Origin of the sequence: Nocardioides sp. LHD-245, assembly GCF_030929495.1 — a bacterium.
Taxonomy (GTDB): Bacteria; Actinomycetota; Actinomycetes; order Propionibacteriales; family Nocardioidaceae; genus Nocardioides.
Map to the genome: position 1 here is coordinate 1 of NZ_JAVFWN010000022.1, position 92,812 is coordinate 92,812.

At 71.6% G+C, this 92,812-nt stretch carries 83 protein-coding genes and 1 pseudogene; 52 read left to right on the forward strand and 32 right to left on the reverse strand.

Annotation, left to right across the window (positions count from 1 at the left end):
* Window positions 1–99: 99 nt before the first annotated feature.
* Entirely contained in the window at window positions 100–591 is a 492-nt protein-coding gene (locus RB608_RS25910; RefSeq protein ID WP_308090980.1) for a DNA-processing protein DprA, read from the reverse strand.
* Window positions 592–804: 213 nt separating this feature from the next.
* Between RB608_RS25910 and RB608_RS25915 the strand changes: the two genes are divergently transcribed.
* Entirely contained in the window at window positions 805–1,152 is a 348-nt protein-coding gene (locus RB608_RS25915) for a sulfate permease (protein ID WP_308090981.1), read from the forward strand.
* Window positions 1,153–1,370: 218 nt separating this feature from the next.
* Here the strand turns inward: RB608_RS25915 and RB608_RS25920 are convergent, their stop codons facing one another.
* Together RB608_RS25920 and glnA are read right to left on the reverse strand one after the other, a co-directional pair.
* Entirely contained in the window at window positions 1,371–2,279 is a 909-nt protein-coding gene (locus RB608_RS25920) for a DUF4192 domain-containing protein (RefSeq protein WP_392391061.1), read from the reverse strand.
* A 247-nt stretch (window positions 2,280–2,526) separates the two neighbouring features.
* Window positions 2,527–3,948, reverse strand: coding sequence for a type I glutamate--ammonia ligase (gene glnA / locus RB608_RS25925; protein ID WP_308090982.1), 1,422 nt, complete (start codon window positions 3,946–3,948; stop codon window positions 2,527–2,529).
* Window positions 3,949–4,171: 223 nt separating this feature from the next.
* Here glnA and RB608_RS25930 point away from each other — a divergent pair, with 223 nt between their 5' ends.
* Window positions 4,172–4,597, forward strand: coding sequence for an RDD family protein (locus RB608_RS25930; RefSeq protein ID WP_308090983.1), 426 nt, complete (start codon window positions 4,172–4,174; stop codon window positions 4,595–4,597).
* Window positions 4,598–4,615: 18 nt separating this feature from the next.
* Here the strand turns inward: RB608_RS25930 and RB608_RS25935 are convergent, their stop codons facing one another.
* From RB608_RS25935 to lipB, 3 genes are read right to left on the reverse strand one after another with little or no spacing between them, the layout of a single operon-like run.
* Window positions 4,616–5,332 carry a DUF4191 domain-containing protein gene (locus RB608_RS25935; RefSeq protein WP_308090984.1) on the reverse strand — a complete coding sequence of 239 codons (717 nt, stop codon included), beginning with the start codon at window positions 5,330–5,332 and terminating at the stop codon, window positions 4,616–4,618.
* Between the two features lie 36 nt (window positions 5,333–5,368).
* Window positions 5,369–6,328, reverse strand: coding sequence for a lipoyl synthase (gene lipA / locus RB608_RS25940; RefSeq protein WP_308090985.1), 960 nt, complete (start codon window positions 6,326–6,328; stop codon window positions 5,369–5,371).
* A 4-nt stretch (window positions 6,329–6,332) separates the two neighbouring features.
* On the reverse strand, window positions 6,333–7,070 hold the full coding sequence (gene lipB / locus RB608_RS25945; protein WP_308090986.1) for a lipoyl(octanoyl) transferase LipB: 738 nt from the start codon (window positions 7,068–7,070) through the stop codon (window positions 6,333–6,335).
* 71 nt (window positions 7,071–7,141) lie between these two features.
* Between lipB and RB608_RS25950 the strand changes: the two genes are divergently transcribed.
* The gene (locus RB608_RS25950; RefSeq protein WP_308090987.1) at window positions 7,142–7,750 is read left to right on the forward strand and encodes a hypothetical protein; all 609 of its coding nucleotides are present in this window, start codon (window positions 7,142–7,144) and stop codon (window positions 7,748–7,750) included.
* On the opposite strand, the gene RB608_RS25955 is transcribed toward RB608_RS25950, so the two are convergent.
* Both RB608_RS25955 and sucB read right to left on the reverse strand, forming a co-directional pair.
* Complete coding sequence (locus RB608_RS25955; RefSeq protein ID WP_308090988.1) at window positions 7,684–8,583, reverse strand: TIGR01777 family oxidoreductase; 900 nt, start codon at window positions 8,581–8,583, stop codon at window positions 7,684–7,686. The two genes, RB608_RS25950 and RB608_RS25955, sit on opposite strands and share 67 nt — an antisense overlap.
* 8 nt (window positions 8,584–8,591) lie before the next feature.
* A complete protein-coding gene (gene sucB, locus RB608_RS25960; protein ID WP_308090989.1) occupies window positions 8,592–10,337 on the reverse strand; it encodes a 2-oxoglutarate dehydrogenase, E2 component, dihydrolipoamide succinyltransferase in 1,746 nt (581 codons plus the stop codon).
* A 157-nt stretch (window positions 10,338–10,494) separates the two neighbouring features.
* On the opposite strand from sucB, the gene RB608_RS25965 reads away from it, so the two are divergent.
* A complete protein-coding gene (locus tag RB608_RS25965; RefSeq protein WP_308090990.1) occupies window positions 10,495–10,812 on the forward strand; it encodes a hypothetical protein in 318 nt (105 codons plus the stop codon).
* On the opposite strand, the gene RB608_RS25970 is transcribed toward RB608_RS25965, so the two are convergent.
* Window positions 10,754–12,289 (reverse strand): leucyl aminopeptidase, encoded by a 1,536-nt coding sequence (locus RB608_RS25970; protein WP_308090991.1) that lies wholly within the window; start codon window positions 12,287–12,289, stop codon window positions 10,754–10,756. The two genes, RB608_RS25965 and RB608_RS25970, sit on opposite strands and share 59 nt — an antisense overlap.
* A 56-nt stretch (window positions 12,290–12,345) precedes the next feature.
* Between RB608_RS25970 and gcvT the strand changes: the two genes are divergently transcribed.
* From gcvT to RB608_RS26010, 8 genes are all read left to right on the forward strand, one after another.
* Entirely contained in the window at window positions 12,346–13,479 is a 1,134-nt protein-coding gene (gcvT, locus tag RB608_RS25975; protein WP_308090992.1) for a glycine cleavage system aminomethyltransferase GcvT, read from the forward strand.
* A 2-nt stretch (window positions 13,480–13,481) separates the two neighbouring features.
* Window positions 13,482–13,751 (forward strand): hypothetical protein, encoded by a 270-nt coding sequence (locus RB608_RS25980; protein ID WP_308090993.1) that lies wholly within the window; start codon window positions 13,482–13,484, stop codon window positions 13,749–13,751.
* Between the two features lie 142 nt (window positions 13,752–13,893).
* Window positions 13,894–14,724, forward strand: coding sequence for a PhzF family phenazine biosynthesis protein (locus RB608_RS25985; RefSeq protein WP_308090994.1), 831 nt, complete (start codon window positions 13,894–13,896; stop codon window positions 14,722–14,724).
* Window positions 14,725–14,751: 27 nt separating this feature from the next.
* Window positions 14,752–15,561, forward strand: coding sequence for a thymidylate synthase (locus RB608_RS25990; protein WP_308090995.1), 810 nt, complete (start codon window positions 14,752–14,754; stop codon window positions 15,559–15,561).
* Between the two features lie 4 nt (window positions 15,562–15,565).
* Window positions 15,566–16,087, forward strand: a complete 522-nt coding sequence (locus tag RB608_RS25995) for a dihydrofolate reductase (protein WP_308090996.1) — start codon at window positions 15,566–15,568, stop codon at window positions 16,085–16,087.
* Window positions 16,088–16,112: 25 nt separating this feature from the next.
* The gene (locus RB608_RS26000; protein WP_308090997.1) at window positions 16,113–17,051 is read left to right on the forward strand and encodes an LLM class F420-dependent oxidoreductase; all 939 of its coding nucleotides are present in this window, start codon (window positions 16,113–16,115) and stop codon (window positions 17,049–17,051) included.
* Window positions 17,052–17,067: 16 nt separating this feature from the next.
* A complete protein-coding gene (dapA, locus tag RB608_RS26005) occupies window positions 17,068–17,955 on the forward strand; it encodes a 4-hydroxy-tetrahydrodipicolinate synthase (RefSeq protein ID WP_308090998.1) in 888 nt (295 codons plus the stop codon).
* A complete protein-coding gene (locus RB608_RS26010; protein ID WP_308090999.1) occupies window positions 17,955–19,640 on the forward strand; it encodes a ribonuclease J in 1,686 nt (561 codons plus the stop codon). The genes dapA and RB608_RS26010 overlap by 1 nt, the downstream gene beginning before the upstream one ends.
* A 200-nt stretch (window positions 19,641–19,840) precedes the next feature.
* On the opposite strand, the gene RB608_RS26015 is transcribed toward RB608_RS26010, so the two are convergent.
* Window positions 19,841–23,059, reverse strand: coding sequence for a M4 family metallopeptidase (locus RB608_RS26015; protein ID WP_308091000.1), 3,219 nt, complete (start codon window positions 23,057–23,059; stop codon window positions 19,841–19,843).
* Between the two features lie 220 nt (window positions 23,060–23,279).
* On the opposite strand from RB608_RS26015, the gene RB608_RS26020 reads away from it, so the two are divergent.
* The 8 genes from RB608_RS26020 to RB608_RS26055 all read left to right on the forward strand — a co-directional run bounded on the left by RB608_RS26020 (window position 23,280) and on the right by RB608_RS26055 (window position 38,938).
* On the forward strand, window positions 23,280–25,910 hold the full coding sequence (locus tag RB608_RS26020) for a DNA translocase FtsK (protein ID WP_308091001.1): 2,631 nt from the start codon (window positions 23,280–23,282) through the stop codon (window positions 25,908–25,910).
* A gap of 5 nt (window positions 25,911–25,915) precedes the next feature.
* Entirely contained in the window at window positions 25,916–27,589 is a 1,674-nt protein-coding gene (locus tag RB608_RS26025; protein WP_308091002.1) for a helix-turn-helix domain-containing protein, read from the forward strand.
* Window positions 27,590–27,641: 52 nt separating this feature from the next.
* Window positions 27,642–29,090, forward strand: coding sequence for a 30S ribosomal protein S12 methylthiotransferase RimO (gene rimO / locus RB608_RS26030; RefSeq protein WP_308091003.1), 1,449 nt, complete (start codon window positions 27,642–27,644; stop codon window positions 29,088–29,090).
* Window positions 29,090–29,740: a CDP-diacylglycerol--glycerol-3-phosphate 3-phosphatidyltransferase gene (gene pgsA, locus RB608_RS26035; RefSeq protein WP_308091004.1), complete on the forward strand. Its 651-nt coding sequence runs from the start codon at window positions 29,090–29,092 to the stop codon at window positions 29,738–29,740. Before rimO ends, pgsA begins: the two co-directional genes overlap by 1 nt.
* Before the next feature lie 208 nt (window positions 29,741–29,948).
* Window positions 29,949–35,540 carry an ExeM/NucH family extracellular endonuclease gene (locus RB608_RS26040; RefSeq protein ID WP_308091005.1) on the forward strand — a complete coding sequence of 1,864 codons (5,592 nt, stop codon included), beginning with the start codon at window positions 29,949–29,951 and terminating at the stop codon, window positions 35,538–35,540.
* 76 nt (window positions 35,541–35,616) lie between these two features.
* Window positions 35,617–37,989, forward strand: coding sequence for a bifunctional UDP-sugar hydrolase/5'-nucleotidase (locus RB608_RS26045; protein WP_308091006.1), 2,373 nt, complete (start codon window positions 35,617–35,619; stop codon window positions 37,987–37,989).
* Between the two features lie 67 nt (window positions 37,990–38,056).
* Window positions 38,057–38,572: a CinA family protein gene (locus RB608_RS26050; RefSeq protein ID WP_308091007.1), complete on the forward strand. Its 516-nt coding sequence runs from the start codon at window positions 38,057–38,059 to the stop codon at window positions 38,570–38,572.
* A 54-nt stretch (window positions 38,573–38,626) separates the two neighbouring features.
* Window positions 38,627–38,938: a helix-turn-helix transcriptional regulator gene (locus RB608_RS26055; RefSeq protein WP_308091008.1), complete on the forward strand. Its 312-nt coding sequence runs from the start codon at window positions 38,627–38,629 to the stop codon at window positions 38,936–38,938.
* 16 nt (window positions 38,939–38,954) lie between these two features.
* Here RB608_RS26055 and htpX read toward each other — a convergent pair whose 3' ends face one another.
* Genes htpX through RB608_RS26070 form a run of 3 tightly spaced genes read right to left on the reverse strand, consistent with a single transcriptional unit; the run spans window position 38,955 to window position 45,266 of the window.
* Window positions 38,955–39,827: a zinc metalloprotease HtpX gene (gene htpX, locus RB608_RS26060; protein ID WP_308091009.1), complete on the reverse strand. Its 873-nt coding sequence runs from the start codon at window positions 39,825–39,827 to the stop codon at window positions 38,955–38,957.
* Window positions 39,828–39,883: 56 nt separating this feature from the next.
* Window positions 39,884–40,681, reverse strand: coding sequence for a DNA-formamidopyrimidine glycosylase family protein (locus RB608_RS26065; RefSeq protein ID WP_308091010.1), 798 nt, complete (start codon window positions 40,679–40,681; stop codon window positions 39,884–39,886).
* A complete protein-coding gene (locus RB608_RS26070) occupies window positions 40,674–45,266 on the reverse strand; it encodes an ATP-dependent helicase (RefSeq protein ID WP_308091011.1) in 4,593 nt (1,530 codons plus the stop codon). Before RB608_RS26070 ends, RB608_RS26065 begins: the two co-directional genes overlap by 8 nt.
* Window positions 45,267–45,326: 60 nt before the next feature.
* On the opposite strand from RB608_RS26070, the gene RB608_RS26075 reads away from it, so the two are divergent.
* Complete coding sequence (locus tag RB608_RS26075) at window positions 45,327–46,004, forward strand: class F sortase (RefSeq protein WP_308091012.1); 678 nt, start codon at window positions 45,327–45,329, stop codon at window positions 46,002–46,004.
* On the opposite strand, the gene RB608_RS26080 is transcribed toward RB608_RS26075, so the two are convergent.
* From RB608_RS26080 to RB608_RS26120, 9 genes and pseudogenes are all read right to left on the reverse strand, one after another.
* A complete protein-coding gene (locus tag RB608_RS26080; protein WP_308091013.1) occupies window positions 45,997–47,271 on the reverse strand; it encodes an MFS transporter in 1,275 nt (424 codons plus the stop codon). The genes RB608_RS26075 and RB608_RS26080 overlap by 8 nt on opposite strands.
* Before the next feature lie 69 nt (window positions 47,272–47,340).
* A complete protein-coding gene (locus tag RB608_RS26085; RefSeq protein WP_308091014.1) occupies window positions 47,341–48,609 on the reverse strand; it encodes an MFS transporter in 1,269 nt (422 codons plus the stop codon).
* Window positions 48,606–48,965: a TfoX/Sxy family protein gene (locus RB608_RS26090; RefSeq protein WP_308091015.1), complete on the reverse strand. Its 360-nt coding sequence runs from the start codon at window positions 48,963–48,965 to the stop codon at window positions 48,606–48,608. Before RB608_RS26090 ends, RB608_RS26085 begins: the two co-directional genes overlap by 4 nt.
* A gap of 41 nt (window positions 48,966–49,006) precedes the next feature.
* Window positions 49,007–49,582, reverse strand: coding sequence for a TIGR03086 family metal-binding protein (locus RB608_RS26095; protein ID WP_308091016.1), 576 nt, complete (start codon window positions 49,580–49,582; stop codon window positions 49,007–49,009).
* A complete protein-coding gene (locus RB608_RS26100) occupies window positions 49,579–50,091 on the reverse strand; it encodes an SRPBCC family protein (RefSeq protein WP_308091017.1) in 513 nt (170 codons plus the stop codon). The genes RB608_RS26095 and RB608_RS26100 overlap by 4 nt, the downstream gene beginning before the upstream one ends.
* Entirely contained in the window at window positions 50,088–50,495 is a 408-nt protein-coding gene (locus RB608_RS26105) for a metalloregulator ArsR/SmtB family transcription factor (protein ID WP_308091018.1), read from the reverse strand. Before RB608_RS26105 ends, RB608_RS26100 begins: the two co-directional genes overlap by 4 nt.
* A gap of 121 nt (window positions 50,496–50,616) precedes the next feature.
* Entirely contained in the window at window positions 50,617–51,339 is a 723-nt protein-coding gene (locus RB608_RS26110) for an NUDIX hydrolase (protein ID WP_308091019.1), read from the reverse strand.
* Window positions 51,336–51,941 (reverse strand): isochorismatase family protein, encoded by a 606-nt coding sequence (locus RB608_RS26115; RefSeq protein ID WP_308091060.1) that lies wholly within the window; start codon window positions 51,939–51,941, stop codon window positions 51,336–51,338. Before RB608_RS26115 ends, RB608_RS26110 begins: the two co-directional genes overlap by 4 nt.
* Window positions 51,930–53,270, reverse strand: a pseudogene (locus RB608_RS26120) (nicotinate phosphoribosyltransferase); the annotation flags it as partial. The gene RB608_RS26115 and the pseudogene RB608_RS26120, both read right to left, overlap by 12 nt.
* Window positions 53,271–53,329: 59 nt before the next feature.
* Between RB608_RS26120 and RB608_RS26125 the strand changes: the two are divergent.
* The 3 genes from RB608_RS26125 (at window position 53,330) to RB608_RS26135 (ending at window position 56,004) form a co-directional block, all read left to right on the forward strand.
* Entirely contained in the window at window positions 53,330–54,799 is a 1,470-nt protein-coding gene (locus RB608_RS26125) for an N-6 DNA methylase (RefSeq protein WP_308091020.1), read from the forward strand.
* Window positions 54,800–55,012: 213 nt separating this feature from the next.
* A complete protein-coding gene (locus RB608_RS26130) occupies window positions 55,013–55,489 on the forward strand; it encodes a hypothetical protein (RefSeq protein ID WP_308091021.1) in 477 nt (158 codons plus the stop codon).
* Window positions 55,490–55,626: 137 nt separating this feature from the next.
* The gene (locus RB608_RS26135) at window positions 55,627–56,004 is read left to right on the forward strand and encodes a VOC family protein (protein WP_308091022.1); all 378 of its coding nucleotides are present in this window, start codon (window positions 55,627–55,629) and stop codon (window positions 56,002–56,004) included.
* A 14-nt stretch (window positions 56,005–56,018) separates the two neighbouring features.
* Here the strand turns inward: RB608_RS26135 and RB608_RS26140 are convergent, their stop codons facing one another.
* Together RB608_RS26140 and RB608_RS26145 are read right to left on the reverse strand one after the other, a co-directional pair.
* Window positions 56,019–56,828 (reverse strand): hypothetical protein, encoded by an 810-nt coding sequence (locus RB608_RS26140; protein WP_308091023.1) that lies wholly within the window; start codon window positions 56,826–56,828, stop codon window positions 56,019–56,021.
* Window positions 56,829–56,955: 127 nt separating this feature from the next.
* Window positions 56,956–57,714: an IclR family transcriptional regulator gene (locus RB608_RS26145; RefSeq protein ID WP_308091024.1), complete on the reverse strand. Its 759-nt coding sequence runs from the start codon at window positions 57,712–57,714 to the stop codon at window positions 56,956–56,958.
* 92 nt (window positions 57,715–57,806) lie between these two features.
* Between RB608_RS26145 and hutH the strand changes: the two genes are divergently transcribed.
* The 13 genes from hutH to RB608_RS26210 all read left to right on the forward strand — a co-directional run bounded on the left by hutH (window position 57,807) and on the right by RB608_RS26210 (window position 71,118).
* Window positions 57,807–59,351 carry a histidine ammonia-lyase gene (hutH, locus tag RB608_RS26150; RefSeq protein WP_308091025.1) on the forward strand — a complete coding sequence of 515 codons (1,545 nt, stop codon included), beginning with the start codon at window positions 57,807–57,809 and terminating at the stop codon, window positions 59,349–59,351.
* The gene (hutU, locus tag RB608_RS26155) at window positions 59,348–61,015 is read left to right on the forward strand and encodes a urocanate hydratase (protein WP_308091026.1); all 1,668 of its coding nucleotides are present in this window, start codon (window positions 59,348–59,350) and stop codon (window positions 61,013–61,015) included. The genes hutH and hutU overlap by 4 nt, the downstream gene beginning before the upstream one ends.
* 4 nt (window positions 61,016–61,019) lie before the next feature.
* Entirely contained in the window at window positions 61,020–62,222 is a 1,203-nt protein-coding gene (locus tag RB608_RS26160; RefSeq protein WP_308091027.1) for an allantoate amidohydrolase, read from the forward strand.
* Window positions 62,219–63,589, forward strand: a complete 1,371-nt coding sequence (locus tag RB608_RS26165) for a formimidoylglutamate deiminase (protein ID WP_308091028.1) — start codon at window positions 62,219–62,221, stop codon at window positions 63,587–63,589. Before RB608_RS26160 ends, RB608_RS26165 begins: the two co-directional genes overlap by 4 nt.
* Window positions 63,586–64,740 carry an imidazolonepropionase gene (hutI, locus tag RB608_RS26170; protein ID WP_308091029.1) on the forward strand — a complete coding sequence of 385 codons (1,155 nt, stop codon included), beginning with the start codon at window positions 63,586–63,588 and terminating at the stop codon, window positions 64,738–64,740. Before RB608_RS26165 ends, hutI begins: the two co-directional genes overlap by 4 nt.
* A gap of 51 nt (window positions 64,741–64,791) precedes the next feature.
* A complete protein-coding gene (locus RB608_RS26175; protein WP_308091030.1) occupies window positions 64,792–65,229 on the forward strand; it encodes a class I SAM-dependent methyltransferase in 438 nt (145 codons plus the stop codon).
* Between the two features lie 9 nt (window positions 65,230–65,238).
* Window positions 65,239–66,201, forward strand: coding sequence for a DUF389 domain-containing protein (locus RB608_RS26180; protein ID WP_308091031.1), 963 nt, complete (start codon window positions 65,239–65,241; stop codon window positions 66,199–66,201).
* Between the two features lie 76 nt (window positions 66,202–66,277).
* Complete coding sequence (locus RB608_RS26185; RefSeq protein WP_308091032.1) at window positions 66,278–66,823, forward strand: DinB family protein; 546 nt, start codon at window positions 66,278–66,280, stop codon at window positions 66,821–66,823.
* Window positions 66,820–67,014: a DUF3046 domain-containing protein gene (locus RB608_RS26190; protein ID WP_308091033.1), complete on the forward strand. Its 195-nt coding sequence runs from the start codon at window positions 66,820–66,822 to the stop codon at window positions 67,012–67,014. Before RB608_RS26185 ends, RB608_RS26190 begins: the two co-directional genes overlap by 4 nt.
* Entirely contained in the window at window positions 67,011–68,294 is a 1,284-nt protein-coding gene (locus RB608_RS26195) for an MFS transporter (protein WP_308091034.1), read from the forward strand. Before RB608_RS26190 ends, RB608_RS26195 begins: the two co-directional genes overlap by 4 nt.
* Window positions 68,295–68,490: 196 nt before the next feature.
* A complete protein-coding gene (gene recA, locus RB608_RS26200; protein WP_308091035.1) occupies window positions 68,491–69,543 on the forward strand; it encodes a recombinase RecA in 1,053 nt (350 codons plus the stop codon).
* Window positions 69,544–70,093: 550 nt separating this feature from the next.
* Window positions 70,094–70,624, forward strand: a complete 531-nt coding sequence (locus RB608_RS26205) for a regulatory protein RecX (RefSeq protein WP_308091036.1) — start codon at window positions 70,094–70,096, stop codon at window positions 70,622–70,624.
* Window positions 70,621–71,118 (forward strand): phosphoribosyltransferase, encoded by a 498-nt coding sequence (locus tag RB608_RS26210; RefSeq protein WP_308091037.1) that lies wholly within the window; start codon window positions 70,621–70,623, stop codon window positions 71,116–71,118. Before RB608_RS26205 ends, RB608_RS26210 begins: the two co-directional genes overlap by 4 nt.
* A 42-nt stretch (window positions 71,119–71,160) precedes the next feature.
* Here the strand turns inward: RB608_RS26210 and RB608_RS26215 are convergent, their stop codons facing one another.
* The gene (locus tag RB608_RS26215) at window positions 71,161–71,400 is read right to left on the reverse strand and encodes a CDGSH iron-sulfur domain-containing protein (protein WP_308091038.1); all 240 of its coding nucleotides are present in this window, start codon (window positions 71,398–71,400) and stop codon (window positions 71,161–71,163) included.
* Window positions 71,401–71,489: 89 nt separating this feature from the next.
* Between RB608_RS26215 and RB608_RS26220 the strand changes: the two genes are divergently transcribed.
* The 4 genes from RB608_RS26220 to RB608_RS26235 all read left to right on the forward strand — a co-directional run bounded on the left by RB608_RS26220 (window position 71,490) and on the right by RB608_RS26235 (window position 73,839).
* The gene (locus RB608_RS26220) at window positions 71,490–71,699 is read left to right on the forward strand and encodes a cation transporter (RefSeq protein WP_308091039.1); all 210 of its coding nucleotides are present in this window, start codon (window positions 71,490–71,492) and stop codon (window positions 71,697–71,699) included.
* Between the two features lie 73 nt (window positions 71,700–71,772).
* The gene (locus tag RB608_RS26225; RefSeq protein ID WP_308091040.1) at window positions 71,773–72,630 is read left to right on the forward strand and encodes a PPK2 family polyphosphate kinase; all 858 of its coding nucleotides are present in this window, start codon (window positions 71,773–71,775) and stop codon (window positions 72,628–72,630) included.
* Window positions 72,631–72,643: 13 nt separating this feature from the next.
* Window positions 72,644–73,426: a HipA family kinase gene (locus RB608_RS26230; protein WP_308091061.1), complete on the forward strand. Its 783-nt coding sequence runs from the start codon at window positions 72,644–72,646 to the stop codon at window positions 73,424–73,426.
* Window positions 73,423–73,839 carry a DUF3037 domain-containing protein gene (locus RB608_RS26235; protein ID WP_308091041.1) on the forward strand — a complete coding sequence of 139 codons (417 nt, stop codon included), beginning with the start codon at window positions 73,423–73,425 and terminating at the stop codon, window positions 73,837–73,839. Before RB608_RS26230 ends, RB608_RS26235 begins: the two co-directional genes overlap by 4 nt.
* Window positions 73,840–73,908: 69 nt before the next feature.
* Here RB608_RS26235 and RB608_RS26240 read toward each other — a convergent pair whose 3' ends face one another.
* The 3 genes from RB608_RS26240 to RB608_RS26250 form a co-directional block, all read right to left on the reverse strand.
* Window positions 73,909–74,652, reverse strand: a complete 744-nt coding sequence (locus tag RB608_RS26240) for a sirohydrochlorin chelatase (protein WP_308091042.1) — start codon at window positions 74,650–74,652, stop codon at window positions 73,909–73,911.
* A gap of 46 nt (window positions 74,653–74,698) precedes the next feature.
* Window positions 74,699–75,445 carry a phosphoadenylyl-sulfate reductase gene (locus tag RB608_RS26245; RefSeq protein WP_308091043.1) on the reverse strand — a complete coding sequence of 249 codons (747 nt, stop codon included), beginning with the start codon at window positions 75,443–75,445 and terminating at the stop codon, window positions 74,699–74,701.
* A 193-nt stretch (window positions 75,446–75,638) separates the two neighbouring features.
* Entirely contained in the window at window positions 75,639–77,357 is a 1,719-nt protein-coding gene (locus RB608_RS26250; protein WP_308091044.1) for a nitrite/sulfite reductase, read from the reverse strand.
* Window positions 77,358–77,754: 397 nt separating this feature from the next.
* Here RB608_RS26250 and RB608_RS26255 point away from each other — a divergent pair, with 397 nt between their 5' ends.
* Complete coding sequence (locus RB608_RS26255) at window positions 77,755–79,218, forward strand: glycine hydroxymethyltransferase (RefSeq protein WP_308091045.1); 1,464 nt, start codon at window positions 77,755–77,757, stop codon at window positions 79,216–79,218.
* Here RB608_RS26255 and RB608_RS26260 read toward each other — a convergent pair.
* Both RB608_RS26260 and RB608_RS26265 read right to left on the reverse strand, forming a co-directional pair.
* On the reverse strand, window positions 79,199–79,891 hold the full coding sequence (locus tag RB608_RS26260; RefSeq protein WP_308091046.1) for a response regulator: 693 nt from the start codon (window positions 79,889–79,891) through the stop codon (window positions 79,199–79,201). The two genes, RB608_RS26255 and RB608_RS26260, sit on opposite strands and share 20 nt — an antisense overlap.
* Window positions 79,888–81,486, reverse strand: coding sequence for a sensor histidine kinase (locus RB608_RS26265; RefSeq protein WP_308091047.1), 1,599 nt, complete (start codon window positions 81,484–81,486; stop codon window positions 79,888–79,890). Before RB608_RS26265 ends, RB608_RS26260 begins: the two co-directional genes overlap by 4 nt.
* A 136-nt stretch (window positions 81,487–81,622) precedes the next feature.
* Here RB608_RS26265 and RB608_RS26270 point away from each other — a divergent pair, with 136 nt between their 5' ends.
* The 9 genes from RB608_RS26270 to RB608_RS26310 all read left to right on the forward strand — a co-directional run bounded on the left by RB608_RS26270 (window position 81,623) and on the right by RB608_RS26310 (window position 89,932).
* Window positions 81,623–83,014: a cation:dicarboxylate symporter family transporter gene (locus tag RB608_RS26270; RefSeq protein WP_308091048.1), complete on the forward strand. Its 1,392-nt coding sequence runs from the start codon at window positions 81,623–81,625 to the stop codon at window positions 83,012–83,014.
* A gap of 113 nt (window positions 83,015–83,127) precedes the next feature.
* Window positions 83,128–84,078 (forward strand): YihY/virulence factor BrkB family protein, encoded by a 951-nt coding sequence (locus RB608_RS26275; protein ID WP_308091049.1) that lies wholly within the window; start codon window positions 83,128–83,130, stop codon window positions 84,076–84,078.
* 10 nt (window positions 84,079–84,088) lie between these two features.
* Complete coding sequence (locus RB608_RS26280; protein WP_308091050.1) at window positions 84,089–85,207, forward strand: potassium channel family protein; 1,119 nt, start codon at window positions 84,089–84,091, stop codon at window positions 85,205–85,207.
* Between the two features lie 388 nt (window positions 85,208–85,595).
* Window positions 85,596–86,042, forward strand: coding sequence for a hypothetical protein (locus RB608_RS26285; RefSeq protein WP_308091051.1), 447 nt, complete (start codon window positions 85,596–85,598; stop codon window positions 86,040–86,042).
* 58 nt (window positions 86,043–86,100) lie between these two features.
* Entirely contained in the window at window positions 86,101–86,310 is a 210-nt protein-coding gene (locus RB608_RS26290; protein ID WP_308091052.1) for a hypothetical protein, read from the forward strand.
* Between the two features lie 567 nt (window positions 86,311–86,877).
* On the forward strand, window positions 86,878–87,306 hold the full coding sequence (locus RB608_RS26295) for a YccF domain-containing protein (RefSeq protein WP_308091053.1): 429 nt from the start codon (window positions 86,878–86,880) through the stop codon (window positions 87,304–87,306).
* A gap of 586 nt (window positions 87,307–87,892) precedes the next feature.
* Window positions 87,893–89,065: a site-specific integrase gene (locus tag RB608_RS26300; RefSeq protein WP_308091054.1), complete on the forward strand. Its 1,173-nt coding sequence runs from the start codon at window positions 87,893–87,895 to the stop codon at window positions 89,063–89,065.
* Complete coding sequence (locus tag RB608_RS26305; protein ID WP_308091055.1) at window positions 89,062–89,532, forward strand: hypothetical protein; 471 nt, start codon at window positions 89,062–89,064, stop codon at window positions 89,530–89,532. The genes RB608_RS26300 and RB608_RS26305 overlap by 4 nt, the downstream gene beginning before the upstream one ends.
* 64 nt (window positions 89,533–89,596) lie before the next feature.
* Window positions 89,597–89,932 carry a helix-turn-helix transcriptional regulator gene (locus RB608_RS26310; protein WP_308091056.1) on the forward strand — a complete coding sequence of 112 codons (336 nt, stop codon included), beginning with the start codon at window positions 89,597–89,599 and terminating at the stop codon, window positions 89,930–89,932.
* Here the strand turns inward: RB608_RS26310 and RB608_RS26315 are convergent.
* A complete protein-coding gene (locus RB608_RS26315; protein ID WP_308091057.1) occupies window positions 89,904–90,065 on the reverse strand; it encodes a hypothetical protein in 162 nt (53 codons plus the stop codon). The two genes, RB608_RS26310 and RB608_RS26315, sit on opposite strands and share 29 nt — an antisense overlap.
* Before the next feature lie 158 nt (window positions 90,066–90,223).
* On the reverse strand, window positions 90,224–91,507 hold the full coding sequence (gene mobF, locus RB608_RS26320; protein ID WP_308091062.1) for a MobF family relaxase: 1,284 nt from the start codon (window positions 91,505–91,507) through the stop codon (window positions 90,224–90,226).
* Between the two features lie 479 nt (window positions 91,508–91,986).
* Between mobF and RB608_RS26325 the strand changes: the two genes are divergently transcribed.
* The gene (locus RB608_RS26325) at window positions 91,987–92,541 is read left to right on the forward strand and encodes a hypothetical protein (protein WP_308091058.1); all 555 of its coding nucleotides are present in this window, start codon (window positions 91,987–91,989) and stop codon (window positions 92,539–92,541) included.
* The last annotated feature ends 271 nt before the right edge of the window (window positions 92,542–92,812 follow it).

Consider the following 92,812-nt stretch of genomic DNA (forward strand, 5'->3'; position numbering starts at 1 on the left):
GCAGCTCGACCGCCATCCGGGTCGCCCGCTCACGCAGCTCGTCGGGGTATTTCCTGGGTGCTGCCATGACTCTCATCCTCCATGGATTGAGAGCCTCCATCAGACCCGGGGCGATTCAATCACACGCTCGTCGTTGGCCAGGTTCGCGGCCAAGTCGCGGGTGATCTCCGTGCCGTAGGCGGTGGCCGAGCGTGCCCCGGTGATGGTGACCCGCTCACGGAGGGGCGTGTTCAACAGGGAGGTCGCGCCGCGTGTCCACAAGACGTAGGGGGCGAGGACGCCGAGGTCGTTCAGGCCGGTGGGCCAATGGTTGTCGGCGGGAATCAAGGTGCCGATGCCCCGCTGGGCGGGCTCGGCGACCCGCTCGAACAGGTCCGCGGTCACGTTCGCCCGCAAGCGCTCGCGCCACAGCATCGCGTCCGCACGTTCCAGGTCGGGGATCGCGTCATCAGACTCGACCAGCCGCAGCGTCTCCATGCCACCGAACCGCGCCAGAACGTGTCCGGTCACCGAGTCGTCCGGCTCGGCGATCATCGACAACACCATGCGAGCCATCCGCTCGCCTGCCACCTGCTCGGCCATCGTCGCCATGATCGGTTCCTCTCGCTCGAAGATTCACCGATCAGGTGCGCGGGTCAGCCGTCCAAGAGAGGGTTCCACCTGTCTGTGCTCGGGCGTATGGTGGGAGAAAGGCGACTTCTTCTAAGGTTCGCCGCCGCTCCCGACGTGGTGGCACGGCCGTCCGGCCCCGCTGGGCAGTCCTTCAAGGTTCTCTGTCGCCAGACCCGAGAGAGGACTGCCGTCATGCTTCGACTCATCTGGACCGCCAGCGAGCACGCCCGGTACTACCTGCGCTTCTACATGCCCACCAACATCGCGCTCGACCTGATCCGCACCCGCCGGGGTTTGAAGTGGGGCGTCCCCGCGATGCTCCTGGCCGTGCCCTACCTCTACGCCGCCAGCGTCTGCACCACGATCATCCGCGACGGTGGACCGGGTTGGCTCAACGTCCTCGTACTGCTGTTCATCTGGAACGCGATGAAGTTCGCCATCATGGGGCCGGTCAGTCTGGTGTTGCTGGTGCGAGTTCGTCTGCACGAGTTCAAGGAGCGTCGCGCCGCCTCCCGCTATGCCCCGATGGTCACCGCGTAGGCCCGACACGCGCAACGGACGCCTACGTCAGAAAGACCGCTCGTCGCCGCTCTGCCGCCCCTTTGTCGAGCCACACAATCTCGTCACGGCGCATCACATCGACAGGAACACGGGAACCTTTCATTGGTCGCGCTCGGAGCCTCACCCGTCGGGCGAGGCGGCGCTCCAATCGGCTTGGGGCCTGTCGACGGCGCGGAGTCTCCATCGGAGCTGCCTTCTCAGAGCGCGGGCGCGGGCCGGACGGGATTGTTCCGTGGTCCCGCCTGCGGTGCGGCGAAGTCGGCATCTTGGCCGATCCTCTTGACCGACTCCCACTCGCGCGGGTGCATAGCCGACTCCACGACCGCGGCCACCAACCCGGCGAGCGGGTAGCGGCTGTCGCGTGGCACCTGCTCCACCGCGCACAGAGCCTTGGCACCGTCCCCGCTCAGCCACGAGGCGAGGCCCAACAGCGAGGCGGGAGCGGAGCGCACCTCGTCGGGAGCCCTCCGAGTCAGGTCGGTCCACAGTGCGACGTGCGAGTCCGCGTTGTCGGTGGTCATGTCGTCCCACAGTCGGTCACGAATCGGGATCGTCTCGACGGCGACGAGCAGCCGGGCCGCGTCACGATCAGACAGCGGCCGACCGTCGGCGTGAAACTGCCGAAGCCGTCCGACAGCCCACTTGGCCTCGGCGCGTGGTGGCGTCGTCTCGGCGGCTTCCCGAGCCTCGGACAAGAGCTCCGCGACGGGTTCCCGGTCGCCGACCAACGATGACGCCAACGACGCACGGCTGGCCGCAGGCCGTGGGCGGCCTGTCGGGGCCATCTCGGCAGCGACATACTCGCGCGCCGCTTCGGTCTGATAGCCGGACTCGCCCAGGTAGTAGTCATGCCACTCGGAGTCGTTCGCCCACACCATGAGCGCGGTGTCGATGCCGATGGTGTCGAGTCGAGCGGCGAAGTCCTGGACGACTCGATCCGCTTCTTCGCGGTTCGCTGTGACGCAGACGATGCCCATGCTCGCTCCTGGCCGGGCGTAGCGGCCGAGAGGGGAGCGGATGGCCTCCCAGGCCGCGTCGCGGTCTCTCGGAGTGGTCGGAAGGTCGATGCGAGCGATGGGAAGGTCGGCGCTCATCGGCACGAACACGACCGACTTCTCCGGCTTGAACCCGAGCAGGTGGGGGAGTGCCGCGGCCAGCTCGTCGGGGGAGTAAACGGAGAGCTTCATACCCCTAGGTGAGCCGGCCGGTCCGGCGATGCCCGCCGGTTCCGTTGACACACTGGTGACACACAACAACGAAAAACGGCGGCTGACGCTGGAAGACGTCGAAAGACGTTTCCGCAGGTCAGCCGCCGTTTTCGGCAACTACTGACAGAGGGTGAAAACCCTCGAATCAGATGTCGTAATAGAGCTCGAACTCGTGCGGGTGCGGACGCAGCTGCACGGGCGCGATCTCGTGCTCGCGCTTGTACGAGACCCACGTCTCGATCAGGTCGGGAGTGAAGACGTTGCCCACGGTGAGGAAGTCGTGGTCGGCCTCGAGCTCGTCGAGGACGGCGCCGAGGGAGGTCGGGACCTGGGCGATCTCGGCCATCTCGTCCGGCGGGAGCTCGTAGATGTCCTTGTCGACCGGGGCGGGCGGCTCGGTCTTGTTCTGGATGCCGTCGAGGCCGGCGAGCATCAGGGCCGAGAACGCGAGGTAGGGGTTCGCCGACGGATCGGGGAAGCGGGCCTCGACACGCTTGGCCTTGGGGTTGCTGCCGGTGATCGGGATCCGGATCGAGGCGGAGCGGTTGCGCGAGGAGTAGACCAGCGAGATCGGCGCCTCGTAGCCGGGGACCAGGCGGTGGAACGAGTTCACGGTCGGGTTGGTGAACGCGAGCAGCGCGGGGGCGTGGTCGAGGATGCCGCCGATGTACCAGCGGGCGAGGTCCGACAGGCCGCCGTACCCGGTCTCGTCGTAGAAGAGCGGCGAGCCCTCCTTCCACAGCGAGGAGTGCACGTGCATGCCCGAACCGTTGTCGCCGAAGATCGGCTTCGGCATGAAGGTGACGGACTTGCCCTGCTCCCAGGCGGTGTTCTTGATGAGGTACTTGAACTTCATCACGTCGTCCGCGGCCTTGAGCAGCGTGTCGAAGCGGTAGTTGATCTCCGCCTGGCCGGCGGTGCCGACCTCGTGGTGGGCCCGCTCGACCTGGAGGCCGCAGGCCTCGAGGTTCTTGACCATGTCGGCGCGCAGGTCGCTGTAGTGGTCGTACGGCTCGACCGGGAAGTAGCCGCCCTTGAGCCGGGTCTTGTAGCCGCGGTTGGTGTCGTCGTCCTTGCCGGAGTTCCACCAGCCCTCGACCGAGTCGATGTGGTAGTAGCCCTCGTTGACGCCGGTCGAGTAGCGGACGTTGTCGAAGATGTAGAACTCGGCCTCGGGGGCGAAGAACGCGGTGTCCGCGATGCCCGTGCTGCTGAGGTAGGCCAGCGCCTTCTTGGCGATATTGCGCGGGTCGCGGGAGTACGCCTCGCCCGTGATCGGGTCGTGGATGAAGAAGTTCACGTTGAGCGTCTTCGACTTCCGGAACGGGTCGATGTACGCCGTCGTCGGGTCGGGGAAGAGCGACATGTCCGACTCGTTGATCGCCTGGAAGCCGCGGATCGAGGAGCCGTCGAAGCCCAGGCCGTCGTCGAAGACGGACTGGTCGAAGGACGAGGCCGGCACGGTGAAGTGCTGCATGACACCGGGCAGGTCGCAGAAGCGGACGTCGATCATCTCGACGCCCTCGTCCTTGATGTACTTGAGCAGCTCTTCGCTGTTGTTGAACATTCGTTCCTCCTCGGCACGTCTCCTATGGACGTGCCCTCAGGCGTTACCCGACGGGGGTGTGGTCGGTCGCGGCAGACGGTCCGCGCCCGTGCGGAGCGCCGCTCACAGCAACTTACCGGTCGCGCAGTTTCCCACCCATGACCGCTTTGTTTCCGGAATGTAACAAGATGCCCGACGCGGGGTGACGGCCGTCCGAACGACGGTCCCGCCTACCCTTGGTCGCGTGCCACGTGTCGCTGATGTGAACAGTCCCTCGGTCCCCACCGCCTCGTGGGGACGCCGTGTCCTGGCGCTGCTCGTCGACTGGGCGCTGTGCACGCTGGTGGTCATCGTGGCCTTCGGCCTCGACGACTACACCGAACCCGGCTCGACGGCCTCGTTCCTGGTCCTGCCGGTGTACGTCGCCGAGTCGGCGCTGCTCACCTGGCTGGCCGGCGGCTCGGCGGGGAAGCTGCTGACGGGCCTGTGCGTCGTACCCGCCGACGGGCGTCTCCGCCGTCTCAACCCGCTCAAGGCGCTGCTGCGGCAGGTCATGGTCGCGCTGGTCATCCCGCCGCTCGTGTTCCGTGCCGACGGCCGGGGACTCCACGACATCCTCGCCGGTACGTCGACGGTCACCTTCGCCACGCTGCGCACGCTGGTGAAGTAGCCCGGCGAGGCGGGTGGCTCAGCGACCGCGCAGGTTGCCGCGCATGCCCTTCATCGAGGTGGGCACCGGGCCGCGGGGGAGCGGCACCTTGGGACGCTGGGCGTCGAGGGCGCGCAGACGCTGACGGATCTCGGTGATCTCCGCCGGCTTCACCTGGCGACCGAGCTTCTGGACGTGGCGGACCAGCTTCTTGAGCGGGACCTGCCCCTCCTCGGTGCCGACCAGGATGTCGTGGACCGGGTAGTCGCCGGCGACCCGCTCGTGCTTTTTGTGCTCACTGAGCATCAGTGCCTTGAGCCGGCCGGGGTTGCCCTCGCCGACGAGGACGATGCCCGGGGGGCCAACCACGCGGTGGACCATGTCCTGCTGCTTGGTGAAGCCGACGACCTCCTCGATGACCCAGCCTCGGCGCAGCATGGTCAGCGCACGCGCCGCGGCGCCGAGCTGGCCGTCGAGGCGGGCGAACGCCGCCCTTTGGGCGCGGCGGCCGAAGACGATCATCAGCGCGAGCAGGCCGATGAGGAAGGTCGCGATGCCGGCGAGGATCCAGCTGAAGACCGAGTTGTTGTGGGGGAGGACCAGGCGGAACAGCACCAGGCCGAGTCCGCCGAAGATCAGGAAGGAACCGAGCATCCACCAGCGGATCGCCGGGTCGACCTCCCGAGACATCTTGTAGGTCTCGATGATCTGCCGGCGACGGCTCAGCGTGGACGGATCGACAGGCGTGTTCGACATGGGGTGCTGCGGTCTCCTCAGGCGGAACGGCGGACGTCAGACGGTCGCTTCGGCGCGGGCATCGCGCGCGGCCATCGCCTGACGATACAGACGACCGGCCCGGTACGACGAACGGACGAGCGGTCCGGACAGGACGCCGCTGAACCCGATCTCCTCGGCCTCGGTCGCGAGCTCGACGAACTCCTCGGGCTTGACCCACCGCTCGACCGGGTGGTGCCGGACCGAGGGCCGCAGGTACTGGGTGATCGTGACGAGCTCGCAGCCCGCGTCGTGGAGGTCGCGCAGGGCCTGGGAGACCTCCTCCCGGGTCTCGCCCATGCCGAGGATCAGGTTCGACTTGGTGACCAGCCCGAACGCGCGGGCCTGGGTGAGGACGTCGAGGGAGCGCTCGTAGCGGAACGCGGGGCGGATCCGCTTGAAGATCCTCGGCACCGTCTCGACGTTGTGGGCCAGGACCTCGGGGCGTGACTCGAACACCTCGGTGAGCAGGTCGGGGACGCCGTTGAAGTCGGGGATCAGGTTCTCGACGCCCGTGGCGCCCTGCTCGTTGTCGGCGGTGAGCTCGTGGATGGCACGCACCGTCTCGGCGTACAGCCAGGCGCCACCGTCGGGGAGGTCGTCGCGGGCGACACCGGTGATCGTGGCGTACTTGAGGCCCATCGTCTGCACCGACTCCGCGACCCGGCGCGGCTCGTCACGGTCGAGCGGCTGCGGCCGGCCGGTGTCGATCTGGCAGAAGTCGCAGCGCCGGGTGCACTGGTCGCCACCGATGAGGAAGGTGGCCTCCTTGTCCTCCCAGCACTCGAAGATGTTGGGACAGCCGGCTTCCTGACAGACCGTGTGGAGCCCTTCGGACTTCACCAGCTTCTGGAGGGCGGTGTACTCCGGGCCCATCTTCGCCTTGGTCTTGATCCACGACGGCTTGCGCTCGATCGGGGTCTCCGCGTTGCGGACCTCCAGGCGCAGGAGCTTGCGCCCCTCGGGTGCTGAACTCACTGCCTCAGCCTACTCCGCGGGCGGGATAGCCGAGCACCGGGACCGTCGCCTTGGCCGGGTCCGGGCGTGGCTCGTAGTCGGGGGTCGGGATGTAGGGGCCCCAGGCGAGCAGCTCGGCCAGATGACGGCGTACGGCGTCCAGCACCTCGCGCACGGGTACGTCGCGCCCGAGCTCGGCGCTCAGGGAGGTGACGCCCGCGTCGGCGATGCCGCAGGGGACGAACCGGTCGTACCAGCTGAGGTCGACGTCGCAGTTGAGTGCGAAGCCGTGCATGGCGACGCCCTTGCGCACCCGGATGCCGATCGCGGCGATCTTGCGCTCGTCGCCACGCTCGTCGGCCTTGAGCCACACGCCGGTGCGGCCGGGGATGCGCGCCGTCGTGACGCCGAACTCGGCGCACACCGCGATGATCGCCTCCTCGAGGCGCCGCACGTAGTCGACGACCTTGACGTGGTCGGCCAGCCGCACGATCGGGTAGCCGACCAGCTGGCCGGGGCCGTGGAAGGTGATCTTGCCGCCGCGGTCGACCTCGATGACCGGGGCGCCGCCCGGGTCGGCGGGGCGCTCGTGCGCCTCGGTCCGGCGACTGGCCGTGAAAACCGGCGGATGCTCTACGAGGAGGACGGTGTCGGTCAGCTCGCCGGCGACGACCTGCGCGTGCAGCTCGCGCTGCAGGTCCCACGCCGTGACGTAGTCGATGAAGTCGGGTCCGAGTCCGTCCTCGCGGAAGGTCAGCGTCACGCGGTCGAGCCTACTCCCGGACCTGTGGACGACCGGATGCGCCTGTCGGGGGGAGGGGCCAGGATCGGCGTATGCGGATCTCGGGCGCACGCACCGTCCTCGCCGGCACCGCGGCCGTCCTCCTGACGATCGCCGCGGTGGTCGCCGGCGTCCTGCTGCGGCCCGGCCCCCCGCCGTCCGGTACGCCGTCGGGTGGGCCGGTCTCCGTCCTCGGTCCCGCCGCCGGCGGGGTCGACGTCGCTCGTGCCGTGGGCTCCCTGGCCGTGCTCCGTGACTGGGACCGGGCGCGCTCGCGCGCCTGGGCGGAGGGGGAGGTCGCGGCGCTGCGGGCGCTGTACGTGCCGGGATCCGCCGCGGGGGAGCGGGACGTGGGCATGCTGCGCGCCTGGCTGCGGCGAGGTCTGCGCGTGGAGGGCCTGGAGATGCAGGTGCTGGCCGTGGAGCTGAGGCGGCGCACCGATCACCGGATCGTGCTGGTGGTCACCGACCGGCTGGCCGCCGCGGTCGCCGTCCGGCCCGGACCGGGGATGCCGACGGCGTTGCCCCGGGACGGGCCGACGACCCGGCGACTGGCGTTCGTCCGGGACGGTTCCCGGTGGCTGCTCGCGGCGGCTCAGGCGGCCGAGCCGCGGAGCCCGGTGGCGAGCACCGCGTCCACGTCGGGGTCGGCGAAGCCGTAGCCGAGGTCGAGCAGGGCGGCCGGGCGGAGGTTGAGCGACCCCAGGACCTCGTCGGCCATCGGGCCGGCGGCGAGCCGGATCGCGGCCGCCGGCGCGGGCAGCAGGGCCGGGCGGTGGACCAGGCGGGCCAGGGCACGGGTGAACTCGGCGTTCGTCGGCGTGATCGGGGCGCACAGGTTGGCCGGTCCCGATGCGGTCGGGTGCTCGACGAGATAGGCCGCCGCGCCGACCCAGTCGCGCAGCGAGATCACCGGATAGTGCTGCCGGCCGCTGCCCAGTCGCCCGCCCAGGCCGGCGAGGAACTGCAGTCGCTGCTGTCGCAGCGGCGCGTTGCTCCGGTCCTGGACCGGGGCGGTCCGCAGCAGCACCACGCGGGCGCCGGCCTGCGCGGCCGGATGTGCGGCGGCCTCCCACTCCCGGCACACCCGGGTGAGCAGGGCATGGCCGCGGGTGTCGGAGGCCTCGGTGAGCTCGACGGGGCCGTGGTCGCCGTACCAGCTCACGCCCGAGGCGTTGACCAGGGCCGGGGGTGTGGCCGCCGCGGCGATGGTGGCGGCGAGCAGGCCGGTCGTGGCGCGCCGGCTGGTGAGGACGTCGTGCGCCCACTTCTTCGAGTGCGGGTTGCCGATCAGCGGCGCTCCGGCGAGGTTGACGACGACGTCGGCGGACCGCACGAGCCCGGCATCCACCGCGCCGTTCTGCGGGTCCCAGCGGGACTCGTCGCGGTCCGGGTCGCGGCGGACCAGGCAGGTGACGTCGTGGCCCCGGCCGCGCAGCTCGCTGACGAGCCGGCGGCCGAGGAAGCCGGAGGATCCGGCGACCACGACGTGCACGGCGGGCCTCAGACCTCGAACTGACCGGCTTCGAGACGCTTCTTGAGGTCGCGCAGGAAGCGACCGGCGTCGGCGCCGTCGACGACCCGGTGGTCGTAGGTGAGCGCGAAGTAGACCATGTGACGCACGGCGATGGTCTCGCCGAGGTCCTCGTCGTCGATCACCACGGGGCGCTTGACCACGGCACCGGGGCCGAGGATGGCGACCTGCGGCTGGTTGATGATCGGCGTGTCCCACAGAGCGCCGAAGCTGCCGAGGTTGGTGATCGTGAAGGTGCCGCCGGAGAGTTCGTCGGGACCGATCTTGTTGGTCCGGGTCCGCTCCGCGACGTCGGCGATCTTCTTGGCCAGGCCGGAGATCGACAGGTCGCCGGCGTCCTTGACCACCGGGGTGAGCAGGCCCTTCTCGGTGTCGACGGCGAAGGCGACGTTCTCGCGGTCGTAGTAGGTGATCTCGCCCTTGTCGAGGTCGAGGTTGGCGTTGAGCGACGGGTGCTGCTTGAGGGTGTCGATCGCGGCTTTGGTGAAGAACGGGAGGTAGGTCAGCTTGACGCCCTCGCGCGCCTGGAACTCCGCCTTCACGCTCTCGCGCAGTCGCGCGATGTTGGTGACGTCGATCTCGACCACCTGGGTCAGCTGGGCAGAGACGTGCAGCGACTCGACCATCCGCTCGGCGATGATCTTGCGCAGCCGGCTGACCTTGACGGTCTGGCCGCGCAGCGGCGACGGGGTCGCCGGCGCGGCAGGTGTCGCCGCGGGGGCGGCAGCGGCAGGAGCGCTGCCGGCGGGGGTCTTCGGCGCCGACGCGTCGAGGACGTCCTGCTTGCGGATGCGTCCGCCCACCCCCGAGCCGGTGACCTGGCCGAGGTCGACGCCGTGCTGGGCGGCGAGCTTGCGCACCAGCGGGGTGACGTAGCCCGGACCGTCGGAGTTCTCGGCAGCGGGGGCCGGTGCCGCAGCCTCAGGTGCCGGGGCGGCGGGTGCCGGGGCGGCGGGTGCCGGGGCGGCGGGTGCCGGGGCGGCGGGTGCCGGGGCGGCCGGCGCAGGTGCCGCGGCCTCCGGAGCAGGGGCCGGGGCAGCGGGCGCAGGTGCAGCGGCGGGCGCGGCAGCCGGTGAGCCCGACCCGACGATCGCGAGCTCGGCGCCGACCTCGACCGTCTCGTCCTCGGCGGCCTTGATCTCGAGCAGCGTGCCGGCCACCGGTGAGGGGATCTCGGTGTCGACCTTGTCCGTGGAGACCTCGAGCAGCGGCTCGTCGACGGCGACGGCGTCGCCGACCTGCTTGAGCCAGCGGGTGACGGTGCCCTCGGTCACCGACTCGCCCAGGGCGGGCAGGGTGACGGCGGTGCCCTCGGCGGCGCCGGCCGACGCGGCGGGGGCCGCCGGCTCGGGCTCGGCCGCGGCGGGGGCGGCCTCGGCGGGGGCCGGAGCAGCCTCGGCGGCGGGCTCGCTCTCGGCGGGGGCCGGAGCCGGCTCGCTCTCAGCCGGAGCGGCCTCGGCGGCGGGCGCGGCCTCACCGGCCTCGCCGACGACGGCCAGTACGGCGCCGACCTCGACCGTCTCGTCCTCGTTCGCGCGGATCTCGACCAGCGTGCCGGCGACGGGGGACGGGATCTCCGTGTCCACCTTGTCGGTGCTGACCTCGAGCAGGGGCTCGTCGATCGCGATCTGGTCGCCGACCTGCTTGAGCCAGCGGGTGACGGTGCCTTCGGTGACGGACTCACCGAGCGCGGGGAGAGTGACTTCGGTCGCCATGGTGCTCATCCTTGCACCATGGACAACGCAACCGGCAACGGCCCACCCACGGTTCGGGCACACTAGATCCATGGGTTTGTTCGACCGGTTCCGTGGCGGCTCCAAGCTACGGATGAGTAACCCGGCCAAGGACGGAACGCGCACAGGCTCGACCCGGGTGCGCGCATCCGACCGCGCCGACGAGGAGCACCTGCGCACCTGGGTCCGGGAGCGCCGCGGTGTCGAGGGCTTCGTCGAGCCACGCACCGCGGTCAGCGAGATCACCCTGCTGCTCGTCGCGCATGACGGCGAGTGGACCCGGCGCCGGGTCCCGTCGATCAACTGGGCCCACGACTTCTGCAACCGTCACCAGGTCCCGTCCTACGACGCCGCGGTGGTCGGCGTGCCGCAGCGGATGCGCGACTACAACTCCCGGGTCAGGCAGGAGCAGAAGCAGCGGGAGCAGCAGCGGCGCCAGCAGTCGCACGACTCCTGAAGTACTCCAGCAGGGTTGCCACGCCGTAGCCGGTCGCGCCGCTCGCGAGGTGACCCGACGGGCCGCCCTTGTTGAAGGTCGGCCCCGCGATGTCGAGGTGCGCCCAGGGCAGGCCGCCGGTGAACTCGCGCAGGAAGGCGGCGGCGAACAGCCCGCCACCCCAGCGGATGCCGTCGTACTGCGCGAGGTCGGCCACGGTGGAGCTGCGGATCCGGCCGTCCATGAACTCGGGGATCGGCATCGGCCAGGCATCCTCGCCGGCCGTCGCGCCGGCGGCGATCACCTGGGCGACGACGTCGTCGTCTCCCAGGACGCCGGCCATCTTGTCGCCCAGCGCCAGCACCATGTGCCCGGTGAGGGTCGCGATGTCGATGATCGTGTCCGGCTCGGCCTCGACCGCGCGGCCGAGGGCGTCGGCCAGGACCAGGCGACCCTCGGCGTCGGTGTTGGTGACCTCGACGGTGGTGCCGTCGTAGGTCCGCAGCACGTCGCCGGGACGCATCGCCGCCTCGCCGACCATGTTCTCGGCAAGGGCGGCGTACGCGGAGATCCGCACGGGGAGACCGAGGCGGGCCGCGGCGAGGGTGGCCTGGACGACCGCGGCCGCGCCGGCCATGTCCTCCTTCATCGTGGCCATGCTGGCGGCAGGCTTGATCCACAGGCCGCCGGAGTCGAAGGTGATGCCCTTGCCGACGAGCGCGACGTGGGCGACCGCGTCCTTCGGGGCGTAGCTGAGCTCGACCAGGCGCGGGGGAGCGGCCGAGCCGGCGCCGACCCCGAGCAGTCCGCCGCAGCCGAGCTCGGCCAGACGGGTCTCGTCGAGCACCTCGGCCTTCACCTTCGTGCGGCCCTTGGCCAGCCCCTTGTTGACGTCCTTCACCGCCGCGGCGATGGCGTCGGCGAAGGCCGGCGGCGTCAGGTCGCCCGGCGGTGTGTTCACCCAGTCGCGGGCGGCGGTGACGGCGTCGACGAGCACCTGGGCGGGCTCGACGGCGGCGGCGACCTCGGCCCGGCGCGCCGCCGGCGTGAGGACCACGACCTCCGCGGGGGTCGTCGGCGTCGCCGGCTTGCTCTTGTAGGACGTGAAGGCGTAGCCGCCCAGCCGGTAGCCCTCGACCACGGCGCGCACCAGGTCGGGCGTGTCCGCCGGCAGGGCCAGCGCGACCGAGGCGGCGTTGGTGACCGCGCGCGCGGCATTGCCCGCGGCACGCCGTACGGCGGCGGCGTCCGGATCCGCGCCCAGCCCGACCAGCACGAGGAGCGGGGAGGCGATGGTCCCGGCGGTCGGCACCTTGGCCACCTCGCCCGGCGCACCCTTGGCCCCGACCGTCGCGAGCAGGCCGGAGAGCTTGCGGCCGTACGCCGCCGCGACGTCCTCGCCGCCCGGCGCCAGCGCCCCGTCGGGAAGCACCCCCACGACCACCGCCTCGGCGCGGGTCTTGGCGGGGCTGGCCGTGCGGAGCGCGAAGGACGTCACGGGTCGCAGAATAGCCACGCTCCCGTCCGGGAGCCGCATGCCCTAGATTCCGGTTCATGGCGGACGCGACCACCGAGCAGTCATCCGAGCAGTCACCCCAGCACTCGCCCCTGCACGACCGGCACGAGGCGCTGGGCGCCAAGTTCTCGGAGTTCGGCGGGTGGCTGATGCCCCTCGAGTACCCCACGGGCGTGGTCAAGGAGCACGCCGCCGTCCGCGGTGGCGTCGGCATCTTCGACGTCAGCCATCTCGGCAAGCTGGTGGTCCGCGGGCCCGGGGCGGTGGACTTCCTCAACGCCACCCTCACCAACGACCTGCACCGGATCGGCCCCGGCCAGGCGCAGTACAGCCTCGTCGTCGACGACGCCACCGGCGGGATCGTGGACGACGTCTTCACCTACTACCGCGACGACGACCACGTGCTCGTCGTCCCCAACGCCGCCAACAACGACGAGGTACGCCGTCGCCTGGTCGCGGCCGCGCCGGAGGGCGTCGAGGTGCTCGACCACCACCGCGACTACGTCGTGCTCGCGATCCAGGGCACCCGGTCCGACGAGGTCGTCGCCGGCGTCGGGCTGCCGGCGGGCCACGACTACCTGACCTTCGTCGAGGCGCCCTTCGAGGGCGCGCGGGTCGTGGTCTGTCGCACCGGCTACACCGGCGAGCGCGGCTACGAGCTGATCGCCCCGTCCGAGGTCGCGCCTGCCCTGTGGGACGCGCTGATGGCCGCCGGCGAGCAGTACGACCTGGTGCCGGCGGGTCTCGGCGCCCGCGACACGCTGCGCACGGAGATGGGCTATCCCCTCCACGGGCAGGACATCTCCCCGGACATCACCCCCAACGAGGCCCGCCTCGGCTGGGCGGTCGGCTGGAAGAAGCCCGCCTTCTGGGGCCGCGCCCGGCTGCTCGCCGAGCGCGAGGAGGGCCCGCGCCGCAAGCTCGTCGGGATCGTCTCGACCGGCCGCGCGATCCCGCGCCCGCACATGAGCGTGCGGCTGCTGCGCGACGTCCCTCTCGGCGAGGTCACCTCCGGCACCTTCTCGCCGACCATGAGGAAGGGCATCGGCCTGGCGCTGGTCTCGACCGTGGTCGACGACGGCGCCGAGGTGATGGTCGACGTCCGCGGCCGACCGGAGGTCTTCCAGATCACCAAGCCCCCGTTCGTGCAGCCCTCCGTGCGAGAGTCGTGACCATGACCCTGCCCGAGCAGCCCGCTCCCTACCGTCCGTCCGCCCCGGCCGAGAACCCCTGGCACTGGCGCCTCGAGGACTCCTCGGGCGCCGAGGTGACGCTGACCGGTGCCGACGCCCAGGAGTACGCCGACCAGGCGTTCCCCAACCAGGGCGACGCCGAGTCCTGGATCGGTGAGATCTGGTCGGCCCTCGCCGACCTCGGCGTCACCCAGGTGACGCTCTTCGAGGTCGACCGCGAGGTATACGGCCCGATGTCGCTCAGCGCGTGACGCCGCACGTGTGGCACGCACCTCGCCGCGTTGTCGTCGGTCGACGGCCCGCTTCGCTTGACAGCCGCCTCCCTCCTCCGCCTTGCGATGCACGCACCACACGCACGGCGGCATCGCGCTGTGTGACGCGCTGTGTGACGCCATGATCCGGGACTTCCGCCAGGTCGACGTGTTCACCGCCGAGCCCCTGCTCGGCAACCCCCTCGCCGTGGTCCACGGCGCCGACGGGATGAGCGAGCAGGAGATGCAGCGCTTCGCGCGCTGGACCAACCTCAGCGAGACGACCTTCCTGCTCGCCCCGACCGACGCCGCGGCCGACTACCGGGTGCGCATCTTCACGACCGAGGAGGAGCTGCCGTTCGCCGGTCACCCCACCCTCGGGTCGGCGCACGCCTGGCTCGAGGCCGGCGGCGTGCCGGCGGGGGAGGGCGTGGTGCAGGAGTGCGGTGTCGGGCTGGTCCGGCTGCGCCGCGACGGCGGCCGGCTGGCGTTCGCGGCCCCCGACCTGATCCGCTCCGGCCCGGTCGAGGAGGAGCTGGCCGAGCGGATCGCGACCGGCCTGCGCATCGACCGCTCGGCGATCGTCGACCTCGCCTGGGCCGACAACGGGCCCGGCTGGGTGGCCGTCCGCCTGGCCAGCGCCGAGGAGGTGCTCGCCCTCGCCCCCTCGCTCGCGGACCTGCCCGGCAAGGTCGGCGTCGTCGGCCCCTACCCGGACGGCTCGGAGTGCGCGGTCGAGGTCCGCGCGTTCGTGTCCGACGAGGCGGCCGGCACCGAGGACCCGGTCACCGGCTCGCTCAACGCCTCGCTCGCGCAGTGGCTCGCGGGCGGCGTGCTCCCGGCGTCGTACGTCGCGGCGCAGGGGACGGTCATCGGCCGACGGGGACGGGTCCATGTCGACACCGACACCGGCGGCACGATCTGGGTCGGCGGCGACACCCTCACGACCATCCGAGGGACGGTCACCCTGTGACGACCCACCGCCGCCTAGGCTGAGCTCGTGCGCGCGTACCTCGACCTCGTCCAGCGGATCCTCGACGAGGGGACCGAGAAGGGCGATCGCACGGGCACCGGCACGCTGAGCGTGTTCGGCCACCAGATGCGCTTCAACCTCTCCGCGGGCTTCCCGCTGGTGACGACGAAGAAGATCCACACCCGCTCGGTGTTCGGCGAGCTGCTGTGGTTCCTCCGCGGGGACACCAACGTGCGCTGGCTGCAGGAGCGCGGCATCACGATCTGGGACGAGTGGGCCGACGAGAACGGTGACCTCGGCCCGGTCTACGGCGCTCAGTGGCGCTCGTGGCCCACGCCCGACGGCGGCCACATCGACCAGCTCGCGCGGGTGATCGCACAGATCCGGGCCAACCCCGACAGTCGCCGCCACGTCGTCTCGGCCTGGAACCCCAGCCAGGTCGACGAGATGGCGCTGCCGCCGTGCCACAGTCTGTTCCAGTTCTACGTCGCCCCGGACGCCGAGGGGCGCAGCCGGCTCAGCTGCCAGCTCTACCAGCGCTCCGCCGACGTGTTCCTGGGCGTGCCGTTCAACATCGCGTCGTACGCCCTGCTGACCCACATGGTCGCGCAGGTCGCCGGTCTCGGCGTCGGGGACTTCGTGCACACCCTCGGCGACGCGCACCTCTACTCCAACCATCTCGAGCAGGCCCGGCTCCAGCTCACTCGCGAGCCGCGGCCGCTGCCGACGCTGGTGCTCAACCCGGCGGTCACCGAGATCGACGCGTTCGAGCTCGACGACATCACGGTCGAGGGCTACGACCCGCACCCCGCCATCAAGGCCCCGATCGCGGTCTAGGCGGATGACCACCCCCGCAGGACGGCGGGTCACCATGGTGGCCGCCGTCGCCGAGAACGGCGTGATCGGCGCCGACGCCGACATCCCGTGGAAGATCTCCGAGGACTTCCAGCACTTCAAGGCCACGACGACGGGCCATGTGCTGATCCTGGGCCGCACCACCCACGAGGGCATCGGGAGGCCCCTGCCGGGCCGCATCACGATCGTCTTGACCCGCGACCCGTCGTACGCCGCGGAAGGGGTCGAGGTCGCGCACTCGATCACCGACGCCCTCGACCTCGCCGACCGGCTCCTGGACGGGCAGCCCGACGACCGGCAGGTGATGATCGGCGGGGGAGCGGCCGTCTACGCCGCCGCGATGCCGTACGCCGACGAGCAGGTCATCTCGGAGATCCCGCTGTCACCGGAGGGCGACACCCACTACCCGGAGTTCGGCCCGAAGCGCTGGCGCGAGGTGCGTCGCGAGCCGCGCGACGGGTTCACGATCGTGTGGTGGGAGCGGGCGTTCTCCTGCGGCGGGTCCTGACCAGACGACTGGCAAGGTAGGAGACATGGAGCTCCGTGTCTTCACCGAACCGCAGCAGGGCGCGACGTACGACGACCTGCTGGCCGTCGCCCTCGAGGCCGAGCGCCTCGGCTTCGGCGCCTTCTTCCGCAGCGACCACTACCTCCACATGAGCGGTGACGGCCTGCCCGGCTCGACCGACGCGTGGACCACGCTCGCGGGCCTGGCCCGCGACACCGGCACGATCCGCCTCGGCACGATGATGACGAGCGCCACCTTCCGCCACCCCGGCGTGCTCGCGATCCAGGTCGCGCAGGTCGACCAGATGAGTGGCGGCCGGGTCGAGCTCGGCATCGGCGCCGGCTGGTTCACCCAGGAGCACACGGCCTACGGCATCCCGTTCCCCGACACCGGCGAGCGCTTCGAGCGGTACGCCGAGCAGCTGGAGCTGATCACCGGGCTGTGGTCGACGCCGGTGGGCGAGCGGTACGCGTTCGGCGGGCAGCACTACCGGCTCGACGACAGCCCCGCGCTGCCCAAGCCGGTCCAGTCGAGCGGCCTGCGTGGCGGTGTCCCGCTGCTGATCGGCGGCAAGGGCGCCCACAAGACCCCGGCCCTCGCGGCGGCGTACGCCGACGAGTTCAACCTGCCGTTCGTCGACGAGGAGTTCACCGCCGTCCAGTTCGGCCGGGTGCGTCGCGCGGCGGAGGAGATCGGACGGGACCCGGCGTCGATCATCTGGTCCAACGCCCTCGTGCTGTGCGTCGGCGAGGACGAGGCGGCGATCGCCCGGCGGGCGGCCGCCATCGGCCGCGAGGTCGACGAGCTGCGGGCCAACGGACTGGCCGGCACGCCGGCCGAGGTGGTCGACAAGATCGGGCGGTACGCCGCGCTGGGCGCCCAGCGGATCTACCTCCAGGTGCTCGACCTGGGTGATCTCGACCACCTGCGCCTCGTGGCGGCTGAGGTGATGCCGCAGGTGTGACGATAGGCTGGGGGTCATGACTCCCGCACCCTTCGGCACCATGCTGACCGCCATGGTCACGCCGTTCCTCGAGAACGGCTCCGTCGACCTGGACGGAGTGCAGAAGGTCGCCAAGCACCTCGTCGACAACGGCAACGACGGCATCGTCGTCTCCGGCACGACCGGCGAGTCCCCGACCACCACCGGCGCCGAGGACGGCGAGACCCTGGCCGCCGTCAAGGACGCCGTCGGCGAGCGCGCCAAGGTGGTCGCCGGCGTGGGGACCAACGACACCCGCCACTCCGTCGAGCTCGCCAAGCAGGCCGAGAAGGTCGGCGCCGACGGGCTCCTGCTCGTGACGCCCTACTACAACAAGCCCAGCCAGCCCGGCGTGCTCAACCACTTCCGCCACGTCGTCGAGGCCACCGGCGTGCCGGTCATGCTCTACGACGTCCCGGGCCGCACCGGCACCAAGATCTCGCTGGAGACCTATGCCGCCGCCCGCCAGTGGGACACCGTCGTCGCGGTCAAGGAGGCGACGGGCGACCTGGCCCGCACCGCCCAGCTGGTCGACCTCGGCTACGCCGTCTACTCCGGCGACGACGTCAACACGCTCGGCTACCTCGCCTACGGCGCGACCGGCCTGGTCTCGGTCGTCGGCCATGTCGCCGGCACCCAGCTGCGCGCGATGATCGACGCCTTCCTGGCTGGCGACCACGCCGAGGCGCTGCGCATCCACACCGGCCTGATCCCGGCGTTCGAGGCGATCATGGGCGTGGGCAACTACGGCGCCACGACCGCCAAGGCCGCGCTGGAGCTGGTCGGCGTCCTGACCGACCGAACGGTCCGGCCGCCACTGCTGGCGCTCGACGACGCGGAGGTCGCCGACCTCCGCGCCGGTCTCGCCGCGGCGGGCCTCCTCTGATGTCGCACCCGCACCCCGAGCTGTCCGCGCCCCCGAAGCTGCCCAAGGGCGGCCTGCGGGTCATCCCCCTCGGGGGCCTCGGCGAGGTCGGCCGCAACATGACGGTCTTCGAGTACGACGGTCGGCTGCTCATCGTCGACTGCGGCGTGCTGTTCCCCGACGACCACCAGCCCGGCGTCGACCTGATCCTCCCCGACTTCGCGGCCATCCGCGACCGGCTCGACAAGGTCGAGGCGCTGGTGCTGACCCACGGTCACGAGGACCACATCGGCGCGACGCCGTACCTCCTGCGCGAGCGGCAGGACATCCCGCTGGTCGGCTCCGAGCTGACCCTGGCGCTGCTCAACTCCAAGTTGCGCGAGCACCGCCTGCGCCAGACGCCGTTCTACACGGTCAAGGAGGGCGACAAGATCTCGTTCGGCCCCTTCGACCTGGAGTTCGTGGCGGTCAACCACTCCATCCCCGACGCGCTCGCGGTCGCGATCCGCACCGGCGCCGGCCTGGTGCTCCACACCGGCGACTTCAAGATGGACCAGCTCCCGCTCGACGGCCGGATCACCGACCTGCGGGCCTTCGCCCGACTGGGGGAGGAGGGGGTGGACCTCTTCCTCACCGACTCCACCAACGCCGAGGTGCCCGGCTTCACGACGGCCGAGCGCAAGATCACCCCGGTGCTCGAGCAGGCCTTCGCCGAGTCGAAGCAGCGCATCATCGTGGCCTGCTTCGCCTCCCACGTGCACCGCGTCCAGCAGGTCCTCGACACCGCGGTCAAGCACAACCGCAAGGTGGCGTACGTTGGCCGCTCGATGGTCCGCAACATGGCGATCGCGCGCGACCTGGGCTACCTCAAGGTCCCGCCGGGCGTGATGGTCGAGGCCAAGGAGCTCGCCGACCTCGCCCCGGAGCGGCAGGTGCTCATCTCGACCGGGTCGCAGGGTGAGCCGCTCAGCGCGCTGGCCCGGATCGCGCAGCGCACCCACAACTTCGTGCACCTCGAGGAGGGCGACACCGTCGTCCTCGCCTCCAGCCTGATCCCCGGCAACGAGAACGCCGTCTACCGGGTGATCAACGGCCTGGCCCGGCTCGGCGCCCGGGTCGTCCACAAGGGCAACGCCCTGGTCCACGTCTCCGGTCACGCCAGCGCCGGCGAGCTGCTCTACTGCTACAACATCGTCAAGCCGCGCAACGTGCTGCCCGTGCACGGCGAGGTCCGCCACATGCTCGCCAACGGCGACCTCGCCAAGCAGACCGGCGTCGAGAACGTCGTCTACGCCGAGGACGGCGTCGTCGTCGACCTCGTCGACGGGGTGGCCTCGGTGGTCGGCAAGGTCGAGTGCGGCTACGTCTTCGTCGACGGCCAGTCGGTCGGCGACGTCACCGAGTCGGAGCTCAAGGACCGCCGGATCCTCGGCGAGGAGGGCTTCATCTCGGTGATCGTGGTCGTCGACTCGGTCGCCGGCAAGGTCTCCGCCGGCCCCGAGATCCACGCCCGTGGCCACGCCTGGGCCGACTCCGACTTCGAGCCGATCAAGCAGCCCATCGTCGACGCCGTCAACCGCTCCATCAGCGAGGGCAGCACCGACACCTACCAGCTGCAGCAGACGGTGCGCCGCACCATCGGCCGCTGGGTGAGCAACACCCACAAGCGCCGGCCCATGATCATCCCGGTCGTCGTCGAGGCCTAAGAGCGGGCCGACGCCTGCATGACCATGCGCCGCGTGGCGCTCGCTCGACGGGTAGAACGCGTTGCAATTGGGCACATACCGCATCCGATTGCCCCGAATTGTTGCGGTTGGGGACCAAACCGCAACAACGGAGGCAGAAAAAAGCCGAGAGTGCATGAGCTCTCGATCCACCGAGAACCCATGCACTCTCGTGCGTCCTGCTACTGCTTGCCCTTCAGCTTGATCGTCACCTTCCCCGAGAACGGCGCGATCTTGGCGTCGCCGGGGTAGCTCACGGTCGCCTTGACCTTGCGCTTGCCCTGCCTCCACAGCTTCTTGAGCTGCTTCTTGGCCTTGACCTTCAGCACGCCGTTGACCACGGTCCCGGTGTACGTCCTGCCCTTGATCGTGACCGTGACCGGACCGGACGGCATCACGCCGTTGGCGGTGTTGATCGTGATCGTGACGGTGCCCTTCTTGGCGCTCGCCTTGGGGGAGACGGTCGCGGTGCCGGGGGCCGGCGGGACCGGGGCGGTGCAGACGCTCAGGGCGACGTTGTCGATGTACCAGCCGTCGTTGCCGTTGCAGCCGTCCATGCCGAAGTCGAACCGGAACTGGACGGTGTCACCGGGCTTGGCGATCATCGACAGGTCGATGGCCGAGTAGCCCCACTGTCCGGTCGGGAGCCCACCGTCGGCGCCGGTGAACGCCGGCTCTCCGGCCATCGGGTTGGTGTTGCCGGCCGCCACGGAGTCGAGTTCCCCACCGGGCGCGTTGTAGAGCCAGGCCCGGTCCGGGACCAGCTCGAACTCCGGAGCGCCGTTGACCTTGACCTTCACGTTGCCGCCGTCGAACGAGACCTCGGTGGCGACGTAGTGGTCGAAGGAGAGCCTCGGCAGCGCGCCGTCCGGCACCGTCAGGACCGGTGTCGACATCCCCACGCGCGAGGAGTAGTCGTCCTCGTCGAGGTTGCAGCTGCCGAAGTTGCCGGCCTCGCCCTTGTCATCGAAGTAGAGCACCGACGTGCCGCCCTTGTGCTGCATGCCGCCCTTGCTGACGACCGGCAGTTCTCTCGTGGTCGTCGCGTCGAAGTGCTTGGAGCCATGCCCATCAGGTCCGAAGTCGGCGTACTCGACGTCCTGCGTCCAGCCGGCCGGGATGCCCGACTCGAAGCCCTCGGCCCACAGGTCCTTGGTGACCGTGTCGTCGCCACAGCTGGCCTTGCCGCTGTGGAACATCGGCTTGAAGTTGCACTGCACCGGCTCCTTGCGCAGCTCGGTGGCGGCGATCGCCTTGGTCACCGCCGCGCAGTCCGCGGCGGCGATGGGCGCGATGGTGCCCTCGTCGGCCGCACTGCCACCGGTGGCGCTGTTCCCGAGCGTCAGCTTCTTCAACGCGGTGTTGCCGGTCAGCGTCGCGCAGGACGCCTCGAGCCCGTCGGCCAGCTCGGCGAAGCCGGAGGTCGGGGTGAGGTAGACGAACTGCGTGCGCCAGAAGAGGTGCGCGGCCTTGTCCAGGCCGATGCCCGGGACGGTCACGCCGTTGAAGGTGCCGCCGTCGACGAGCAGCGCGAAGGTGTGGTTGACCACGCCGGAGTTGGTGTGGACGCCGCCGCTGTCGTCGGTGTCGCAGAAGTACTCCTCGTCGGACACCTTGCCCGGGTCGCCGTAGCAGTTCGGGTTCCACATGTCGCGGATGGCGCTACCGAAGGCCGGGTCGTCCTCGCCGGACAGCCAGCGGAAGCTCGCGTCGCGTGAGCCCGGCACCTCGGCGTCGGTCAGCGTGATGCTCAGCGGGCCGGCTGCGGCCTTGATCTCGGCTCCGTCGGCCTGGCTGACCATCGCACCGTAGATCTCGGAGAAGCCGGCGACCGACGCGACGCCCGGCTGGTTGTTGCCGAAGATGATGCCCGTCGCGCCGGCGTCCTCGGCGTGCGCGATCTTGTCGGCGAAGGCGCACAGGCCCCGGTCGACGTACACGAACTTGCCTGCGATCTCGGTACCGTTGTCGAACGGCGAGCAACCGTCGCTGTCGGTGCCGACCACCTCGCCCTCGTCCTCCTCGACGGCGTCGACGCCGACGACGAGGTCGTCGGTGACGTTGTCGATGATCGGACCGAAGGCGGCCGCGACAGCGGTGCACTCACCGACCTCGTCCAGCGGTGTCACGACGACGTCGATGTCACCGCGGGTGCCCTCCGAGCACTTGCCGTCGGTGCGATGGGTCTCCTCGTCGGGCTGGTTGAAGCGGTCGTTGAGCATGTCGACGGTCTCGCCCCAGATGTCGGAGTAGGCCTCGTTCATCGCACCTGGCTGCCACTGGTAGAGCAGGCCGGACGTCTTCTCCGTGTAGGCGTGGCCCCACTCGTGGGCGACGGTGTCGTCGGAGGAGACGCCGGTGCAGTAGTTGGTCGACCGGCCGTTCCAGTTGGCGTTGGGGCACTGGATCGTCGGGTCGTTGTTGACCGTGATCATCTTGCCGCCCGCGCCGTCCCAGGAGTCCCGGCCGAAGGAGTTCATGAAGAGCCAGTACGCCTCGCCGGTGCCCTGGACCTCGTTCTGCTGGTCCTCGGTCAGGTCAGCGCCCCCGGTGCCTTCGGGCCAGTTCGGGGCGTCCGTCTCGACCCACACCGGAGGGTTCTCGATCGACTGCTCGTGCAGCTCGCGATCGAGCGCGTGCGCGATCATCGAGTAGCGGTTCACCGGCTTGCCGGTGATCGCGTCGAGCACGCTGGTCTCGCGGGTCTGCTTGCCGTCGGTCACCTCGACCACCCAGGCCAGGAGGTTGCGGCCCTCGACACCCTGGATGGCACCCATCCGGTAGACCATCAAGGTGGCCTCGGCGGTGAGGGTGCTCGCCTTCGGCTTGACGGCGGCGTCCTCGCCCGCGCCGGCGGGTGCCTGCGCGGCGAGCTCGATCGCCTTCGCCTCGGCGCTCGCCTCGTCGATGCGGGGTGTCACGTCGACGTCGACCTTCGGGGCGACGTGCCCGGACACCGACACGAGGTCGCCGTCGAGGTCGACCTGGGCGCGCAGCTTCGCGCCGAAGACGGGGACGCCCTGGTGGCTCTGGGCGAAGTCGACGGTGTAGCCCGCCTCCGTCTTGGTGACCGCGCTCTGCTCGAGCTGGCCGGCGGACGCGCCGAACGCGCGGGCGTACTTGTCGACGTACGCGCTCGACTTCTCCTGGGCGCCGCTCCTCGTCGTCCCCGAGCGCTCGGACGGGTACAGGTCCTTGGTCGCGCTGATGAAGCCGAGCCGGTCGGTGGCCGGGGACATGGTCACGGCGACATCGCCGCTGGCCTCGCCGCGCATCTGCTGGACGACGGACGGATCGTTCGGGGCCGCCGTCACCGGCGCCGAGGGGACGACCACGAGGGCCGCCCCGACGAGCGAGAGTCCGACGCCCTTCCTCAGGGCATCGGGAAGGTTGAGTCTCACGAATGTTCTCCTCGAGATAGAACGTGTCGTCGGCGGGGTCCGAGTGTTGCCCGCTCCGAACACTGCTCGGCACCCTAGGACGCAGGAATGCGGCCGGTCCAGAGGTCCGACGGAAACTCTCCTTTACCTTCACGCTGAGACCGGAGAACATCCCGGGCCCCGACGACACACCGCCCTGTGGTCCGTGTGACTGGAGTGACGATCGCCTAGGTTTGGTGTCATGGCGACCCGTACGTCTTCCCCGCCGGGGTCGCGCAGCAGGACCGGTTCTTCCTCCCGCTCGGGCGTGAAGAAGACAGCCAGCTCGCGTACCCGGAGTACGACCACCAAGAAGCGCCCGCCGGCCAAGAAGTCGACCGCGAAGTCGACGCAGGCCCGGCGGCCGGCTCCGCGCGCCGTGCGCAGCGGTCCCGGGCCGGTGCTGCGCGCCTTCACCGCCCTCGGCCGGGGTGGGGTCGCCCTGTGGCTGGCCTTCGCCCACGGCATCGGCGCGGTCACCCGCGGCGTCGGCCACGGCGCCCGGGACATCGCGCCCGAGCAGCGCCGCGACGGGTTCGGCCTCCTCCTCGTCGCGGTCGCCCTCGTCATCACCGGCGCCGTGTGGTTCGAGGTGCCGGGCGGCGTCATGGACTTCACCCGGGCCGCGGTGTCCGGGTCGGTCGGCAAGATCGGCTGGTTCGTGCCGCTGCTGGTGCTGGCCGCCGGCTGGCGGGTCATGCGCGACCCGGTCGGCAACGGGCCCGTCGGACGCCAGGTGATCGGCTGGACCGCCTTCGCGTTCGGGCTGCTCGGCATCGTCCACATCGCCAACGGCAGCCCCGAGCCGGTGCAGGGCGATACGACGCCGTTGCGCGACGGTGGCGGTGCTGTCGGGTACGTCGTCTCGGCTCTGCTGCTCGACCTGCTCCGCGCACCCGCCGTCGTCGTACCGCTCCTGGTCCTGCTCGCCTTCTTCGGCCTTCTCGTGATCACGGCGACGCCGCTCTACCGCGTGCCCGACCGTCTGCGCGAGCTCGGCGACCTGCTACTCGGCCGCCATCACGGGGCGGACGACGACGCGACCCAGGCGATCGACCTCGACGACACCTTCGAGCGGATGGGTGACCCGGCGTACGACTCGCCGGTCCTGGACGAGCCCAGGAAGCGCCGGCGCAAGAAGGACGAGCCGAGCCCGGTGGAGGAGTCGATGGAGCTGCGCGAGCCCATCGACGTCCCGCTCGTCGACGACGAGCCGCTCGACCCCGAGGCGGGATCCAACGCGCTCATCGCCCGACGGCTCGCGCAGAGCTCCGGTGCCGGCCAGGACGACGAGACCGGCGACCTCGAGCCGCCGCCGCACGCCGACCTGCCGCAGCGCGTCGAGCAGCTCGCCCTGTCCGGCGACATCGTCTACACGCTCCCCGACGCCACCGCGCTCAAGCCCGGTGACCCGCACCGCGCCCGCTCCAAGGCCAGCGACGAGGTCGTCGATCGGCTGCAGACCGTGCTCGACGAGTTCAACGTCGACGCCCAGGTCACCAGCTACACCCGCGGTCCGACGGTCACCCGCTACGAGATCGAGCTCGGCACGGGCGTCAAGGTCGAGAAGATCCTCGGCGTCCAGCGCAACATCTCCTACGCCGTCGGCTCCGAGGACGTGCGGATCCTCAGCCCGATCCCCGGGAAGTCCGCGGTCGGCGTGGAGATCCCCAACACCGACAAGGAGATCGTCTCCCTCGGCGACGTGCTCCGCTCGAACACGGCGCGCAACGACCACCACCCGCTGATCGCGGGCCTCGGCAAGGACGTCGAGGGCGGCTTCGTCGTCGCCAACCTGGCGAAGATGCCGCACCTCCTGGTCGCCGGTGCCACCGGCTCCGGAAAGTCGAGCTTCATCAACTCGATGATCACCTCGGTGCTGATGCGCTCCACGCCCGACGAGGTGCGGATGATCATGGTCGACCCCAAGCGGGTCGAGCTCAACGCCTACGAAGGTGTGCCGCACCTGATCACGCCGATCATCACGAATCCCAAGAAGGCCGCCGAGGCGCTCGAGTGGGTCTGCCGCGAGATGGACATGCGGTACGACGATCTCGCCAACTTCGGCTTCCGGCACATCAACGACTTCAACAAGGCCGTCCGCGAGGGCAAGGTCGAGGTCCCGCCGGGCAGCGAGCGGACGCTGTCGCCCTACCCGTACCTGCTGGTGATCGTCGACGAGCTGGCCGACCTGATGATGGTCGCCCCGCGCGACGTCGAGAGCTCGATCGTCCGCATCACCCAGCTGGCCCGCGCGGCCGGCATCCACCTGGTGCTCGCCACGCAGCGTCCGTCGGTCGACGTCGTCACCGGTCTGATCAAGGCGAACGTGCCGTCCCGGCTGGCGTTCGCGACGTCCAGCCTCGCCGACAGCCGGGTCATCCTCGACACCCCGGGCGCGGAGAAGCTGGTCGGTCAAGGTGACGGCCTGTTCCTGCCCATGGGCGCCTCGAAGCCGATCCGGGTCCAGGGGTCCTGGGTCAGCGAGCCCGAGATCCACGCGGTCGTCAAGCACTGCAAGACGCAGCTCGAGCCCAGCTACCGTGAGGACGTCACCGCGCCGGCGGCGTCCAACAAGGTCCTCGACGACGACATCGGCGACGACATGGACCTGGTGGTCCAGGCGATCGAGCTGGTGGTCTCCACCCAGTTCGGCTCCACCTCGATGCTGCAGCGCAAGCTCCGGGTGGGCTTCGCCAAGGCCGGTCGGCTGATGGACATCCTCGAGAGCCGAGGCGTGGTCGGCCCCAGCGAGGGATCCAAGGCCCGTGACGTGCTGGTCAAGCCCGACGAGATCGACGCCGTGATCATGACCATCCAGGGCGAGGGGTGAGCGAGATGACCGAGAGCGTCAGCCAGCCGGAGCAGCCCGCCGAGCAGTCCACCGATCAGGGGGTCGTGCAGGGGATCGAGGTCCGCCGCAATGTCGCCCTGTCCGCGTCGGTCGGCGGGTTCTCGGCGCTGCTCACCGTCGCCTTCGCGGTGCGCGCCTTCACCGGGGGCACGACCCTCGACTGGGTGACCTTCGGGGTCCTGGCCCTGGTCACCGTCGCTCACGTCGCCGCCCTGGTCGACGGCCGGGCGCCGCTGCTGGTCGCCGACGAGCATGGCGTCCGACTGCGCCAGGGCGCGACCTGGCGGGGGATCGCGTGGCCCGAGATCGACTGCCTCGAGCACCTGCCCCGTCGGGGCCTGGTCCGCGACGGTCACCTGCTGGTCGACGGGAACGACAGTCAGCAGCTCGTCGTCCCCCTCACGCTGGCCACGCGGCTGGTCGGCGCCGAGCCGGGCTCGCTGAGCGACGTGCTGGCCGAGCTCGCCGACGGCCGGGCCGACGTGGTCGAGGTCGTGCCGGACATGACCGACGAGGTCCCCGAGCGCTCCGGCTCGGTGCCGCAGCTCAGCGATCTGTACGCCGACGAGACTCCGGACGCACCGGAGGAGCGCCGCGGCATCGCGGCGCGCGTGGCGGCCGGCCTCGCCGGTCGGCGCGAGCCCGATCTCGACGCGCCCGTCCTCGATGAGCCCGTCCACGACGGCTCCGACTTCGAGGACACCGGCGAGGTCGTGCTGGCCGCCGACACCGAGAGCACCGACGAGTTCGCCGCGGTCGAGGAGCACGGCGGCGAGCAGGACGAGCCGCCGGCGCCGGAGCGCCCGACGGTGCTGCCGGCGCGGGTCGAGAGGGACCGGCCGACCCTGGTCCGGGCGCAGGTCGTCCCCCCGGTCGTCGCGACCCCGGCCGCCGACGACACCGGCTCGGTCACGGTCGTGCTCGACGACCTGGCCGTGCGGCCCGCCGCGCAGCCGGTGATCGGTCCGCAGCTGGCCGCCGCGCGCGACCGGCTCCGTCTCACGATCGACCAGCTCTCCGAGCGCACCCGGATCCGGCCCCACGTCATCGAGGCGATCGAGGTCGACGACTTCGCTCCCTGCGGGGGCGACTTCTACGCCCGTGGGCACCTGCGCACCCTCGCCCGGGTGCTCGGCATCGACGCGGGACCGCTGGTGGCGTCGTACGACGAGACCTACGCCGACGCGCCGGTCGACCCGCGCCGGGTGTTCGAGGCCGAGCTGGCGACCGGCGCGGGCGGTGCGATCCGTAGCACCCGCGGAGGACGCAACTGGTCGGTCCTCGTCGCCGCGGTGATGGGGGCGGTGCTGGTGTGGTCGGTCGCCAAGCTCGTCATGGGCGGGCCGGCCCCGGTCGGCGACACCCCGGTGCTGAACCAGAGCGGCGGCGTCTCCCAGGCCGCCGCCGCGAAGGGCGACCCCGTGAAGCTCACGCTGACCGCGGCGGGCGGCGGCGCCCAGCTGGTCATCCGCGACGCGGCGGGGGAGATCGTCTTCGACGGCAACCTGGCCTTCGGCCAGACCTCCGAGCTGAAGGTGGTGCCGCCGGCGCGGATCTGGAGCTCCGACGGCTCGGTGACCTACGCCATCGGCGGCAGGCAGCCGCAGGCGCTCGGCGACACCGGTGCTGAGGTGTCGAAGACCGTCGTGGCGCCCTGACGCCGCTGAGGAATGCCGGCCGGCCCACGCTCGCCGGTATCCTCGACCGGACATGACCAGCACATCCACGAACCCCGTCTCGGTGGCCCTCCTGACCCTCGGCTGCGCGCGCAACGACGTCGACTCCGAGGAGCTGGCCGGCCGACTCGCGGCCGACGGCTTCGCGCTGGTCGACGACCCCGAGGACGCCGACACGGTCGTGGTCAACACCTGCGGCTTCGTCGACGCGGCCAAGAAGGACTCGATCGACACCCTGCTCGCCGCGGCAGATCTGAAGGAGACGGGACGACCGCAGGCGGTCGTCGCGGTGGGGTGCCTGGCCGAGCGGTACGGCGCGGAGCTGGCCGACTCGCTGCCCGAGGCCGACGCCGTGCTGGGCTTCGACGACTACCAGGACATCTCCGGCCGGCTGCGCTCGATCCTCGCCGGTGAGCGCCCGCACCCGCACACGCCGCGCGACCGTCGGCTGCTGCTCCCGATCAGCCCGGCGGAGCGTCAGGCCGCGGTGGAGGCACCGGTCGCCTCCGACACCGACGTCGAGATCGCCATCCCCGGTCGCTCCGCGATCCGTCGCCGGCTCGACGGCGGACCGATGGCGCCGCTCAAGCTGGCCAGCGGCTGCGACCGGCGCTGCACCTTCTGCGCGATCCCCATGTTCCGCGGCTCCTTCGTCAGCAGGCGTCCCTCCGACGTGCTGCAGGAGGCCCACTGGCTCGCCGGGCAGGGGGTCAAGGAGCTCTTCCTCGTCTCGGAGAACTCGACCTCCTACGGCAAGGACCTCGGCGACCTGGGCCTGTTGGAGACCCTGCTGCCCGAGCTGGTCGCGGTCGACGGCATCGAGCGGGTCCGGGTCTCCTACCTGCAGCCCGCGGAGACCCGGCCGGGCCTGGTCCGCGCCATCGCGACCACACCGGGCGTGGCGCCGTACTTCGACCTGTCGTTCCAGCACGCCAGCGCGACCGTGCTGCGCCGGATGCGCCGCTTCGGCGACCCGGACAGCTTCCTCGGCCTGCTCGCCCAGGTGCGTGCGCTCGCGCCCGAGGCGGGAGTGCGCTCCAACGTCATCGTCGGGTTCCCGGGGGAGACGGAGGAGGAGTTCCAGACGCTGTGCGACTTCCTGGTCGCCGCGCGGATGGACGTCACCGGCGTGTTCGGGTACTCCGACGAGGACGGCACCGAGGCCGCGAAGCTCGACGGCAAGCTCGACGACGACGAGATCCGCGCCCGCGTCCAGCACCTCAACGACCTGGTCGCGGAGCTGACGTCCGAGCGTGCGGAGGAGCGGATCGGGAGCACCGTCGAGGTGCTGGTCGAGGAGCTCGACCCCGACGGCACCGGCGACGGCACGGTCGAGGGACGCGCCGCCCAGCAGGGCCCTGAGGTCGACGGCGCCACCCGGGTGCTCGGCGTACCGGACGCGCGGGTGGGTGACCTCCTGCGGGCCGTCGTCGTCGACTCCGACGGCGTGGACCTGATCGCCGAGCCGGCAGGAGGACAGTGATGACCGGGACCAGCACCGGGGCCACTCCGGCCGCGGCCAAGCCGAGCAACTGGAACCTCCCCAATGCCCTGACGACGCTGCGGATCATCCTGGTCCCGGTCTACGGCTGGGTGCTGCTGCACGACGGCGGCGACTCGATCACCTGGCGGACCGTGGCATGGGGGATCTTCTTCGTCGCCATGGTCACCGACAAGGTCGACGGTGACATCGCCCGCGCCCGGAACCTCGTCACCGACTTCGGCAAGATCGCCGATCCGATCGCCGACAAGGCGATCACCGGCATGGCCTTCATCGGCCTCTCGATCATCATGGACACCTGGTGGATGTGGACGATCACCGTCGTCGTCCTGGTCCGGGAGTGGGCCGTGACGCTCCTGCGTCTCTCGGTCCTCAAGTCGGTCGTCATCGCTGCCGCCCAGAGCGGCAAGTGGAAGACCGTCGCCCAGGCGCTGGCCCTGGGCCTACTCACCCTGCCGCTGCTCGAGGTCGGCGACGAGGTGGGCTGGCTCGACGTGCCGGGGGAGATCACCTACGGCGTCGCGATCGCGCTGCTGCTCGTCGCCTTCGCGCTGACCCTGTGGTCGGGCTACGAGTTCTTCCGTGACGTCTGGAAGCAGCGTCACGACATCCGCAAGTCGTCCGCTTCCTGAGCCGACGTAGATCCTGCGGAGCGACGGTCCGCAAGAGCAAAATCTGACGGCTTGTCGTCACCTTTTCGTCACTTGGTTTTCCTCAGCCCCTTGCCAGCGGAACCAGGGATCAGCCTAGGTTAAGGACCCTTCCCCTCCGTTCTCGCCAGCATCTCGGGCCCGCGCGATCGGCTGTCCTTTGCCGCTTTGACGACCTCGGAAGAAGCTCATGCGTTCTGTGAAGCAGTTCTTTTTCGCCACCCTCGGCGCAGCTCTCGCGGTCTCGGGGCTGACAGCGCTCCAGGCAACGCCCGCGACGGCCAGCGTGTCGGCCAAGATCTCGTCCTTCCCGTACAGCCAGGACTGGTCGGGCCTGACAGCTGCGAGCACCTGGGCGGACTTCCCCGGGGTGGAGGGCTTCACGACGGGCGTCTCGATCTCCCCGTCCAACCAGCCGAACACCACCGAGGTCGGACTGCTGACCGCCGAGGGCACGCTGACGTCGGCCCTGACCCCGCTCGCGGGCAACACGCCGAACACGAACTCCAACGGCGGTGTGTTGGCCTACCATTCGGCCACCGACAAGACCGTCGCGCTCAGCGCCACCGGCACCATCACGACGCCGCTACTGGCGTTCCACCTGGACACCTCCGGCGAATCCGGCATCGGCGTCGCCTACGACGTCCAGGACCTGGACAGCAGTGCGGACGACCAGCCGACCCGGGTGGCTTTGCAGTACCGCGTCGGCACGTCCGGTAGCTACGTCAATGTCCCGGGCGGCTACGTTACTGACGCTACCGGCCCCGGTAATACCGCGGTGACGTCCACTCACGTGGCTGCCGCACTGCCTGCCGCGGCGGACAACCAGGCGGATGTCTTCGTCCGCGTGATCACCCTCGACAACGCCACCGGCAGCAACGAGCACATCGGCATCGACAACATCGACATCACGACCGGTGGTGTCGTCGAGCCCGACCCTTTGGCCGCGACGAACCCGGGCAACAAGACCTTCACGCAGAATCAGGCGATCGCGCCGGTCGCGCTCCAGGCCACCGGCGGCACCTCGCCCTACTCCTGGGAGGTGACGGGCGGAGACCTCCCGGACGGGCTGGACCTCGTCGGCAACCAGATCAGCGGCACGCCGACGACGGTCACGCCGAGCCCGGTCGAGATCACGCTGACGGCCACCGACTCGGCGACGCCCACTCCGGCGACCGCGACGGCGACCTTCACGATCACCGTCCAGGCCCCCCTGCCGATCACCCCGATCGCCCAGCTCCAGGGCACGGGCGACCGCTCGCCGTATGCGCCCCCGACCGGCACGGACCCGGGGGAGGAGACGGTCTCGACGACCGGCATCGTCACCGGCATCTACCGAGACCCGAGCTTCGCCAACAACGGCTTCGACGGCTTCTACCTGCAGACCGGCGGCACCGGCGGGAGCGTGCCGACCGGGGGGTCGCACGCGATCTTCGTCTACGGCGCCAGCGCGATCCCGGGTGACCTGGAGGTCGGTGACTCGGTCCAGGCCACGGGCAAGATCAGTGAGTTCTTCGGCCTGACCGAGCTGAACGCCCCGACCGGTGGGGTCGTCGAGCTCGGCGCGGCACTGCCGGACGTCACGGCGCTCGCGACGGCGTACCCGACCACGGAAGCCGGTCGCGAGGCGATCGAGGGCATGCTGCTCGACCCGACCGACGACTTCACGGTCACCAACGCCTACTCCACCAACCAGTACGGCGAGGTGGGGCTGGCCACCGGCGACGAGCCGCTCCGGCAGCCCACGGAGCACGCGGCGCCCAGCGACACCGCCGCGGTGCAGGCGATCCGTGACGAGAACGCCGAGCGCTCCGTCGTGCTGGACGACGGCACGAGCGTCAACTACCTGGGCAACCAGGCCACCAAGGCCCAGCCGGTGCCGTGGCTGACCGGGGCCGACGGGAACGCGAACCCGGCACCGCCACGGGTCGGAGCCGGCGTGACGCTCCACCAGCCGGTGATCCTCGACTATCGCAACAACGCCTGGAAGCTCCAACCCCGACTGCCGGTCTTCAAGAACGGTGCCGACGTCGCGACCTTCGAGGACACGCGGGCCGCCGACGCGACCCCCGCGGACGTGCTCACGATGACGCCGGGCAGGACGGGCGACCTCAAGATCGCGACCTTCAACGTCCTCAACTACTTCAACACGACCGGCGAGGCCTACACCGACGCCGGTCCGCTGCAGAACCCGCCACTGGACACCTTCTGCACCTATTACACCGATCGTGGCCCGGGGACCTCCCAGCGCATCGGGAACGACTCGTGCGGCGTCCGGCTGCTCGACGACCCGACGACGGAGAAGGACGAGTCGAAGGACAACGACGGTCGCGGTCCGCGCGGTGCGGCGACCGCCGCCAGCCTGGCCCGTCAGGAGGCCAAGCTGGTCCACACGATCAACGCGCTCGGGGCCGACGTGATCGGCCTCGAGGAGGTCGAGAACTCGATCAAGCTGCCCGGCGAGACCAACCGGGACGACGCCGTCGCCCGTCTGGTCCAGATCCTCAACGACGCCTCGGGGGCGGGCACCTGGGCGTACGTGCGGAGTCCGGGCGAGGCGCTCACGGCGGCCGCGGTGGCCGAGCAGGACGTGATCCGTCCGGCGTTCATCTACAAGGTCGCGAAGGTCGAGCCGGTCGGCGGGTCGGACATCCTGTTCGGCACCACCGAGTTCGCCAACGCCCGCGAGCCGCTGGCCCAGGTCTTCAAGGCCAAGGGTGCGCCGGACAGTGACGGCTTCGCGGTCGTCGTCAACCACTTCAAGTCCAAGGGTGACAACCCGGCGCCGATCCCGCCGGCGACCGGCGACAACGCGCAGAACGGCGAGGTGGGTGCGTTCAACGGCGACCGGGTCCGCCAGGCCACCCGGCTGGTTCAATTCGCCAACGACTTCGCCGCCGAGCGGGACGTCGATGCGGTCTTCCTGGCCGGTGACTTCAACTCGTACACCAAGGAGGACCCGATCGGTGTCCTCACCGGAGCCGACTACACGCTGATCGAGTCGAAAGACGAGGGCGACGAGAGCTACTCGTACCAAGGCCTGTCCGGCTCCCTCGACCACGTGCTCGGCAACCCCGCCGCCATGGACATGGTGACCGGCGCCGACATCTGGGAGATCAACGCCAACGAGGCGGCGTCGTTCCAGTACAGCCGCTACAACTACAACGTCACCGACTTCTGGCTGCCCAACAAGCCGTGGGCGACCTCCGACCACAACCCCGAGATCGTCGGCATCGAGGTGCCCGACTTCACCCCGACCTCCTACAAGGAGATCCAGGTGATCGGCACCAACGACTTCCACGGTCGCCTGCTGCCGGACGCGGGCAACGCGGCCGGCGCGGCGCCCTTCGCCTCCGCGGTCAAGGACCTCGAGGCCCAGTTCCCGCCGGGCAGCACCGCCTTCGTGGCGGCCGGCGACCTGGTCGGCGCCTCCACCTTCGAGTCGTTCATCCAGGACGACGAGCCGACCATCGACGCCCTGAACGCGATGGGCCTCGACGTCTCGGCGGCGGGCAACCACGAGTTCGACCGCGGGTACGCCGACCTCGAGGGCCGGATCCGCGACCGGGCCGACTGGGAGTACATCGCGGCCAATCTCGACTATGCCCCCGGAGTGGCAGAGGAGGACAAGCTCGCCGAGACCTGGGCGACCACGCTCGACGGCGTCAAGGTCGGCTTCGTCGGCGCGGTGACCGAGGATCTCCCCGGTCTCGTGAACCCGGCCGGCATCGAGGACATCACGGTCACCGACGTCGTCGACGCGACGAACGAGGCTGCGGAGGAGCTGAAGACCGCGGGCGCCGAGATCGTCGTCCTGCTGGTGCACGAGGGCGCCCCGACGACCGAGTGCGACTCGGCGAGCTTCACCGACCCGGCGACGGTGTGGGGAAACATCGTCCAGAACACGTCTTCCGACGTCGACGCGATCATCTCCGGTCACACGCACCTGGCCTACAACTGCCGCTACACCGTGCCGGACTGGCAGGCCGACAGCAGCCGCACGGTCAAGAAGCGGCCGGTCGTCTCCGCCGGCCAGTACGGCACCAACCTCAACCAGCTCGTCTTCAAGTTCGACGAGACGTCCGGTGACCTGGAGGCGATCAGCCAGGACGTGATCGCCGCCGCCGGCGTCGGCTACGCCGCGGACCCGACCGTGCAGGCCATCGTCGACGACGCGGTGACCTTCGCCGCCGCCGAGGGCGCCACGATCCTCGGCAAGATGACCGGACCGTTCAAGCGGGCGACCTACAAGTCCGCGGCCAACGCCGATCTCGAGAACCGCGGCGGCGAGTCGACCCTGTCGAACCAGATCGCCGAGGTGCAGCGCTGGGCCACGGACGCTGCCGGCATCGAGACCGACATCGCGTTCATGAACCCGGGCGGCCTCCGTGCCGACATGGACGGCACCGCCAACGGCACGGAAGTGGACCTCAGCTATCGCGAGGCGGCCGACGTGCAGCCGTTCGCCAACACGCTGGTCAACATGAAGCTGACCGGTGCCCAGCTCGAGGAGATCCTCGAGCAGCAGTGGCAGCGCACGGCCACGGGGAGCGTGCCGTCACGGCCGTTCCTGCGACTCGGCGTGTCGAAGGGCTTCACCTACACCTACGACGAGACGCCGGAGACGGTGACGGCCCCGAACTCCGCTCCGGTGCAGACCTTCCAGGGTGAGGTGACCGGCATGTGGCTCGACGGGGTGCCGGTCGACGCAGCCCGGGCCTACTCCGTCACGGTCAACTCGTTCCTCGGCGGCGGTGGCGACAACTTCTGGGAGTTCGCCGACGGCGCCCAGAAGGTCGACACCGGCAAGGTCGACCTCGAGGCGATGGTCGAGTACATGAAGCAGTACGACACCGACGCCCTGCCGGTCGACTACAGCCAACGCGGCGTCGAGATCACCCTGCCCGACGACGCGCCGGCGTCGTACGGCCCCGGCGACACCGTCGCGTTCGAGGTCGGGTCGTGGACCATGTCCGCGCCCGGCGACGAGCAGGACAGCGAGGTGGAGGTTCGACTCGGCGGCACGCTGCTCGACGCCTTCGCGGTCGACAATGCCGTCGGCAAGCAGCCCTACGACAGGTACGGCACGGCCACAGTGTCGGTGACCCTTCCGGAGGACGTCTTCAACGGCACGACCGAGCTGACGGTCTCGGGGGCCACCACCGGAACCTCGGTCCCCGTGATCATCCAGATCGAGGGCGGGCAGGAGCCGACCGAGACACCCGTCGTGAACCAGGCACCGCCGACGGTCTCCGGGGTGGCGCGGATCGGCCAGACCCTGACCGCGAGTGCGGGCACGTGGGAGCCCGAGCCCGACTCGGTCGTCTACCAGTGGTACGCCGACGGGGTGCCGATCCCCGGTGCCACCGGTCGCACGCTGGTGCTGGGAGGCGGCCAGGTCGGCACCCGGATCACGGTCGGCGTGACCGCTCGTGCCGCCGGCCACGCTGATGCCACCGCGGTCTCGGCCCAGGTCGGTCCGGTGGCCAAGGGCTCCGCGACCGTCTCGGTCAAGACGAAGCCGAAGAAGATCAAGCTCCGCAAGACGAGGACCAAGGTGTTCGTGACGGTCACGACCCCGGACGGGGTCGCCGTCACCGGCAGCGTCACGGTCAAGGCCAAGGGGCAGAAGGCCCGGACGGTCATGGTCGTCAACGGCAAGGCGAAGGTGAGGTTGAAGGCGTTCAGCTCCACCGGCGCCAAGCGGATCAAGGTCAGCTACGCCGGCAGCGCTCTGCTCTCACCCGCCGAGAGCGTCACCAAGGTCCGGGTGGTGCGTTGAGCGTCTCGGCGCCGAGCACGCACCTCCTCCAACGTCCTCTCAAGTCCAGCGAATCGACAGTCCTCGGGAGGGACACATGCGATCAGCCAAACACCTACTCCTCGGCTCGCTCGGGATCGGCCTGGCCGTCTCCGGTCTCGGTGCGGTGGCGGCCCCGCCGGCGCGGGCCGCCGCGCCGGTCGACATCCAGATCATCGGCACCAACGACTTCCACGGCCGGATCCTCAACGAGCCGACCTCGGCCGCAGCCGGTGCCGCGATCCTGTCGGCGGCGGTCAAGGACCTGCGGGCGGCGAACCCCAACACGGTGTTCGCGGCCGCCGGTGACCTGATCGGCGCGTCGACCTTCGAGTCCTTCGTCTCCAACGACAAGCCGACCATCGACGCCCTCAACGAGGCGGGCCTGGAGGTCTCGGCCGTGGGCAACCACGAGCTCGACCAGGGCTACGACGACCTCATGGACCGCGTGATGGCCGCCTACGACCCCGCGACGAACCCGGAGGGCGGCGCCGAGTGGGAGTACATCGCGGCCAACCTGAAGGTGCGCGCCACCGGCGACCCGGCCGTCCCGGCTTCCTGGATCAAGCCCATGGCCGGCATCGACGTGGGCTTCGTCGGAGCCGTGACAGAGGCGCTACCGACACTGGTCTCTCCTGACGGCATCGCCGACATCGAGGTGCAGAGCATCGTCGACTCGGTCAACGCCGAGGCGACCCGGCTGGTCGAGGACGCGAACGTCGACCTCGTCGTGATGCTGGTACACGAGGGTGCGCCGTCGACCGACTGCGCGACGATGGACGATTCGGGTCCGTGGGCCGAGATCATCAACAACGTCTCGGCCGACGTGGATGCCATCGTGTCCGGGCACACCCACCTGGCCTACAACTGCAGCTTCCCGGTCCAGGACTGGGTCGACGCGAGCCGGCCGGTCACGGAGCGGCCGGTGGTCTCCGCAGGGCAGTACGGCCAGAAGCTCAACAAGCTGGTCTTCAGCGTGGACCCCGACACGGGCGGCGTCCAAGCCAAGTCCCAGGAGATCATCGACCTCAAGACGTGCAGCAACAGCACCACCTGCACGCCTTACACGCCCGACCCCGCGGTCACGCCGATCGTGCAGGCGGCGGTCGACGTCGCCACCCCGATCGGGGAGCAGGTGCTCGGCCCGATCGCCGGGCCGTTCAACCGAGCCAAGCTGGCCAACGGCTCGGAGAACCGTGGTGGGGAGTCGACCCTCGGCAACCTGGTCGCCGAGGTCCAGCGGGCCGAGACGCCGGCGGAGCAGGGCGGCGCGCAGATCGCGTTCATGAACCCGGGCGGGCTCCGCGCCGAGATGGAGGGCACCGCCGCCGGCGCCGTCCGCAACCTGACCTATCGGCAGGCGGCCAACGTCCAGCCGTTCGCCAACGGCCTGGTCAACATGGACCTGACCGGCGCCCAGATCGAGAAGATCCTCGAGCAGCAGTGGTCCCGCACTCCTGACGGCACCCAGATCCCTTCCGGACTGACCCGCTACTTCCTGCGCCTGGGCGTCTCGAAGGGGTTCACCTACACCTACCGCGAGGTGCCGGCGCCCGCCGTACCCGTGCAGGGGGGCGGAACCCCGGTCGACACCTGGGTCGGCGACGTGACCGGCATGTGGCTCAACGGCCAGCCGATCGTGCCCACCCAGACCTACTCGGTCACGGCCAACGCGTTCCTGGCCGGTGGCGGAGACTCGTTCTGGGAGTTCCGGAACGCGCAGGGCAAGGCGGAGTGGGGGGTGTCCGATCTGCAGGCGATGACGCACTACATGGACACCAACACCGACGCCGGCGGTCCCGCGCTACCGGTCGACTACTCCCAGCGCGCCGTCGAGGTGCACAACCTCGACGCGAGCTACCGGGCCGGCGGCCGGGTCAGGTTCGACGTCGAGTCGTGGAGCATGTCCAACCCGTCCGACCTGAGGGACACCGAGATCGAGGTCCGGCTCGGCGGCAGGGTGCTCGGCAGGGCGACGCTGGACAACACGGTCGGCGCCGCCGCGATCGACAAGACCGGCACCGCGCGGATCGACGTGGCGTTGCCGTCGTCGACCCCCGCCGGCCCGCAGACCCTGACCCTGGTGGGCGCCCAGACCGGCACCCAGGCCCGGGTCGCGGTGACCGTGGCCAAGGGGACCGTCGCGTTGAGCGCCAAGGTGAAGCCCGGCAAGAAGATCAAGCTCGGCAAGACCAGGGCGAAGGTCAAGGTGGCGGTCGTCGGCGCGGACGGCATTCCGGCCACCGGTCAGGTCAAGGTGAAGGTCAAGGGCCAGAAGGCCCGCACCGTGACCGTCGTCAACGGCAAGGCGAAGGTCAAGCTGAAGGCGTTCACCTCCTCGGGGATCAAGAAGATCAAGGTCACCTACCTGGGCAGTACCAGCCAGGAGCCGGCGAAGGTCGTCAAGAAGATCATGGTGGTCCGTCGCTGACGCGACGCGACTGACCGGGCGCCGGGGACAGAGGGCCTCGGTCGGTGGTCCGTGACACGATGCGGTCATGGAGTCACCGGCCGAGGCCCTCGTCCACGCGCTGCGTGAGGCGGGCGCGAGCGTGTCCACGGCGGAGTCGCTGACCGGGGGCCGGGTGGCGGCGCGCCTGACCGAGGTCCCCGGCTCCTCGGTCGTGTACGCCGGCGGCGTGGTCAGCTATCAGACCCACATCAAGGTCGAGGTGCTCGGCGTCCCGCAGCGCGTGGTCGACGAGCACGGCGTGGTGTCGGCGGCGTGCGCCCGGGCGATGGCCGACGGGGCCCGGCGGCTGCTCGGGACGGCGTACGCGCTGAGCACGACGGGGGTGGCCGGCCCCGATCGGCAGGAGGGCAAGCCGGTCGGCACCGTGTACGTCGGTCTGGCCGGTCCCGCCGGCACCCGAGCCGTGGCGCTGGACCTGTCCGGCGACCGGTCCGCGATCCAGGACGCGACGGTCGACGCCGTGATCGAGGCACTGGCCGGTGAGCTGGCCGCGGCGCGCTCAAGGGCTGGGCAGCCGCCGGAAGATTCGGGGCTCGGGTAGCGTTGTGCCCAGGACTGGACATCCACCCAGCGCAATGACGGAGAGGAGATCGCGATGGTGCTCTTTCGCCGATCGCTCGGTGACATCCTGCGGAGTCGCCGTGGTGAGCTCGGTCTGACCCTCCGCGAGGTCTCCGGCGCCGCCCGGGTGAGCCTGGGCTACATCTCCGAGATCGAGCGTGGTCAGAAGGAGGCGTCCTCGGAGCTGCTGGCGTCGCTGTGCGACGCGCTCGAGATGCCGCTGTCCGATGTCCTTCGCGAGGTCGCCGACGCGGTGGCGCTCGAGGAGGCCGCGGCCCTCCTGGCCGCCGCGCCCACCCCGATCACGCCCCGCCGCGCCGGCGAGGTCGTCGCCTCCGCCGCCTGACGGGTTTCACCCGGGCTCAGCGGCCCGCCATCGCCTCCAGCCGGGCGATCCGCTCGGCCATCGGCGGGTGGGTGGAGAACATCTTCTGCACGTCGGCCGCGCGGAACGGGTTGGCGATCATCATGTGGCTGGCGTTCTGCAGCTGCGGGGTCGGGGCGAGGGGAGCGCGAGCCGTGCCGGTCTCCAGCTTGCGCAGCGCCGAGGCGAGTGCGAGCGGGTCGCCGGTGAGCCGAGCGCCGTCCTCGTCCGCGTCGTACTCCCGGGTGCGGCTGATCGCCATCTGGATGACCGCGGCGGCGAACGGTGCGAGCAGGGCGGTGCCGATCATCACCAGCGGGTTCGGGCGCTCGTCGTTGTTGCCGCCGCCGAAGATCGACGAGAACGCGAGGAACTGGGCCACCGAGCTGATCACGCCCGCGACCGCCGCGGCCACCGAGCCGGTGAGGATGTCTCGGTTGTAGACGTGCATGAGCTCGTGGCCCAGTACGCCGCGCAGCTCGCGCTCGTCGAGGAGGCCGAGGATGCCCTCGGTGCAGCACACCGCGGCGTGCCGCGGGTTGCGTCCGGTCGCGAACGCGTTGGGCGCCTGGGTGGGTGAGACGTAGAGCGTCGGCATCGGCTGACCGGCGCGCTCGGAGAGCTCCCGCACGATCCGGTACATCGCCGGCTGCTGCGACTCCGAGACCGGGTAGGCGCGCATCGCCCGGATCGCGAGCTTGTCGGAGTTCCAGTAGCCGTACGCCGTCGTCCCGACGCCGATCAGCGCGAAGATCCAGATGAACGCGGAGCTGCCGGTGGCGGCCGCGATCAGGCCGCCGACCACGAGCAGCAGCGCGAAGATGGCGCCGAACAGGCCGGCGGTCTTGAGGCCGTTGAGATGGCGGTGCATGCACCGTCAACGAATGGGGTGGTGGGCGGCGTTCCGTGGGCGCGACGAGACCCGGATCACTCGGCGCGCTGGCAGCGGGGACACCAGTAGGTCGTCCGCTGCCGCGCGGCCTCCCCGACCGGACCGGCCTCGATCGTGGCGCGACAGCGCAGGCACGGCTGCCGCTGGCGCCGGTAGACCCAGACCGGGTCACGCCGGTCGCCGGTGGTCAACGGCCGGCCATGCTCCAGGCCGGCGCGCAGCAGCTGCCGGGCACGGCGCAACAGCCGGAGGGGGTCGGGGACGGCGGCGACGGGCGCCTGCGGATGGACACCCTGGACGAAGCACACCTCGGAGAGCCAGATCGTGCCGAGTCCGGCGACGACGGTCTGGTCGAGCAGGGCCGCGCCGAGGGCCCGGTCGGGCGCGGCGGTGAGGCGGGCGAGCGCGGTCGCCTCGTCGGCGGGCGTCCAGGCACCGAGCAGATCGGGACCGAGGTGCCCGACCACGCCGGCCTCCTCGGCGGTCGGGAGCAGCTCCACCAGGCCGAGCCGGAACCCGATCGCCTCGGCCCGGGCGCTGCGGAGCACGGCCCGGGCGTCCTGGGCCGGTCCCGGCCACCGGCCGCCGGGTGCGATCACCCGCCAGCTGCCCTCCATCTTGAGGTGGGTGTGCAGGGTGAGCGGGGTGCCGTCGGGCATCGCCATCCGGGTGAGCAGGTGCTTGCCGTGGGTGGCGGTCCGGTGGACGGTGGCGCCGGTCAGATCGGTCGTGGCGAGCTGGGGGACCCGCAGATCGGAGCCGGTGAGCACCTGGCCGGCCAGCGCCCGGTCCAGCCGGTCGGCGGTACGGCGGACCGCGTCCCCCTCAGGCACGGATCCGCAGTCCGCGGGGGGTGGCCACGAAGCCGGCGGCCGCGAGCGCGTCGCGCAGCGGGCCGCCGCTCCCGAGCAGGGCGGCGCCGTCGGCCTTCTCGACGGTCAGCTGGCCGAGCGTGCCGCGGCGCACGGCCGTCGACAGCGCCTCGGCGGCGGGGGTGAGCAGGTCGGGGTCCTCGGTCCAGGTGAGCAGGGTGCGGCCGCCCCGCTCGACGTAGACCACCAGGGCACCGTCGACGAGGACGACCAGCGCCCCGGCCTTGCGCCCGGGCCGGTGCCCGCCCTCCTGCTCCCGGTCGGCCGCCGGCCAGGGCAGGGCGGCGCCGTAGGGGTTGGCCGGGTCGGTCGCGGCCAGGGCCACCGCGGCGGGCTTGGTGTCGAGCGCCTCGGCGCCGACCGGAGTGGAGAAGGAGCGCAACCGGTCGACGGCACCGGCGGTGCCGAACTGGGCGGCGCCCAACCCCTCGACGAAGTAGCCGCGGCGGCAGCGGCCGGCGTCCTCGAACGCGCTCAGCACCTTGTAGACGGCGGCGAAGCCGCCGGGCACCCGCTCGTTGACCACGGCGCCGCGCGTGACGACGCCGTGGCGCTCGAGCAGCTGCTCGGCGCTCGCATGGGCGCGGCGGGTCGGGTCGGTGTCGATCGTCGGGAGGAGGGCCCAGCGGCCGGCGGTCTCGGGCGGACCGGTGCGGGCGACGCGACCGGGGCGGGCTGCCGCCCGGCGGGTGCGGTGCGCCGCCCGCCCGGAGCGGGTGAGCGCCCGCAGCGGGGTGAGGGTGTCGTTGGTGAGATGGCCGCTCCAGACCAGCGCCCACAGCGCGCCGCTGACAGCGTCGTCGAAGGGCGCTTCCTCGTCGGCGTCGCGGCAGGCCCGGGCGACCTGGTCGGCGACCTGGCGGAAGAACCAGGCGCCGCCCGGCGCGAGCACGTCGAGCACCCGTTGGTGGAGCGGGTCCTCGACCGGGCCGGGCTCGGGGAGGGTGAGGTGGCCGCGGTCGGCGAGGTGGAGCGAGATCCAGCCGTCGCTGCCGGGAAGGGCGCCGTGGCCGGACCAGACGACCTCGCCGGTCGCGGTCAGCTCGTCGAGCAGGGCCGGCTCGTAGTCGCGGACCCGCGCGGGCAGCACCAGGGACTCCAGCGCGCTCGCGGGCATCGGCGCCCCGGCGAGCTGCTCGATCGTGTGGAGCAGGCCGTCGACGCCGCGCGGCCCCTTCGCCCCTCTCGTCGAACTCAGTGTGATCTGGTGCCACGCCGTCGAGAACCGGGCCAGGGTGGTCGGCTCGACCGGCTCGATCTCGTGGCGCAGCCGGGCCAGCGAGCGGCGCCGCAGCCGGCGCAGCACCTCGACGTCACACCATTCCTCCGTCCCCACGGAGCTGAGCACGGGGACGGGCCGGAACTCGCCGGACAGCACCCGTCCCTGCGCCTCGAGGCGCTGGAGGGTGTGCCGGACGACGGCGACGCCGAGGCCGAGGCGGGTCGCCACCTGGTCGACCGTGAACGGGCCGTGGGTGCGGGCGTAGCGGCCCACCAGGTCGGCGAGCGGGTCGTCGACCGGCTCCGTGAACGCGGCGGGCGTGCCGGGCGGAGCCGGGACACCGAGGCCGTCGCGCAGCCGGGCGACGTCCTCGACGACGGCCCACGCGTCGCCGTAGGGCATCCGGACCTCGACCACGCGGCGGGCGGCGGCCAGGTCGGTCAGCCACGCGGCGACCGGGGCGGCCTCGCGGGCGCGCAGCGACACCTCGGCGGCGGTGAGGGGGCCGAGCAGCCGGAGCAGGTCGACCAGGCCCTCGGCGTCGCGGACCTGGCGCTCGGGGGTGGTGCGCTGGAGCTCGGCCTCGACCTCGGCGAGCACGTCGGGATCGAGCAGCTCGCGCAGCTCGGCCCGCCCGAGCAGCTCGGCGAGCAGGCCCTGGTCGAGGGTGAGCGCGGCGGCGCGGCGCTCGGCGAGGGGGGAGTCGCCCTCGTAGACGAACTGGGCGACATAGCCGAACATCAGCGTCCGCGCGTACGGCGACGGCTGGGTCGTCTCGACCTCGGTGACCGTGACCGCGCGCTGCTCGACGCGGCGCAGGAGCGTGGTCAGGCCCGGCAGGTCGTAGACGTCGTTGAGCACCTCGCGGACGGTCTCGAGCACGATCGGGAACGCGGGGTAGCGGGCCGCGACCTCGAGCAGCGAGGCCGCCCGCTGCCGCTGCTGCCACAGCGGGGAGCGGCGACCGGGGTCGCGGCGGGGGAGCAACAGCGCGCGCGCCGCGCACTCGCGGAACCGCGCGGCGAAGAGCGCGGAGCCGCCGACCTCGCGGGTGACGATCTCCTCGATCTCGTCGGGCTCGAACGCGATCAGCTCGGCGCCCGGCGGCTCGGCGTCGGTGTCGGGGATCCGGATCACGATGCCGTCGTCGGAGGCCAGCGCCTGCCCGTCGACGCCGTAGCGCTCGCGCAGCCGGGCGTTGATCGCCAGCGCCCAGGGGGAGTGCACGGCGGTGCCGTAGGGCGAGTGCACCGCTAGGCGCCAGTCGCCGAGCTCGTCGCGGAACCGCTCGACCAGCACCGTGGTGTCGCTGGGGAGCACCCGGGTCGCCTCGACCTGCTCGCGCAGGTAGGCGACCAGGTTGGCGGCCGCGTTGTCGTCGAGACCGACCGCGCGGGCGCGCGCCTCGGCCTCGGTGTCGGGCACCGCGGCCAGCTCACGGGTGAAGGCGCCGATCGCCTCGCCGAGCTCGGTCGGGCGGCCGGCGGTGTCGCCCTTCCAGAACGGCAGCCGGCCGGGAACGCCGGGCGCCGGGGTGACGATCACCCGGTCGTGGGTGATGTCCTCGATCCGCCAGCTGGTCGCGCCGAGGGCGAACACGTCGCCGACCCGGCTCTCGTAGACCATCTCCTCGTCGAGCTCGCCGACGCGGCGGTTGGTGCCTTCTCCGGCCAGGAAGACGCCGTAGAGCCCGCGGTCGGGGATCGTGCCGCCGCTGGTGACCGCCAACCGCTGGGCGCCGGGGCGGCCGGTGATCAGACCGGTGACGCGGTCCCAGGTGATCCGCGGGCGGAGCTCGGCGAACTCGTCGGAGGGGTAGCGCCCGGCGAGCAGATCGAGCACGGCGTCGTAGGCCGAGCGGGGGAGCTGGGCGTAGGGCGCGCTGCGGCGGACGAGGGCGAACAGCTCGTCGACGTCCCACTCGTCGGCGGCGGTGGCGGCGACGACCTGCTGGGCGAGCACGTCGAGCGGGTTGGCGGGGATCCGCAGGGCCTCGATGCCGCCCGTGCGCATCCGGGCGACGGCGACCGCGGCGGGGGCGAGGTCGCCGCGGTGCTGGGGGAAGAACACGCCGGCCGACGTCTCGCCGACCTGGTGGCCGGCCCGGCCGACGCGCTGGAGGGCGCTGGCGACGCTGGGCGGCGAGGCGATCTGGAGCACGAGGTCGACCGCGCCCATGTCGATGCCGAGCTCGAGGCTGCTGGTGGCGACCACCGCCGGCAGTCGCCCGGACTTGAGGTCGTCCTCCACGAGTGCACGCTGCTCCTTGGACACCGACCCGTGGTGGGTGCGCGCGAGCACCGGAGCCGCCCCGGCCGCCGCGCCGGACTGCGCCATGATCTGGGCCGGGGGCGTGATGCCCTCCGTCGTCACCTCGGCGGCGATCTCGTTGAGCCGGGCGGTCAGCCGCTCGGCGGTGCGGCGGCCGTTGGTGAACACGATGGTGGAGCGGTGCTCGCCGATCAGCTCGGCCACACGCTGCTCGACGTGGGGCCAGATGCTGGCCCGGCTCGGCGGGGCGGTCGGGTCGTCGTCCTGGACCACCTGGCCGAGCTCGGTCATGTCCTCGACCGGCACCTCGACCCGCAGGTCCCACTCCTTGCGGGTGGGCGGCGCGACGATCTCGACCGGCGCGGTGCCGCCGAGGAAGCGGGCGACCTCCTCGGTCGGACGCACGGTCGCGGAGAGCCCGATCCGCTGCGCGGGACGGGGGAGCAGCGCGTCGAGGCGCTCGAGGCTCAGCGCCAGGTGGGCCCCGCGCTTCGTGCCGGCGACGGCGTGCACCTCGTCGAGGATGACGGTCTCGATGCCGCGCAGGGTCTCCCGGGCCTGGCTGGTCAGGATGAGGAAGAGCGACTCGGGCGTCGTGATGAGGACGTCGGGCGGCCGGGTGGCGAGGCGGCGGCGCTCGTTGGCGGGGGTGTCGCCGGACCGGATGCCGACGCTGATCTCGGGCAGCGGACGGCCGGGGTCGAGGCGCTCGGCGGTCTGCCGGATGCCGGTCAGCGGCGCGCGCAGGTTGCGCTCGACGTCGACGGCCAGCGCCTTGAGCGGGGAGACGTAGAGGACCCGGGTGCGGTGCAGCCGGTCGTCGGGCGCCGGCGTGGTGAGCAGCCGGTCGAGCCCGGCGAGGAAGGCGCTGAGCGTCTTGCCCGAGCCGGTGGGCGCGACGACCAGGGTGTGCCGGTCACGGGCGATCGCGTCCCACGCCCCGGTCTGGGCGGCGGTGGGCTCGGCGAAGGCCGCGCCGAACCACGTGCGGGTCGCCTCACTGAACCGGCCGAGCGGGTCGCCCGGCGGATCCGACTGCCGGGAGTCCACCATGGCGCCATCCTCCCGCACGGCACCGACACCACGGTGACCCTCGACGGGCACAATGGGCGGGTGGCTGTGGAGGAGGGACACCGACGGCGCGATCTCGCGCTCGTGTCGGGCGTGGTCGCGCTGGTCGTCGCGCTGCTGCTCGCCTGGCTCGCGCTGCGCGACGGTGACGCGCCGGAGCCCCCGGTCGCCGTACCCTCTCCGGTCGCGACGCCGACCCCGACCCCCGAGCCCGCGCCGACGCCGACCGATCCCTGCGCCCGGCAGGCGCCCGCCGGCTTCGCGCCGACCTCGATCACGGTCGCCGGGGTCGCGAAGGGGGCCCGGGTCCTGGCGCTGCCCCGCGACGCGGCCGGCGTGCCCGGGGTGCCGCCGGTCTCGGACAAGCTGTCCTTCGCCTGGGACCGCGGCGGTGTCGAGCCGGGCTCCACGCAGGGCCACGTGCTGCTCAACACCCACACCTGGCCCGACGGCACCGCGATGGGCAACAAGCTGCTCACCGGGCTCGACATCGGTGGCCGGATCGTGCTGGCGACCGGGAAGGGCGCCGGACGCCAGGTGGCCTGCTACACGGTGTCCGAGCGCAGCGAGGTCCTGGCCAGCGACGGCTTCCCCGGCTGGGACGCGGTGGACGGCCCGCCCGAGGTCGTCATCGTGGTCTGCTCGGGGCGCCGGCTCGGACCCGGCGACTGGACGCACCGCACGCTGTGGTTCGCCAGTCGGGCCGGGGCGGCTACCTGACCGGCTCCGGTACGACGGCGGGCCGGCCGTTGACCGTCGCCGGGAGGTGTCGCTCCAGCACGGTCGCGACCACCGCGATCGCGCCGCAGCCGACGACCATCAGCGCGATCAGCGCGGACGCGCAGCCCTGCTCCAGCAGGAACCCGGCGACGATCGGACCCGCGACGGTCCCGGCCTGGACGGCCGCCGCGTTGAGCGCGTTGTAGCGCCCGCGGAGGTGGTCGGCGGCCAGGTCGTTGTTGATGGCCGGCAGGGTCGGCTGCAGGAGGGTCTCGCCGATGCCGAAGACGAGGCCGAACCCGAGCAGGCCGGTGACCGCCAGCGCGCTGCCGGGCGCGAGGGCGCCCATGCCGACGAGCAGCCAGGCGCACGCCCACAGCACGGCCATGACCGTGAGCACCCGGGTCCGGCGGCGTCCGCGGATCCGCCCCATCACGGTGAACTGGAGAGCGACGATGACGAAGGTGTTGAGGGCGAAGGCGAACCCGATGGCGCCGGTCGACAGGCCGGCCTCGGTCCGGGCGAAGGCCGGCAGCCCCGCCTCGAACTGGCCGTAGCCGATGAAGGTCGCGACGAAGGTGAGCAGCGTCAGCCAGCGCACGGCCGGGCTGCGCAGGATGGCGCGGTAGCCGGGCACGGCACCGGACATCAGGTCGCGTGGCGGGTGCAGGACCCGGCCGTGCAGGTGCCGCAGCGGGCCGAGGAAGAGCGCGAGGGGGACCAGCCCGGCGAGCGCGTCGGCGACGTAGATCGCGGTGAACGTCTCCGGCCGGCCCACGTCGGCGAACAGTCCGCCGACGATGCCGCCGACCCCGAGGCCGAGGTTGGTGAGGGCGAAGTTGACGCCGAAGTACTGCTGGCGCACCTCTCCCTCGACGACCGTCGCGATCAGCGAGTTGAAGGCCGGCCACGAGGCGCCGAAGTTGATGCCGATCAGGACGAGCGCGACCGTGGCCGCCGCGGGCGTGGTCGCGAACGCCAGCAGCAGGGTGCCGGCCACCATCGCCGACTGCCCGGCGAGCAGCACCACCCGGGCGCCGTACCTGTCGACGAGGGCGCCGCTCGGTGCGGTCACCACGAAGGCCGCGGCGGCGATCACGGCCATCAGCAGGCCGGACATGCCGAGGCCGAACCCGCGCACCTCGTGGAGGTAGATCAGGGTGAAGGGCAGGACGAGACCGCGGCCCAGGGTGGAGACGGCGACGGTGGACAGCAGCCACCGGCCTTCGGCGGGAAGTGCGGTCCAGAACGACTTCATCGAGATCATGCGGGGACCGTGCGCTTCACGGTTGAAAACGTTACGACCGGCGCCGGTTGCCCCGGAAATCGTGCGGCGTCATCCGCCGCCAGGTGTGGCGGACGCCACCACCGGGCCGCCGTTGGCGGCCGTCGGCACATGGCGTTCGAGGATCAGGGCCATCACGGCGATCGCCACGCAGCCCGCGACCATGACCGCGATGTACGCCGGCGCGAGGTCGTGCTGCAGCAGGAAGCCGGCCACGACCGGTCCGGCCACCGCGCCGCCCTGGAAGGCCGCCGCCGTGATCGCGTTGTAGCGGCCGCGGGTGTGGTCCGTGGCGAGGTCGTTGGCCATCGCCGGCACCGTCGGCTGCAGGAGTGTCTCGCCCAGCGCGAAGACCGCCATGTAGGCGAGGACGCCGGCGATCGCGACGCCGCCGCCGGGCACGACGCCCGCGAGGCCGAGGAGCCCCCAGGCCAGGGCCCAGATCGCCGCCATCGCCACCATCACCCGGGTGCGGAGATGGCGCTTGATCCGGTTCAGCACCGAGAACTGCAGCACCACGATGACCACCGTGTTGACCGCGAAGGCCAGCCCGATCGTGCGGGTGGAGACCTCGGCGGCCTGGCGGGCGAACCCGGGGAAGCCGGCCTCGTGCTGGCCGTAGCCGATGAACGTGCCGACGAAGGTGAGCAGCGTCAGCCACCGCACCGCCGGCTGCTTGAGGATCGTCAGGTAGCCGACGGCGGCCGGCGTCGAGCCGTCCTCGGGCGCCGTCGCCCGGCCGTGGACGTGCCGCAGCGGCCCGAGCAGCAGCGCGAGCGGCACCAGGCCGCTCACCGCGTCGCCGACGAAGATCGCGGTGAACGTGCCGGGCCGGTCCACGTCGGCGAACAGCCCGCCGACGACGCCGCCGACCCCGATGCCGAGGTTGACCAGGGCGAAGTTGATGCCGAAGTACTGCTGGCGCAGGTCACCGGTGACGACCGCCGCGATCAGCGCGTTGAAGGCCGGCCACGACACCCCGAAGTTGAAGCCGACCAGCACCAGCGCGACAGCGGCGACCGCCGGGGTGGTCGCGAACGCCAGGATCAGGTTCCCCGCGATCATCGCGGCGATGCCGACCAGCAGCACCGCGCGGGCGCCGTACCTGTCGACGAGCGCGCCGCCGGGCCCGGTGACGAGGAAGCCGACCACCGCGATCAGCGCCATCAGGGTGCCGGACAGGCCGAGCTCGAAGCCACGGACCTCATGCAGGTAGATCAGCGTGAACGGCAGGGTCAGGCCACGGCCCAGGGTCTGGATCGCGACGGTCGACAGCAGCCAGCGGCCCTCCGTCGGCAGCGCCGCCCAGAAGGACCTCACCGTCCGGGGGACTTGGGCGGCAACCCGGCGACGTACGACGCGCCGCGGCGCACCCACGTGCCGAGCGCCTCGTCGGTGGCGAGGTCGGCGAGGTCGACGCGCAGCCAGCCGCTCATCGTGCGCCCGCGCATCTCCATCGGGTAGGCCGGTGTCGTGGCCACCAGCTCGGCACCCTCGGCGGGGTCGACCCGCACCATCAGGCCGCCCTGGCCGCTGGCGGCGACGGCCATGTGGCCGCCGACCATGAAGCCCAGCCCGCCGAACATCTTCTTCTCGGTCAGCTCCAGGCCTGCCGCGGCGGGCTCCTCCGCGAGGAGGTCACGGAGCCGCCCGGCCAGCTCATCGTCGTACGCCATGACAGGAGGCTAGAGCGCGCCACGGACAGCGCTCCAGCAGATTACGGCCGCGGCCAGGCGGGGTCGCGGCCGATGAACCCGATCAGCCGGTCCTGCCAGGGCGCGTCGTCGGCGACCGGCACCCTCGCGCCGTACTGCCCGCTCTGCCGCAGCATCTCGTCGAGCGGCTCCATGCCCTGGACCATCACTCGGCACCGCTCGGCGTCCAGGGTGTCGTCCTGGCCGGTGGCGCGGGCGAGGTCCCAGGTGTGCATGAAGACGTCGCCGGTGTAGAACTCCGCGATCGCGCGGGGGAGCGGCATCGCGGGGAGGCGGGGGTGGGCGAAGGTGATGCCGGCGCTGGCCGGGTCGTCGAGGACGGCCTGCACCGCCGCGGCGTGCTGCTCCCAGGCGGCGACCGGGTCGTCGTCGACCGGTGGTCCGGCCGGCAGGCGCAGGCCGGAGCCGTCGGCGAGGAACGCCGGGAACCACTCCACGAGGTGGCGCACGACGTCGCGGGCCTCCCACTCCGCGACGGGTGTCGGCGCGTCCCAGCCGTCGGCGGCCACCCCGCGGACCCGCTCGCCGAAGGTGCCCGCGATGCTCCGGTGCTCCTCGGCCGGACCGGCCGGGATCACGCCTCCGCGCCCGTCAACGAGGCGAGGAGGCGGTCGAGTGCGGCGTACCCCTCGTTGATGCCGACCTCCATGCCGCTGGCGAGCATGCCGGCGCGCGACTCGAAGTCGTAGACCACGGACAGTCCCTCGAGGCGGGTGCGGCCGCCGGGCAGCTCGACGAACACCATCGTCTCGAGGCTGACCGCGTCGGGCATCTCCTCGAACCCGAAGGTCTGCACGATCTTCTCGTTCTCGTTCACCCGGTGCACGGCGCCGTAGAAGTGGGCGATCTCGACGCCGTCGCGGACCGCGGTGTAGCGGTACTCGCCGCCGGTGCGGATGTCCCACACGTCGATCTCCATCCCGATCGAGTCGGGTCCCATCCACTGCCTCACCAGCTCGGGCTCGACGTGGGCGCGGTAGACGAGCTCACGCGGTGCGTCGAACTCCCGGACGATCCGGACGGTGGGGACGTCCGGGTCGGCCTCGATGAGGGCCTCGGGCGCGGTGTTGCCGGTGCTCGTGTTCATCCTGCTGCTCCTTCGGGTCGGTGCTGCCGCTCGGCGTCGTTCGGGCGGCGGGGGTCGTCGGTGTCGTCGATGTCCTTGCCCTGCATCCGGGCGAGGACCTGGTCCAGTCGTCGGTAGCGCTCCTCGGCCTGTCGTCGGTAGCGCTCGATCCACTTCGTCATCAGGTCGAACACCTCCGCGTCCAGATGGACCGGTCGTCGCTGCGCGTCGCGGCTGCGCTGGACCAGGCCCGCCTCCTCCAGCACCTTGAGGTGCTTGGAGACCGCCTGGAGCGAGACCGCGTACGGCGCCGCCAGCTCGCTCACCGTCGCGTCGCCCGCCGCCAGGCGGGCCACCATGTCGCGCCGGGTCGGATCGGCGAGGGCGCCGAAGACCCGCGACAGCCGGTCGTCTTGCTCAACCATGTGGTTGATTAAACGCCGGGAGCTGCTCCTTTGTCAACCATCTGGTTGAGTTCCGTGTGTAACGTCATACGTCCTGTGGGCTTGAGCCCACCGAACGCATGACGTTGCGCGCCGTGCCCGTTCAGCCCCGGGCCATCGGCGGTTGTACGACGGTCGCGGGGCCGCGTCGGTAGAGCAGCGCGCGGCGCCCACCGACCTCGGTCGCCTCGCCGCGCACGTCGGTCGGGACCACGAAGCCGTCGGTGCCGAGCACCTTGCGGCGGAAGTTGCCGAGATCGGGGGGCGCGCCCCAGACCGCGGCGTACACACGGCGCAGCTCGGGGAGGGTGAACGGCTCGGCGACGAACTCGGTGGCCAGCGTCGTGTACTCCAGCTTGGACCGGACCCGCTCTCGCGCGTCCAGGAGGATCTGGCGGTGATCGAAGGCGAGCGTCGGACCGTCCGCGTCCAGTCCCTCCAGCAGGTCGTCGACGACCCACCAGCGCGCATCCGCGGCGTCGGTGCCGGCCCGCGGCTCGGGCAGGTCGGGGGCGAGGGCGACGTGCGCGACCGACACGACCCGCTGGCGCGGGTCACGGTCGGGCGCGGAGTAGGTCCGCAGCTGCTCGAGATGACCCGGGAAGCGCTCGACGTCGCCCAGGCCGGTCTCCTCGCGCAGCTCGCGCCAGGCCGCCTGCTCGGCGTCCTCGTCGGGCTCGACGAAGCCGCCCGGCAGCGCCCATGAGCCGGCGAACGGCTCCTCGGCACGCTCCACGAGCAGGACGGCCAGCGCGCCGTCGCGGATGGTGAAGACGGCCAGGTCGACGGCCACCGCGAAGGGCGGGTGGCCGGTGCCGAGGCTCATCGGGCCACCTCGACGCCGGCCGCGGCCAGCTCCTCGAGCGCCCGTGCCGACGAGTCCGGGGCGACCCCCGCGTGCAGGCCGTCCAGCAGGCGCACCCGGAAGCCCGCGCCCACCGCGTCCAGCGCGGTCGCCCGCACGCAGTGGTCGGTGGCGATGCCGGCGACGTCGACCTCGGTGACGCCGGCCGCCCGCAGCACCTCCGCCAACCGATCGCCCGCCGCAGTGACCCCCTCGAAGGCGGAGTACGCCGGCTCGCCCATGCCCTTCACGACGTGGTGGGTGACCGCGTCAGTCGTCAGCTCGGGCGCGTAGTCGGCGCCGGTCTCGCCTTGCACGCAGTGGACCGGCCAGGTCGTGACGAAGTCGGGCTCCTCGCCGAGCGCGTGGAAGTGGCCGCCGTTCGTCTCGCCCGTCTCGTGGCCCCCTCGGTGCCAGTCGCGGGACGCGGCGACCACGACGTAGTCGCCGGCGTGGGCGGCGAGGTGCGCGCTGATCCGGCCGGCGACCTCCCGGCCGCCGGTGACGCCGAGCGAGCCACCCTCGACGAAGTCGTTCTGGACGTCGACGACGATCAGGGCCCGCCGGTCGTGGGTGTCCTTCATCGTGCTCTCCTCTCGTAGTGACGCGGTGAGGTACGCCGGTCCGGCGGCGACCGTGCGCGCCTCGGCCGGCAGGGTGGCGAGGGTCGCGGCCGCGAAGTCGCGGATCTCGCCGAGGTCCGGGCGGTGCACGACCTCGCCGGCGCGGACCAGTGCGACCTGGGCCGGACGGGCGCCGGGACCCGGCGGGGGAGCGTCGTGCGCGGTGAACCACTCCGCGACGAGGATCCCCTGGTCGTCGTACTGCCGGAAGGGCTGTTTGCGACCGCCGACCGAGGCCTTGTCCGGGGACTTCTTCGCCACCGGGCGCAGTGGCTCGCCCGGCGCGTCGGCGATGGCGACCAGCTTGTAGACCATGCTCGCGGTCGGGTGGCCGGAGCCGGTGGCGACGCGGGTGCCGACGCCGTAGCCGTCGATGGGCGCGTCGGCGAGCGCCGTGATGACGAACTCGTCGAGGTCGCTGGTCACCACGATCCGGGTGCCGGTCGCGCCGAGGCGGTCGAGCAGCTGACGCGCCTTGTGGGACTCCTCGGCGAGGTCGCCGGAGTCGATCCGCACCGCGCCGAGCCCCGGGCCCGCCACCTCGACGGCCGTGCGGATGCCCTCGGCGATGTCGTAGGTGTCGACCAGCAGGGTCGTGCCGACGCCGAGTGCCTCGACCTGGCTGCGGAACGCGTCGGCCTCGGTGTGGTGGGCCAGCGTGAACGCGTGCGCGGCGGTGCCGGCGGTCGGGACGCCGTACCGCCGCCCGGCGGCGAGGTTGCTCGTCGTCGCGAAGCCGGCGAGGTACGCCGCCCGCGCGGTCGCGACCGCCGCCTCCTCGTGCGTGCGCCGGCCGCCCATCTCGATGATCGGCCGGCCGGCTCCGTCCGGGGTCCGGGCGGCGTCGACCATCCGGGCCGCGGCGCTCGCGATCGCCGTGTCGTGGTTGAGGACGCTGAGGACCAGGGTCTCCAGCACCAGGCACTCGCCGAGCGACCCGGTGACGGTGAGGATGGGGCTGCCGGGGAAGTAGAGGTCGCCCTCCCGGTAGCCGTCGATGTCGCCGGAGAACCGGAAGTCCGCCAGCCACCGGGCCGTCGCGGCGCCGATCACGCCCTGCTCCTGCAGCCAGGCGAGCTCGGCCTCGTCGTACGAGAAGCGCTCGATCGCGTCGAGCAGCCGGCCGAGCCCCCCGAGCATGCCGTAGCGGCGGCCCTCGGGCAGCCGGCGGGCGAAGGCCTCGAAGGCCGCGGGCCGGCCGGCGCTGCCGTCGCCCACGAAGGAGTCGAGCATGGTGAGCTCGTAGCGGTCGGTGAGCAGTCCGGTGGTGGGCTGGACGGGGCGGTCCATCGCGGCTCCTCGATGTTGTAGTCATTATGACCATAACAGGATTCGTCTAGGGTCCCAGCATGGCGCGGCGGACGGAGGCGGACGAGGCCGCCGACGCCTACGAGCGGCACCTCGCCGACCACGACCGCGACCGGCGTCGCGCGCAGGGCGCCTTCTACACGCCGCCGGAGCTGGTCGCGTGGGTTCTCGACCGGGCCCTGCCGGCAGCGGGGAGCGTGCTCGACCCCGCCTGCGGGACGGGGCACTTCCTGGTCGCGGCCGCCCACCGGCTCGGTGTTCGTGCCGTTCACGGGTCCGACCTCGACCCGGACGCGGTGCGGATCGCCCGCGACCGCCTGCACGCCGTGGACCCGGCGGTGCCGCGCGCCGAGATCGAGCGCCGCGTGGTGGTGGCCGACGGGCTGACCGCGTGGGAGGGCCGGACCTTCGACGCGGTCCTCGGCAACCCGCCTTTCCTCGGCCAGCTCCGGCGGCATTCGGCGGGGCGCAGCGAGCAGCATCGCCGCGGTCTGGGGGCGTACACCGACACCAGCGCGGTGTTCCTGCACCGCGCGCTCGACCTCGCCGGACCCGGGGGGACGGTCGCCCTGGTGCAGCCGATCTCGGTCCTCGCCGCCCGCGACGCCGGGCCGGTCCGGGCGGCGGTCGCCGGTCGCGGCGCGGTCACGGACTTCTGGTGCAGCGAGCGCCCGGTCTTCGAGGGGACCCCGGTCCTCACCTGCGTCCCCGTGGTCCGGATCGGCGCGGGGCCCGCGACCGACCCCGACACGTGGGGTGCGCTCGCGGCACCGGCCTTCGGCATCCCGCCCGTCACCCTGCCGGCCGGCACCGGCACGCTCGGCGAGCGTGCCACCTGCACTGCCGACTTCCGCGACCAGTACTACGGCCTCGCGCCCTTCGTGGGCGACGGCCTCCCCGACGGCACCCCGCTGGTCACCACGGGTCTGATCGATCCCGCCGAGTCACGCTGGGGACGGGTGCCGACCCGCTTCGCCCGCCGGCGGTACGACGCCCCGTCGGTCGACCTCGCCGCGCTGCGTGCCGACGCGGGGGGATCGGCGCTGGCCCGGTGGGCCGACGCGCGCCTGGTGCCCAAGCTGCTGGTGGCCGGACAGGGCCGCGTCATCGAGGCCGTGGCCGACGAGCACGGCGCGTGGCTGCCGTCGGTGCCCGTCGTGAGCGTCGTCCCGCACGACCCCGCCGACCTGTGGCACCTGCTCGCGATCACGCTCGCGCCACCGCTCGTCGCCCACGCCGCGAGCCGCTACCTCGGCAGCGGACTGACGCCCGGCTCGGTCAAGGTCAGCGCCCGCCAGCTCGCCGCCCTGCCGCTGCCCACCGACGAGGTGGCCTGGGCCGAGGGCGCCGAGCTGGCGCGTGCCGCCCAGCACGCCACCGACGAAGGGCGGCCCGACCTGCTCGCCGCCACCGGCCGGGCGATGAGCGTCGCCTACGGCGCCGACCCGGCGTCGTACGACTGGTGGTGGGGGCGAGCCCGGCGGCGTTCCTGGCGCGAGGCCGACAAGTAGGCGCCTTCCCGCGGGAAGCGAAGCTGCCTTGCGGGCCAGCTGTCGAGGCGGTGGTCGGAATGCTGCCCACCGTCGGACGATGGGAGGCGCTCGCTGCCTGCTCGGCTGATGTGTCGGGCCTCGACGGCACTCTGCAGGCATGCCAACGCCGCTCGAGCCACCTCGCGGTGCCCATGTCTTCGTCGACGAGACGAAGGCGACGACTACATCCTGGTGGCTACCTGGGTTGCGGCGCCGGATCTGATCCAGGTGCGAGGGGTGATGCGATCACTGGTGCCGTCGGGTCGGGTTCGAGTGCACTTCAAGAAGCTGACCGACAGCCAACGCGGTCGCGTCGTCCGCGAACTCCTGAAGCTCCCGCTGTCGTGCACGGTCGTGCGGGTTCGTGGTCTTCCTGATCCCAGCGCTCGAGGGGTGGCGCTTCGGACGGTCTTCGCCCAGGCCGAAGCACAGCGTGCTGAAGTCGTCGTGATCGAGACCGACGAACCGTCCCGGGAGGCAGACCTTGCGATTGCCCGCGGTGCGTTCGGCAGTGTTCGACATCTACGGCACTTCGAGGAGCCGATTCTCTGGGTGAGCGATGCCATCGCATGGTGCTTGCAGCGCGGTGGACGATGGCCGACGAGCGTGGCGCCGCTGATCCGGGCAGACCACTTCGTGGAAGGACGCAAGCCCGGAATGCGTCCTTAGGGACGACTCCCGGGCCTGCACCTCAATGAAAGCACGGTCGAACGACAGAACCAACTCATCGAGGCGGGCCGCCTGGTCCTCTGTCCCCTTCTGTGCCGCCCCGATGAATCCGGCGCCCGCGCCCGGTCTGTCCCGGCATGAGCGAGTTCCTGGCAGACGGGGTCGAGCTGTTCGCGGGGGTGTGCGTGCGCGACTACGCGCAGGCGCGACCGTGGTACGAGGCGCTGCTCGGCGGACCACCCTCCTTCCTCGCCCACGAGACCGAGGCGGTCTGGGAGCTGGCCCCGCACCGCTGGCTGGTGGTCGAGCAGCGCCCGGAGCGGGCGGGCTACGCCGCACAGACGGTCTTCGTCGACGACCTCGAGGACCGGGTGGCCGGCATCGCCGCCCGCGGGATCGAGCCGGCGGAGCAGGAGACCTACGGCGACGGCGTCCGGAAGGTGATCTACCGGGATGCGGACGGCAACGAGGTCGGCTTCGGGGGCAACCCCGTCACCGACCTCGCTGCTGGGTGAGTCGCAGGCAGCCGCTACTTCGCCGAGGTGCAGAACACCTCGGGCTGGGCGACGACCGGGATCACGCTGGGGGCCGTCGGCAGGCCGCCGGGGTTCTCCACCGTGAAGGTCATGCCGACCCGGAACGGCGTGCCGAGCGGCAGGGTCACGTACTCCGACTGGGTGATGCCGAAGGGCTTCGAGTAGACCGCGACGTCGTCGCTGGCGACGGAGATCGTCGCTCGGCCGGCGAGGTCGGATGCGTCGCTGATGCCGAACCGGGCCCGCAGGGAGACGCAGTCGCGGTTGAGGTTGTAGTCCACGAGCGCAGGGGAGGAGGCGGGCTGGGACCATCCGCGGTAGGCCGGGCCGTAGGCGACTCCGTTGACGCTCACCGTCTTCTCGACGAACCATCCGGCCATGACGCGGGGCTGCATCTTGGTCAGGTCACGCCACTCGTAGACGCCGACCGTCACCTTGGCGGACTTCTGCTTCGGGCCCGCGGCACTGATCACGCGGTACTTGCGCATCACCGCCGTGGTGGTCTTGTCCTTGAGCTTGTAGCTGCCGTCGGCCTTGACCTTCGTGGTGGCCTGGGCCTTCCACTTCGTGCCGACGCGCTTCTGCTGGAGGGTCACCCGGGTGATCTTCTTGTTGGCGACGGTGCCGGTCACGACGGCCTTCTTGCCGCGCTCGACCTGGGTGCTCTTGGCGGCGATGCTGATGGCCGGCTCGGCGGCTGCCGAGCGGGCCACGGGCTCCGACGCGGAGGCGAGGGCGGGGCTCGCCAGGGTCAGCGAGGCGGCCAGCAGCAGGGCGGAGGGCCCCGAGGTCAGAAGTCGCATGGGTGCTCCAGGTGTCTCGTCGGACTGGTTCGGGGGAGTCCGCGGTGCAGCGATCGATGCCCGGGAACGGTGCGGATGAAACCCGTGATAACTCCTGATGACTTCTGAGGTCGTCCGCGAGCGGGCGTCAGCGCCCCCGGAGTCGCCGGCCGAGGGCGTCGGCGGTGGCCACGACCGCACCGGCCAGCCGCTCGCGCTGGCGTTGTTCGAGCTCGTCGGTCGGGAAGGTGAGTGCCACTCCCGCGACCGCCAGCTCGTTGTGGTCCAGCACGGCCGCCGCGACGCTCGCCATGCCGGCCGTGACCTCGCTGTCCTCGATCGCGTAGCCCCGCTGCCGGGTCTCGGAGAGGACCGACCGCAGGGCGGTGGGGGAGCCGGGACCGACGCCCGTGCGGTCCACGAACGCGGTGCGGTCCGGATAGAGCGCGCGGACCTGGCTGGCCGGGAGGTGGGCCAGGATCGCCCGTCCGCTGGCGGTGAGGTGGGAAGGCAGCCGGACTCCGACGTCGGTGACCAGCGGTGGCCGCCCGGGCGCCCGCTCCTCGACGACGTAGAGCACGTCGCGTCCGTGGGGGACGGCGAGGTGCGCGCTGTGACCGGTCCGGTCGACCAGGGTCGCGAGGGGCCGCCGGGCCAGGCGCTGCAGCGGCGCCTGGCGGGCGTACCCCGACCCGACCTCGAAGGCCGCCACCCCCAGTCCGTAGCGGCGCTCGTCGGCCAGGTGCACCACGAAGCCCTCGTCGGCCATGGCCTGCAGCAGGTGATAGGTCGTCGACCGCGGGATCTCCAGCTCTCGGGCGATCCGCTCGACGGCGACCGGCTCCGGCTGTCCGGCCAGGAAGCGCAGCACGCGCAGCGCCCGGGTGGCCGCGGGGACCTGGGCCATCCTCGGCCTCCTTCTGCCTGACATCTCGGATCTGAGACTCATGATGCCGGTCGGCCCTGGCGCGCGCCAACCCGACGGGGTGGAATCGGAGCATGGACAGAGTGACGGTCGGGACGGGCGCGGTGTCGTTCGACGAGGTGGTGGCGGTCGCCCGCGGCGGCGCTGGCGTGGTGCTCAGTGACGAGGCCCTGGCGGCCATCGACAAGGCGCGCGCGGTCATCGAGGATCTCGCCGCGTCGCCGACGCCGCACTACGGCGTCTCGACCGGGTTCGGCGCGCTCGCCACCCGGCACATCGCCCCCGAGCTGCGTGCCCAGCTGCAGCGCTCCCTGGTCCGCTCGCACGCCGCCGGCAGCGGGCCCGAGGTCGAGCGCGAGGTCGTCCGCGGCCTCATGCTGCTGCGGCTCTCGACCCTCGCGACCGGCCACACCGGCGTACGACGGGAGACCGCCGAGCTGCTCGCCGCGCTGTTGACCCACGGCATCACGCCGGTCGTGCACGAGTACGGATCGCTCGGCTGCTCCGGCGACCTCGCCCCGCTGGCCCACTGTGCGCTCGCGCTCATGGGGGAGGGCCCGGTCCGCACCGCCGACGGTGAGCTGACCGACGCCGCCACCGCGCTCGCCGCCGCCGGCCTCACCCCGGTCGAGCTGCAGGAGAAGGAGGGCCTGGCGCTCATCAACGGCACCGACGGCATGCTCGGCATGCTGGTGCTGGCGATCCACGACCTCACCGAGCTGCTCAAGGTCGCCGACATCTCGGCCGCCATGTCCGTCGAGGGCCAGCTCGGCACCGACCGGGTGTTCGCGCCCGAGCTGCAGGCCATCCGCCCGCACCCGGGCCAGGCGGCCTCCGCGGCCAACCTCACCACGCTGCTGCGCGACTCCGGCGTCGTCGCCTCCCACCGCGGCCCCGACTGCAACCGGGTCCAGGACGCCTACTCGCTGCGCTGCTCGCCCCAGGTGCACGGCGGGGCGCGGGACACGGTCGCGCACGCGGCGTCCGTCGCCTCGCGCGAGCTGGCCTCGGCCGTCGACAACCCCGTCGTCCTCGCCGACGAGGGCCGGGTCGAGTCCAACGGCAACTTCCACGGCGCGCCGGTCGCCTACGTGCTCGACTTCCTCGCGATCGTCACCGCCGACCTCGCCTCGATCGCGGAGCGGCGTACCGACCGCTTCCTCGACAAGGCCCGCAACCACGGCCTGCCGCCCTTCCTGGCCGACGACCCGGGCGTCGACTCGGGCCTGATGATCGCGCAGTACACCCAGGCCGCGATCGTCTCCGAGCTCAAGCGCCTCGCCAACCCGGCGTCGGTCGACTCGATCCCGAGCAGCGCGATGCAGGAGGACCACGTCTCGATGGGCTGGTCGGCCGCGCGCAAGCTGCGCAGAGCCGTCGACGGCCTCACCCGCGTCCTCGCCATCGAGCTGATGACCGCCTCGCGTGCACTCAACCTGCGCGCCCCGCTGACGCCGAGCCCGGCCACCGGTGCCGTCGTGAACCTGCTCCGTGACGCCGGTGTGGGCGGTCCCGGCACCGACCGCTTCCTCGCCCCCGAGATCGACACCGCCTACCAGCTCGTCGCCGACCGCTCCGTCACCGCGGCCGTCACGAACGTGATCGGAGAACTCGCATGACCACCGAGCCCAACCCCCGCCTGCCCATCCACGCGGCGACCGGCACCGAGCTGACCGCGAAGTCGTGGCAGACCGAGGCCCCACTGCGGATGCTGATGAACAACCTCGACCCCGAGAACGCCGAGCGTCCCGAGGACCTCGTCGTCTACGGCGGCACCGGCAAGGCCGCCCGCAGCTGGGAGGCGTACGACGCCCTGGTGCGCACCCTGCGCGACCTCGAGGACGACGAGACGATGCTCGTCCAGAGCGGCAAGCCGGTCGGCGTCTTCAAGACCAACACGTGGGCGCCGCGCGTGCTCATCGCCAACTCCAACCTGGTCGGCGACTGGGCCAACTGGGAGGAGTTCCGCCGCCTCGAGGAGCTCGGCCTCACGATGTACGGCCAGATGACGGCCGGCTCGTGGATCTACATCGGCACCCAGGGCATCCTCCAGGGCACCTTCGAGACCTTCGCCGCCGTCGCCGACAAGCGCTTCGGCGGCACCCTCGCCGGCACGATCACGCTGACCGCCGGCCTCGGCGGCATGGGCGGCGCGCAGCCCCTCGCCGTCACGATGAACGACGGCGTCGCGATCTGCGTCGACGTCGACCAGAGCCGGATCACCCGCCGTATCGAGCACCGCTACCTCGACGTCCAGGCCGACGACCTCGACCACGCGCTCGAGCTGGCGACCCAGGCCCGCGACGAGAAGCGCGCCCTGTCGATCGGCCTGCTCGGCAACGCCGCCGAGATCTTCCCGAAGCTGCTGGAGATGAAGGCGCCGATCGACGTCGTCACCGACCAGACGTCGGCGCACGACCCGCTGTCCTACCTCCCCGTGGGCGTGGCCTTCGAGGACTGGCACCAGGCCGCCGAGCGCGACCCGGAGGGGTTCACCAAGGACGCCCAGGCATCGATGGCCGCCCACGTGCGGGCGATGGTGGAGTTCCAGGACGCCGGTGCCGAGGTCTTCGACTACGGCAACTCGATCCGCGACGAGGCGCGCAAGGGCGGCTACGACCGGGCTTTCGAGTTCCCGGGCTTCGTGCCGGCCTACATCCGTCCGCTGTTCTGCGAGGGCAAGGGCCCCTTCCGCTGGGCCGCGCTGTCCGGCGACCCGGCCGACATCGCCGCCACCGATCGCGCCATCCTGGAGCTGTTCCCCGACAACGAGCGGCTGCACAAGTGGATCGGCATGGCGCAGGAGCGGGTCCACTACCAGGGCCTGCCGGCGCGCATCTGCTGGCTCGGGTACGGCGAGCGGCACCTGGCCGGCCTCAAGTTCAACGAGATGGTCAGGAGCGGTGAGCTCAAGGCGCCCATTGTGATCGGCCGCGACCACCTCGACTGCGGCTCGGTCGCCTCGCCGTACCGCGAGACGGAGTCGATGCTCGACGGCTCCGACGCGATCGCCGACTGGCCGCTGCTCAACGCCCTCACCGCGACGGCCTCGGGCGCGACCTGGGTGTCGCTGCACCACGGCGGCGGCGTCGGCATGGGCCGCTCGATCCACTCCGGTCAGGTCTGCGTCGCCGACGGGACCGAGCTCGCGGCTGAGAAGATCGAGCGCGTGCTGACCAACGACCCGGGCATGGGCGTCATCCGCCACGTCGACGCGGGCTACGAGCGCGCCGCCGAGATCGCCGCCGAGCGCGGCGTCCGGATCCCGATGCAGGAGAGCTGATCCCGTGACCCAGGTGGCCGACTTCGAGCAGATGTGGCGCGACCTCGCGCCCGTCGGACGCTCGGCGTCCTCCGGCGGGTACTTCCGCCAGCCCTGGCATGCCGCCGAGCTCGAGCTCCGGGCGTGGTTCCGCGAGGCCGCCGCCGCGCGCGGGCTGGAGGTCGACGAGGACCCGTTCGGCAACCTGGTCGCGTGGTGGGGGCCGGACACCGGCGCCGAGAAGGTGCTGACCGGCTCCCACCTCGACTCCGTCCTCGACGGCGGCGCGTACGACGGCCCGCTCGGCGTCGTCTCGTCGTTCGCGGCGCTCGACCTGCTGCGCGAGCGCGGGGTGGTGCCTACCCGGCGGCTCGGCCTCGCCGCGTTCGTCGAGGAGGAGGGCTCGCGCTTCGGCCGCGCCTGCCTGGGCTCCCGGCTCGCCGTGGGCGCGACCACCTGGGAGGCGGCCCGCGAGCTCACCGACCGTGACGGCGTCCGGCTCGGCGACGTGATCGAGGGCCCGACTGACGACGCAGGGTCGACGCTGCTCGAGGGCGTCGTCACCTACGTCGAGCTCCACGTCGAGCAGGGCCGCGGGCTGATCGACCTCGACGCCCCGGTCGGCGTGCACGACGCGATCTGGCCGCACGGCCGCTACCGGTACGACATCGCCGGCCGGGCCGACCATGCGGGCACCACCCGCATGGAGGACCGCGCCGACCCGATGCTCACCTACGCGATGACGGCCCTCGCGGCCAACAAGCAGGCCCGGCTGTCCGGCCAGCGTGCCACCTTCGGCCGGATCGACGTCCGGCCCAACGGCACCAATGCCGTGCCCTCGCACGTGACGGCCTGGCTCGACGCGCGGGCGGAGTCCGACGCCGCGCTCGCCGCGCTCGTCGCCGCCATCGAGAAGCAGGCCGGCGACCGGGCGGAGCGCGACGGGACCCGGGTCGCGGTCACGGCCGAGTCGGTCAGTGGCGAGGTCGCGTTCGACGCCGCGCTGCGCGACTCCCTCGTCCAGCGGCTGGGCGGCGTGCCGGTGCTGCCGACGCAGGCCGGGCACGACGCCGGCATCCTGCAGGACGCCGGCATCCCGACCGCCATGCTCTTCGTGCGCAACCCGTCGGGCGTCTCGCACTCGCCGTACGAGTCGGCCGAGACGGCCGACTGCCTCGCGGGGGTCGAGGCGCTGGCCACCACGCTGACGGGTCTGGTCGAGGCGTGAGCGCCTACCTGCTCGAGCACGCCTGGGTCGACGGCCGGGTCCAGCACGACGTGCTGGTGGAGCTCGAGGGCTCACGCATCACTTCCGTCACACCGGACGGGGATCTCATGCGCTTGTCGGGGGTTGCAACCCCCGACAAGCGCATGAATCCCCGGTCGGCCGGGGATTCATGCACCCGCCTGCGCGGCCTGACCCTGCCGGGCCTGGCCAACACCCACAGCCACGCCTTCCACCGTGCGCTGCGCGGGCGCACCCAGACCGACCGGGGCACGTTCTGGACCTGGCGCGAGCAGATGTACGCCGTGGCCGGCCGGCTCGATCCCGAGACCTACTACGCGCTGGCGAAGGCGACCTACGCCGAGATGGTCGCGGCCGGATACACCTCGGTGGGGGAGTTCCACTACCTGCACCACCAGCCCGACGGGACGCCGTACGACGACCCGAACGCGATGGGCCACGCCCTCCTCGCCGCGGCCCGCGACGCCGGCATCCGGATCACGCTGCTCGACACGCTGTACCTGTCGAGCGGCTTCGGCGCGGCGTCCGAGGGCGTGCAGCGGCGCTTCGACGACGGCTCGGCGGAGACCTGGCAGGAGCGGGTCTCCGCCCTGTCGCCGCTGACCGGCGCGGATGCGCTGATCGGCGTCGCGGCCCACTCGGTGCGGGCGGTGCCGGCCGACGCGCTCAAGGCGTTCGCCCGCTACGTCGCCGACGGCGCAGCGGTCCACGTGCACCTCTCCGAGCAGGTCAAGGAGAACGCCGACTGCGTCGCCGCGCACGGCGTGACCCCGACCCGGCTGCTCGCCGACCACGGCTTCCTCGGCCCGATGACGAGCGCCGTGCACGCCACCCACCTGACCGACGAGGACGTCCGGCTGCTGGGCGAGGCGCGGGCGTTCGCGTCGTTCTGCCCCACCACCGAGCGCGACCTCGGCGACGGCATCGGCCGGGCCCGCGCGCTGCAGGAGGCCGGCTCGGTGCTCACCCTCGGCTCCGACAGCCACGCGATCATCGACGCCTTCGAGGAGATGCGCGCGGTCGAGATGGACGAGCGCCTCGCCTCCCAGGCACGCGGCCACTGGAGCGCCGCCGAGCTGCTCGCCGCCGCGACTGCCGACGGGCACCGCAGCCTCGGCTTCGCCGACGCCGGCGCGATCGCGGTCGGCCAGCGAGCCGACCTCGTCACGATCGACCTCGCGTCCCCCCGCACAGCCGGCACGGGCGGAGACGAGCACACCGCCGTCTTTGCGGCCGGCGCGGCCGACGTCACCCACGTCATGGTCGACGGCAAGGTCGTCTTCGAGGGCGACCACGCCGTCGTCGGGCGCTCCCTCGACGACGTGATCGGAAGGATCTGGACGTCATGAGCCTGCTCATCACCAACATCGGCGAGCTCGTCACCAACGACCCGGCGGCCGCTCCCGGCGACCTGCTCGGCGTGCGCACCGACGCGGCCGTCGTCCTCACTGACGGTGTCGTCTCGTGGGTCGGCGCGGCCGCCGACGCCCCCGCCGCCGACGAGGTGTTCGACGCTCGCGGCCGCGCGGTCCTGCCCGGCTTCGTCGACAGCCACAGCCACCTGGTGTTCGCCGGCGACCGGGCGCTGGAGTTCCAGGCCCGGATGGCGGGGGAGTCCTACGCCGCCGGCGGCATCCGCACCACCGTCGCCGCCACCCGCGCCGCCTCCGACGACCAGCTCGCCGCGGGCGTCGCTCGGCACGTCGCCGAGATGCGCCGCCAGGGCACGACCACGCTGGAGATCAAGTCCGGCTACGGCCTCTCCGTCGACGACGAGGCCCGCTCGCTGCGGGTCGCGCGCGAGTTCACCGACGAGACGACCTTCCTCGGCGCCCACGTCGTCGCCCCCGAGTACGCCGACGACCCGGCCGGATACGTCGACCTGGTCACCGGCCCGATGCTCGCCGCCGCGGCCCCGCACGCGCGCTGGATCGACGTGTTCTGCGAACGCGGGGCGTTCGACGAGGACCAGGCCCGCACCATCCTCGCGGCCGGTACCGCCGCCGGCCTGAAGGGCCGCCTCCACGCCAACCAGCTCGGGGAGGGCCCCGGCGTACGCCTCGCCGCCGAGCTCGGCCTCACCGCCGTCGACCACTGCACCTATCTCAGCGACGACGACGTGCACGCCCTGCGTGACGCCGGCACCGTCGCGACCCTGCTGCCCGGCGTCGAGTTCAGCACCCGCCACCCCTACCCGTCGGGGCGCCGGCTGATCGACGCCGGCGTCACCGTCGCGGTCGCCAGCGACTGCAACCCGGGCTCCTGCTACACGAGCTCGCTGCCGTTCTGCATCGCGCTCGCCGTGCGCGAGATGGGGATGACCCCCGCTGAGGCCGTGTGGGCCGCCAGCGCGGGCGGCGCCGCCGCGCTGGGACGCACCGACGTCGGTCGCGTCGTACCGGGTGCCCGGGCCGACCTGACCCTGCTCGACGCGCCCACGCACGTCCACCTGGCCTACCGGCCGGGCGTCCCTCTCGTCGCGCGGACCTGGACCGCCTGAGCGCAAGAACGGTCGGGCGCCTGGCGCCCCGCGGGGCCTAGCGTCGGCCGTATGTCCGCACTTTCGTCACGTCTGGCCGCCGTCGTCGACGCGCTGCCGCTCCGCGAGGAGATGCGGGTGCTCGAGATCGGCGGTGCGCCGGGAGCGGCGGCGCGGGAGGTCGTCCGTCGGCTCGGTCCCCGCGGCCATGTGCTGGTGGTCGACCGGTCCGCGGCGGGGATCGCACTGACGCGCCGGAACGCCGCGGACGAGATCCGTGAGGGACGGCTCGGTGTCCGGCAGGTCGCGGTGGAGGAGCTCGTGCTGCTGCCCGGCGAGGCGCCCTACGACCTGGCCTTCGCCGTGCGCGTCGGCGCCCTCGACGGGCGCCACCCCGCGGCCGGCGCGCGGGCAGTGCCCCGGATCGCGGCCGCCCTCGTGCCCGGCGGCCGCCTCCTCGTCGACGGCGGCGACCCGCTGAGGGAGGTCGACCTCGGACCACGCCCCTAGTCTGAGCCCGTGCAGCACCTCCGCATCACCTCGCCGCGGGACCTGACCCCGGCTGTGCTCGACGTGCTCCGCGCCGACCCGGCCGTCACCAGTCTGACCTGCGTCCGCGGGGCGGCCCTGATCCCGGAGGGCGACCTCGTCGAGGCGGACGTGCCCCGCGAGGCGGTGAACGAGGTCGTCGACGCGCTGCGGGAGATGGGCGTCCCGCGGGAGGGCTCGATCCACGTCGCGCCCGTGACCACGTGGCTGTCGCAGGCGGGGCTGGATGCGGAGCGCCGTACCCCGGGCTCGTCCGCCGACTCGGTCGTCTGGGCCGACGTGACCCAGCGCGCCTACGAGGAGTCGGAGCTCAACTGGACCTTCCTCACCTTCATGAGCCTGGCGACCCTGATCGCGAGTATCGCGATCGTCCTCGACTCCCAGATCCTGGTGATCGGGGCGATGGTGCTCGGGCCCGAGTTCGTGCCGATCGCGGCCCTAGGCCTGGCACTGGTCCGGCGCCGCCCGTCGCTGCTGCGCTTCGCGGCGCGCTCGCTCGTGGTCGGTTTTGGGGTCGCCATCGCGGCGACCACGCTGGCGGCACTCGTCGCGCGGTGGCTGGGCTGGGTCACCCACGACATGGTGACCGCGCCCCGGCCGGCCACCGGGTTCATCTACACGCCCGACAAGTGGTCCTTCATCGTCGCGGTCGTCGCGGCGGCCGCTGGCGCCCTCTCCCTCACCTCGGCGAAGGTCGGCGGACTGTCCGGCGTCTTCATCTCGGTCACCACCATCCCCGCCGCGGGCAATGTCGCGCTGGGCCTGGCGTTCGGTCTCCCCGACGAGATCCGGGGCAGCATCCTGCAACTGTTGCTCAACGTCTGTGGGATGGCCGTCGCCGGCTGGCTGACCCTCACCTTCCAGCAGGCGGTGTGGAGCAGGATGTCGGAGCGCCGGATGCGGCTGGTCGCGCGGCTGCGGCGCCGGGGCTGACGGGTGGCAGGTCCTCGACGGCGATTGACCGGATCCCCGCTCGCGGCGCCCGGGCCGCGGCCACGAGGATGACCCCGTGACCGAGGAGAGCGCCGTCATCGTCCCCGACACCAAGGACTGGACCTGGGTGCTCGATCGCGCCTGTCCGGACTGCGGGTTCGACGCCAGCACGATCGACCGGACCACCCTCGGCGCGGAGCTCCGCGCAGACGCGGACTTCTGGGCGGCCGCGCTGGCCGATCCGCGCGCCGGCACCCGCCCGTCGCCCACGGTCTGGTCGCCCACCGAGTACGGCTGCCACGTGCGCGACGTGAACCGGGTCTTCGCCGGCCGGGTCGCGCGGATGCTCGCCGAGGACGACCCGCAGTTCGCGAACTGGGACCAGGACGAGACCGCCGTGACCGAGCGGTACGACGAGCAGCGAGCCGCGGACGTCGTACCGGATCTGGTGGCGGCGGCCGCGGCCGTCGCGGACGCCTACGACCGCGTCCCGGACGATGCCTGGGAGCGCCCCGGGCGGCGCGGCGACGGCAGCGTCTTCACCGTCGACACCCTCGGGCGCTACCACTTGCACGACCTCGTGCACCACCGGTGGGACGTCCGGTGGATCATGGGGGAGTGAGACACACCGAGTTCTGGGCACGCATGGACCGCCACCTCGGTGAGGCCTATGCCCGGGTGTGGGCCGACACCTTCGTGATCGGCACGCTCGGCCACCGCACCGCGATCGAGGCGCTGGACGCCGGCGTGCCGCCCAAGGAGGTCTGGCGCGCGGTGTGGGAGGTCCAGGAGCTGCCGGCGAGCGAACGGTGACCGGCCTGATCGAGCCCGACCTCGTCGTCGAGGCGGTGCAGCGGCGTACCGTCCGGGTGCTCGTGCTCACCCAGGCGGTCGGCGCGGTCGGCATCACGATCGGCATCGCCACCGCCTCGCTGCTCGCCCGCGACCTGTCCGGCTCCGAGGCCCAGTCCGGGCTGGCCCAGACCGCCCAGGTGCTGGGGGCCGCGGTGATCTCCTTCCTCCTCGCCCCGCTCATGGCACGGCGGGGGCGTCGTACCGGACTGATGACCGGGTACGTCGTCGGCTCGGCCGGCGGCCTGACCGCGGTGCTCGCCGGCGTGGTCGGCTCGATGCCGCTGCTGCTCGTCGGCGCGATGATGCTCGGCGCGGCGACCTCGGCCAACAACGCCGCCCGGTACGCCGCGACCGATCTCGCCACCGACGCGAACCGTGCCCGCTCGCTCTCCCTGGTCGTCTGGGCGACGACGATCGGCGCCGTCGCGGGACCGAACCTGACCGGACCGGCGGGCGCGGTCGCCGACACCGTCGGGATCCCCGAGCTGACCGGTCCCTTCGCGATCGGCGCGGTGGGCATGCTGGCCGCGGCGGTGATCGTCGCGGTGCTGCTGCGCCCCGACCCGCTGCTGACCGCCCAGCGCGCGGCGGGCGGCGGCGCCGCGCGGGCGGCCGGCCGCACCGGCTCCTCGTGGAGCCGCACGGCGGCGACCGTCCGGGACCGGCCGGTCCTCGGCTACGCCATCGCCGGCCTGGCGCTCACGCACGCCACCATGATCGGCGTGATGACGATGACGCCGCTGCACATGGAGCACGGCGGCTCCGGGCTGGAGGTCATCGGCATCGTGATCAGCGTGCACGTCCTCGGTATGTTCGCGTTCTCGCCGCTCGTCGGGATGCTCGCCGACCGGCTCGGCCGCCCGCCCGTCCTGGCCGCGGGCGGCGCCGTGCTGCTCCTTGCCCTCCTCCTGTGCGCCTCGGCGCCGAGCGGGATGTCGTGGCAGGTCACCGCCGGTCTGTTCCTGCTGGGCCTCGGCTGGTCGCTGGCGATGGTCTCGGCGTCGACGCTGGTCGCCGAGCACGCCCCGCTGGACGTGCGGACCGACGTGCAGGGCGTCTCCGACCTGGTGATGGGCCTGACCGCCGCCGCGACCGGCGCGATCGCCGGCGTGGTGGTGGGCGCGGCGGGCTATCCCGCCCTCGCCCTGGCGAGCCTGGTGCTCGTCGCCGGTGTGCTCGGTTGCGCGGCCCGTGCCGTCGCGGAGTCGCGGGTCGCGGCGACACGCCGGACCGCCTGACGCGACCTCGAACACCTGTTCGGCTAGGTTGGTCGTACGGCAGCAGGCGTCCCGACCGGGGTCCTCGGCTGTCCACAGGTACGACGTCCGGACGGGTTGTCCACCACCACGACACAGCTGATCAGGTTGTGTCGGGGCCTCGCCCTAGCGTCGCCGATGTACCTGGCCCACCAGACGACACGAAGGATTGAGGACCATGGCTGGAGACGACCGGCAGAAGGCGATCGAGACCGCCCTGCTCAACATCGAGAAGCAGTACGGCAAGGGCTCGATCATGCGCCTGGGCGACGACACGCGCGCCCCCTTGGACGTGATCCCGACCGGTGCGATCGCGCTCGATGTGGCGCTCGGCATCGGTGGCCTCCCGCGTGGCCGCGTGGTGGAGATCTACGGCCCGGAGTCGAGTGGAAAGACGACCGTCGCCCTCCACGCGGTCGCCAGTGCGCAGGCCGCGGGCGGCATCGTCGCCTTCATCGACGCCGAGCACGCGCTCGACCCCGAGTACGCCAAGGCCCTCGGCGTCGACACCGACGCGCTCCTGGTCTCCCAGCCCGACTCCGGCGAGCAGGCGCTCGAGATCGCCGACATGCTGATCCGCTCCGGCGCACTCGACCTGATCGTCATCGACTCGGTCGCCGCGCTCGTGCCCCGCGCCGAGATCGAGGGCGAGATGGGTGACAGCCACGTCGGACTGCAGGCCCGCCTGATGAGCCAGGCGCTGCGCAAGATGACCGGTGCCCTCAACCAGTCCAAGACGACAGCCATCTTCATCAACCAGCTGCGCGAGAAGATCGGCGTCATGTTCGGCTCGCCCGAGACCACCACCGGTGGTCGTGCGCTGAAGTTCTACTCCTCGGTGCGCCTCGACGTCCGTCGGATCGAGACGCTCAAGGACGGCACCGACATGGTCGGCAACCGGACCCGGGTCAAGGTCGTCAAGAACAAGGTCGCCCCGCCGTTCAAGCAGGCCGAGTTCGACATCATGTACGGCAAGGGCATCTCCCGTGAGGGCGGTCTGATCGACGTCGGTGTCGAGGCGGGTCTGGTCCGCAAGGCTGGCGCCTGGTACACCTACGAGGGCGACCAGCTCGGCCAGGGCAAGGAGAACGCCCGGACCTTCCTCAAGGACAACCCCGATCTGGCCAACGAGCTGGAGAAGAAGATCCTCGAGAAGCTCGGCGTCACCCCGACCGTCGACGGTGAGTTCACCGATCTCTCCGACGAGCCGATCGGCGTCGACTCCTTCTGATGGACCGAGCGTGTCGTCGCTTCGCTCCGCCACGCTGCCGGCCGCGCGGTTGGCTTCCGTAGGACCTGCCTTCGCGTGGCGGCACGGCGACGGCACGGCGGAAAGCGTCGGGCTCGTCGGCTCCGGTCGCTCGTTCCTCGCTGCCTGCGCCTCCTCGTCCGCCGTTCCCGCCGTGGCCGTCACTCAGGGCGCGAGCGTGTCGTCGCTTCGCTCCGCCACGCTGCCGGCCGCGCGGTTGGCTTCCGTAGGACCTGCCTTCGCGTGGCGGCACGGCGACGGCACGGTGGAAAGCGTCGGGCTCGTCGGCTCCGGTCGCTCGTTCCTCGCTGCCTGCGCCTCCTCGTCCGCCGTTCCCGCCGTGGCCGTCACTCAGGGCGCGAGCGTGTCGTCGCTTCGCTCCGCCGCGCTGCCGGCCGCGCGGTTGGCTTCCGTAGGACCTGCCTTCGCGTGGCGGCACGGCGACGGCACGGCGGAAAGCGTCGGGCTCGTCGGCTCCGTTGCTGAGGCAAGGGTCGGCGGGACTGCCCATAGATCTGACAGGACGTGACCGATGCGCAATGACGAGCCGCCCGAGGACGACGGCTGGGCGGAGGATGCGGACCCCGAGTCGGTGGCGCGCAAGATCCTTCTCGACCAGCTGAGCATCAAGGCGCGCAGCCGACGCGAGCTGGAGGACCGGCTGGCGCGGCGCAACGTGCCGCAGGACGTGACCGAGCGGCTGCTCGACCGGTTCGAGGAGGTCGGCCTCGTCGACGACGAGGCGTTCGCCCGGGCCTGGGTCGAGGGGCGCCAGCGCAGCCGCGGTCTGGCCCGGACCGCACTCGCGGTCGAGCTGCGCCGCAAGGGCGTCGCCGACGAGACCGCGAAGGCGGTGCTCGCGGAGGTCGACCCCGGCGACGAGGAGGAGGCGGCCCGCGGCCTGGTGCGCAAGAAGCTGCGGTCCATGCGTGGCCTCGACGAGCAGGTGGCCACCCGGAGGCTGGTCGGGATGCTCGCCCGCAAGGGCTACTCCCCGGGGCTCGCCTACTCGGTCGTGCGCGCCGAGCTCGGGGCCGAGGCGCAGGGCACAATGGGGGAGTGACGACCGACGCCGCGGCGCCCGAGCGCGAGATCCTGACCTACGACCTCTTCGGCACCGCGGTGCTCGACCTCGCCCAGCAGGTCGTGGACGACGGCTTCGAGCCCGACATCGTGCTCGCGATCGCCCGCGGCGGGCTCGGCCTCGCGATGGGTCTGGGATACGCCCTGAACGTGAAGAACCTGTCGGCGGTCAACGTCGAGTTCTACACCGGCGTCAACGAGCGCCTCGACGTGCCGATGATGCTCCCGCCGACTCCGGCCGCCATCGACCTGACCGGCATGAAGGTCCTCATCGCCGACGACGTCGCCGACACCGGCAAGACCCTCGAGGTGGTCCGCGACTTCTTCGTCGACCACGTGGCCGAGGCGCGCACCGCGGTCATCTACGAGAAGCCGTGGACCGTGATCCGTCCGGAGTACGTCTGGCGCCGTACGGAGGCCTGGATCGACTTCCCCTGGTCCTCGAGCCCGCCGCTGGTCGGCGTCCGGGCGTGACCGCGGGCTGAGCCGGAGCCCGCACGCCCCGGCTCGGCCGGCTCAGCCGGCGTCGGCCGCGCAGACCGGGCGGTCGTCGCTGCGGAAGTCCGTGGCGCGGTGGCTCGCGTCGCAGAACGGCTGGTCCCCGGAGCGTCCGCAGCGACACAGCAGGACCACGCGGCGCCCCTCGAGGTCGTACTCCTCCCCGGTCGGGTCGAGGAGCCGGAAGCTCCCCTTGATCTGGAGCGGTCCGTCCTGGACGGCCTTGACGGTCACGGGACGGCTTGCCTGATCGGACACGGGTTCTCCTGAGCGCGAGTGCTGTCGATTGTCCTTGATACCATAGGGGGGTACCCTATTCGTGTCCAACAGTCGAAGAGAGGAACGAGATGAGCAACGTCGCGACGGCCAGCTACACGGTGGCCGGGATGACCTGCAACGGATGCGTCACCAAGGTCACCGCGGCCGTGACCGCCGTCGCCGGAGTGGTCGATGTCGACGTCGATGTGAGCACCGGAGCGCTGGAGGTGACAGGAGCGGTGGGCGACGCCGCGATCCGGGCGGCCATCGCCGAGATCGGATACACGATCGAGGACTGATCGGGGCGGAGCGTGGGTGGTCGAGGGGGTCGTGAGCAGGAACACGGCCCCCTCGGGCCGCTAGGGTCCAGCCATGAGCTTTCCACTCTCGGATCTCACGGCGCCGCTGCGCATCGCGCCTGGCCCGATCGACCTGGCCGCGATCGAGACGGACGCCACGCCCGGCTTCGAGGGCGGCAAGGCGGACGGCGAGAAGGCGCTGCTGAGCCTCGGCCCCGAGCTCGCCGACCTGCAGGAGCGGCTCTTCGCCGACGGCAAGTCCGGCGGGCGGCGGAAGATCCTGCTCGTCCTGCAGGGGATGGACACCTCCGGCAAGGGCGGCACCCTGCGCTCGACGGTCGGGCTGGTCGACCCGCAAGGCGTCCGGATCACCTCCTTCAAGGCGCCGACGCCTGAGGAGCGGTCCCACGACTTCCTGTGGCGGATCACCAAGGCGCTGCCGCCGGTCGGGCTGATCGGGGTCTTCGACCGCTCGCACTACGAGGACGTGCTCATCGCGCGGGTCCGCTCGCTCGCGCCGCCCGAGGAGATCGAGCGGCGCTATGACGCCATCAACGCCTGGGAGGCCGAGCTGGTCGCCGAGGGCACCACCGTCATCAAGTGCATGCTGCACATCTCGGCGGCCGAGCAGAAGGAGCGCCTGCTCGCGCGGTTGGACGACGAGACCAAGCACTGGAAGTACAACCCGGGCGACGTCGACGAGCGCGAGCTGTGGCCGGCCTACCAGGAGGCCTACGCGATCGCGATCGAGCGCACCCACACCGAGGTCGCCCCGTGGCATGTCGTCCCGGCCGACAGGAAGTGGTACCGCAACCTGGCGATCGGCTCGCTGCTCCACGACGCGCTGCGGTCCTACGACCTGGGCTGGCCGAAGGCCGACTTCGACGTGGCACACGAGCGGCAGCGCCTGCTCGACGAGGCGCCGCTGTGAGCCCGGCGTGAGCATGGAGAGGGTCAGGGTCACCCGCTACGTCACGCCCCTGCGCGAGGGCGGCAGCCTGCCCGGCATCGTCGAGGCCGACGACCTGGGCACCTACGTCTGCAAGTTCCGCGGAGCGGGGCAGGGCACACGGGTCCTGGTCGCCGAGGTCGTCGTCGCGGGGATCGCCCGCCTGCTCGACGTACCCACGCCGGACCAGGTGGTGCTGGACCTCGACCCGGAGATCGCGCGCTACGAGGCCGACGAGGAGGTTCAGGACCTGATCAACGCCAGCGCCGGCCTCAACCTCGGCATCGACTTCCTGCCGGGCTCCTTCGGGTACGACCCCACCGGCACCCCGGACGCGGAGCTGGCCGGGCGCGTGCTGTGGCTGGACTCCTTCACGGCCAATGTCGACCGCAGCTGGCGCAACCCCAACCTGCTGGTGTGGCGGGGCACGCTGCAGGCCATCGACCACGGCGCGTCCCTGTACTTCCACCACTCGTGGTCCGGTGGGCCCGGCGACCCGGCGCGCTTCGCGGCCCAGCCGTACGACGCGTCCGAGCACGTCCTGCGCGGGTTCGCCGCCGAGGCCGCGGCCCAGGACGCCGGCCTCGCCGCGCGGCTGACCGACGCGGCCCTGACCGGTGTGCTCGCCGACGTGTGCGACGACTGGCTGGAGCCGGTGCCCGGTGCCGACACGCCCGAGGCCCTGCGCGAGCGGTACGTCGCCTTCCTCGCCGCGCGCCGCGACGGCGGCCGTGCCTGGCTGCCCGCCGGAGCGGCCGCGGTGGAGGCCGACGCGTGACCTACCACCCCTACCAGTACGTCACGCTGCGCTGCGTCCCCCGCGTCGAGCGCGAGGAGTTCGTCAACGTCGGGGTGGTGCTCCACTGCCCGGCTGACGACTTCCTCGGCGTCCGCTCGGCCGTCGACCCGGCGCGGATCCGGGCCCTCGAGGCGGCCATCGACGTGACCGCGGTCCGGGCGGCACTCGATGCCGTCGAACGGGTCTGCCGCGGCGACGCCCACGCCGGGTTCGGGGTGGGCGTGCGCGCGACGGCCTACGGCTCACGCGCGCAGAAGGACGACGCGAGCACCAGGTTCGGCTTCCTCAAGGCGCCGAAGAGCACCGTGCTGCAGCCCGGCCCGGTCCACGGCGGCGTCACCGCCGACCCGGACCGGACCCTCGAGCACCTGCTGGAGCAGCTGGTCCTCTGATCCCGCCGACCCGGCGCGTTCAAACGCGACGGGTCAGCGCCTCTCAGGCGTTCAGATGCGACGAGTCGATCAGACCGGGACCAGCTCGACCGCGCCGACGGCGTACCGGGCCAAGATGGTGCGAGCGACCTCGGGGTGGGCGCCGAGCGGCTCGGCGACGGCGACGGCACCGGCCTCCAGGGCGAGCTCGGTGGCCCGGTCGACCAGGTTGCCGGGGGCGAGGAACAGCGACGCGACCGCGATGTGGCGACGGCCCGCGGCCCGGAAGGCGCGCACCGCCTCGCCGGTGGCCGGGGGAGCGCTGGTGGCGTACGCCGCCGTCACCGGCAGCCGGTGGTGTGCCCCCCAGAGCCGGGCGAGGCGCGCGACCGCCTGGTTGGCCAGCGGGTCGGACGTGCCGGCGGCCGCGAGCACGAGCGCATCGAGCTCGCGGACCCGGGCGGCCCGCAGCGCCTCGCGCAGACGCTCGTCGAGGACCTCGAGGAACCGGGCCTCCAGCCCGAGTACGCCGGTGGCGCGGATCTGCAGGCCCGGGTGCCGAGTCGTAGCCTCGGCGATGACCTCGGGCACGTCGACCCGGGCGTGGAACGCCTCGACCAGCAGCAAGGGCACGACCACGATCTCGTCGTACCCGGCCTTGACCAGTCGGTCGACCACCGTGTGGAAGTTCGGCCTGGCGAGGTCGAGGAACGCCTTCTCGATGCGCAGATCGGGACGCAACGCCTTCGTCGCGTCGACCAGCGCGGAAACGGTGGCGGCCGAGCGTGGGTCGCGGCTGCCGTGGGCCAGGGCGATGAGTGCCGGGGCGGTCATCGTCGGTTCCCCCTCTCCTCCGGGATGCGGGCGCTACTGGGCCACCTCATGAGTGGATCCCGCATTCGGTCTTGTTGGTCCCGGCCCAGCGGCCGCTGCGCGGGTCCTCGCCGGGGGCGACCCGGCGGGTGCACGGCGCGCAGCCGATGGACGGGTAGCCGTCGTAGACGAGCGGGTTGACGAGCACGCCGTTCTCGGCGATATAGCGCTCGACCTGCTCGTCGCTCCACCGAGCGATGGGGGACACCTTGACCTTCTGCTTCTTGGCGTCCCAGCCGATCACCGGCGCGATCACCCGGTTGTGCGTCTCGGCGCGACGCAGGCCGGTCGCCCAGGCGTCGTAGCGCGCGAGCGAGTCGGCCAGCGGCTTGACCTTGCGCAGCGCGCAGCACAGGTCCGGGTCACGCCGGTAGAGCTCGGGGCCGTACTCGGCGTCCTGCTCCGCCACGGACTGCACCGGGGTGATCGAGATCAGGTTGACGTTCATCGTGGCCGCGACGGCGTCGCGGGTGCCGACGGTCTCGATGAAGTGGTAGCCGGTGTCGAGGAAGACGACGTCGACGCCGGGCACGACCTTCTCGGCGAGGTGCGCCAGGACGGCGTCGCCCATCGAGGAGGTGATGCAGAACCGCTCGCCGAAGGTGGCGGCGGCCCACTCGATGATGACCTCGGCCGGCGCCAGCTCGAGCTCGGCGCCCCAGTGGGAGACCAGCTCGCGGAGCTCCTCGGGGGACCGGCCGCTGGTGTGCGACCCGCGGAACTCGCGGGCGGCACGCGTGGTGGCGGTGGTCATGAGGCACCTCCTTCTTCATGGACAGGGGGAGTGGTGGACGGCGTCCGGCGGGTCAGGCCGAGCAGCTCCACCTTGAAGGCCCGGCGGCAGCCCCGGCATTCCCAGCCGGTCGGCTCGTGGGGCCACAGGTCGGTCTCGCCGCAGTAGGGGCAGTGGTACGGCACTGCCCGCGATGACACCGACTCCTCGGACATCAGACGGACTCCAGCGCCTTCTCGCCGCGCAGCAGGTCCTCGTCGGCGCGGTGCACCCAGGCGTCGAACGCCTCGCCCTCGGTGCGGTCGGCGAGGTAGTTGCGCACCACCGCGGACACGTAGTCGTCGAGACCCTTGCTGGTCACCTTGTGGGCGCGCAGCTTGCGGCCGAAGTTGGCGCGCAGCCCGACGGCGCCGCCGAGGTGCACCTGGAAGCCCTCGACCTGCTGGCCGTCCTCGTCCACGACGAGCTGGCCCTTGAGGCCGAAGTCGGCGACCTGGGTCCGGGCGCAGGCGTTGGGGCAGCCGTTGACGTTGATCGTGATGGGCGTGTCGAGCTCGGGGAAGCGGCGCTCGAGCTCGTCGACCAGGTCGCTGGCGCGGTTCTTGGTGTCGACGATCGCGAGCTTGCAGAACTCGATGCCGGTGCAGGCCATCGTGTTGCGCCGCCAGGCCGACGGACGGGCGCTGAGACCGATCTCGTCGAGGCGGTCGAGCAGTGCGTCGAGGACGGCGCCGTCGACGCCGATCAGCACCACCTTCTGGTACGGCGTGAGGCGGGCGCCCGTGACGCCGTACTCGTCGAGCAGGTCGGCGAGCTGGACCAGCAGCGTCCCGGAGACCCGGCCCGCGGTCGGCGCGACGCCGACGTAGAACCTGCCGTCCTTCTGCTCGTGGACGCCGACGTGGTCGCGCTGACCCACCGGCGCCTCAGGCGAGGCGAGCGTCTCGAGCTTCTTGCCGAGGTACTCGTTCTCGAGGACCTCGCGGAACTTCTCGACGCCCCAGTCGGCGACCAGGAACTTCAGCCGGGCCCGCGAGCGGAGCCGGCGGTAGCCGTAGTCGCGGAAGATGCCGGCCACGCCGGACCACACGTCGGGGACCTCGTCGAGCGGGATCCACACACCGAGCTTCTGGGCGAGCATCGGGTTGGTCGACAGCCCGCCGCCGACCCACACGTCGAAGCCGGGGCCGTGCTCGGGGTGGACCGTGCCGACGAAGGAGACATCGTTGGTCTCGGGCGAGACGTCGTGGCTGGGGTGGCCCGTGACCGCGGTCTTGAACTTGCGCGGGAAGTTCGAGAAGTCCTTGTTGCCGATGAACCGGCGCTCGATCTCCTCGAGCGCGGGCGTCCCGTCGATGATCTCGTCCCGAGCGACGCCGGCGACCGGCGAGCCGAGGAAGGGACGCGGCGAGTCGCCGCACGCCTCGAGCGAGTGCAGGCCGACGGCCTCGAGGCGCTCCCAGATCTCCGGGACGCTCTCGATCTCGATCCAGTGGTACTGGATGTTCTGCCGGTCGGTGACGTCGGCGGTGTCACGGGCGAAGTCGACGCCGATCCGGCCGAGCGCGCGGACCGCGGCGGGCGAGAGCAGCTTGCCGTCGGAGCGGACCCGCAGCATGAAGTAGCGGTCGTCCAGCTCCTCCTCGTCCATCGAGCCGGTGCGGCCACCGTCGATGCCGGGCTTGCGCTGGGTGTAGAGACCCATCCAGCGGAACCGGCCGCGCAGGTCGGCGGGGTCGATGGAGTCGAAGCCGCGCTTGGAGTAGGTGTAGAGGATCCGGTCGCGGACGTTGAGCGGGTCGTCGTCCTTCTTGGACTGCTCGTTCTTGTTCAGCGGCTCGGTGTACCCGAAGGCCCACTGGCCCTCCGCGCGGCGGGGGCGGGGCACCTCGGTGTGGCGCGGAGGCTGGGACTGGAAGCGCAGGTCAGGCATGCGGAGAGGAGGTCCTTCGCTGATGGCGCACCGGGCAGGCGCGCGGCTCGGATGGATGCGGCGGCGACGTCAGCGGGGCCAACACATCATGCTGCGCGTGCGCCCGAAGTCCACGTGGCGTCGAACCACGAGGTGCGCATGAGTGGCAGCAGTGACCATGTCAACGAGTCTCATCCCTCGGACTCCCGTTCCACAAATCCGAATCTCAATAAGTGGACGCCATTCTCAAAATGTGGACAGAGGGACTGGTGGCGGGGTGGGTTCAGGCGGGGCCTGCGATGCACGTCACACCAGGCAGCACCTGCCAGGGCGCCAGGAGTCGTCGGCACACACCGCCCGACATCGCCCGACACCGCCCGCCGGCTCGCGCCGCGCGCGCGGCACTACGCTGTGCGCCATGAGCGATCTCTCCTTCAACGGCGACCTCGTCAGCAGCGCCTACCGCCAGGCATTGGAGGTCATCGCCTCCGTCGAGCCGCGGGTCGCGGCGGCGACGCGACAGGAGCTCGCTGACCAGCGGGCCTCGCTCAAGCTGATCGCCAGCGAGAACTACGCCTCGCCCGCCGTCCTGCTCACCATGGGGAGCTGGTTCAGCGACAAGTACGCCGAGGGCACCGTCGGTCACCGCTTCTACGCCGGCTGCCAGAACGTCGACACGGTCGAGGCGCTCGCCGCCGAGCACGCCCGCGAGCTGTTCGGTGCGGAGTACGCCTACGTCCAGCCGCACTCCGGCATCGACGCCAACCTGACGGCGTACTGGGCGATCCTCGCCCACCGCGTCGAGGGCCCGTGGCTCGAGAACGCCGGTGTGAAGAGCATGAACGACCTCTCCGAGGCCGACTGGGAGCGGCTGCGCCACGAGTTCGGCAACCAGCGCCTGCTCGGCATGAGCCTGGACGCCGGTGGCCACCTCACCCATGGCTTCCGTCCCAACATCAGCGGCAAGATGTTCCACCAGCAGCAGTACGGCACCGACCCGGCGACCGGACTGATCGACTACGACGCCCTGCGGGCGAAGGCCAAGGAGTTCAAGCCGCTCATCCTGGTCGCCGGCTACTCGGCGTACCCGCGCCGGGTGAACTTCGCCAAGATGCGCGAGATCGCCGACGAGGTCGGCGCCACCCTCATGGTCGACATGGCCCACTTCGCGGGACTGGTCGCGGGCAAGGTGTTCACCGGCGACGAGGACCCGATCCCGCACGCCCACGTGGTCACCAGCACCTCTCACAAGTCGCTGCGCGGACCGCGCGGCGGCTTCATCCTGGCGACCGAGGAGTACGCGCCCAGCGTCGACCGGGGCTGCCCGATGGTGCTCGGCGGCCCGTTGCCGCACGTGATGGCCGCCAAGGCGGTTGCTTTCGCCGAGGCGCGGACCCCGGAGTTCGGCACCTACGCCCAGGCGATCGCCGACAACGCCCACGCCCTGGCCGAGGGCCTCATGAAGCGCGGTACCCGCCTGGTCACCGACGGCACCGACAACCACATCGTGCTGCTCGACGTCAGCTCCTTCGGCCTCACCGGTCGTCAGGCGGAGACCGCCTTGCTGGACGCCGGCGTCGTCACCAACCGCAACTCGGTGCCGGCCGATCCCAACGGCGCCTGGTACACCTCCGGCATCCGGGTCGGCACGCCCGCCCTCACCAGCCGCGGATTCGGTGCGGCCGAGTTCGACGTGGTCGCCGAGCTCATCGTCGAGGTGCTCCAGAGCACCCAGCCCGGTACGACGTCGGCCGGGGCGCCCTCGAAGGCGTCCTATGTGCTGGCGGACGGCGTGGCCGACAAGGTCCGCGCGGCATCGGCCGAGCTGCTCGACAAGCACCCGCTGTACCCCGGTCTCGACCTCAGCGCCACGAGTAGCTGACCTCGGGCCGCCCGCCGCTCGCGCCGTACCTCAGGCCGCGAGTGGCGAGGCCCTGGTCGGCCAGGTGCTCGAGGTAGCGCCGCGCCGTGACCCGGGAGCTGCCGACCGCCGCGGCCACCTCGCTGGCCGACAGGTCGCCCTCCGCGCCGCGCAGCGCCGCGGTGACACCGCGCAGGGTCTCCGCGCTCATCCCCTTGGGCAGCGGCGCGGCCGCGCTGGGGCGCAGCGACCCCAGCAGCCGGTCGACCTCGTCCTGCACCACCTCCGCGGGTGCGGCGTCGAGCTCAGCGCGGTAGGCGGCGTACTGCTCGAGCTTGGCGCGGAAGGTCGCGAAGGTGAACGGCTTGAGCAGGTAGAGCGCGACGCCCTGGCCGACCGCCTGGCGCACGACCTGGGTGTCACGCGCGGCGGTCACGGCGATGACGTCGCACTGATGGCCGGCGCCGCGCAGGCCGGCGAGCAGCCCGAGGCCGTGTCCGTCGGGGAGATTGAGGTCGAGGAGCACGAGGTCGACGGGTGAGCCCGCGTCCCGGGCGGTCTCCAGCGCCCGGGCGGCCTCGCGGGCCGAGCGGGCGACGCCGGCCAGGGTGAACCCCGGTACCCGCTCGACGTAGACCGCGTGTGCCTGCGCCGCCAGCTCCTCGTCCTCGACGATGAGTACCCGCGCGCTCACGGACCGCTCCCCTCGCCGGGCGGGTGAAGGGTCACCGTGAACGCCGCACCGCCGAGCGCAGAGGCGCCGACGTCGACCGCGCCGCCGTGGCGACGCGCGGTCTGCACGACGAGCGCGAGGCCGAGGCCGCGTCCGCTCCCGGAGGCGGCCTTGGTGGTCCAGCCGCGGTCCAGCACCCGCGCCGCCGCCTCCTCGTCGAGGCCGGCGCCGCTGTCGCCCACCCGCACCCGGAGCGTGGCGGCGTCGCCGTCGAAGGCGACCTCGACCTGGCGTGGGTCAGCCTCGGCGACGGCGTCGAAGGCGTTGTCGACGAGATTGCCGACGACGGTCACCAGGTCGCGGGGCGGGATGCCGATGTGCTCGGGCACGGTACCGGTGATCGCGAGGTCGATGCCGCGCTCGGCAGCCTCGGCCGACTTGCCGAGCAGCAGCGCGGCCACGACCGGGTCGTCGACGGCCCCCACGACCCGGTCGGTGAGCAGCTGCGCCACCTGCAGCTCCGAGGTCGCGAAGTCGACGGCGTCCTGCGCACGACCCATCTCGATGAGGGAGACCACGGTGTGCAGGCGGTTGGCGGACTCGTGATTCTGCGAGCGCAGCGACTCGGTGAGACGGCGTACGACCTCGAGCTCACCGGTCACCGAGCGAAGCTCGGTGTGGTCGCGCAGGGTGACCACCGAGCCGACGTCGCGGCCCTCCCAGCGAGCGGGGGCGGAGGACACGACGAGCATCCGCTCGCCGGCGAGGTAGAGGTCGTCGGCCTCGGCGGTCGGGGCCCGCGCCGCGGCGACCAGGCCCGGTGCCAGGTCGAGCTCCTCGACCGGGCGCCCGACGACGTCGTCGGGCAGGGCGAGCAGCCGTCGCGCCTCGTCGTTGACCAGCTGCACGCGGCCGTCGCCGTCGAGGAGCAGCAGGCCCTCGCGGACCGAGTGGAGCACCGCCGAGTAGTACTCGTACATCCGGGCAAGCTCCTGCTCGCCCATCCCGTGGGTGACCCGGTGCAGCCGGCGGCCGAGCAGCCAGGCACCGGTCAGGCCGAGGAGCAGCACCAGCAGGCCGCACAGCACCACGACGGTGACGTCGCGCCGCAGGCCACGGTCGATGTCGCTGACCGTGATGCCGACCGACACCAGGGCGACCACGCGGTCGCCCTCCTCGACCGGCACCACCGAGCGCACCGACGGCCCGAGGGTGCCGGTGTACTGCTGCGTGAACACCTCGCCCTCGGGTGCCTCGCCGAGGTCGCCGACGAAGGGCCGACCGATCTGCTGGGGGTCGGTGTGCGTGTAGCGCGTGCGGTCCAGGCCCATGACCACGACGAAGTCGGTGTCCGTGTCGCGACGGACCTCCTCGGTCCACGGCTGCAGCAGCGCGGTCGGGTCGGCGGTGCGCAACGCCTCGCGGACGGTGGGGGAGTCGGCGACCGTCTGGGCCACGGCCACCGCGCGCTGGGTCGCCCGGCTGCGCGAGTCCCGCCGGGCGTCGTACGACGCCATCAGGATCCCGACCACGACCAGCAGCAGCACCGTGCCGACCTGCAGGACCAGCACCTGGCGGGCGACCGGTCGGTCGCGGAGCAGGCGAGGACGCGGCATCCCGTCATTCTCACCCACCACGGCGCCCCAGATGTGACCTGAGCCACGAACACAACGAACACAACGGTGACCGTCGTCACGTCCGGTCGCACAGTGGCGGTGACCCAGCTCGACCGCCCGACAACACGGAGGAACCATGGGCACGACCAGTACGGCGACCGGCCCGGCCAGCGCTCACCAGCGCGGCTCGCGGACGCACTACCTCTACCTCGCGGTGATCGGCGCGGTGCTGCTCGGCATCGCGACCGGCCTGCTGTTCCCCGCCTTCGCGGTCGAGCTCAAGCCCCTCGGCGAGGGATTCGTCAACCTGATCAAGATGATGATCCAGCCGGTCATCTTCTGCACGATCGTGCTCGGTGTCGGATCGGTCGCCAGCGCCGCCAAGGTGGGGCGCGTCGGCGGCCTCGCACTCGGCTACTTCCTCGTCATGTCGACCGTTGCCCTCGCGATCGGCATGGTCGTCGGCAACCTGCTGCACCCCGGTGACGGCCTGCACCTCACCGCCGAGGCCGCGGCCACGGCCCAGGAGAAGGCAGCCGAGGGCCATGCCGACACGACCGCGTTCCTGCTCGGCATCATCCCGACGTCGGTGTTCAGCGCCCTGACCAGCGGCAGCGTCCTGCAGACCCTGCTGGTCGCACTGCTGGTCGGCTTCGCGCTGCAGCGGATGGGGGCGACCAGCGCGCCGATCATCACGGCCGTCGGCCACCTCCAGCGGCTGGTGTTCCGGCTGCTCGCGATGATCATGTGGGCCGCGCCGGTCGGCGCCTTCGGCGCGATGGCGGCGGTCACCGGCCAGGGCGGGGTCGACGCCCTCAAGAGCCTCGCCGTGCTGATGATCGGCTTCTACGTGACCTGCGTGCTGTTCGTGGTGGTCGTCCTCGGGCTCCTGCTCAAGGTCGCGACCGGCATCAACATCTTCGCCCTGCTGCGCTATCTGGGCCGGGAGTTCCTGCTGATCCTCGCCACCTCGTCCTCGGAGTCGGCGCTGCCGCGGGCGATCGCCAAGCTCGAGCACGCCGGCGTCGACAAGACGACCGTGGGCGTGGTCGTCCCGACCGGATACTCCTTCAACCTCGACGGGACCGCGATCTACCTGACCATGGCTTCGATCTTCATCGCGGAGGCCGTCGGCAGCCCCCTCGCCCTCGGCGAGCAGATCTCCCTGCTGCTGTTCATGATGATCGCGGCCAAGGGCGCGGCCGGGGTGACCGGTTCCGGCATGGCCGTCCTCGCCGGCGGCCTGCAGTCGCACCGACCCGAGCTGGTCGACGGCGTCGGCCTCATCGTCGGCATCGACCGGTTCATGTCCGAGGCCCGCGCGCTGACCAACTTCGCCGGCAACGCGGTCGGCACCGTCCTGGTCGGCCACTGGACCGGCAGCCTCGACCGGGCGCAGCTGGACCGGGTCCTTGCCGGTGACGACCCGTTCGACGAGACCACCATGGTCGACGACCACGCGTCGGGCGCTGCCGAGCCGGACGAGAACCCGGTGGACCGGACGGCGCGTGAGCCTCAGCCGGTCTGATCCAGCAGCGCGAGGCCGGAGCGGACGATGGCCGGCCGAGCGATGCAGATCACCCGACCGCGGGGCCGCTCGGGTCCGCGGGGCGAGGGGCCGTGCCGGATAGCGTGAGTCCCATGGCGGAGGACTCGGGCACTCAGCGCGTGCCGTGGCTCCGCCGCCTCGCCCACCTGGTGTGGCGCCTGGTCGTGACCACGGTGAGCTCCTGCCTGAGGTATCGCGTGACCGGGCTGGCAGCGGAGGCCGCGTTCTTCGCCGTCGTGTCCGTGCCGCCGCTGATCTTCGCCCTCGCGGGCGGCGTCGGCTATGTCACCGAGCACTTCACCGCCGCCCAGGTGGAGGAGGTACGCCGGGCCGTGGTCGACCTGTTCTCGCGCTTCCTCACCGACACGGCCGTCGACAAGGTCATCAAGCCGACCGTGAACGATGTGCTCCGGGGCGGCCGGTTCGACGTGATCTCGCTGGGCTTCATCCTCGCGCTCTGGTCGGGGTCGCGGGCACTCAACGTCTTCGTCGACACCATCACGATCATGCACGGACTGGGCGGGCAACGCGGGATCGTGCGTACCCGCGCGCTGTCCTTCGTGCTCTACATCCTCGCGGTGATCAGCGGGGCGATCACCCTGCCGCTGGTGGTCGCGGGGCCCAAGCTGGTCCGGTCGTGGCTGCCGAACCGCGCCGAGTTCCTGATGGGGTTCTACTGGCCGCTGATCATCGTCATGTGCGTGTGCTTCCTGGCCACGCTCTATCACGTGTCGGTGCCGGTGCGGACCGACTGGAGCTTCAACCTGCCCGGAGCGGTGTTCTCCCTTCTCAGCTGGATCCTCGGGTCCTACCTGCTGCGCTGGGTGCTCACCGTGACCGCCGAGGACTCGCACTCGATCTACGGCCCGCTCGCCGCCCCGATCGCCATCCTGGTCTGGCTCTACATCGCCGCGCTCGCCGTCCTCATCGGCGCCGGCGTCAACGCCGCCTTCGACGAGGTGTTCCCGCAGGAGGCGACACAGCGGGCGCGCCGGGAGCTGCTCGACCGACTGCTGCGCCGCAACCCGGACCCGGTGGAGTAGGTTCCGGGCCGTGGGCTTGCTGAGCGGTGCACCGGCGGAGACCCCCCTCACGGGGCAGATCGCGCTGCCCGAGCGGAGCCGGTCGCCCTGGTGGCAGCTGGGCCGTCGCCTGCTCCTCGCGCTCGGGATCCTGGTCGGGACCGTGCTGCTGGTCTACCTCGACCGGCACGGCTACCGCGACGGCGGCGACGTCGCCACCGAGGCCAACCCCAATGGCGAGATCACGCTGATCGACGCGATCTACTACACGACCGTCACCCTGAGCACGACCGGCTACGGCGACGTGACGCCGGTCAGCGACGGAGCTCGGCTCGTCAACGCCTTCATCATCACCCCGGCCCGCATCGGCTTCCTCGTGCTGTTGATCGGCACCACCCTCGAGGTGCTCGCGCAGCGCGGTCGTGAGATGTTCCGGATCACCCGTTGGAGGAAGAACATGGGACACCACGTCGTCGTCATCGGCTACGGGACGAAGGGCCGCAGCGCGGTCGAGACGCTCGTCAACAACGGGCTCGACAGGGAGCACGTGGTCGTCGTGGACCCCAGCCCGGTCGCGCTCGCCGACGCCCACGCCGACCAGCTCGCGGTGGTCACCGGAGACGCGACCCGTCGCGGGGTCCTGCAGCGGGCCGGCGTGGCCGAGGCGGACCAGGTGATCATCACGACCGGCCGCGACGACTCCAACGTCCTCGCCGCCCTCACCGTGCGCCAGCTCAACCCGGATGCCTGGATCGTCGCGGCCGTGAGCGAGCAGGAGAACGCCCCCCTCATGCGCCAGTCCGGCGCTGACTCGGTGATCACCTCCTCCGATGCCGTCGGCCGGCTGCTCGGTCTCTCCACCCTCTCGCCGACCCTGGGGTCGGTGATGGAGGACCTGCTGACCTACGGCGAGGGACTCGAGGTCGCCGAGCGGGAGCTGCTCGTCAACGAGGTCGGCATGCCGCCCCAGTCCCTGCCAGACCAGGTGATCGCGGTGGTCCGCGACGAGAAGGTGTACCGCTACTTCGACCCGGTCGTGACTCTCCTCGCGCGCGGCGACCGGCTGGTCGTCGTACGCCCGGCCAAGGAGCTGCCCTGGGCTCCCCGGCCCGGCACCCACAACGAGGACTTCGCCGCCGACGAGGCCTGATCCGGGACCTTCGGCGGGACCACTGGTCCTCCAGGACTACGTGGTACGACACGACCGGGCAGAACTGCCCGTACACCGGGCCGAACCCGGCCGCGTCCGGCGACACGGACCCGCGGAACCGGCAGGGTGGCACCCATGGGGAAGGACTTCGGACCGTGGGTGCGCCACGACTGGTGCCCGCGATGCTCCCGCCTGACGGAGCAGACGCACTGGTACCGCCGATCGCTGGCGGAGCCGCCCGAGCGCCACGAACGGCACGAGCGCCGCGTGCGGTGCAACGAGTGCTCCGCCGACCTCGGCCGCGCGGTTGCCGGCTGAGCCGCCGGGGGTTGCCCGCGAGGGAACGGGTACTGCGCGTGCGTAGTCCGTATCCGAGGAGGAGGCACCCATGCACCGCAAGAGCACGGCCGAGAAGCTGAGGGACGACCTGCGCGACCTCGTCGACGCCGTCGTGCCCGATGTCGAGTCGGCGGCCCACACGATCGCCGAACGGACGCCGCCGCTGGTCCGCGAGGGGCGCGCCGTGGCGGTCGAGAAGGGCACGCACGCGGCGGAGTCCCTGTCCCGACATCTCTCCGACATCCCTGGCGCCCTTCCGAGCTCCGTGGTCGATCGGCTGCCCGACGCGGTGACCGACCACCTGCCCCGCCCGCGTCGTCGGCGCCGCAAGGCCCTGCTGGTGCTCGGAGCACTCGGCCTGATCGGAGTCGCCGGCGCCGTGGTCGCCCGGCGCGGGCGGGCCAGCGACCTGTCGTCGTACCCACGGGCGGTGGAGGAGGACGTCGACCCGGCCGATCCCGTCGTCGAGCCCGGACTCGACGGTCGCCACGGCTGACCGGCGGGCGCTTGCGCAGATGCCATCCTGTCGAACGTGTGTTCGATAGGATGGCGTCGTGGCGGGGGTGCGGCACGTGTGGGTGCGGCTGGCGTTCGTGCCCGTCGAGCTGCCCGGGCTGGTGCTGGACTGGCGCTCGACCGAGGGCGGCTGGGAGGGCCTGGTGTCCTACGTCGACCGCGAGGGCCGTGCCGTGACGGAGTGGCTCGCGGCCGCGGCGCTGCGTCCCGTGGCCCCCGGTCGCAAGCCGGATTCCGAGGTCGGCTGAGCGCCGAGGAAATCATCTTCCGTTTTGCCCACGCGCCACTGCGGTGGCCGTTACTCTCGGTCCCGGTTCCCCAACCACAGCGTGCCCGGCGAACCCCACACTCGCCGGGCACGGGACGCCCTGTCCGGCATGCCGGACAGGGCGTTCTTGTTCTCCTGAGGAGCGCGGGTAAAGCCTTCGCGGGTCCGCTGCGGCCGGTTCGGAGCCGACCTATCGTGGGGCCAGGACCTGGCGAGCGCTCGGGAGCGGCCGGGTTGCGACGATGAAGGGACCTCTCGCGCATGGGCACCGTGCGACGACCGCTGCGACGGGCTGTTCCCTGCGTCGTCCCTTCCCCGGTGCGCGGCCGTTCCCTGTCGCGCGCCGGCCGTGGTGAGGCGTCCCCACTCTGCCTGATCACGGGTGGGTGCTCTCCGGGAGACCCCTGAGCGCCCGTCGGGCCCGGCAACCCCGGGTGCCTGCTCCGCCACGGGAAGAGCGCACCCGTGGCGGAGTAGGCGACGCCGCCGGCCGAGCGGGCCGACCCGGGCGGCGACCGCACCGCCGCCGTGCGCCTACGCTCGCGCCATGAAGGTGCTGCTGAACGTCATCTGGCTGGTGCTCTCCGGCTTCTGGCTGTTCCTGGGCTACCTGGTCGCGGGTGCGCTGTGGTGCATCACGGTCATCGGCATCCCGTTCGGCCTCGCATCGTTCCGGATCGGGTTCTACGCCCTGTGGCCCTTCGGGCGGACCGTCGTGCGCCGCGAGAGTGCGGGACTCCCCAGCGGCATCGGGAACATCCTGTGGCTGGTGCTGTCCGGGATCTGGCTGGCGATCGGTCACGCCGTCACCGGCGCCCTGCTGTGCATCACGGTCATCGGGATCCCGCTCGGCCTGGCCAACTTCAAGATGATCCCGGTCAGTCTGCTCCCGCTCGGCCGCGAGATCGTGCCGACCGACCAGGTCGACGCGGCGCTCGCCGCGTACCGCTCCGGCCAGGTGGGGCCGAGGTTCTAGGGCTGCGGTGCCGGGGCCTGCGGTCGAGCGGGGTGAGGTGGCGGGGGAGATCGTGCGGGCTCTCGGTGTACCGGCCGCGGGCGGGCGAGACTGACGCCAGCTCACGATCGAGCCGGCGCCCTCCCTCGGGGCAGCATCGGCTCGGTGAGCCGCAAGCGGGTCTTGTCCGGCCGGGACCTCCCCTGAGGTGCTGGGGAGCATCGGCCGACCTGCTTGGGTCGGGAGCTGACCTGGGGAGCAGCCGCCGACACGGGGCGACCTGGACCCCACTCCGGGTCGCCCCACGAGGGGTCCCGCTGATCCGCGTGGATGCGCGGCGAGGGATGCGGCAGGTGCAGAAATCCCTCTGGTCTGCTTCGTGCTGGTCAGACGGCTTTCGCAATGCTGGTGGGCGATACTGGGTTTGAACTTTTGAGAACCGGGGTTGCCGCAAGCTCGCATGCGACACTGACTCGGGCATGAACTCGCAGGTCAGAGGACACTTTCGGGATCTTCTGACGCCTGACAGGCCAGGTCATCTCTGGACACGTTCTGACGTCTATGTTCCCCGTATGTTCCCCGAAAGGCGACACTGGAGGGACAAAAGATGGCTCGGGAAACCAGTAGCGCCCGGCGCGGCTTCGGTCGCATCGAGCGGCGCGCGCCGGGCCGCTATCGGGCGGCGTACACCGGCCCTGACGGCCGGCTCTACCGCGCGCCGAGGACGTTCGACGCCAAGGATGACGCCGTCGCCTGGCTGTCAGCGCGGCGGGCCGAGATCCAGATGGAGGTCTGGGCGCCCGACGCTGCCGCGCGCGGCGCTTCCCAGCGGACGGTGCCGACGATGAAGGCGTACGGCGACCAGTGGCTCGAGGGTCGCAAGACCCGCGGCCGCGAGCTGCGCCCGACGACCCGCCAGCAGTACCGGATGCTGCTCGACATCTACATCTGCCCGACGTTCGGCGACGAGCGGCTCGACCGGATAACCGCCGACGACGTCACCGAGTGGTACGACGCACTCGCGCCGGGCAAGGAGACGATCCGCGCGCAGGCCTACAGCCTGCTGCGGACGATCCTCGGGTCAGCGGCATCCGCGCGGCCCAAGCCGCTGATCCCGTACAACCCTGCGCACATCCGCGGGGCCGGCAACGTGAAGCGCGCCCACAAGGTCCGGTCGGCGTCACTCCGGGAACTGGAGGCGATCGTCGAGGCGCTCCCGGAGCGGCACAAACTGATGGCCCTGCTGGCTGCCTGGTGCGCGATGCGGTTCGGCGAGCTGGCCGAGCTGCGCCGCGGCGACATCGACCTGCGGACCAACCGAGTCTCGATCACCCGTGGCGTCGTGCGTGTCGGCGGCACGTTCATTGTCGGCTCGCCGAAGTCCGACGCCGGAGTCCGCGACGTCGCCATCCCGCCGCACATGGTGCCAGTCGTGAAGGCACACCTGAAGAACCACACCGGCAAGGGCAAGGACGCACTGCTCTTCCCGGCCGCAGCCGACAGTAACGCCCACATGGCGCCCTCGACGCTCTACAAGGTCTACTACCCGGCCCGGAAGGCAGCCGGCCGCGAGGACCTGCGCTGGCACGACCTCCGCCACACCGGCGCCGTCCTGGCCGCCCAGACCGGAGCGACCCTCGCCGAGTTGATGGGTCGGCTCGGTCACTCCACTCCTGGTGCGGCCATGCGCTACCAGCACGCTGCTGCCGACCGCGACGCCGAGATCGCCAAGCGTCTGTCGGCGCTGGTGTCGGACGCGGATGTGAAGGTGGAGCGGTGACCGAGAGCAAGTGGACCACCGAGTTCTTCGAGGACGACGCCGGGCGTCGTCCCGTCGAACTGTGGATGGATTCGCTCACTGTCGCCGAGTTCGCCGCACTCCGCGCCGCGATCATCCGGGTCCTCGAGGTCCGCGGCATCGAGCTGGGATCGACTCCGTGGCTCAAGGCCCTTGGTGAGGGACTGTTCGAGTTCCGAGTCCGTCACGATGCCGCGACGATCGAAGCTCTCTACGCGACGACAACGCAGGGCGAACAGCCCGCGCAGCCGACCCAACGCAAGATCCTGCTTCGGCTGTTCGTCCACTTCCACGGCAACAAGGTCATCCTGCTGCTGCACGGCTACGACAAGGGCGGCAACGACAGCCCGCGCCAGCAGAACAAGGAGATCAAAGAGGCGCGCAAGCGCTTGGCGAGTTGGAAGGCGGCCGAGGCCAAGCGCACCAAGGACCAGCGCAGGCGGAAGTAGCCGATTGCCGCATATGTGGTTTCCGACATACGATGGCGTTGTTCGATCGACGAGAGGAGCGGTGATGGCCAAGTCCTTCGCTGACTACGCGCGCGAGCGCGAGGCGACCATGACCGCCGCCGAACTGGACGTCGTGCATGCCTTCGACCAGGCCGCCGCGTTCGGCCAGGTCGTCTACGGAGCCCGCAAGGCCCGGGGCCTTCGGCAGACCGATCTTGCGGAACTCTCTGGCGTGACGCAGGCCGACATCAGTCGGATCGAGCGAGGCCAGGTCGCGCCGACGATTCACACGCTTCTGAAGCTCACCGCCGCGTTGGGCGTCGAGATCCAATTCGTGCTTGCCGAGCCCGGCGCTGAGCCGGCCGAGTCGATCAGCCTCCGCGCCCCCGTCGCCGGCTGAACCCGCGAGCAGCGTTGACCGCGAGGTCGACGACGGCGATCCGCAGCGAGACCCAGCGGAACGCGCGTCGAAAATGGCGGTCCTGCAGGTCGTTCGCGAGATCCATCGCGAAGGCCGTGCGATGAAGATTCACGTGAACGATGATGCGTTCATCGCCGGAGTTTGGCCAAGCGACTTTCGTGACTCATTTGTCGGGCCCGGATGCGATGTCGTCCTTCGTGGCTGTCAGATACTTGGCTCGCTGGCTGGGTCGCAATTGCAGCAGCGCGCCCGGTACGCCGTCCTCGTCCTTCACTCGCCTTTGGCGCTTCGGCAGCGCCTTGCGAATGAGCGGCTGCCACGCCCGGCGGATCGGGTCGGGCAGATCGAGCTCGTTCCAGATGTCGACGAGCAGTGCGCCGTCGATGTAGTCGAGGAGATCGCTCGGGCTGCCCTCGCGCAGGACCAGCTCGTAGGCACGTGCTCGGTCTGTGCGGTCGTGAAGGTTGTACTGCCTCTGCGGTGCGTGCCAGTTCGGGTGCGGGCCGGGGAGCAGAACTGTGCTGAACGCGCGGCCCGGGTCGTGCGGAACTCGCGCGTGAGCTCGCGCTGCCGAGCAACGATGTCGGCCCTCCTGCTCGACCACGCTGCACACAGGTCCGAGTCGACGCCGACGATCTCGCGGATCGGCCGCTTCTCACGGTCGAGGCCCGGCCGCTCGGCGAACTGCACGCCGACCGCCTCGCTGAGATGCCGCTCGAGCGCGGTGTTGTAGGTCTCCGATGCCGCGACCACGTGCTGGTGAAGCACACGACCGTAGATCGAGAGCCACTTGCGCTGTTTAGTCTGCACCTTGTTCGCGACAGCGACGTGGGTGTGGAGGTCAGGATCGCCCGCGCGAGAGTCGCGGTGTGTGAACGCCGCGGCGATCAGCCCGCGCGTCTCGACCTGGCGGGCACCGTCCTTGCCTTCGCGAGTGAAGAGCGCGTGCTGCTCGATGAACGCGACGGCATCCGCCACGGCAGCGTGGTGTGCCTGCTCGATCTTCGTGGCGATCTCGGGCGGCGCGATCGCCCACAGGGTTGAGACCGACTTGACCGGGCTGAACGTCAGGTCGAATCCGGCTACCGCTGTCTGCCGGGGACGCGTGTACCGCGCCAGCGCCGAGGACAGTTCCCGTGCCGACGCTGGCTCGCGTCCGTGCTCGGCGACGAAGAACTCCCGTGCGGCCGTTGACCGAGCCGTAGCGCGCTCGGCCGTCGTCGGTCGCGACGCGAGCAGCTCCTCGACGCGGGCGTTGAAGGCTTCGCCCGTCTCGTTGGTGAAGACCTTGTACGCCGCCCCGAGCGGCCGCCCGGAGATCGGATCCCACCCGGTGCCGAAGATGTTCTTCATCTGCTCGGCCGCCACGATGTCATTGATCGCGAGACCGTGGATGCCCTCAAGCCCCGAGCCAATCCAGCGACCCGGCGCCTCGCCCTTCGCCGCGTAGTAATCGGCGAGCGGAATGCTGAGCTTCTGGCTCGAGTCGAGCGCTGCGACCTGCCGGGTCAGGTACTCGTACCCCGACCCGGCCGACAGTTTCTGCAGCGTCATCGTCACGCCCCCAAGGCCGCGAGCCGGGCGCGGGTGGCCAGGGGGATACCTGGATGGAAGAGGTGTGTCTTGAGAACGGGGGCGAGGGAGCGGGGTGAGGCGGATTGGGCGGAGGGGCTTGAGGGACGGAGCAGGAGAGATGGAGCGGAGGCGGGTGGGCGGGCGAAGGCTGGGGCGAAGAGAGGGCAGGGCGAATAGGGTCCGGACATGATCATCGATGCGGGTCGGCCGCGCTCGCTGGGCAGCGAAACCGACACCTGGCTTCGCTTCGGCGAGGAAGCCAAGGCCCCCGGTGCGTACTCGGGCAGGCGTTTGCTGTCGCCGCAGACAAGCCCGCGTTCGAACTCAGCTTCTGGTGTGGAACGTGCCAGTTCGTGTTTCGGCGGCTTGAGGGAGCAGCCGAGGGCGGCTCGCTCGAGGCCCTTCAGGAACGGCTGACACAAGGCTTCGCCCATCTCGACGACGACCTGATCCAATAGTTGGGGTCGGCGCTGCCGCTCGGCGACTACGTGCCAATCCTGCTGGATCTGCAACCACGCCTCGTGATGCCAGCCCAAGCGGAGGACTACTTCGCCCACGAGCAGGTCGACACGTGGGGACTCGAGAGCTTCTGGGGACTGCCGGTGTATCCGCAGACGCCGTATTACCGGACGTTCGAGACCGCAGTCGACTCGGAAGCTCACCTCTACGAGTTCGTTGTTCCGATGGTGCCGCCGTCCTGGAACGAGCGCACCCGGGTTCAAGAGTTCGAGGGATTGCTTGAGGCTGGAAGCAAGGCGACCTCGGTCGCAGTGTCGATTCTCGATGTGTGTCAGCCGGCAACCGATCTGGGACCGGACTACCACGCCCACTGGGCTCTCACGCATTTCCTAATCGACGGGCATCACAAGATGGAGGCAGCTGCAAGCAGCGGCCGCTCCATCAGGCTGCTGACGTTGCTGTCGGTGCGGGACGGGCTCGCGAGTCCCGAACAGGTCGCTCAGATCCCTGAGCTGCGGTCCCGGCCAGCAGTGGCGCGTGATCGCGCTCCCTGATCCGGACAGCTTGGCTGGCGGGTTTGGGATACTTCCGTCGTGGCGCTTCGGAAGGCCTACGCGGACTACCGAAGTTGAGTCCCCGATAGTGGTGTAGCGCGGTCGCCGAGTTCGTCCCGGTCGTGGACGTAGACGCGGCCACCGCGTGATCCGACAGAGCCCCGCGGGGTGGTGGGCTTTGAGGTGATCCTCGGTGCCTACACGTCGCTGCTCTCGATGGCGGCGACGGGGTCAGTATCGCTGGTGTCGTAGAGCTTGGCCATGGACCCTT

Excerpts from the sequence above, each read along its gene's own strand:
- RB608_RS25910 (WP_308090980.1), bottom strand. The coding sequence starts at position 591 with ATGGCGACGATGGCCGAGCAGGTGGCAGGCGAGCGGATGGCTCGCATG.
- RB608_RS26310 (WP_308091056.1), top strand. The coding sequence starts at position 89,597 with ATGGCCAAGTCCTTCGCTGACTACGCGCGCGAGCGCGAGGCGACCATG.
- RB608_RS25915 (WP_308090981.1), top strand. The coding sequence starts at position 805 with ATGCTTCGACTCATCTGGACCGCCAGCGAGCACGCCCGGTACTACCTG.
- rimO (WP_308091003.1), top strand. The coding sequence starts at position 27,642 with ATGACCAGCACATCCACGAACCCCGTCTCGGTGGCCCTCCTGACCCTC.
- RB608_RS26230 (WP_308091061.1), top strand. The coding sequence starts at position 72,644 with ATGGAGAGGGTCAGGGTCACCCGCTACGTCACGCCCCTGCGCGAGGGC.
- RB608_RS26100 (WP_308091017.1), bottom strand. The coding sequence starts at position 50,091 with ATGAACACGAGCACCGGCAACACCGCGCCCGAGGCCCTCATCGAGGCC.
- RB608_RS26080 (WP_308091013.1), bottom strand. The coding sequence starts at position 47,271 with ATGATCTCGATGAAGTCGTTCTGGACCGCACTTCCCGCCGAAGGCCGG.
- RB608_RS25985 (WP_308090994.1), top strand. The coding sequence starts at position 13,894 with ATGATCCGGGACTTCCGCCAGGTCGACGTGTTCACCGCCGAGCCCCTG.
- RB608_RS26205 (WP_308091036.1), top strand. The coding sequence starts at position 70,094 with ATGCGCAATGACGAGCCGCCCGAGGACGACGGCTGGGCGGAGGATGCG.
- RB608_RS26300 (WP_308091054.1), top strand. The coding sequence starts at position 87,893 with ATGGCTCGGGAAACCAGTAGCGCCCGGCGCGGCTTCGGTCGCATCGAG.
- gcvT (WP_308090992.1), top strand. The coding sequence starts at position 12,346 with ATGGCGGACGCGACCACCGAGCAGTCATCCGAGCAGTCACCCCAGCAC.
- recA (WP_308091035.1), top strand. The coding sequence starts at position 68,491 with ATGGCTGGAGACGACCGGCAGAAGGCGATCGAGACCGCCCTGCTCAAC.
- RB608_RS26255 (WP_308091045.1), top strand. The coding sequence starts at position 77,755 with ATGAGCGATCTCTCCTTCAACGGCGACCTCGTCAGCAGCGCCTACCGC.
- glnA (WP_308090982.1), bottom strand. The coding sequence starts at position 3,948 with ATGTTCAACAACAGCGAAGAGCTGCTCAAGTACATCAAGGACGAGGGC.
- RB608_RS26105 (WP_308091018.1), bottom strand. The coding sequence starts at position 50,495 with ATGGTTGAGCAAGACGACCGGCTGTCGCGGGTCTTCGGCGCCCTCGCC.
- RB608_RS26000 (WP_308090997.1), top strand. The coding sequence starts at position 16,113 with ATGGAGCTCCGTGTCTTCACCGAACCGCAGCAGGGCGCGACGTACGAC.
- RB608_RS26025 (WP_308091002.1), top strand. The coding sequence starts at position 25,916 with ATGACCGAGAGCGTCAGCCAGCCGGAGCAGCCCGCCGAGCAGTCCACC.
- hutU (WP_308091026.1), top strand. The coding sequence starts at position 59,348 with ATGACCACCGAGCCCAACCCCCGCCTGCCCATCCACGCGGCGACCGGC.
- RB608_RS26265 (WP_308091047.1), bottom strand. The coding sequence starts at position 81,486 with ATGCCGCGTCCTCGCCTGCTCCGCGACCGACCGGTCGCCCGCCAGGTG.
- RB608_RS26225 (WP_308091040.1), top strand. The coding sequence starts at position 71,773 with ATGAGCTTTCCACTCTCGGATCTCACGGCGCCGCTGCGCATCGCGCCT.
- RB608_RS25995 (WP_308090996.1), top strand. The coding sequence starts at position 15,566 with ATGACCACCCCCGCAGGACGGCGGGTCACCATGGTGGCCGCCGTCGCC.
- hutH (WP_308091025.1), top strand. The coding sequence starts at position 57,807 with ATGGACAGAGTGACGGTCGGGACGGGCGCGGTGTCGTTCGACGAGGTG.
- RB608_RS26010 (WP_308090999.1), top strand. The coding sequence starts at position 17,955 with ATGTCGCACCCGCACCCCGAGCTGTCCGCGCCCCCGAAGCTGCCCAAG.
- RB608_RS26115 (WP_308091060.1), bottom strand. The coding sequence starts at position 51,941 with ATGAAGGACACCCACGACCGGCGGGCCCTGATCGTCGTCGACGTCCAG.
- RB608_RS26175 (WP_308091030.1), top strand. The coding sequence starts at position 64,792 with ATGTCCGCACTTTCGTCACGTCTGGCCGCCGTCGTCGACGCGCTGCCG.
- RB608_RS26250 (WP_308091044.1), bottom strand. The coding sequence starts at position 77,357 with ATGCCTGACCTGCGCTTCCAGTCCCAGCCTCCGCGCCACACCGAGGTG.
- dapA (WP_308090998.1), top strand. The coding sequence starts at position 17,068 with ATGACTCCCGCACCCTTCGGCACCATGCTGACCGCCATGGTCACGCCG.
- mobF (WP_308091062.1), bottom strand. The coding sequence starts at position 91,507 with ATGACGCTGCAGAAACTGTCGGCCGGGTCGGGGTACGAGTACCTGACC.
- RB608_RS25935 (WP_308090984.1), bottom strand. The coding sequence starts at position 5,332 with ATGTCGAACACGCCTGTCGATCCGTCCACGCTGAGCCGTCGCCGGCAG.
- RB608_RS26275 (WP_308091049.1), top strand. The coding sequence starts at position 83,128 with ATGGCGGAGGACTCGGGCACTCAGCGCGTGCCGTGGCTCCGCCGCCTC.
- RB608_RS26090 (WP_308091015.1), bottom strand. The coding sequence starts at position 48,965 with ATGGCGTACGACGATGAGCTGGCCGGGCGGCTCCGTGACCTCCTCGCG.
- hutI (WP_308091029.1), top strand. The coding sequence starts at position 63,586 with ATGAGCCTGCTCATCACCAACATCGGCGAGCTCGTCACCAACGACCCG.
- RB608_RS26245 (WP_308091043.1), bottom strand. The coding sequence starts at position 75,445 with ATGACCACCGCCACCACGCGTGCCGCCCGCGAGTTCCGCGGGTCGCAC.
- RB608_RS25950 (WP_308090987.1), top strand. The coding sequence starts at position 7,142 with ATGCGGATCTCGGGCGCACGCACCGTCCTCGCCGGCACCGCGGCCGTC.
- RB608_RS26285 (WP_308091051.1), top strand. The coding sequence starts at position 85,596 with ATGCACCGCAAGAGCACGGCCGAGAAGCTGAGGGACGACCTGCGCGAC.
- RB608_RS26220 (WP_308091039.1), top strand. The coding sequence starts at position 71,490 with ATGAGCAACGTCGCGACGGCCAGCTACACGGTGGCCGGGATGACCTGC.
- RB608_RS26270 (WP_308091048.1), top strand. The coding sequence starts at position 81,623 with ATGGGCACGACCAGTACGGCGACCGGCCCGGCCAGCGCTCACCAGCGC.
- sucB (WP_308090989.1), bottom strand. The coding sequence starts at position 10,337 with ATGGCGACCGAAGTCACTCTCCCCGCGCTCGGTGAGTCCGTCACCGAA.
- pgsA (WP_308091004.1), top strand. The coding sequence starts at position 29,090 with ATGACCGGGACCAGCACCGGGGCCACTCCGGCCGCGGCCAAGCCGAGC.
- RB608_RS26140 (WP_308091023.1), bottom strand. The coding sequence starts at position 56,828 with ATGCGACTTCTGACCTCGGGGCCCTCCGCCCTGCTGCTGGCCGCCTCG.
- RB608_RS26295 (WP_308091053.1), top strand. The coding sequence starts at position 86,878 with ATGAAGGTGCTGCTGAACGTCATCTGGCTGGTGCTCTCCGGCTTCTGG.
- RB608_RS26110 (WP_308091019.1), bottom strand. The coding sequence starts at position 51,339 with ATGAGCCTCGGCACCGGCCACCCGCCCTTCGCGGTGGCCGTCGACCTG.
- RB608_RS26135 (WP_308091022.1), top strand. The coding sequence starts at position 55,627 with ATGAGCGAGTTCCTGGCAGACGGGGTCGAGCTGTTCGCGGGGGTGTGC.
- RB608_RS26020 (WP_308091001.1), top strand. The coding sequence starts at position 23,280 with ATGGCGACCCGTACGTCTTCCCCGCCGGGGTCGCGCAGCAGGACCGGT.
- htpX (WP_308091009.1), bottom strand. The coding sequence starts at position 39,827 with ATGCACCGCCATCTCAACGGCCTCAAGACCGCCGGCCTGTTCGGCGCC.
- RB608_RS26125 (WP_308091020.1), top strand. The coding sequence starts at position 53,330 with ATGGCGCGGCGGACGGAGGCGGACGAGGCCGCCGACGCCTACGAGCGG.
- RB608_RS26040 (WP_308091005.1), top strand. The coding sequence starts at position 29,949 with ATGCGTTCTGTGAAGCAGTTCTTTTTCGCCACCCTCGGCGCAGCTCTC.
- RB608_RS26240 (WP_308091042.1), bottom strand. The coding sequence starts at position 74,652 with ATGACCGCCCCGGCACTCATCGCCCTGGCCCACGGCAGCCGCGACCCA.
- RB608_RS26045 (WP_308091006.1), top strand. The coding sequence starts at position 35,617 with ATGCGATCAGCCAAACACCTACTCCTCGGCTCGCTCGGGATCGGCCTG.
- RB608_RS26055 (WP_308091008.1), top strand. The coding sequence starts at position 38,627 with ATGGTGCTCTTTCGCCGATCGCTCGGTGACATCCTGCGGAGTCGCCGT.
- RB608_RS26050 (WP_308091007.1), top strand. The coding sequence starts at position 38,057 with ATGGAGTCACCGGCCGAGGCCCTCGTCCACGCGCTGCGTGAGGCGGGC.
- RB608_RS26070 (WP_308091011.1), bottom strand. The coding sequence starts at position 45,266 with ATGGTGGACTCCCGGCAGTCGGATCCGCCGGGCGACCCGCTCGGCCGG.
- RB608_RS25980 (WP_308090993.1), top strand. The coding sequence starts at position 13,482 with ATGACCCTGCCCGAGCAGCCCGCTCCCTACCGTCCGTCCGCCCCGGCC.
- RB608_RS26145 (WP_308091024.1), bottom strand. The coding sequence starts at position 57,714 with ATGGCCCAGGTCCCCGCGGCCACCCGGGCGCTGCGCGTGCTGCGCTTC.